Annotated in this window: 131 protein-coding genes, 1 tRNA gene, 2 other RNA genes and 1 pseudogene (2 of these 135 running past the window's edge); 116 read left to right on the top strand and 19 right to left on the bottom strand. The window is 27.8% G+C overall.

The features are described from left to right. From tadA to VJI94_RS03645, 5 genes are all read left to right on the top strand, one after another. Positions 1-156 carry the 3' portion of a tRNA adenosine(34) deaminase TadA gene (gene tadA / locus VJI94_RS03665; RefSeq protein ID WP_324008378.1) on the top strand. 312 nt of this gene lie to the left of the window's left edge, so the window shows 156 of its 468 coding nt (coding positions 313-468); its start codon lies beyond the left edge, outside the window; its stop codon occupies positions 154-156. Continuing rightward, positions 153-572, top strand: coding sequence for a hypothetical protein (locus tag VJI94_RS03660; RefSeq protein ID WP_324008377.1), 420 nt, complete (start codon positions 153-155; stop codon positions 570-572). The genes tadA and VJI94_RS03660 overlap by 4 nt, the downstream gene beginning before the upstream one ends. Continuing rightward, positions 565-1,293, top strand: coding sequence for a DNA/RNA non-specific endonuclease (locus VJI94_RS03655; RefSeq protein ID WP_324008375.1), 729 nt, complete (start codon positions 565-567; stop codon positions 1,291-1,293). The genes VJI94_RS03660 and VJI94_RS03655 overlap by 8 nt, the downstream gene beginning before the upstream one ends. A 145-nt stretch (positions 1,294-1,438) precedes the next feature. After that, entirely contained in the window at positions 1,439-2,170 is a 732-nt protein-coding gene (locus tag VJI94_RS03650; protein WP_004832888.1) for an ABC transporter ATP-binding protein, read from the top strand. Next, a complete protein-coding gene (locus tag VJI94_RS03645) occupies positions 2,157-3,857 on the top strand; it encodes a hypothetical protein (protein ID WP_235048315.1) in 1,701 nt (566 codons plus the stop codon). Before VJI94_RS03650 ends, VJI94_RS03645 begins: the two co-directional genes overlap by 14 nt. Before the next feature lie 65 nt (positions 3,858-3,922). Here VJI94_RS03645 and VJI94_RS03640 read toward each other — a convergent pair whose 3' ends face one another. Both VJI94_RS03640 and VJI94_RS03635 read right to left on the bottom strand, forming a co-directional pair. Beyond that, the gene (locus VJI94_RS03640; RefSeq protein WP_324008373.1) at positions 3,923-5,404 is read right to left on the bottom strand and encodes a nicotinate phosphoribosyltransferase; all 1,482 of its coding nucleotides are present in this window, start codon (positions 5,402-5,404) and stop codon (positions 3,923-3,925) included. A gap of 19 nt (positions 5,405-5,423) precedes the next feature. Next, complete coding sequence (locus tag VJI94_RS03635) at positions 5,424-6,203, bottom strand: hypothetical protein (RefSeq protein WP_324008371.1); 780 nt, start codon at positions 6,201-6,203, stop codon at positions 5,424-5,426. Between the two features lie 261 nt (positions 6,204-6,464). Here VJI94_RS03635 and VJI94_RS03630 point away from each other — a divergent pair, with 261 nt between their 5' ends. From VJI94_RS03630 to VJI94_RS03550, 17 genes are all read left to right on the top strand, one after another. Further along, complete coding sequence (locus tag VJI94_RS03630) at positions 6,465-7,493, top strand: metal ABC transporter substrate-binding protein (RefSeq protein WP_118059076.1); 1,029 nt, start codon at positions 6,465-6,467, stop codon at positions 7,491-7,493. Then, positions 7,493-8,164: a metal ABC transporter ATP-binding protein gene (locus VJI94_RS03625; protein ID WP_324008369.1), complete on the top strand. Its 672-nt coding sequence runs from the start codon at positions 7,493-7,495 to the stop codon at positions 8,162-8,164. The genes VJI94_RS03630 and VJI94_RS03625 overlap by 1 nt, the downstream gene beginning before the upstream one ends. Further along, complete coding sequence (locus tag VJI94_RS03620) at positions 8,157-8,975, top strand: metal ABC transporter permease (RefSeq protein WP_029949876.1); 819 nt, start codon at positions 8,157-8,159, stop codon at positions 8,973-8,975. The genes VJI94_RS03625 and VJI94_RS03620 overlap by 8 nt, the downstream gene beginning before the upstream one ends. Beyond that, a complete protein-coding gene (locus tag VJI94_RS03615; protein WP_324008368.1) occupies positions 8,968-9,651 on the top strand; it encodes a DUF1980 domain-containing protein in 684 nt (227 codons plus the stop codon). The genes VJI94_RS03620 and VJI94_RS03615 overlap by 8 nt, the downstream gene beginning before the upstream one ends. A gap of 179 nt (positions 9,652-9,830) precedes the next feature. Then, positions 9,831-10,331 (top strand): dihydrofolate reductase, encoded by a 501-nt coding sequence (locus VJI94_RS03610; RefSeq protein WP_324008366.1) that lies wholly within the window; start codon positions 9,831-9,833, stop codon positions 10,329-10,331. 3 nt (positions 10,332-10,334) lie between these two features. Continuing rightward, entirely contained in the window at positions 10,335-11,129 is a 795-nt protein-coding gene (gene srtB / locus VJI94_RS03605; protein WP_004832907.1) for a class B sortase, read from the top strand. Between the two features lie 122 nt (positions 11,130-11,251). Then, positions 11,252-12,229 (top strand): glycosyltransferase family 2 protein, encoded by a 978-nt coding sequence (locus VJI94_RS03600; RefSeq protein ID WP_324004177.1) that lies wholly within the window; start codon positions 11,252-11,254, stop codon positions 12,227-12,229. Further along, positions 12,229-13,038 carry a LicD family protein gene (locus tag VJI94_RS03595; protein WP_416383674.1) on the top strand — a complete coding sequence of 270 codons (810 nt, stop codon included), beginning with the start codon at positions 12,229-12,231 and terminating at the stop codon, positions 13,036-13,038. The genes VJI94_RS03600 and VJI94_RS03595 overlap by 1 nt, the downstream gene beginning before the upstream one ends. Positions 13,039-13,047: 9 nt before the next feature. Beyond that, positions 13,048-13,860, top strand: a complete 813-nt coding sequence (locus tag VJI94_RS03590) for a LicD family protein (RefSeq protein WP_324008364.1) — start codon at positions 13,048-13,050, stop codon at positions 13,858-13,860. Positions 13,861-13,879: 19 nt separating this feature from the next. Beyond that, a complete protein-coding gene (locus tag VJI94_RS03585; protein ID WP_324008362.1) occupies positions 13,880-15,388 on the top strand; it encodes an oligosaccharide flippase family protein in 1,509 nt (502 codons plus the stop codon). A 116-nt stretch (positions 15,389-15,504) separates the two neighbouring features. Next, positions 15,505-17,283 carry an NTP transferase domain-containing protein gene (locus VJI94_RS03580; RefSeq protein ID WP_324008361.1) on the top strand — a complete coding sequence of 593 codons (1,779 nt, stop codon included), beginning with the start codon at positions 15,505-15,507 and terminating at the stop codon, positions 17,281-17,283. A 186-nt stretch (positions 17,284-17,469) separates the two neighbouring features. Beyond that, positions 17,470-18,321, top strand: coding sequence for an energy-coupling factor transporter ATPase (locus VJI94_RS03575; protein ID WP_324008386.1), 852 nt, complete (start codon positions 17,470-17,472; stop codon positions 18,319-18,321). Beyond that, positions 18,321-19,175 carry an energy-coupling factor transporter ATPase gene (locus tag VJI94_RS03570; protein ID WP_324008360.1) on the top strand — a complete coding sequence of 285 codons (855 nt, stop codon included), beginning with the start codon at positions 18,321-18,323 and terminating at the stop codon, positions 19,173-19,175. Before VJI94_RS03575 ends, VJI94_RS03570 begins: the two co-directional genes overlap by 1 nt. Beyond that, entirely contained in the window at positions 19,175-19,993 is an 819-nt protein-coding gene (locus VJI94_RS03565) for an energy-coupling factor transporter transmembrane component T (protein ID WP_324001180.1), read from the top strand. Before VJI94_RS03570 ends, VJI94_RS03565 begins: the two co-directional genes overlap by 1 nt. 17 nt (positions 19,994-20,010) lie before the next feature. Next, positions 20,011-21,744 carry an Rqc2 family fibronectin-binding protein gene (locus tag VJI94_RS03560; protein WP_324008359.1) on the top strand — a complete coding sequence of 578 codons (1,734 nt, stop codon included), beginning with the start codon at positions 20,011-20,013 and terminating at the stop codon, positions 21,742-21,744. A gap of 98 nt (positions 21,745-21,842) precedes the next feature. Then, complete coding sequence (locus VJI94_RS03555; RefSeq protein ID WP_324008357.1) at positions 21,843-22,799, top strand: (Fe-S)-binding protein; 957 nt, start codon at positions 21,843-21,845, stop codon at positions 22,797-22,799. A 9-nt stretch (positions 22,800-22,808) separates the two neighbouring features. Then, on the top strand, positions 22,809-23,216 hold the full coding sequence (locus tag VJI94_RS03550; protein ID WP_324008356.1) for a hypothetical protein: 408 nt from the start codon (positions 22,809-22,811) through the stop codon (positions 23,214-23,216). A 55-nt stretch (positions 23,217-23,271) separates the two neighbouring features. Here VJI94_RS03550 and VJI94_RS03545 read toward each other — a convergent pair whose 3' ends face one another. From VJI94_RS03545 to VJI94_RS03530, 4 genes are all read right to left on the bottom strand, one after another. Further along, on the bottom strand, positions 23,272-24,672 hold the full coding sequence (locus VJI94_RS03545; protein ID WP_324008355.1) for a rhodanese-like domain-containing protein: 1,401 nt from the start codon (positions 24,670-24,672) through the stop codon (positions 23,272-23,274). Between the two features lie 133 nt (positions 24,673-24,805). Continuing rightward, positions 24,806-25,519, bottom strand: coding sequence for a TIGR04283 family arsenosugar biosynthesis glycosyltransferase (locus VJI94_RS03540; RefSeq protein ID WP_324008354.1), 714 nt, complete (start codon positions 25,517-25,519; stop codon positions 24,806-24,808). Positions 25,520-25,521: 2 nt separating this feature from the next. Further along, entirely contained in the window at positions 25,522-26,166 is a 645-nt protein-coding gene (locus VJI94_RS03535; RefSeq protein WP_324008352.1) for a TVP38/TMEM64 family protein, read from the bottom strand. Beyond that, complete coding sequence (locus VJI94_RS03530) at positions 26,156-26,821, bottom strand: TIGR04282 family arsenosugar biosynthesis glycosyltransferase (RefSeq protein ID WP_324008351.1); 666 nt, start codon at positions 26,819-26,821, stop codon at positions 26,156-26,158. The genes VJI94_RS03535 and VJI94_RS03530 overlap by 11 nt, the downstream gene beginning before the upstream one ends. A 173-nt stretch (positions 26,822-26,994) precedes the next feature. Between VJI94_RS03530 and VJI94_RS03525 the strand changes: the two genes are divergently transcribed. The 7 genes from VJI94_RS03525 (at position 26,995) to VJI94_RS03495 (ending at position 31,430) form a co-directional block, all read left to right on the top strand. Then, positions 26,995-27,336, top strand: coding sequence for an arsenosugar biosynthesis-associated peroxidase-like protein (locus VJI94_RS03525; protein WP_324008350.1), 342 nt, complete (start codon positions 26,995-26,997; stop codon positions 27,334-27,336). Between the two features lie 156 nt (positions 27,337-27,492). Continuing rightward, a complete protein-coding gene (gene arsS / locus VJI94_RS03520; RefSeq protein WP_324008349.1) occupies positions 27,493-28,431 on the top strand; it encodes an arsenosugar biosynthesis radical SAM (seleno)protein ArsS in 939 nt (312 codons plus the stop codon). A gap of 38 nt (positions 28,432-28,469) precedes the next feature. Further along, a complete protein-coding gene (locus VJI94_RS03515) occupies positions 28,470-29,174 on the top strand; it encodes a TVP38/TMEM64 family protein (protein ID WP_118059060.1) in 705 nt (234 codons plus the stop codon). 8 nt (positions 29,175-29,182) lie between these two features. Next, positions 29,183-30,148, top strand: a complete 966-nt coding sequence (locus tag VJI94_RS03510) for an aminoglycoside phosphotransferase family protein (RefSeq protein WP_324008348.1) — start codon at positions 29,183-29,185, stop codon at positions 30,146-30,148. A gap of 58 nt (positions 30,149-30,206) precedes the next feature. Beyond that, positions 30,207-31,043: a sulfurtransferase gene (locus VJI94_RS03505; RefSeq protein ID WP_324008347.1), complete on the top strand. Its 837-nt coding sequence runs from the start codon at positions 30,207-30,209 to the stop codon at positions 31,041-31,043. Between the two features lie 53 nt (positions 31,044-31,096). Further along, positions 31,097-31,228 carry a hypothetical protein gene (locus VJI94_RS03500; RefSeq protein ID WP_324008346.1) on the top strand — a complete coding sequence of 44 codons (132 nt, stop codon included), beginning with the start codon at positions 31,097-31,099 and terminating at the stop codon, positions 31,226-31,228. Further along, on the top strand, positions 31,194-31,430 hold the full coding sequence (locus tag VJI94_RS03495; protein ID WP_324008344.1) for a hypothetical protein: 237 nt from the start codon (positions 31,194-31,196) through the stop codon (positions 31,428-31,430). The genes VJI94_RS03500 and VJI94_RS03495 overlap by 35 nt, the downstream gene beginning before the upstream one ends. Positions 31,431-31,737: 307 nt before the next feature. On the opposite strand, the gene ssrA is transcribed toward VJI94_RS03495, so the two are convergent. Continuing rightward, positions 31,738-32,085: a transfer-messenger RNA gene (gene ssrA, locus VJI94_RS03490) on the bottom strand. 85 nt (positions 32,086-32,170) lie between these two features. Next, complete coding sequence (locus VJI94_RS03485; protein ID WP_324008343.1) at positions 32,171-32,551, bottom strand: hypothetical protein; 381 nt, start codon at positions 32,549-32,551, stop codon at positions 32,171-32,173. 165 nt (positions 32,552-32,716) lie between these two features. Between VJI94_RS03485 and VJI94_RS03480 the strand changes: the two genes are divergently transcribed. From VJI94_RS03480 to VJI94_RS03415, 14 genes are all read left to right on the top strand, one after another. Further along, positions 32,717-33,052, top strand: a complete 336-nt coding sequence (locus VJI94_RS03480; protein ID WP_029949843.1) for a TM2 domain-containing protein — start codon at positions 32,717-32,719, stop codon at positions 33,050-33,052. 3 nt (positions 33,053-33,055) lie between these two features. Then, positions 33,056-33,436, top strand: a complete 381-nt coding sequence (locus tag VJI94_RS03475) for a DUF2752 domain-containing protein (protein WP_324001173.1) — start codon at positions 33,056-33,058, stop codon at positions 33,434-33,436. 141 nt (positions 33,437-33,577) lie between these two features. Continuing rightward, a complete protein-coding gene (locus tag VJI94_RS03470) occupies positions 33,578-34,462 on the top strand; it encodes a YicC/YloC family endoribonuclease (RefSeq protein ID WP_324008342.1) in 885 nt (294 codons plus the stop codon). Between the two features lie 13 nt (positions 34,463-34,475). After that, entirely contained in the window at positions 34,476-35,048 is a 573-nt protein-coding gene (gene gmk, locus VJI94_RS03465) for a guanylate kinase (protein WP_324008341.1), read from the top strand. Between the two features lie 12 nt (positions 35,049-35,060). Further along, on the top strand, positions 35,061-35,258 hold the full coding sequence (rpoZ, locus tag VJI94_RS03460; RefSeq protein ID WP_004832943.1) for a DNA-directed RNA polymerase subunit omega: 198 nt from the start codon (positions 35,061-35,063) through the stop codon (positions 35,256-35,258). 1 nt (position 35,259) lies between these two features. Further along, positions 35,260-36,441, top strand: a complete 1,182-nt coding sequence (gene coaBC / locus VJI94_RS03455; protein WP_324008340.1) for a bifunctional phosphopantothenoylcysteine decarboxylase/phosphopantothenate--cysteine ligase CoaBC — start codon at positions 35,260-35,262, stop codon at positions 36,439-36,441. Beyond that, positions 36,435-38,831, top strand: a complete 2,397-nt coding sequence (gene priA, locus VJI94_RS03450) for a primosomal protein N' (RefSeq protein ID WP_324008339.1) — start codon at positions 36,435-36,437, stop codon at positions 38,829-38,831. Before coaBC ends, priA begins: the two co-directional genes overlap by 7 nt. Before the next feature lie 9 nt (positions 38,832-38,840). Then, positions 38,841-39,335, top strand: coding sequence for a peptide deformylase (gene def, locus VJI94_RS03445; RefSeq protein WP_324008337.1), 495 nt, complete (start codon positions 38,841-38,843; stop codon positions 39,333-39,335). Then, entirely contained in the window at positions 39,335-40,258 is a 924-nt protein-coding gene (gene fmt / locus VJI94_RS03440) for a methionyl-tRNA formyltransferase (RefSeq protein WP_324008336.1), read from the top strand. Before def ends, fmt begins: the two co-directional genes overlap by 1 nt. After that, positions 40,258-41,562, top strand: a complete 1,305-nt coding sequence (gene rsmB / locus VJI94_RS03435) for a 16S rRNA (cytosine(967)-C(5))-methyltransferase RsmB (protein ID WP_324008335.1) — start codon at positions 40,258-40,260, stop codon at positions 41,560-41,562. Before fmt ends, rsmB begins: the two co-directional genes overlap by 1 nt. Positions 41,563-41,841: 279 nt before the next feature. Beyond that, positions 41,842-42,231 (top strand): bleomycin resistance protein, encoded by a 390-nt coding sequence (locus VJI94_RS03430; RefSeq protein ID WP_004832955.1) that lies wholly within the window; start codon positions 41,842-41,844, stop codon positions 42,229-42,231. A 128-nt stretch (positions 42,232-42,359) separates the two neighbouring features. Further along, entirely contained in the window at positions 42,360-43,124 is a 765-nt protein-coding gene (locus VJI94_RS03425) for a class I SAM-dependent methyltransferase (protein ID WP_029949822.1), read from the top strand. Between the two features lie 193 nt (positions 43,125-43,317). Further along, on the top strand, positions 43,318-43,587 hold the full coding sequence (locus tag VJI94_RS03420; RefSeq protein WP_324008334.1) for a DUF2087 domain-containing protein: 270 nt from the start codon (positions 43,318-43,320) through the stop codon (positions 43,585-43,587). 10 nt (positions 43,588-43,597) lie between these two features. Continuing rightward, the gene (locus VJI94_RS03415) at positions 43,598-44,077 is read left to right on the top strand and encodes a GNAT family N-acetyltransferase (RefSeq protein WP_324008333.1); all 480 of its coding nucleotides are present in this window, start codon (positions 43,598-43,600) and stop codon (positions 44,075-44,077) included. A gap of 54 nt (positions 44,078-44,131) precedes the next feature. Here the strand turns inward: VJI94_RS03415 and VJI94_RS03410 are convergent, their stop codons facing one another. Next, complete coding sequence (locus tag VJI94_RS03410; RefSeq protein ID WP_324008331.1) at positions 44,132-45,046, bottom strand: TIGR01212 family radical SAM protein; 915 nt, start codon at positions 45,044-45,046, stop codon at positions 44,132-44,134. A gap of 1 nt (position 45,047) precedes the next feature. Then, the gene (locus VJI94_RS03405) at positions 45,048-46,106 is read right to left on the bottom strand and encodes a rod shape-determining protein (protein ID WP_004832963.1); all 1,059 of its coding nucleotides are present in this window, start codon (positions 46,104-46,106) and stop codon (positions 45,048-45,050) included. Positions 46,107-46,362: 256 nt separating this feature from the next. On the opposite strand from VJI94_RS03405, the gene VJI94_RS03400 reads away from it, so the two are divergent. The 34 genes and pseudogenes from VJI94_RS03400 to VJI94_RS03235 all read left to right on the top strand — a co-directional run bounded on the left by VJI94_RS03400 (position 46,363) and on the right by VJI94_RS03235 (position 75,313). Beyond that, positions 46,363-47,655 carry an NAD(P)H-dependent oxidoreductase gene (locus VJI94_RS03400; protein ID WP_004832964.1) on the top strand — a complete coding sequence of 431 codons (1,293 nt, stop codon included), beginning with the start codon at positions 46,363-46,365 and terminating at the stop codon, positions 47,653-47,655. An 8-nt stretch (positions 47,656-47,663) separates the two neighbouring features. After that, a complete protein-coding gene (locus tag VJI94_RS03395; protein WP_324008330.1) occupies positions 47,664-48,680 on the top strand; it encodes a hypothetical protein in 1,017 nt (338 codons plus the stop codon). A gap of 11 nt (positions 48,681-48,691) precedes the next feature. Beyond that, positions 48,692-48,964, top strand: coding sequence for a DUF3343 domain-containing protein (locus VJI94_RS03390; protein ID WP_314720443.1), 273 nt, complete (start codon positions 48,692-48,694; stop codon positions 48,962-48,964). Next, positions 48,957-49,787 (top strand): mechanosensitive ion channel family protein, encoded by an 831-nt coding sequence (locus VJI94_RS03385; protein WP_324008329.1) that lies wholly within the window; start codon positions 48,957-48,959, stop codon positions 49,785-49,787. Before VJI94_RS03390 ends, VJI94_RS03385 begins: the two co-directional genes overlap by 8 nt. Beyond that, complete coding sequence (locus VJI94_RS03380; RefSeq protein WP_324008328.1) at positions 49,780-49,989, top strand: DUF951 domain-containing protein; 210 nt, start codon at positions 49,780-49,782, stop codon at positions 49,987-49,989. The genes VJI94_RS03385 and VJI94_RS03380 overlap by 8 nt, the downstream gene beginning before the upstream one ends. 11 nt (positions 49,990-50,000) lie before the next feature. Further along, the gene (locus VJI94_RS03375; protein WP_324008327.1) at positions 50,001-50,519 is read left to right on the top strand and encodes a nitroreductase family protein; all 519 of its coding nucleotides are present in this window, start codon (positions 50,001-50,003) and stop codon (positions 50,517-50,519) included. A gap of 13 nt (positions 50,520-50,532) precedes the next feature. Continuing rightward, positions 50,533-51,228 (top strand): annotated as a pseudogene (locus VJI94_RS03370) (DNA alkylation repair protein). 192 nt (positions 51,229-51,420) lie between these two features. Then, on the top strand, positions 51,421-51,828 hold the full coding sequence (locus tag VJI94_RS03365) for a polyketide cyclase (RefSeq protein WP_324008326.1): 408 nt from the start codon (positions 51,421-51,423) through the stop codon (positions 51,826-51,828). A gap of 9 nt (positions 51,829-51,837) precedes the next feature. After that, on the top strand, positions 51,838-52,284 hold the full coding sequence (locus VJI94_RS03360; protein ID WP_324008325.1) for a MarR family winged helix-turn-helix transcriptional regulator: 447 nt from the start codon (positions 51,838-51,840) through the stop codon (positions 52,282-52,284). A 134-nt stretch (positions 52,285-52,418) separates the two neighbouring features. Continuing rightward, on the top strand, positions 52,419-52,916 hold the full coding sequence (locus VJI94_RS03355; RefSeq protein ID WP_324008324.1) for a hypothetical protein: 498 nt from the start codon (positions 52,419-52,421) through the stop codon (positions 52,914-52,916). Between the two features lie 242 nt (positions 52,917-53,158). Further along, positions 53,159-54,001, top strand: a complete 843-nt coding sequence (locus VJI94_RS03350) for an AraC family transcriptional regulator (protein WP_324008323.1) — start codon at positions 53,159-53,161, stop codon at positions 53,999-54,001. A 161-nt stretch (positions 54,002-54,162) separates the two neighbouring features. Further along, a protein-coding gene (gene prfB, locus VJI94_RS03345; protein ID WP_205420682.1) for a peptide chain release factor 2 occupies positions 54,163-55,276 on the top strand; the annotation gives its coding sequence in 2 pieces (ribosomal slippage) (positions 54,163-54,237 and positions 54,239-55,276; 1,113 coding nt in all). Positions 55,277-55,375: 99 nt separating this feature from the next. Further along, positions 55,376-55,993 carry a regulatory protein RecX gene (locus tag VJI94_RS03340; protein WP_324008322.1) on the top strand — a complete coding sequence of 206 codons (618 nt, stop codon included), beginning with the start codon at positions 55,376-55,378 and terminating at the stop codon, positions 55,991-55,993. Further along, the gene (locus VJI94_RS03335; RefSeq protein WP_004832984.1) at positions 55,990-56,277 is read left to right on the top strand and encodes a GIY-YIG nuclease family protein; all 288 of its coding nucleotides are present in this window, start codon (positions 55,990-55,992) and stop codon (positions 56,275-56,277) included. The genes VJI94_RS03340 and VJI94_RS03335 overlap by 4 nt, the downstream gene beginning before the upstream one ends. Then, positions 56,274-57,092, top strand: coding sequence for a hypothetical protein (locus VJI94_RS03330; protein ID WP_029949782.1), 819 nt, complete (start codon positions 56,274-56,276; stop codon positions 57,090-57,092). The genes VJI94_RS03335 and VJI94_RS03330 overlap by 4 nt, the downstream gene beginning before the upstream one ends. 9 nt (positions 57,093-57,101) lie before the next feature. Further along, a complete protein-coding gene (locus VJI94_RS03325) occupies positions 57,102-57,323 on the top strand; it encodes a YdbC family protein (protein ID WP_004832987.1) in 222 nt (73 codons plus the stop codon). 1 nt (position 57,324) lies between these two features. Beyond that, a complete protein-coding gene (locus tag VJI94_RS03320) occupies positions 57,325-58,101 on the top strand; it encodes a J domain-containing protein (RefSeq protein ID WP_324008321.1) in 777 nt (258 codons plus the stop codon). A 77-nt stretch (positions 58,102-58,178) separates the two neighbouring features. Further along, the gene (gene pepT, locus VJI94_RS03315) at positions 58,179-59,390 is read left to right on the top strand and encodes a peptidase T (protein ID WP_004832990.1); all 1,212 of its coding nucleotides are present in this window, start codon (positions 58,179-58,181) and stop codon (positions 59,388-59,390) included. 1 nt (position 59,391) lies between these two features. Continuing rightward, positions 59,392-60,780, top strand: a complete 1,389-nt coding sequence (gene pepD, locus VJI94_RS03310; protein WP_029949780.1) for a beta-Ala-His dipeptidase — start codon at positions 59,392-59,394, stop codon at positions 60,778-60,780. 122 nt (positions 60,781-60,902) lie between these two features. Next, the gene (gene folP / locus VJI94_RS03305; protein ID WP_324008320.1) at positions 60,903-61,877 is read left to right on the top strand and encodes a dihydropteroate synthase; all 975 of its coding nucleotides are present in this window, start codon (positions 60,903-60,905) and stop codon (positions 61,875-61,877) included. Positions 61,878-61,885: 8 nt separating this feature from the next. Continuing rightward, positions 61,886-62,353 (top strand): 2-amino-4-hydroxy-6-hydroxymethyldihydropteridine diphosphokinase, encoded by a 468-nt coding sequence (gene folK, locus VJI94_RS03300; protein WP_041954420.1) that lies wholly within the window; start codon positions 61,886-61,888, stop codon positions 62,351-62,353. A gap of 80 nt (positions 62,354-62,433) precedes the next feature. Next, positions 62,434-63,132 carry a purine-nucleoside phosphorylase gene (gene deoD, locus VJI94_RS03295; RefSeq protein WP_324008319.1) on the top strand — a complete coding sequence of 233 codons (699 nt, stop codon included), beginning with the start codon at positions 62,434-62,436 and terminating at the stop codon, positions 63,130-63,132. Further along, on the top strand, positions 63,132-63,776 hold the full coding sequence (gene deoC / locus VJI94_RS03290; RefSeq protein WP_150263176.1) for a deoxyribose-phosphate aldolase: 645 nt from the start codon (positions 63,132-63,134) through the stop codon (positions 63,774-63,776). The genes deoD and deoC overlap by 1 nt, the downstream gene beginning before the upstream one ends. A 116-nt stretch (positions 63,777-63,892) precedes the next feature. After that, on the top strand, positions 63,893-64,963 hold the full coding sequence (gene msrB, locus VJI94_RS03285; RefSeq protein ID WP_029949768.1) for a peptide-methionine (R)-S-oxide reductase MsrB: 1,071 nt from the start codon (positions 63,893-63,895) through the stop codon (positions 64,961-64,963). Positions 64,964-65,210: 247 nt separating this feature from the next. After that, on the top strand, positions 65,211-66,665 hold the full coding sequence (locus tag VJI94_RS03280) for a sodium:alanine symporter family protein (protein WP_324008318.1): 1,455 nt from the start codon (positions 65,211-65,213) through the stop codon (positions 66,663-66,665). A gap of 206 nt (positions 66,666-66,871) precedes the next feature. Beyond that, complete coding sequence (locus tag VJI94_RS03275; protein WP_324008317.1) at positions 66,872-68,491, top strand: glucosaminidase domain-containing protein; 1,620 nt, start codon at positions 66,872-66,874, stop codon at positions 68,489-68,491. Next, the gene (locus VJI94_RS03270; RefSeq protein WP_324008315.1) at positions 68,492-69,421 is read left to right on the top strand and encodes a DMT family transporter; all 930 of its coding nucleotides are present in this window, start codon (positions 68,492-68,494) and stop codon (positions 69,419-69,421) included. Between the two features lie 115 nt (positions 69,422-69,536). Beyond that, on the top strand, positions 69,537-70,055 hold the full coding sequence (locus VJI94_RS03265) for a hypothetical protein (RefSeq protein ID WP_004833001.1): 519 nt from the start codon (positions 69,537-69,539) through the stop codon (positions 70,053-70,055). A 131-nt stretch (positions 70,056-70,186) separates the two neighbouring features. After that, positions 70,187-70,681, top strand: a complete 495-nt coding sequence (gene ruvC, locus VJI94_RS03260) for a crossover junction endodeoxyribonuclease RuvC (protein WP_324008314.1) — start codon at positions 70,187-70,189, stop codon at positions 70,679-70,681. 7 nt (positions 70,682-70,688) lie between these two features. Beyond that, a complete protein-coding gene (ruvA, locus tag VJI94_RS03255) occupies positions 70,689-71,288 on the top strand; it encodes a Holliday junction branch migration protein RuvA (protein WP_324008313.1) in 600 nt (199 codons plus the stop codon). Between the two features lie 8 nt (positions 71,289-71,296). Beyond that, the gene (gene ruvB, locus VJI94_RS03250; RefSeq protein WP_004833004.1) at positions 71,297-72,304 is read left to right on the top strand and encodes a Holliday junction branch migration DNA helicase RuvB; all 1,008 of its coding nucleotides are present in this window, start codon (positions 71,297-71,299) and stop codon (positions 72,302-72,304) included. Positions 72,305-72,462: 158 nt separating this feature from the next. Continuing rightward, entirely contained in the window at positions 72,463-73,506 is a 1,044-nt protein-coding gene (gene queA, locus VJI94_RS03245) for a tRNA preQ1(34) S-adenosylmethionine ribosyltransferase-isomerase QueA (protein ID WP_324008312.1), read from the top strand. Continuing rightward, on the top strand, positions 73,506-74,624 hold the full coding sequence (gene tgt, locus VJI94_RS03240; RefSeq protein ID WP_324008311.1) for a tRNA guanosine(34) transglycosylase Tgt: 1,119 nt from the start codon (positions 73,506-73,508) through the stop codon (positions 74,622-74,624). The genes queA and tgt overlap by 1 nt, the downstream gene beginning before the upstream one ends. 2 nt (positions 74,625-74,626) lie before the next feature. Beyond that, on the top strand, positions 74,627-75,313 hold the full coding sequence (locus tag VJI94_RS03235) for an SdpI family protein (protein ID WP_324008309.1): 687 nt from the start codon (positions 74,627-74,629) through the stop codon (positions 75,311-75,313). 16 nt (positions 75,314-75,329) lie between these two features. On the opposite strand, the gene VJI94_RS03230 is transcribed toward VJI94_RS03235, so the two are convergent. Genes VJI94_RS03230 through VJI94_RS03220 form a run of 3 tightly spaced genes read right to left on the bottom strand, consistent with a single transcriptional unit; the run spans position 75,330 to position 78,416 of the window. Then, positions 75,330-76,445, bottom strand: coding sequence for an ABC transporter permease (locus VJI94_RS03230; protein ID WP_324008307.1), 1,116 nt, complete (start codon positions 76,443-76,445; stop codon positions 75,330-75,332). Next, positions 76,435-77,487, bottom strand: a complete 1,053-nt coding sequence (locus VJI94_RS03225) for an ABC transporter permease (RefSeq protein WP_324008305.1) — start codon at positions 77,485-77,487, stop codon at positions 76,435-76,437. Before VJI94_RS03225 ends, VJI94_RS03230 begins: the two co-directional genes overlap by 11 nt. Next, positions 77,487-78,416 (bottom strand): ABC transporter ATP-binding protein, encoded by a 930-nt coding sequence (locus tag VJI94_RS03220; RefSeq protein WP_004833010.1) that lies wholly within the window; start codon positions 78,414-78,416, stop codon positions 77,487-77,489. The genes VJI94_RS03225 and VJI94_RS03220 overlap by 1 nt, the downstream gene beginning before the upstream one ends. 165 nt (positions 78,417-78,581) lie before the next feature. Between VJI94_RS03220 and VJI94_RS03215 the strand changes: the two genes are divergently transcribed. Together VJI94_RS03215 and VJI94_RS03210 are read left to right on the top strand one after the other, a co-directional pair. Beyond that, entirely contained in the window at positions 78,582-79,628 is a 1,047-nt protein-coding gene (locus VJI94_RS03215; RefSeq protein ID WP_324008304.1) for a sensor histidine kinase, read from the top strand. Beyond that, the gene (locus VJI94_RS03210; RefSeq protein WP_269754828.1) at positions 79,609-80,208 is read left to right on the top strand and encodes a response regulator transcription factor; all 600 of its coding nucleotides are present in this window, start codon (positions 79,609-79,611) and stop codon (positions 80,206-80,208) included. The genes VJI94_RS03215 and VJI94_RS03210 overlap by 20 nt, the downstream gene beginning before the upstream one ends. Positions 80,209-80,307: 99 nt before the next feature. Here the strand turns inward: VJI94_RS03210 and VJI94_RS03205 are convergent, their stop codons facing one another. Further along, a complete protein-coding gene (locus VJI94_RS03205; protein ID WP_324008303.1) occupies positions 80,308-81,543 on the bottom strand; it encodes a dicarboxylate/amino acid:cation symporter in 1,236 nt (411 codons plus the stop codon). A gap of 324 nt (positions 81,544-81,867) precedes the next feature. On the opposite strand from VJI94_RS03205, the gene VJI94_RS03200 reads away from it, so the two are divergent. The 32 genes from VJI94_RS03200 (at position 81,868) to VJI94_RS03045 (ending at position 105,951) form a co-directional block, all read left to right on the top strand. Continuing rightward, the gene (locus VJI94_RS03200; RefSeq protein WP_029949732.1) at positions 81,868-82,206 is read left to right on the top strand and encodes an Asp23/Gls24 family envelope stress response protein; all 339 of its coding nucleotides are present in this window, start codon (positions 81,868-81,870) and stop codon (positions 82,204-82,206) included. Positions 82,207-82,215: 9 nt separating this feature from the next. Then, positions 82,216-82,620 carry a transcription antitermination factor NusB gene (gene nusB, locus VJI94_RS03195; RefSeq protein ID WP_004833016.1) on the top strand — a complete coding sequence of 135 codons (405 nt, stop codon included), beginning with the start codon at positions 82,216-82,218 and terminating at the stop codon, positions 82,618-82,620. A 25-nt stretch (positions 82,621-82,645) separates the two neighbouring features. Then, on the top strand, positions 82,646-82,990 hold the full coding sequence (locus VJI94_RS03190; RefSeq protein WP_004833017.1) for a hypothetical protein: 345 nt from the start codon (positions 82,646-82,648) through the stop codon (positions 82,988-82,990). A gap of 15 nt (positions 82,991-83,005) precedes the next feature. Further along, a complete protein-coding gene (gene xseA, locus VJI94_RS03185) occupies positions 83,006-84,205 on the top strand; it encodes an exodeoxyribonuclease VII large subunit (RefSeq protein WP_004833018.1) in 1,200 nt (399 codons plus the stop codon). Next, positions 84,195-84,452, top strand: coding sequence for an exodeoxyribonuclease VII small subunit (xseB, locus tag VJI94_RS03180; RefSeq protein ID WP_029949726.1), 258 nt, complete (start codon positions 84,195-84,197; stop codon positions 84,450-84,452). Before xseA ends, xseB begins: the two co-directional genes overlap by 11 nt. After that, on the top strand, positions 84,452-85,300 hold the full coding sequence (locus VJI94_RS03175; RefSeq protein WP_029949724.1) for a polyprenyl synthetase family protein: 849 nt from the start codon (positions 84,452-84,454) through the stop codon (positions 85,298-85,300). Before xseB ends, VJI94_RS03175 begins: the two co-directional genes overlap by 1 nt. After that, positions 85,300-86,034 (top strand): TlyA family RNA methyltransferase, encoded by a 735-nt coding sequence (locus VJI94_RS03170; RefSeq protein WP_269720522.1) that lies wholly within the window; start codon positions 85,300-85,302, stop codon positions 86,032-86,034. Before VJI94_RS03175 ends, VJI94_RS03170 begins: the two co-directional genes overlap by 1 nt. Before the next feature lie 8 nt (positions 86,035-86,042). Next, the gene (locus VJI94_RS03165) at positions 86,043-86,495 is read left to right on the top strand and encodes an arginine repressor (protein WP_004833022.1); all 453 of its coding nucleotides are present in this window, start codon (positions 86,043-86,045) and stop codon (positions 86,493-86,495) included. 7 nt (positions 86,496-86,502) lie between these two features. Further along, positions 86,503-88,221 (top strand): DNA repair protein RecN, encoded by a 1,719-nt coding sequence (gene recN / locus VJI94_RS03160; RefSeq protein WP_324008302.1) that lies wholly within the window; start codon positions 86,503-86,505, stop codon positions 88,219-88,221. Then, the gene (locus VJI94_RS03155; protein ID WP_029949716.1) at positions 88,206-88,724 is read left to right on the top strand and encodes an NUDIX hydrolase; all 519 of its coding nucleotides are present in this window, start codon (positions 88,206-88,208) and stop codon (positions 88,722-88,724) included. The genes recN and VJI94_RS03155 overlap by 16 nt, the downstream gene beginning before the upstream one ends. 1 nt (position 88,725) lies before the next feature. Next, a complete protein-coding gene (locus VJI94_RS03150) occupies positions 88,726-89,337 on the top strand; it encodes a site-2 protease family protein (RefSeq protein WP_118059008.1) in 612 nt (203 codons plus the stop codon). Next, complete coding sequence (locus VJI94_RS03145) at positions 89,337-90,071, top strand: segregation and condensation protein A (protein ID WP_324008300.1); 735 nt, start codon at positions 89,337-89,339, stop codon at positions 90,069-90,071. Before VJI94_RS03150 ends, VJI94_RS03145 begins: the two co-directional genes overlap by 1 nt. After that, positions 90,064-90,648: an SMC-Scp complex subunit ScpB gene (scpB, locus tag VJI94_RS03140; RefSeq protein ID WP_004833027.1), complete on the top strand. Its 585-nt coding sequence runs from the start codon at positions 90,064-90,066 to the stop codon at positions 90,646-90,648. Before VJI94_RS03145 ends, scpB begins: the two co-directional genes overlap by 8 nt. Next, positions 90,635-91,327 (top strand): pseudouridine synthase, encoded by a 693-nt coding sequence (locus tag VJI94_RS03135; protein ID WP_004833028.1) that lies wholly within the window; start codon positions 90,635-90,637, stop codon positions 91,325-91,327. Before scpB ends, VJI94_RS03135 begins: the two co-directional genes overlap by 14 nt. Further along, complete coding sequence (locus tag VJI94_RS03130) at positions 91,327-91,713, top strand: hypothetical protein (RefSeq protein ID WP_269752820.1); 387 nt, start codon at positions 91,327-91,329, stop codon at positions 91,711-91,713. The genes VJI94_RS03135 and VJI94_RS03130 overlap by 1 nt, the downstream gene beginning before the upstream one ends. Then, a complete protein-coding gene (locus VJI94_RS03125) occupies positions 91,697-92,248 on the top strand; it encodes a class I SAM-dependent methyltransferase (RefSeq protein ID WP_324008299.1) in 552 nt (183 codons plus the stop codon). Before VJI94_RS03130 ends, VJI94_RS03125 begins: the two co-directional genes overlap by 17 nt. Before the next feature lie 54 nt (positions 92,249-92,302). Further along, positions 92,303-92,393: transfer RNA gene (locus VJI94_RS03120), tRNA-Ser, on the top strand. Next, positions 92,393-92,659, top strand: an RNA gene (gene ffs / locus VJI94_RS03115) — signal recognition particle sRNA large type. Before VJI94_RS03120 ends, ffs begins: the two co-directional genes overlap by 1 nt. A gap of 98 nt (positions 92,660-92,757) precedes the next feature. Further along, a complete protein-coding gene (locus VJI94_RS03110) occupies positions 92,758-93,114 on the top strand; it encodes a PBECR2 nuclease fold domain-containing protein (protein WP_118059003.1) in 357 nt (118 codons plus the stop codon). A gap of 255 nt (positions 93,115-93,369) precedes the next feature. After that, positions 93,370-93,900: a hypothetical protein gene (locus tag VJI94_RS03105; RefSeq protein WP_269752823.1), complete on the top strand. Its 531-nt coding sequence runs from the start codon at positions 93,370-93,372 to the stop codon at positions 93,898-93,900. 221 nt (positions 93,901-94,121) lie between these two features. Next, a complete protein-coding gene (locus tag VJI94_RS03100) occupies positions 94,122-94,760 on the top strand; it encodes a TetR/AcrR family transcriptional regulator (protein WP_118059001.1) in 639 nt (212 codons plus the stop codon). A 26-nt stretch (positions 94,761-94,786) separates the two neighbouring features. Beyond that, positions 94,787-96,112 (top strand): DUF1254 domain-containing protein, encoded by a 1,326-nt coding sequence (locus VJI94_RS03095; RefSeq protein WP_029949701.1) that lies wholly within the window; start codon positions 94,787-94,789, stop codon positions 96,110-96,112. A 61-nt stretch (positions 96,113-96,173) separates the two neighbouring features. After that, the gene (locus VJI94_RS03090; protein WP_004833035.1) at positions 96,174-98,117 is read left to right on the top strand and encodes an alkyl/aryl-sulfatase; all 1,944 of its coding nucleotides are present in this window, start codon (positions 96,174-96,176) and stop codon (positions 98,115-98,117) included. Positions 98,118-98,130: 13 nt separating this feature from the next. Beyond that, positions 98,131-99,213, top strand: coding sequence for an acyltransferase family protein (locus VJI94_RS03085; protein ID WP_324008297.1), 1,083 nt, complete (start codon positions 98,131-98,133; stop codon positions 99,211-99,213). 672 nt (positions 99,214-99,885) lie between these two features. Continuing rightward, positions 99,886-100,767, top strand: a complete 882-nt coding sequence (ylqF, locus tag VJI94_RS03080; RefSeq protein WP_248110738.1) for a ribosome biogenesis GTPase YlqF — start codon at positions 99,886-99,888, stop codon at positions 100,765-100,767. Further along, a complete protein-coding gene (locus tag VJI94_RS03075) occupies positions 100,757-101,389 on the top strand; it encodes a ribonuclease HII (RefSeq protein WP_324004274.1) in 633 nt (210 codons plus the stop codon). The genes ylqF and VJI94_RS03075 overlap by 11 nt, the downstream gene beginning before the upstream one ends. Continuing rightward, positions 101,379-101,723: a YraN family protein gene (locus VJI94_RS03070; protein WP_150263202.1), complete on the top strand. Its 345-nt coding sequence runs from the start codon at positions 101,379-101,381 to the stop codon at positions 101,721-101,723. The genes VJI94_RS03075 and VJI94_RS03070 overlap by 11 nt, the downstream gene beginning before the upstream one ends. An 8-nt stretch (positions 101,724-101,731) precedes the next feature. Beyond that, positions 101,732-102,223: a MogA/MoaB family molybdenum cofactor biosynthesis protein gene (locus tag VJI94_RS03065; protein ID WP_324008296.1), complete on the top strand. Its 492-nt coding sequence runs from the start codon at positions 101,732-101,734 to the stop codon at positions 102,221-102,223. 7 nt (positions 102,224-102,230) lie between these two features. Beyond that, the gene (locus tag VJI94_RS03060) at positions 102,231-103,757 is read left to right on the top strand and encodes a YifB family Mg chelatase-like AAA ATPase (protein ID WP_324008294.1); all 1,527 of its coding nucleotides are present in this window, start codon (positions 102,231-102,233) and stop codon (positions 103,755-103,757) included. Between the two features lie 2 nt (positions 103,758-103,759). Beyond that, positions 103,760-104,854, top strand: coding sequence for a DNA-processing protein DprA (gene dprA / locus VJI94_RS03055; RefSeq protein WP_324008292.1), 1,095 nt, complete (start codon positions 103,760-103,762; stop codon positions 104,852-104,854). A gap of 40 nt (positions 104,855-104,894) precedes the next feature. Further along, a complete protein-coding gene (locus VJI94_RS03050; RefSeq protein WP_269720505.1) occupies positions 104,895-105,476 on the top strand; it encodes an HD domain-containing protein in 582 nt (193 codons plus the stop codon). Between the two features lie 7 nt (positions 105,477-105,483). Then, complete coding sequence (locus VJI94_RS03045) at positions 105,484-105,951, top strand: methylated-DNA--[protein]-cysteine S-methyltransferase (RefSeq protein WP_029949687.1); 468 nt, start codon at positions 105,484-105,486, stop codon at positions 105,949-105,951. A gap of 1,354 nt (positions 105,952-107,305) precedes the next feature. Here the strand turns inward: VJI94_RS03045 and VJI94_RS03040 are convergent. The 4 genes from VJI94_RS03040 to VJI94_RS03025 are packed head-to-tail and all read right to left on the bottom strand — an operon-like array spanning position 107,306 to position 110,375. Further along, the gene (locus VJI94_RS03040) at positions 107,306-108,151 is read right to left on the bottom strand and encodes an amidohydrolase family protein (protein WP_324008290.1); all 846 of its coding nucleotides are present in this window, start codon (positions 108,149-108,151) and stop codon (positions 107,306-107,308) included. 54 nt (positions 108,152-108,205) lie between these two features. Further along, positions 108,206-108,634 (bottom strand): GNAT family N-acetyltransferase, encoded by a 429-nt coding sequence (locus VJI94_RS03035; RefSeq protein ID WP_324008289.1) that lies wholly within the window; start codon positions 108,632-108,634, stop codon positions 108,206-108,208. A gap of 31 nt (positions 108,635-108,665) precedes the next feature. Next, a complete protein-coding gene (locus VJI94_RS03030) occupies positions 108,666-109,496 on the bottom strand; it encodes an aminoglycoside 6-adenylyltransferase (RefSeq protein WP_269720502.1) in 831 nt (276 codons plus the stop codon). Positions 109,497-109,508: 12 nt separating this feature from the next. Then, positions 109,509-110,375 (bottom strand): YitT family protein, encoded by an 867-nt coding sequence (locus tag VJI94_RS03025; RefSeq protein WP_324008287.1) that lies wholly within the window; start codon positions 110,373-110,375, stop codon positions 109,509-109,511. A 149-nt stretch (positions 110,376-110,524) separates the two neighbouring features. Between VJI94_RS03025 and VJI94_RS03020 the strand changes: the two genes are divergently transcribed. The 5 genes from VJI94_RS03020 (at position 110,525) to VJI94_RS03000 (ending at position 114,781) form a co-directional block, all read left to right on the top strand. Next, entirely contained in the window at positions 110,525-111,418 is an 894-nt protein-coding gene (locus VJI94_RS03020; protein ID WP_324008285.1) for a glycerophosphodiester phosphodiesterase, read from the top strand. 293 nt (positions 111,419-111,711) lie between these two features. Further along, complete coding sequence (gene cysS / locus VJI94_RS03015) at positions 111,712-113,097, top strand: cysteine--tRNA ligase (RefSeq protein ID WP_324008283.1); 1,386 nt, start codon at positions 111,712-111,714, stop codon at positions 113,095-113,097. A gap of 1 nt (position 113,098) precedes the next feature. Continuing rightward, positions 113,099-113,836, top strand: a complete 738-nt coding sequence (gene rlmB, locus VJI94_RS03010; protein WP_324008281.1) for a 23S rRNA (guanosine(2251)-2'-O)-methyltransferase RlmB — start codon at positions 113,099-113,101, stop codon at positions 113,834-113,836. Next, positions 113,826-114,347, top strand: coding sequence for an NYN domain-containing protein (locus VJI94_RS03005; protein ID WP_324008280.1), 522 nt, complete (start codon positions 113,826-113,828; stop codon positions 114,345-114,347). Before rlmB ends, VJI94_RS03005 begins: the two co-directional genes overlap by 11 nt. A gap of 8 nt (positions 114,348-114,355) precedes the next feature. Further along, complete coding sequence (locus VJI94_RS03000) at positions 114,356-114,781, top strand: cytidine/deoxycytidylate deaminase family protein (protein WP_324008279.1); 426 nt, start codon at positions 114,356-114,358, stop codon at positions 114,779-114,781. 65 nt (positions 114,782-114,846) lie between these two features. Here the strand turns inward: VJI94_RS03000 and VJI94_RS02995 are convergent, their stop codons facing one another. Beyond that, positions 114,847-115,343: the 3' portion of a stage 0 sporulation family protein gene (locus tag VJI94_RS02995; RefSeq protein ID WP_324008278.1), read on the bottom strand. Its footprint extends 385 nt past the window's final position; 497 of the gene's 882 nt are visible here — the last part of the coding sequence; its start codon lies beyond the right edge, outside the window; the stop codon is at positions 114,847-114,849.

Here is a 115,343-nt window from a genome sequence, read left to right as displayed (position 1 = left end):
GTTAAAAGAGGTTTTTGTGGATCAATTGAAAATGTATTAGATAGACAGGAACTCAATCATAGATCAATTATAAAAACCGGTGTATTAGAAGAAGAATGTTTAGAAATTTTACAAGACTTTTTTAAAAATTTAAGGAGTGAAAAGAAAAATAAATGAAATTAGTTGTTTGCTTAGATGAAAATAACGGCATTAAATTTTTTGGTAAAAGACAAAGTCAAGATGAGTTGCAGAGAAAAAATCTTTTTGAATTAATTGGAAATTTAAAACTTTTTTTGACAGAGTACAGCTATGATCTGTATAAGGATATTGAATTTAATTTTGAAATTATTGATGAAAAAACAAAAATTATAGAAAATTCTGTTTTTTTATATGAAGGGGATTTTTTAGAAAAATTTTTATCATTAGTAGATGAAATTATAGTCTATTTTTGGAATAGAGATTATCCTTTTGATGAAGTTTTTGAGGAATTTTTAAAAGACTGTTGGAAAGAAAAAGAAGTCTTTGAGTTTAAAGGAAAGAGTCACGAAAAGATTACAAGAAAAATATTTGTAAAGGAGAATAAAGATGAATAATAAGATTAGAATTGATAAGAAAAACATACGAATATTTGGCATTATGCTATTTCTTGTTGTGACATTATTTGTTGCTTTTTTTACACATAGGTATATTGAAAATAGAAGTACCAGTAATACTAATATAGTTGGACTTGATATAAACAAACTTCCGGAATATAACGGGAAGCCTTATGTTGTTATTAATAATAATGAGCCGAATTTTGATAAAAGTGAGTTAGTATCAAAATCTTTTGAAAAATATTCTGAACTTGACTCCTTAAAGAGATGCGGAGTTGCCGATTCTATAATAGGTCAAGATTTGATGCCAACTTCAAAAAGAGAAAATATTTCTTCTGTAAAGCCAACAGTATGGAAATCCGTAAAATATAATGGAATTGAAGGAGGAAGTTTATATAATCGTTGTCATCTGATTGGCTTTCAACTTGCAGGAGAAAATGCAAATAAAAGAAACTTAATAACGGGAACAAGATATTTGAATACAAAAGGAATGTTACCTTTTGAAAACATGATAGCCGATTATGTAAAGGAAACAAATAACCATGTAAGATATAGAGTAACACCTATTTTTGTAGGTAACGAACTTGTCGCTAGGGGTATTCAAATTGAAGCGATTTCTATTGAGGACAATGGCAAAGCAATTAAGTTTAACGTATATTGTTTTAATATTCAACCGAATATAGAAATAGATTATAAAACCGGAAATTCTTGGAGAAAATAATTTACAAATAAGCTAAGCTAAAAAATATAAGTTGGCTAAATGATTAATGTTGATTTTTTGTCTAAAAATGTGATAAAATTAACTGACAAAAGTTTTTACTTGATACAATTAAAACTTTTTAATATTTGATAAGGAGGTATTATAAATGATTGAGTTTAAAAACGTATCAAAAGTTTTTTCAAAAGGAGTTAAAGCTGTTGATAATATCAGTTTTACTATTGAAGAAGGAGAAATTTTTGGCTTTTTAGGTCCTAATGGAGCCGGTAAGAGTACAAGTTTAAAAATGATGGTTGGAATTTTAGAACAGACAGAAGGGAAAATCACAGTTAATGGAGTTGATACTCTTGAAAATTCTATAGAAGTAAAAGAAATGATTAGTTATGTTCCTGATAATCCTGATATTTATACAAAGATGACAGGGATAAAATATTTGAATTTTATTGCTGATATTTATGGAATAGATGAAAAAGTAAGAAAAGAAAAAATTGAAGAGTATAATCAGAAATTAGAGTTAGGAGATGCAATTTACAGTACAATAGATAGTTATTCACATGGTATGCGTCAAAAATTAGTATTGATTGGAGCGTTGATTACTTCTCCTAAGGTTTTAATTCTTGATGAACCAATGGTTGGATTAGATGTTAAAACTTCTTTTAATTTAAAAAATATTTTAAGAGAGTTTGCTGATGCTGGAAATACTGTAATATTTTCAACACATGTTATGGAAGTTGCAGAAAAAATTTGTGATAAATTGGTTATAATAAACAAAGGAAAAATTGCTTTTTGTGGTAAATTATCTGAATTGAAAACTGAGGAACATTCAAATGAAGATTTAGAAAAAATATTCTTGGAGTTGACAGACAATGAAAAAATCTAAACTATGGACTTTAATAAAATATTTTGTTTCGATTGATTTTTTTGCAATCTTATCTATAAGGCAAAATTTAAAAACAAAGGGAAAAAGATCAGCAAGTTTTCAAGGTGTAGCGGGGATATTGTTTTTTGTTATAATGTTTGTTTGGGGAGCACCTAAACTTGGACGTTTTCTTGCTAACAATTTTCAAACTACGATTGGTAGAGCAAGTTTAACTACTTTTTCTGTAGGGATATTTGTTGTAACATTATTTTTGTCATTGGCAACGGCTTTTGTTTTTATTGAAAAGAATAATGAAACTGAAATATTATTATCTTTACCGATATCAGGTAGTGATATATTTTTATCCAGAATTTATTCTTTAGCAATAACATTTTTCATATCATTCTTTTTAATTTTTGTTATTGCATTTGGAATAACAGGATATACACTAAAAAAAGGAATAGACTTTTATATCTTTACTTTTTTAGGACTAATATTACTTAACTTGGAAGCAATTTTGCTAACCGGAGTTATAATACTTATTTTTGGAAAACTACTTAGAACAAGTAAAATATTCAATAGATTTTTAAAATTAATTTATGGTTTATTTACAATAGGATTATTTGCATTATATATGATATTTACTCAAGCCGCATCCAATCCGGCTTTAGGAATTGATATAGGAAAAGTTATTGTAGATTTGGAAGGAAAGCTTTCATCAATATTTTTCTTTGTGGTTTGGATGAAAAAAATATTGATTTCTGATAATCTTATTACATCAATTGCAAATTTGGGAATAGGTTTAATTATTTGTATAGTTCTTTCATTATTATTGAAATTCTTTGCAGAGAGAAATTATCTTGAAATTTTGAGAAGTGTAAATGTTGTTTCAAGAGAAAGTAAAGCTGTTATTGAAAAAAGAAAAAGACAAGGAGTTGCACATTCAAAACAGTACAAACTTGTTGTATTATTCAAAAAAGAATTTAATGAAATTATAACAACTCCAACATACTTTATGCAGGTAATTATGATTGATATAATGGTACTTATTATAGCTAGTATTGCGGTATACTATGGACTAAAATTTAAGTCACAGCTGGTATTTGCTCTAAATGTTTTAGTTTCTTCTACATCATTAGGATATTTATTTGTTTCTGCATTTGGAGTAGGAGCCTGCTTGGGACTTTTCTGTGGTCTATCTTCACTTACTACAAGTTCCGTTTCAAGAGAAGGAAAATCATTTTGGGTAATAGCTACTGCACCGATAGGAATTAATACACATATAATTTCAAAAATTTTTGCCTGTCAAGTATTACATTTTATTTCGGCGATAATAGTTGTGGCATTATCAATGGTTCTATATGTTTTTAACCCTCTTGTATATGTTGCGGTTATACTTGGAATGGCTTTAACTTTATTTACAAGTGGAAGTTTAAATATGATTTTAGGACTTATTAATCCATATTTTGATTGGAAAACTCCAAAAGAAGCTTTAAATGGTGGTTCAGGTGGAATAAATATATTTATTTCAATTTTAATTAATTATGGATTATATGGATTAATCATATTTGTGACTGTCAAAATGATTAAATGGAATTATAATATACCTTATGTTGTTTTGGCAGATTTAATTATAATTTTAATAACTGCTGTAATATCTTATTTAATAGACAGAAAATTATTTAAGAGATTATTAAGGAGATTATAAATAAAAATTTCATGATAATTCACGATAGGATTAGAGTTAAATTTTATATAAAAAAACAGAGTGATTTAATCGCTCTGTTTTTTTGACTTTTTAGATATTTTAACTGTTTCTTTTAGTAAATTATTCTTTAGTTCCCATAAATCTTTGGAAAGATCAACCTTATAAATATGAGGATTATCAAATCTTTTAAACTCATCCCAAAGACTTTCAATTTCACTTGCACAATATTCTCTAATTTCTTTTATATCTGGAAGTTTGTAGATTAACTCTCCGTTTTTGAAAATTTGTTTTAGCATTGGTCTTAAGATATAATCTTCATAAGTTGTAGTTTTCCAAGTATAAATTGGATGAAAAATAGAAATTGGTTTACTTTCATCAATTTTTTCATCGAATAGAGTAATTAAATCAGCTTCAGCTTTTTTTGTCTTTCTATCATATATTCTATATAGATTTTTAACCCCTGGTGTTGTTATTTTATCGACATTTTCTGATACTTTTATCTTTGGAATAATTTTTCCGTTTTCTTCAATGGCAACTAATTTATAAACTCCACCAAAAACCGGATGAGTTTTTGAAGTTATAAGTCTTTCACCAATACCGAATGAATCAATTTTTGCTTCTTGATGTAATAAATCTCTAATAGTATATTCGTCAAGCGAGTTTGAAACTACAATTTGAGCATCTTCATATCCTGCATTATCCAACATTTTTCTTGCTTGTTTAGAAAGATAAGCTAAATCTCCACTATCAAGTCTAATTCCTTTTGGCCTTATTCCCATAGGTTTTAGAATTTCATCAAAAGTCTTTATTGCATTTGGAATACCTGATTGTAAGGTATTGTAAGTGTCAACAAGTAATACACAATTATTTGGAAAAGATTTTGCAAAAGCTTTAAAAGCTTCCAATTCTGTATCAAACATTTGTACCCAAGAGTGAGCCATTGTTCCAAGTACAGGAATATTAAATAATTTTCCGGTCAAGACATTAGAAGTGCCATCTATACCTGCAATATATGAGGCTTTTGCTCCATATACGGATGCGTCAATTCCCTGTGCACGTCTCGCACCAAATTCCATAACTGCTCTACCTTTCGCAGCCCTTTTTATTCTATTTGATTTTGTTGCAATTAAACTTTCGTGATTTATTATTAGTAAAGCTATGGTTTCTATTAACTGCGCTTGAACAGCAGGACCTCTAACGGTCATTATAGGTTCATAAGGAAAGATTACACTTCCTTCAGGAACGGACCATATATCACATTTAAATTTAAAATTTTTTAAAAAATTTAAAAATTTATCATCAAAAGTATTTAAAGATTTAAAATATTCTATATCTTCATCATTAAATCTCATTGAATTAAGAATTTGAGTTAAATGTTCCAATCCGGAAAAGATTGCATAACTTGCACCATCCGGATTTTCTCTATAAAAAATATCAAAATAAGTAATTTTGTTATTCAAATTTTCGTTAAAATACCCTTGAGCCATAGTATATTCATAAAAATCTGAAAGAATTGAAATATTGAATTCATTAAAATCTCTGTTCACAAAACACCTCCATAGAAATTTATTTATTTAATAAGTATTCAAGATCATGATCAAATATACGAATTCTATTATATATTTGTTTTTGCCACTCTGTATCAAAAGTACCGTCATTATTTATAAAAAAGTTAGAATCCATATATCTCATTATTATATAGTTACTATTTTTTTGATCAAAACCGTTTCCCCAAGAAAAATCAATTCCATTTCCGGTATTTCTTGTAACAATTGCCTCAATTAGAGGTAAAGTAATTTCGTTACAAGGAATTCTCATATCAGGAATATTCCAGAATGTTTTTTTCTCCTTTTTGTATATTAAAAGGTTTGAAATTGTACCATTTGATGCACATTGTACTCTACGAATTTCATTAATATTTATGCTATGCTTTGCTCCGGAGATAACACCATTAGAAATACGAATAGCTTTTTCTCTCAAACTACGAGCTAAATCTATATCCAAAGTATCAAGATTATTTGGAAAATCTTTTGTAAGTTTGTATGCAGCATGAGCTAGAAGTATAGACTTAGTTTCTAAAATATTATGACAATCATTTATAATTGTAGTGTCTGATGTAAAATCAATCGGAGCTGACTTATCTTTCTTTTCAAATAATAAATTATAATTTGAATTAGAATTACAATAGCTAAGTGCTATTATATAGGAAATTTTATCAAATGAAATATCAAAACTCTTCTTTTCTTTTTTTGCATCTTCATAAGATACTCCATCTTTTCTTACAATCAGGACGCCCCCATCTTTACGAGTTAATTTTACTTTTTGAGTATCAAATACAGTTTTCATAAATCCTCCTAAAATATAAATTTACTATATCAACGTCTATTATAACACTTTTAATAAATTTTTTCTATTCCTACATAAATTTATTATTAAGCAATTTAAATATTATATTGCAATATATTTATATTATGCTGTATCAATAAATGTAAATAAAAATTATTCTTATTTATGTGGATTATTTTATATTTTTGTGATACAATATAAAAGAATTAGAATTATTCTTGAAATTTTAATTTTTAAAATTTCTTAAGAAGGAGGTACAATATGAAAAATATTTCAAAAAAGATTTTTGGGTTAATATTGGCAGGAGCAGTATTGATTACAGGCTGTACTGCAAAAACTGAAAAAAAAGATAAAGGAGATAATACTAAGGGTAAATTAAAGATTGTAACTACAATTTTTCCTGAATATGATATAACAAGAGCAATTGCAAAGGATAAGGTTGATTTGGAATTAATGATAAAACCGGGAGTTGATGTTCATTCATTTACTCCTACTCCACAAGATATAAAAACAGTTCAAAATTCGGATATTTTTGTGTATGGTGGAACAGAACATGATAAATGGGTTGAAAATTTAACTAAAAGTATAGATATGAAAAATAAAAAAGTAGTTAAATTAGTTGATGGTATTCAACAACTTGAAGAAGAATCAGTTGATGGTATGAAACACGAACACCATCATGATGATAAAAAAGAAGATGAACATAATCACGACCATAAACACGAAAAAGAAGACGAACACAATCATAAAGGCGAAGAAAAAGAATTAGATCCACATTATTGGACATCACCTAAAAATGCTATTCAAATGGTTAAAACTATAACTAATGCATTGGTAGAAAAAGATCCTGATAATGCAGAATTTTATAAAGAAAATGCTGAAAATTATATTAAACAACTTGAAGGTGTAGATAAAGAATTACATGATGTTGTTGATAATGCAAAAATTAAAAAAGTTGTTATTGCAGATAGATTTCCATTCAGATATTTATTTAAAGACTTAGGTTTAGAGTATCGTGCTTTGTTTTCAGGTTGTAGTGTTGAATCAACTGCAAGTGCAGGACAAATTAAAAAAATGGTTGACTATGTAAAAGAAAATAAAATTCCGGTAGTTTATCATATCGAAATGGGAAAAGGTGAACTGGCTGAAACTGTTGCTAAAAATTCCGGAGCTAAAGTTAAACTTTTACATTCAATCCATACTGTAACTAAAGAAGATTTTGATAAGGGTATAACTTATATAGACCTTATGAAACAAAATGTTGAGGCATTAAAAGAAGGACTTAATTAATGAAAGAAAAAATTTTAGTTTGTGAAAATTTAGAAATTTTTTATAAAAATAATAAAATAATTGACAATCTTAGCTTTTCCGTTGATGAGGGAGATTTCTTCCTCATCTTAGGAAAAAACGGTATAGGAAAATCTACTCTGTTGAAAGGAATTTTAGGATTAAAAAATATTTCTTCAGGAGAAATAAAGAAGAATTTTAAAATTTGTGGATATATGTCTCAAGAAGTTTTATTAAAAAAAGAATTCCCATCAACAATATGGGAATTTGTTTTATCTTCAAGAGCTGTTTATTCAAAGTTTTTTTATAGCTCTAAAGATATAGCAGTTGTTAAGGAGAATTTAAAAAAATTAAATCTTTGGGAAATTAAAGATAAGAGTCTAAGTTCTCTTTCTATCGGACAAAGGCAAAGAGTTTTACTTTGCAGATGCCTTTGTGTATCCGAAAAGATTATTTTTTTAGATGAACCTACAAATTCTTTGGATATAAATGTTAGAAAGATGTTGTATGACATTTTAGAAAAACTTAATAAAGAAGGTCTTACTATTGTTATGATAAGTCATGATGAAGAGGCTTTTAAATATTCTAATAGAGCTTTAGTTTTAGGAAAAGAAAATAGAGTCATAGAAAATGTTTTGGAAAAATACGAAAAGGGGGAAATAAATTTTGATTAGTTTAATTTCAGAAATGTTAAGTTATCCCTTTATGGTTAAAGCAATATTCGTCGGACTTTTAATTTCGATAAGTTCTGCATTGCTTGGAATAACTCTAGTTTTGAAAAGATATGCAATGATAGGAGTTGGCCTTTCAAATGTTTCATTTGCAGCACTTTCAATAGCACTTTCTTTTGATATTTCTCCAATAGAATTTTCTATGCCAATAGTAATTATAGCAGGAATTATCCTTTTAAAGTATGGAGAAAAATATAATATTAGTAGTGATACAGCAATTGCACTTTTAAGTTGTGTTTCCGTTTCTATAGGAGTAACTTTTACAGCTGTAACTAAAGGACTTAATGTTGATGTTTGTAACTACTTATTTGGTAGCATATTGATTATGAAAAGAAGTGATATGTATATTAGTTTTGTCTTAGGGATAATAGTTTTAATTTCCTATATTTTGTTATATAATAAAATATATACTATTACTGTTGATGAAGATTTTGCCAAAGCGAGTGGAGTAAATATCAATTTATATAACACTTTGGTTACAATTTTGATTTCTGTAACTATAGTTATAGGAATGAAATTTATGGGAAGTATGCTTATTTCATGTTTAATAATATTTCCTGCAATGACGTCTATGCGAATTTTTAAAAGTTATAAGGCTGTTGTTATTTCATCAGTTATAATCTCGACAATAGCATTGTTTATTGGAATAACTATATCATATATATATTCAACGCCGACAGGTGCAAGTATTGTTTTGGTTAATTTAGTTCTATTTGTTATATCTTGCATAGTAAGGAGGTTTATCAGTGAATAAAAAAATATTAAGTTTAATACTATTTTGTCTATTGCTATGTTCTTGTTCAAAGGCTGATGGTAATAGTAATTTTATAAAAAACAAAGAAAATAAAAATGATTTAAAAAGTGCTCTAAAAAATGATCCTGAAAATGCCGGAACTGATAAGAATGAAAAAAAATCCGGTGAAACTGATAAAAATCAAAATCCCGATGATTACAAATTGGAAAGACATCAAGGTCAAAATGATTCAAAAGATGAATACAAACAGCCTGAAAAAAAGGATGAACTTACAAAAGAACAGTTAAATAAAAAAAGAGATGCAGATTCAAAAGATGGAATAATAAATATTTCTGATGGGATTTTTTTAGCTCTTGTAAATGATATTTATGTAAATAAAGATGAATATGTTGGCAAGAAAGTTAGAATTTCGGGACAAAATGTGAGATTTGAAGATAAAGATACAGGTGAGGTTGTCTATGCAATTTTACGTGAAGGACCTGGCTGTTGTTACAACGATAGTGTAATTGGATTTGAATATATTACTGACGGAAAATATCCTGAAAAGGATAAATGGTATGAAATGGTTGGAGAAGTAATAGTCGATAAATATAAAACTGGAAAAGTTGTAAAACTCAAACTTATTGAGATAAAAGAAATAGAACCGAAAGGAAAATTAATTCATTTTCAAAACTAATTGGAGATAATATCTCCAATTTTTTTGTAAAATAATTTATTTTTAAGGGTATAAATATCACATCTTAATAACAAAAATTAGATTAAAATATAGAATTGTGGTATAATAATTTCATCGCAACAACGGAAAATAGTTATTAAAAGGAGTTGTGATTTAATAAAAAATAAAAAGGATAAAATATGGTATTAGATAATTTATATTTAATAGTTGCAATTACTGAAAAAAGTAATGCAATAGGCAAGGATAATAATTTATTGTATTTTCTAAAAGAAGATATGAATTTTTTTAAAGAAAAAACTTGTGGTAATTCTATAATCTGTGGTAGAAAAACTTTTGAAGGGTTTAAAATAAAGCCACTTCCAAAAAGAAAAAATATTGTTTTGACAAAGAGTGATTTTTCTTTTGAAGGAGTAAGAAGATTTAAGAATATAGAAGATTTGATTAATTTTGTAAAAGAAAATCCAAAAGAGAAGTTTTTTGTTTGTGGAGGGATGAGTATCTATGAGCAATTGATTGACTTTTGTTCAAGAATGTATATTACAAAATATGAAGAAAAAGAAGTAGTAGAAGCGGATAGTCATTTTCCAAAGATTGATGAAAAAGTATGGAAAGTTGTTGAAAAAATTGATGGTAAAAGTGAAAATCCAAAATTGACCTTCTATACTTACGAAAGGATTTAAGGTATGAAAAAAGAAGATATAATTATAAAAAAGAGTAGAAAAAAACAGAGCAAAGTGAAAAAATGGTTTTGGAATATATTATTTGTAATATGTTTAGGAGTTTTTGTTTATTCTGCAGGAAATATAATCAAAGATTATTATGGTTCATATAAGGCAGGTAAAGATTTAAGTAATCTAAAAGAATCGGTTTTTAAGTCATCAAATAATGCCAATGAGAAAAAAACGGATAAAGAAAAAGTTGTAAATTTGGAAGAATTAAAAAAATTAAATTCCGACTCAATAGGTTGGCTTGAAATTCCGGGAACGAATATAGATGAGCCTTTAGTTCAAGGAAAAGACAATGATTACTATCTTTGGAGAGATTTTAAGAAAAACAAATATCCTGTAACGGGAACATTATTTTTAGATATGTATAATAAAGCGGATTTTTCAGATAGAATCAGTTATATATTCGGACATAATATTTGGGATAAAACAAAATTTTATGATTTAAGAAAATTTGAGGATAAAACATTTTTAGAAAATCATAAGACGTTCTACGTTTATACAGAAAAAGGAAAATTGGAATATGAAGTATTATCAGTTGATCTTGTAGATCCGGATACTCCACTTTATGAACTTAGTTCAAAGAGAAATGAAGATGTGGACGCAATGAAAAAAGAATTGAGTAAACATATTTCAAAATCTGAAGTTGATAAAATTGATAAAAATACAAAACTCTTGATGCTGGTAACTTGTAAAACACCTGATGACAATACAGCAAGGAGAATTTTGTTTGCAAAATTGAAAGAGAAGTAAATTTTTAAGGAGATTTTACATCTCCTTTATTTTTTGTGAAAAATTGTAAATTTTAATGATTTATAGTATAATTTGTATTAATATTAAATTTTGATTTTAATATTTTAATATAAAGGAGAATTATGGACAAGATAAGTGTTATTGTACCTGTATATAATGTAGAAAAATATGTTAAAAAATGTTTAAATTCAATTTCAAATCAAACATATAAGAATATAGAAATTATTATAGTTAATGATGGAGCAACTGATAATAGCGAAAATATTTGTAAAGAATTCGTTGAAAATGAAAATAGAGCGAAACTTTATATTAAAGAAAATGGCGGATTATCCAGTGCAAGAAATCACGGAATGAGGTTTGTAACAGGAAAATATGTATTATTTATAGATTCTGACGATTATATTGCAGAGGGAATGATTGAAGAACTTTATAAAAATATAAAAGGAGAAGATGCGGATGTATCTGTTTGTGGGGTTTATAATGTTTATTCAGACAATCAATCTCCACAATGTAAGGAAGAAATTTATTTTTGTTGTGGAAAGGAAAGATTTTTAAAAGAATATTTTATCGGAGAAAAAATTCCCGGCACTATCTGTAATAAACTCATATCCTATGAAATTGCAAGTAAGATTTCGTTTCCTGTGGGCAAAATTTATGAAGATGCTTTTTATCAGTTTGAGCTTGTAAAATATGCTAAAAAATATGTTGTAACAACAAAGCCATATTATTATTATTTTCACAGAGAAAATAGCATTACAACAAAACCTTATACTGTAAAAAATATGAATTGCATAGAAATTTATTCCAATTTTTATGATTATATAAATAGAGAAATTCCTTCTCTTTCAGAATATGCTTTTTTCAGGCTTTCCTATGCGTATTTTATGGTCTTCGATAAGATGTTATTGAGTGAAGATTATAAAAACATTCTAGAATATAGGGAAATTTTAGGTTTTTTGAAGAATAATTTTTGGAAAATTTTTAAAAATAAAAATTTTAGAAAAGGTAGAAGAATAGCTGTATTAATGTTAAAATTAAATGTTAAATTATATAGATTTTTGCTTTTAAAAGATTTGAAAAGAAAAGGAGTAAATGCTTAATGGAAATAAAATATCTTTCTATGGATGAAATAAAATCCGTAGAGCTTGAAATTCTAAAATATATTCACAATTTTTGCATTGAAAATGATATAAAATATTTTTTAAATTATGGAACTTTAATTGGAGCTGTAAGACATAAAGGCTTTATTCCTTGGGATGATGATATTGATATTTGTATGTTTAGAAAAGACTATGAAAAGTTTATAGATTTATTTTCAAAAGATGATGGAATTTATAAGATTTTGTCTTTAGAAACTGATGACAAGTACTATAATAATTTCATAAAAGTTATAAATTCAAAGACTAAGATAGAAGATGAAAGGAATTATAAAACTTATGACTTAGGAATTTTTATTGATATTTTTCCGATAGATTCTTTTGATGATTTAAAATTAGTTGAAAAAACATATAAGTTAGAAAGTTTTAAACTTTTATCTTTTTCAAAAAAAGAAAATATACAGTATGGGGACAGTAAGTTGAAAGATTTTGTTAGATTATTTTTCTGGACGATGTTAAAACCTGTATCTCCAAGAATCTTTGCAAAGAAGATAAAGGAAGCCGTTGAAAAATATTCCAAAGAAAACGGAAAATATTTTGGAGTTGTAGGTTGTTCAAAATTGAAATATGATGATGTTTTTGATTATAATCCATTTGATGAACTGGCAGAGTTCGAGTTTGAAGGCTGTAATTTTTTTGCGCCGAAAAAATATGATGAGATTTTGAAAAAATATTATGGCGATTATATGAAATTTCCGCCTATTGATAAACAGAAATATCCTCATGAAATCAAGGCTTATTTTGTAGATTAGGAGAATAAAATGAAAGAGAGACTAACGGTTGATGAACTAAAAAATTATGAATTAAATATTTTAAAGTTCATTGATTATGTTTGTAAAAAGTATGATATAAAATATTTTGTAAATTATGGAACACTACTTGGAAGTGTTAGACATAAAGGATTTATTCCTTGGGATGATGATATTGATATTTCAATGTATAGAGAAGACTATGAGAGATTTCAAAAAGCTGTTATTGAGGAAGATAATGAGAGATATGGGATTTTATCCAAAGATAACAGCGAGTGGTATTTTCAAAATTTTTTTGTAGTCATAGATAAATATACTTTATTGGAAGATAATGTAAAGAGAAATAGACGAGATAGTAATGTTTTTGTTGACGTTTTTCCAATTGATAGATTCAATGACTTAAATTTTGTGAAAAAAGCACACTTGATGGTAACTTTAAGGCATATTTGTTTTATAAAGAAAAAATTTATAATTCACAAAGATAGTAGAATAAAAGATTTTTGTAGAGTTACTTTTTGGTATTTATTAAAATTTGTAAATCCAAGATTTTTTACAAAAAAAATTGAAAAACTTGTAGAAAAGTATTCTGATGAAAATGGAATTTATGAGGGAGCTGTTGGTGTTGACAAAACGGGAATGAAAGAAGTTTTTAAAGTGGGAACTTATGAGGAATTAATAGAATTACCTTTTGAAGATATGATGGTACCTGCTCCTAAAAATTATGATAAGATTTTAACTCAATTTTATGGAGATTATATGCAAAAACCTTCTGATGCAGAAATTGAATATAAATCACATCTTTTAGATGCTTACAGAATAAAATAAGGGAGAATTAATTTTAGATATGGCAAAAAATATAAAAGTTAACGCTTTAGCTAGCGTTTTAGTTAGGGTTTTTAATATTCTGTTTCCGCTTATCACAGGTCCGTATCTTGCTAGAATTTTGAGTAAAGAGGCCTATGGTGAATTTAATGTTGCAAACTCTATATTAAATCTATTTATTCCGTTTGCCGCTTTTGGAATATATAGTTATGGGATACGTTCAATAAGCAGAGTTAAAAATAATATTAAAGAGATAAGTAAAAATTTTACCGTTCTTTTCTCTATAAACTTAATAAGTTCTTTAGGTATTGGGATTTTGTATATCGGATATATGTTTTTAAATGTAAATTCCAATATGTATATGTTATATATTGCACTTAGTATTCAAATTTTTACTCAATTTGTATCAATTGAGTGGATGAATGAGGCTTTTGAAAACTATGGTTTTATTCTTTTTAAGACATTATTTGTCCGTGTACTTATGCTTGTTTCAATTTTTGCATTTGTAAAAAAAGCTGATGATATAGTAAATTATGCTTTTATATTATCAATTACAAATCTTGTAAACTATTTGATAAGTTTTTACTATATAAAAAGAAAAGTAAAGTTTGTAAAGATTGAGTTAAAAGACATTTTAATACATATAAAACCATTGATTGGAATGTTACTTTTAGCCAACTCATATATGTTATACACTGCGTTGGATAGGGCAGTACTCTCATTATTGGATGCTAAGATTTCAGTTTCATATTATACCTTTGCATTGTCAATAGCTCAACTAATTACGAGTGTAGTTTATTCTATAATAGTAGTAAGTATTCCAAGGCTTTCGTACTATCATGGGAATAGTGATGAAAAAAATTATACGGAATTGTTAAATCAAGTTGCAAGAACCTTTTTATTCTTAGTAATTCCGATGGGTATTGGATTAAGCTGTGTTTCTGATGAAGTAATGTTGATATATGCGGGAGAAAAGTATTTGGAAGCCGGTTTTATTTTAAAGTTGTTTTCACTTAGGATTGTTATGTGGGCTTTAGATCAACTTCTTGCAAATCAAGTTTTATTTGTAAGAGGATATGAAAAAAATATAACGGCATTTTATTTTATAGGTGGTTTTTTGAACTTGATTTTAAATATAGTTTTATTGAAATTAAAAGTTGTTCAAGCTGAATATTTTGTATATACAACCTTATTTTCAGAAATTGTAGTATTGATAATTCAAATTTACTTTATAACTAAAAGAAATATTATTTCCATAAACGAAATATTAAAATCTTATGTAAAATATATACTATGCGCCGTTCCGTTCTTTGCAATAACTTATGGAATAAATCATACTTTAAAATATTCATTAAATTTGAATTTACAATTTTTTGTTAGAGTATTGGCAATAATTGTATCATGTGTACTATATTATTTTATAATTATGTTAATAACGAAAGATAAGATTTTATTTGTTACGCTTGACGGAATTAAAAATAAATTCAGAGTTATAAAATATAAACTAAAATCAAAGAAATATAGAGGATAATATAAATTATTATTTTATAATTTAAAAGTTCTAAATGTAAAATTTTAGGACTTTTTTATTGTTCATTTTTATATGATATGGTATAATTTATGAACAAGATGTTTAAGGAGGTATTCATGTTAGCAATACAAGATTTTGATATTTTAAATCTATTTTTTAAAAATCGGAATAAAAAATATACTCAAAGAGAAATTTCAAGTATTACAAAAATTTCTTTGGGAAAAGTTAATAAAACTTTAAAAGAATTAAAAAATAACGAGTTTATAGATGAAAATTTAAAGATTACAGATAAAGGACTTTCTGCATTGGAGCCATATAAAGTTGATAATGCAATAATAATGGCTGCCGGAATGAGTTCAAGATTTGCTCCTCTTTGTTATGAAACTCCAAAAGGTCTTTTAAATGTAAAAGGAGAAAAATTAATTGAGAGAGAAATTTTACAACTAAAAGAAGCAGGAATTGAAGATATTACTTTAGTTGTAGGATATATGAAGGAAAAGATGTTCTATCTAGCAGAAAAATTTGGTGTAGATATTGTGGTTAATGAGGATTATTACAGATTTAACAATACTTCATCACTAATTTTGGTTACTGAAAAATTAAAAAATACTTATATCTGTTCTTCAGATAATTATTTTCCGAATAATCCTTTTGAAAAGTATGTTTATAGAGCATATTATTCAGCTGTTTATCAAGATGGAGAAACTGATGAATACTATGCAAAATTTGATAAAAAGGGAAGGATTACAGGTGTAACAATTGGCGGAAAAGATGATTGGATAATGTTAGGGCATGTTTTTTTTGACAGAGAATTCAGTGATAAATTTGTGAAATTGTTGAAAGCAGAGTATCATGAACAGATAGTTCGTGAAAATTTGTGGGAAACTTTTTATATGCGTCATATAAAAGAGTTGGATAATATGTATATTAGAAAATATGATTTAGAAGATATTAAAGAGTTTGATTCTTTGGAGGAGTTAAGACTTTTTGATGAAAAATATGTCACTAACTCCGACTCTGAAATTTTTCAAAATATTTGTAATATTTTAAGATGTAAAGAAGAAGAAATAAAGAATATTAAGCCGATAAAAATGAGAATGACCAATACATCTTTTAAATTTAGTTGTAAAGAAAAATCCTATGTATATCGACATCCGGGTCCCGGAACTGAATTAATCATAAATAGAAAAAGCGAGTTTGACTCAATGAAAATCGCAAAGGAATTGAGTTTAGATGATACTTATATCTATATGGATAAAGATATCGGTTGGAAAATTTCTAAATATATTGAAAATGTAAAAATTCTTAATCCTTTTGATAAAAAAAACGTAAAAAGGGCTATTTCTATGTTAAAGAAATTACATACAAGTGGTAGAAAAACTAATTTTAAATTTAATATTTTTGATGAAATTGAAAACTTTAAAATCAAAATAAGAAATTCACATAGAGATAATTTTGATGATATGAGTTTGATGAATGACAAAATTTATAAATTAAAGACTTTTTTAGATAAAGATGATACAAATGAATGTATTTGTCATTGTGATAGTTATGATTTGAATTTTTTGTTGGATAACAGAGATAAAATGTATTTAATAGATTGGGAATATTCTGCAATGTCAGATCCTGCAGTAGATATTGGATGTTTTATAACTTCTTCAAAATATTCTTTTGATGAAGCTATAGATATAATAAAGGAATATTTTAATGGTAAGCCTACGGATAAGCAGTTAATGCATTATATTGCTTATATTGCAGTAAGCTCTTTTTATTGGTTCTTATGGGCGATTAATCAGGAAATTCAAGGAAAGAGTATTGGCGAATATTTATATATTTGGTATAACCACACTAAAGAATATGCTGACTATGCTTTGAAATTATATGAACAAGAATAAAATGATGAATAATCTATCCATTTAGAAAATAATTGTATGAAAAAATTGGAAAAAGATTAGCAATAGTACAAAATTATTTAAAGACAACTATGTGGAAGTTGTCTTTTTTGTCGATTTTTTGGGTATTCAATACTTGTTTTATTGAAAAAATGTATTGTTTATGTTATCATAAACTGTTAGTAGGTGATGAATTTGGATGAAAAAATAATTGATATAAAAGATTTAAGATATGAATATTCTGGAGAAGATGGTAAGAAGAGTACTGCTTTGGATGGGGTCAGTTTTTCTGTAAATAAAGGAGAATTGATTTCTATTTTAGGACATAATGGAAGCGGAAAATCTACTTTAGCAAAACTTTTAAATGCACAAATTACTCCAACGGATGGAGAAATTGAAATTTTTGGAATTAATACAAAAGATGAAAATAGAATTTGGGATATTAGACAAAAATGTGCTATGGTTTTTCAAAATCCTGATAATCAACTTGTTGCAACAGTTGTAGAGGAAGATGTAGCTTTTGGACCTGAAAATTTAGGAGTGCCTTCAGATGAAATAAGAAAAAGAGTTGATGAAGCTTTAGAAATTGTTGAGATGCAGGAGTATAAGAAGCATTCTCCACATATGCTTTCTGGTGGACAAAAGCAAAGAGTTGCAATAGCCGGAATTCTTTCAATGAAACCGGAAGTAATAATTTTCGATGAATCTACAGCAATGCTTGATCCTATTGGAAGAAAAGATATTATTAATACTATTTTAAAATTAAACAAAGAAGAGAATAAGACTATTTTATACATAACTCATTATATGGAAGAAGCTGTTCTTGCCGATAGAGTTATTGTTTTAAATGAAGGAAAGATTGAATTTGATGACAGTCCTAAAAAAGTTTTCTCAAATGTTGAAACTTTACGAGAATTAGGACTTTCTGTTCCGCAGGTTACAGAACTTGCATATCTTTTAAAGAATGAGGGGGTAGAAATTCCTTCTGATATTTTAACAAATGATGAAATGATAGAATTTTTGGAGAGAAAATTAAAATAATGGATATAAATTTTAAAAATGTAAGTTTTGTCTATGGAGAAAAAACTCCTTTTGAAAAACTTGCTTTAGATAATATAGATTTAACTATAAAAAAGGGAGAATTTGTTGGTATTATAGGGCATACAGGAAGTGGAAAATCAACATTAATTCAACATTTTAATGGAATCCTAAAGCCTACAAGTGGTGATGTTTTTATTGGAGATATGAACACTAAAGATAAGGAACTTGCTAAGAGTGGCTTAAGATATAGAATTGGATTAGTTTTTCAATATCCTGAATATCAACTTTTTGAAGAAACAATTGAAAAAGATATTGCTTTTGGACCTAAGAACATGGGACTTAGTGAAGAAGAAGTTACAGAGAGAGTAAAAGAAGCAATGGAGATTGTAGGACTTGATTATGAAGCTAAAAAGGATAAATCTCCTTTTGAAATTTCTGGAGGTCAAAAAAGAAGAGTTGCTATAGCAGGAATTTTAGCTATGAAACCTGATATTTTGATTTTAGATGAACCTACTGCAGGACTTGACCCTAAGGGAAGGGATGAACTATTTTTTCAAATTAAAAGGCTTTATGAGAAGAATAATATTACAATAGTTTTAATTTCTCACAGCATGGAAGATGTTGCAAAACTAGTAAATAGAATAATTATAATGAAAAATGGACATATCCATTTGGACAAAAGTACAAAAGAAGCTTTTAGAGATGTAGACGATTTAAAAAAAGTTGGACTTAATGTTCCACAAATTACGGAACTTATGGATATTTTAAGAAAAAAAGGACATCATTTTAGCAAAAATATTCTAACAGTTGATGAGGCTTTTAACGAAATTAAAAGAGAATTGAGGAAAAATTAATGGTAAAAAATATATCGATAGGTAGATTTTTTCCGGGAGATAGTATTGTTCACAGACTAGATCCTAGACTTAAACTATATTTTATTTTTATGTTTATACTTTCCATATTTTTTATAAAAAGTTTTCTGGTATTTATACCACTTGCAATTTTTTTGTTTTCAATTATAAAAATTGCAAAATTACCGATTCTAATGGTTTTAAAAGGATTAAAAGGAATTTTTTATATTGTTTTATTTACAGTAATTTTGAATTTAATTTTAACACCTGGAGAGGTCTTATTTAGAATATGGATTATAAATATAACTAAAGAAGGGGTTAAATTAAGTGCCTTTATGAGCGTTAGAATAACTCTTTTAGTTATAGGGACAAGTCTTTTAACTCTAACAACAAGCCCTATTGTACTTACAGATGCTTTGGAATATGTTATGAAGCCTTTTGAAAAAATCAAGTTTCCTGCTCATTCTGTAGCAATGATGATGACAATAGCTCTAAGATTTATACCGACAATTTTAGATGAAATGGATAAAATTACTAAGGCTCAGACTGCAAGAGGTGCAGATTTTGAAACAGGAAGTATTATATCAAGAGCAAAAAGTTTGATTCCTTTACTTGTTCCACTTTTTGTAAATGCTCTAAAACGTGCAGACGAACTTGCAGTTGCTATGGAGGCTAGATGTTATAGAGGTGGAGAAGGAAGAACTAGAATGAATGTTCTAAAATATTCAAGAACGGATTATATAGTTATGGTTTTTATAACAGTATTTTTTGGACTTGTAATAGCATCAAGATATTTCTTGAATGTTTGGATTTTTAATTAGAAATAAAGGAAAGAAAAATGAGTTTTGATGGAATTTTTACAAAAGCGGTTGTTGATGAAATATATCCGCTTTTATTAAATGGAAAAATAAATAAAATAAATCAACCGGATAAAAATGAAATAAATTTACAGATTTATAACAAGGAGAATTATAAATTATTACTTTCTTGTGCGAATAATCTTTCAAGAATTCATTTGAGTGAAAAAAGCAAAAAGAATCCGATAACTGCATATAATTTTTGTATGTTGTTAAGGAAACATTTAGTTGGAGGTACTATTAAAAATATATATCAACATAAAATGGATAGGGTTGTTTGCTTTGAAATTGAAAACTTAAATGAATTAAAAGAACTTAATAAAAAACTTTTAATCATTGAAATAATGGGGAAACATTCAAATATAATTCTTGTCGATAAAGAGAGCAATAAAATTATTGATGCAATTAAGCATATAGATTCCAGACAGAGTAGTATAAGAGAGGTTTTTCCAAATAAAGATTATTTTTTTGTAAAAGATGAAAAAGAGAATATTTTAGATGAAAATTATAAATTACCTTCTGAAATTTTAAAAAATTCAGAACCAATTTCAATGAAAAAATTCTTTTATACAAATTATTTGGGCTTTTCACCGATTATTTCTTATGAATTATTACATAATTTAAATGTTGATACGGATATAAACTCTGCAAATTTAAGTGTGGAAAATATAAAAAGAATTGATGAAAATTTTGTGAAATTAGTAGAAAATATAAAAAATAAAAACTATTCTCCTATTTTTATTAAAGATGAAATGAACAACAATAAAGATTTTTATTGTTTTGACTTGGACTTATATGAAAAAAAAGAAAGTGTCGATAGTTTATCAAAATTAGTCGAAAGTTTTTACCATAACAATTCTCTAAGAGATAGGATAAATCAAAAGGCATCAGGATTTAAAAAGATTTTGAATACAAAATTAAACAGACTTACAAATAAATATATTGCAATGAATGATGAACTTTTGAATAATCAAAGCAAAGAGGATTTAAAAATTTTTGCTGATTTACTTTCCATAAATATCTATAAGATAGAAAAGGGAATGAAAAAAGTCTCTGTAGAAAATATTTATGATAATATGAAGGAGTTTGAAATTTCACTTGATGAAAGGAAATCTCCAAGAGAAAATATTGAAGCATATTACAAAAAATATAAAAAATTAAAAACTGCCGATGAAATAATAAAGGCTGAATTGCCAAAAATTGAAGAAGAAATGAAGTATATAAAACAAATTTTGGAAACTATTGAAATTATAACAGAATTAAACGAGCTTTCTGAAATTGAAGAGGAACTTATTTCTTTGGGTTATATTAGGAAAAGTAAGAAAAATAAACAAAAACTTGAAAAGTCAAAGCCTTATATCTTTGAAACAGACTCAGGAGCTTTGATTTATGTTGGAAAGAATAATTTACAGAATGAAAATTTAACATTAAAATTTGCAAATAAAAATGATATATTTTTTCATGCTCAAGATGTACCTGGAAGTCATGTAATCTTAAGAGGAGCAAACCTAACAGAAGATGACTATAAAATTGCCGGATTTTTAGCAGGATATTACAGTTATTTTAAAAATGAAGGATATGCAAATGTAGATTACACAGAAAAAAAACATATTAGAAAAGCAAAGGGAACAGGGCTTGGAATGGTCTATTACGATAATTATAAAACCCTTTTTATTGACTTTAAAGATAGTTTGTATGATAAATATAAAAAATAGTTTTTTTCTAATTTTTAAAAATAAGTATAAAGGGTATAGTATTAATATTCGTAAGATATATAAATTTATATTTGTATATATTAAGACTAGGAGAAATAATGAAAGAATATCTTAACAAGGTTGCAGATGAATGTATTCATTGTACTGCCTGTACAAAAAAATGTCTCTTTTTAACTAAATATAAAATGGATCTAGGAGAATTTGCTAAAAGACCAGAACTTGCAAAGAGTTGCTTTATGTGTGATAGCTGTTTAAGAGCCTGTCCAATTGATTTAGATGGAGCTAAAGTTGCTATTAACCATAGGGAAGATTTAAAGGGTTATGGTGCAGTAAAATTTATGAAATCACCCTATAAGTTTAGAAATAACTCAAAAATTAAAACTAAGGATATTTTGATGTTCGGTTGTGCATTTCCGGGACATTATCCTGAAACTACAAAATATTTAATTGATATGTTCGAAGGAAAGATGGATTTTTCAATAGATTGTTGTGGTAAGCCTTTGGAGGATAGTGGATTAATTTCTGATTTTGAAAAAAATTTAGAAAGATTAAAAGAGATGTATAAAGAAAAAGGTGTAGAACGAATTGTAACTATGTGTCCAAATTGTTTTTACTTTTTTAAAGAAAAGCTGGATATTGAAGTTATATCAATCTATCAAAAATTAAAAGAAGAAAATTTACTAAATGTAATAGATGATGAGGCAGAAATTTTTATGCCATGTCCCGACAAAAAATCAAAAGAATTATTAAATCAAATAAAGCCATTTGTACCAAATGGGAAGGTAAAATTTAGAAAAGTTATGTGTTGCGGAATGGGTGGAGGAGCAAAGTCCAAAGAACCTAAATTAGCTAAAGAAATGATGGATTCTGTAAAATCCGAGATAAACGAAAATATATATACATATTGTGCAAGTTGTTCTGCAAGTTTTGGAAAATCAGAAGTTAAAAATGTAAAACATATTCTAAGTGAAATGCTAGGAGTTAAAGAAAAAGTAGATTTAGGCTATTTTAAGAATTCTTTAAAACTTAAGTATTATAAAAGAAATAGAAAGTAAGGATTGACTATGGAAAATATAAAAAAAATATTTAAACTAAGTAATATTTTGATTGTATTATTGACTATAGTATTATGGATTTGGAACAAATTGAGCATTACTAGGATGGGAGTTGCAAGGCATATTCACTATAAGAATGCAACATTATTTCCAAATTATTTTAATCAAAATGGGCTTATAATAATTACTGTTATTTTAATCTTATTTTTGATAATCGGGTATATTATGCTAAAGTTAAAAAACGAAAAAAAGTACAGTTTATACACATTGGGAATATTTGATTTATTGTCGATAATATTTATGTTTTCTTATGATGTAAAGAAGATATTTATTTATTATTATTTTATAATATATATAATTTTGATAAATTTATTAGTATTTTTTGCGATTTTAAGAAAATATTTAAAAAATAAATAGGTAAATTTAAAAAAGATTCAGCTCAAGCGTGAGCCGAATCTTTTTTGTTTAAATCTTATTTAAAATCATTTTTTGCATCTGGTTTTTTATCTCTATTTTGAGGATCCCCTTTTTGTACAGGTAAATTTTTATCCATTTGCCAAGAGTTCCATCCTCCATCGTAAATAACAGCGTCTTTCCAGTCTGTCATTTGAGTCATAAACCAAGGAATACCAGCTCTCCAACCTGTTCCACAATAGAATGCAACTTTATCATTTTGTTTAATGCCTTGAGTTTCCCAAAGTGCATATATTTCTTCTGGATTTCTTATAGTTCCATCAGGGTCATAATAATCATCCATATTTTGTGCATCTGTACCAGCAAATCCGTAATATGCTCCCTTAGGTTCACCTGCTTCAGGAATATAATCGTAACCACTTATTTTTCCTATATATTCATCCCAAGCACGAATACTTACTAACTTATATTTATCTTTTTCCATCTTTTCAACCATATCTTTTGCTAAAGGAATAGAAATATTTGGATTTTGTGGAACAGTAACACCAAATTTAGATTCTGGTGTTGGTTTGTTGGCTGTTGATTCAACTTCAAAACCTGCATTTTTCCATGCTTTAAGACCACCATTCATATATCTAACGTCTTTAACGCCTGCCCATTTCAAAGTCCAATATAATCTAAAGCCGGCAGAAGCATCATCTGAATATATTATAACAGTTTTATCACTTGTTATTCCATTTTCTAAAAGTTTTTTTTCTATTTGTTCTGCACTTCTTAAATTCCAAACAGGTTCTTCTTCAATCCAATCTGTATTGAAATGAAAAGCTCCTTTAATATGTTCTTTGTAGTTCTTTGCTTTATCAACTTCTCCCCAGGAAACTTCTAATATTGTATACTTATCATTGTTGTAAGATTCAGGTTTCTTATTATCCATAACATCTTTAACCCATTGTGGAGAAACTAGCATTTGATAGTTTGGATATTTAACTAATTTTGCATTAGAATCTTCAGAATATTTCACTAAATCTGAAAATATTTTTGCTTTATATCCATTTTTTATAAGAGCATCAGCAACTTTTGTAGCTCTTTGAGCATCTGTATCATATACAATTTGTTCCTTATCCTTTGAAACGCCCTTATCTTCAATATACTTTGCTAATTTAGAGCTGTTTACTTTTTCAATATTTTCAGTAGAAAGTTGAATGGCTTTTTCTATATGTCCCGATTGTTTCATTTTTCCGTCAGAATAACCGTTAAATTCTTCATCTTTTCTAGTGTCAATAAATTGAATATTATCTTTACCAACAGAGTTTGTAAAATCTTCAACAGAAATTGTTTTTACTTCTTCTGTCTTAGTACTTTCTGTGTTTTTTGCATCATTATTTTTAGATTTATTGCATCCTACAAATAAAGCAGAAGCTAAAACTAAGGATAATATGATTGCTTTTTTTAGTTTCATAAAATTATCTCCTTTAATCATTTTATTTATAACAATTATATCACAACTATTAACATTGTCAAATAATCAAAAATTATCAAAAAAATTTATAGTAGAAAAAATAAGACAGATAGCCATCTAATATATTAGATGGCTATCTGTCTTTCATATTATTATATATTTCATTTATTTTTTCCAGACTTTCACCTTTAAAATACATTATTTTTAATCTATGCATTTTAAATATAGTCTTTAAAGTTCCATTTTGTTTAAATCTTCTTGATGAAGAAATTATTTTATCATTTAGTAATTTAAAATATTTGGAATTTTTTTTGTGATTTTTTATATCTATAAAAAATTGTAAATCTTCCATAATTGGAATATCTCTAAAACCATTTATTTCATTAAATAGTTTTTTTGTTATAAAAATACTTTGATCTCCAAAACATATTTTAAAAAGTTTAGCTCTAAGGTTAGATAGATAAGCTATTAATGATAGCATTATGGAGTTTGGATTGAATTTTATCTTTAAACCACCACATTCAATGTTTTCTTTTCCTATTAAATCTTTAATTTTTTTATCTACTGTATAATCTAAAAATTCTGAATCGGAATGAATAAACCATAATATTTCACAATCCGTATATTTTACAGCAGTATTCATTTGAATACTTCTGCCTTTTTTGGAAATTAAAAGTTTATATTTTATATCTTGATATGTTTTTTCATATATTTCATTTTTTTCAAAATTATCAACTGCTTTGGAAATAATTATTTCGTCAATTTCTTTAAAATTACTTAATTTTTTAAGTAAATTTTCTATCATTTTATCGTCATTGTAGATTGGTATTATAACAGCTAGTTTCATAATTATTCCTTATCAAATTTTTTAATTAAAATAAATGAGATTACAGTAAGTAGTACAAATCCTATAATTGCAATTATAAATTCTGTACTATATACATTAATCGCTTTATCTCCAACATTTAAAAATACAAATGTTCCGGGGATTATTCCAAAAAAAGTAGCCATTGAATATTTTAGAAAAGAAATTTCTGTAAGACCTGATAAGTAATTTATTACATTATAAGGAGCGATAGGCAATAGTCTCATTAAAAAAATAATAAAAACACCATTGCTTTTTTCTGCATTAATAATCTTGTTATACCATTTTTCACTTATTTTTTTTCTGAATATTTCTAAAACTTTATCTTTTGCAAACTTTTTAGCCATTAAAAACATTATTGAACTATTAATCATAGCACCAATCATCGTATATATAACGCCTTCAACAAGTCCAAAAGATATTCCAGCTGCTAAAGCAAGAATTGGAACTGGAAAGAAAAAAATAGGTAGTATTGAAAATAACAATATATAAATTAAAGCAGCATTTTTTCCGTATCCTTGAATTATACTTCTTATTTTTTCTGGAGTAAATATTTTAAAGATAAAATATGTAATCACGACAAGAAGTATAAGAGAAATAATAGTAATAATTTTCTTCTTATTTTTCATTGTAAAACTCCCTTAATAATTTATTTAAATTTGAATATTCTGAATATTGCATTTCATTTTTTACATAAAATTCTAAATCACTTTTCTCATCAATATCCATCAATATTCTTCCTGTAGAATAAGATAAATTTTGTTTTTTAAAAATTTCTACAGTATTTTCAAAAACATTTTCTCTTTTAAAAATATTTTCATCAAAAACTTCATCAACTATATTTTTTAAACCTATTAAGTAATATCCTTTATCAAATGTTTTGTGAATACAAACATCAAAGTTATCTAAACTCTTTAAAGCAAAACTAATATCCTCTTTTCTCAAAGTAGGAATATCAGTGCCAATTAAAATCACTTTTTTGTATCCCATTTCAAAAGTTTTCTTAAAAGCATTTTTCATTTTTTCTCCAAAAGAAAAATCACTTTGGGGATATATTTTATTTTCAAAATTAAAAAATTCTCTAGTATTATCATTTAGTTTTTCATATTCTGTTATAAATAAAATAACATCAGCAAAGTCATTTTTACAAACATTAATAGTATCTTTAATCATTGCTTTATGTACTTCTAGAACTAAATTTGAATCTAAGTTTTTACTTAATCTCGTTTTTACCTTGTTTATAGAAGGAAATCTTGTAAAAATTATTATTGCATTATCTTTCATATAAATCACCACAATAACTTTAACATAAAATTAAGAATATTAAAAGCTATTTATTGACTTATTAGAAAATTCTATTAATAGGCGTTGATTTATAAGCTAATCTTATTTGATATAGACTTATTAATATTGTATAATTTACTTGTTAAAAAATATAAAAAATAAGGAGAAAAATTATGAGTAATAATTATTTTGAAAAGAAAGATTTAGGAAGCTTTGCTAATGGAGAATTAGGAGAAGAAGCAAAAAAATTATGGGACGAATTTTTAAAGTATTACGGAGATAGCACTTCTGAAGGAGCTTTAACTAAAAAAGAAAAAGCACTTTGCGCATTGGCTGTTGCTTTTGCTACTCGTTGTCCATATTGTGTAGATGCTTATACTCAAACTTTAGTTTCAATGGGAGTAACTGAAGAACAACTTACTGAAGTTTTACATGTTGCATCTGCAATGCAAGCGGGTATAACATTGGTAAATGGTTTTACAATGAAAAATACTGTAAAAGAAATTAAATTATAAAAAGTTTTCTTTAAATATTAAATTAAAGGAACTTTAAAATTTTTTGAAGAGGGTGATATTATCTTTAATTTAATTAAAAGAAATTTTGAAGAAGAAAAAGAAGAAAAGGAAGAAAAAATTTCCTTTTCTAATGGAATAGAATTTTCTAGAAAAGTTTTGGAATATATAAATTATATTCCAAAATTTTTTGATAGGGTGGAAAATAAAAATAATCTATATACGACAAATATGGATGTTATGCAACTTAATATAGGAAAAATTTGTAATTTAGCTTGTAAGCATTGTCATGTTGAAGCCGGTCCTCATAGAAAAGAGTATATGAAAAAAGAAATCATGGATGACTGCTTATACGTTTTTAAAAAACATGGATTTAAAGTTATGGATATAACTGGAGGAGCTCCTGAAATGATGCCTAATTTTGAACATCTAGTTGAAGAGTCAAGTAAGATTGCAAAAGAGGTTATTGTAAGAACTAATTTATGTATTTTATTAGAAGAAAAGTATAAGCATTTAATAGATTTTTATGCAAAAAATAAAGTTACTATATTCTGTTCACTGCCTTTTTATACCAAAGAAATAACAGATGGCGTAAGAGGTGAAGGTGTTTATGAAAGTTCCATTGAAGTTTTAAAAAAATTAAATGCTGTTGGATATGGAAAAACTTTAAATTTGAATTTAGTTTATAATCCTGATGGAGCATTTTTACCGGATTCACAAGAAAGTTTAGAAAAAGAATATAGAAAAAAACTTCTTGAAGAATATGGTATAGTTTTTACAAATTTATTTACAATTACTAACAATCCTATAGGAAGATTTGGAATGAGACTATACAAAAAAGATAAACTAAAGGCATATATGACTAAGCTATATGATGCTTATAATGAGGATACGGTTGAGTTTTTGATGTGTAGAAATGAAATAAATGTCTCTTATGATGGATATCTTTATGATTGTGATTTTAATCAGATGCTTGATTTAAAGATACATTCTAATAGAGTTCATATTTCAGATTATAGAGAAAATAATTTTGAAAGAAGAAAGATTGCAATAGGAAATCATTGCTATGGATGTACTGCAGGGGCTGGAAGTTCCTGAGGTGGAGAAATCGGTTAGACGTGTTCTAAGGAGGAAAAATGAAATTAAAAAAATCTACAATTATAAAATTAGTAGCAGTTTTAGCTGTTGTATTGATTTGTATTTTTGTTAAGCCTGTAAATGATAAACTTAAAGAGTTTGTTGCTTTATTTAAAGGCTCTAGTACTGATGAAGTATTAGAAAATGTAAAAAATTATATATTATCTTATGGAAATTGGGCTGTTGTAATTTCATTTCTACTAATGGTATTTCAATCTATTATTGCACCAATTCCTGCATTTTTTATTACTTTTGCAAATGCTGCAATTTTCGGATGGCAATTTGGAGCATTTTTATCTTGGTCAAGTGCAATGGCAGGAGCAATTTTATGTTTCTACATTGCTAGATTGTTGGGAAGAGATGTTGCTGAAAAATTTGCAACTAAATTTGCTCTTAATGAAGTTGAAGTCTTTTTTGACAGATATGGTAAATATACAATCTTAATAGCAAGACTTTTACCTTTTGTTCCTTTTGATCCTATAAGTTATGCAGCGGGTCTTACATCTATGAGTGCATGGAGTTTTATTTGGGCAACAGGATTGGGACAATTACCTGCAACTATAATTTATTCATATATTGGTGGAGCATTAACAGGAAGTTCAAAAACTTTTGTTACAGGATTATTTATTTTATTTGCTGTTTCAATTCTTGTCTTTTTAATAAAAAAAATATATACAGAAAAATATAAGAATAAAGCTAAATAGGAGTTGTTTTGAAAGAAGTTTTAACATATATTGATAAAAATAAAAATATTTTAGGAATAGATGAATATAAAATTGATTTTTTGCAACAAGGTGAATATAATATAAATTATTTAATTACCACTAAAGAAAAAAAATTTGTTTTAAGATTGAATTCTAAAAGTCAAATGAATTTACCTAATCAAATCAGATATGAATATGATACACTAAAATTTTTAGAAAAATCCGGTGTTACACCAAAAGTTTATTATGTTGATGACTCAGATAGTAAATTACTAAACGGTGTAATCTTGATGGAATATTTAGATGGTAGATCACTAATTTATGAAGAAGATAGAGAAAAGGCGGCATATATTTTTTCAAAGATTCATTCACTGGATGTTTCAAATGCCAATAATTTTATAGTTGAAAAGAATTTATTTCAAGATAGGATATCCGAAGCTAAATTTTGGCTAAAAGATGTTTTTGAGAGTACAAAAGTAAGTAAAGAACATAAAGAATTTTTTGATAAATTTTTAGATTATTTGGAGAATAACAAGTATAAAGAAAAATATTTTGAAGAAAATAGAATTTTTTGCTTAAATAATACAGAAGTTAATTCGGGAAATTTTATAATTGGAGAAAAAACATATTTAATCGACTGGGAAAAAGCTGTTATCTCCGATCCTTGCCAAGACATCACACATTTTTTGGTTATTACAACTACAAAATGGAAAACAGATTTTATAGCAACTAAAGAATATGAAAATAAATTTTTTGAAGATTATGAAAAGTTTTTGAATAAAAAAATAAATATAAAAGATAGAGTGTATCTGTATAAACCATATATGTATTCTAGAGCTTTAAGTTGGTGTATGAATGCTTATTTAGAATATCTTAAAGAAGATAAACTAATAAAGAATGCTGATACATTTAAAAAAATTAAAGAATTTACCGATTTAGATTTTATGAAAAATTTAATTAGAGATTATTTTTAAAATAAGTGCTATTTTTAGCACTATTTTCTTATAAAATATTTTTAGGAGGAATTTATAAATGTTTAAAAATAAATTTATTGTAAGAAAAGAATTTATTCTTGAAAATAGAGATAATGAAAATTTTGTAGTTATTGATGCTAGAGGAGATATGCTTAAAGCAGGAGACTTTGTTTACGATAGAGCTATTGTTTTGGATTGGAAAGAATTTACTTTTTTAACCGGAAAAGATAATGAATATGTTGGATTGCCATTTGATAGAGAAATTTTACTTGATAAATTTTCAAAATATGGAATCACTCCTAATAAGAAGGTTTTAATATATATAAATACCTACCCCGGATTTGGAATGGGGGAAGACGGAAGATTTAAGTTTTTATTAAATTTCTGTGGCATTGAAGCATATATTTTAGATGGTGGAGTAAGTGAAATTTTAAAAACAGAATTTTATAAAAAAATAGAGGATGATAAAGAACTTAATAAAGCAATTATAGATATTGATAACAAACCATTTTTATCTTATGAAAAATCAATTTTAACAGATGAACTTAAAAAAATATGTAAAGATGAATCTGTAAAGATTTTAGATGTAAGATATGAAGAAGAATATAATGGAAAAGTAATTTTTGGAGAAAAATTTGGTGGACATATAAAGAGAACAAAAAGTTATCCTTATATAAAACTATATGACGAAAATGGTTATTTACTAGATAATTCACAGATAGAAAAGGACATTTTAAATCTTGGTATTTCAAAGGATGATACAATTATTCTTTATTGCACAACAGGAATTAGAGCTTCAATAGTTTTTGAGATACTTAATATGTTAGGATTTAATGTAAGAGTTTATGATGAATCATTTGGAAGATGGTGTATTACTGAAGAATTTGAAGTATAAATATTTAATTTATAAGAAAAAGCACAGACAAAACATTACTTAGATATGGGATAATGGAAAAAGAGTTGATTGATAAAGGATTTAATCAGATAGAAGTTTATAAAATAACAAGTAAAAAATATAACTATCAAAAGGAGGCTGAAGAATATTATGATAAAATTGAAAAAAGTAAAAAAAGAAAATAATATAATATATGCCGAATATTATCCGGAAGATAGTGAAAAGTATTCAAAAGTGGAATACAATATTATCACTAAGGAGTTCAAAGGTGAGTTAGTAGGTCACGAGTTAGAAACAAAAGGTCATTTAGCGCACGCTAAATTTACATTAAGAGAAATGGCAAACGGTAAAAGAGAAATAAAAGATTGTAAAATAATGTGTTATTAAAAGCAATGTACTTATTTAGTATGTTGCTTTTTTTTTGAAAAAATTTTAAAAAAAGTACTTGACTTTATCATAATATTTCTTATGGAAATTCAATTTAGGAGATTATCAAAGACACTGTAACAGGTGTCTTTTTTATTGTCAAAGAGGAATTTCGCTACCTTTTATGACCATGGTTTTATATTTGTTTGCCTATTATTTGCCTATATTTAACAAAATATATAAAGTTATATAATGTTATATAAAAATAGAATAAAAAAGTTCTTGAAAATAAGCCGTTTTATAAACTTATATAACAAGAACTAAAAGTTGGTGGAGATGGTGGGTGTCGAACCCACGTCCGAAAAAGCATTCATATCACTTTCTCCGAATACAGTCAATTTTAATTTTCCCAATAACCTATAAATTAACAAAATCAGTTAAAGGTATCTTATAAATACAATTACAAATCTAAGAACTTTTGTAAAGGTTGCCCACGAATTTAACGATAGAGTTTAGACTTTTGTGGGAAAAGAATAGACTCCAAATAGCTGACTAGGCAGCTAATGCAAAATTATTATTTTCTGCGTTTATATTTAATTTACCACTTTTTATGTTGATTGGATACAACAATTCGCTTATGATACTGCAACTTCCCCGTCGAAGCCAGTTCATCCCCATAATTAATAAAAGTAGCTTTATAAAGCTACTTTTATTATAGCCAGATTTTTTAATTATGTCAAATTTGAAATATATTTATATTTTTATATTTTGAAAATTTTTGAAATTGATATAAAAATTGTAATTATTGAAACAATAGCAAGGAAAAATAAAATCATAGTTATTCCATCGTTAAATAATCTTCTATAAAATCTATAAAAGTTATAAATTCTTAGTATGAAAAATAAAATTATACCAACATTTATAGTTAAAAGATATTTTGTATTTTTTGTTACCAATAATAAAACAAATATAAATATAAAAATTAGAGAAATACTTAATGGAATATTTTTAAATATTGTTAAACTATGCATATATGGTTCATCAGAAGGATAACCTCCGGCTGATAGTTCTAAAAATAAAAGGTATAATAAAAATATTAAAAAACTAAATATTGAGTAAATTTTTTCTTTTAGTATCATCATATAATTCTCCTTTATTATTTATATTATATTTTAACTAATTATAATATAATATTATTATTTTGTAAATATTTTGAGTTTATAGTTTAACATATAATAATTCCTATTGACATTTTATGTATATACGTGTATAATGATTATTAATATTTTATTTAGGAGGGTTTTGTTATGGAAAAACAAAAAGTAGATATGTATGTAATGAATAATGCAAAATATTTTGATTCTTCGTCAATACCATTTATCAGACAAAGATTAGAATCAATGAGTGATGAAAGTTTTATGACACTTCAATCTATTGAATTTAAAGATCCAACTACATTATTGATTATATCAATTTTAGTTGGAAGTTTAGGGGTTGATAGATTTATGTTAGGAGAAACTGGTATGGGAGTTTTAAAACTTTTAACAGGTGGATGTTGTGGAGTTTTAACTATTATAGACTGGTTTTCAATTTCTAAAAAAACTAAGGAATATAATTTAAATAAATTCAATTCAGTATCATAGTATATGAAAAAAGAAAACTTTAAGATATTTGTTTTTGTCTTACTTGTTATATTGATTATTAATTTTTTAAATATAAGAGTTTGCGTTTTTTATAATATTTTTGGAATTCCTTGTCCTGCTTGTGGGATGACTAGAGCTTTTAATAGAATTTTTATGTTAAAGGTTAAAGAAAGTTTTGATTATAATCTATTGGGTGTGCCTTTATTTATAATTATAAATTCTTATTTAATAATTAATTTTTATTCAATTATAAAAAATACAGATCAAATAAATATTTATTTTGAAGACTTTTTTCAAAAATATAGAACTGCATTGATTATTGTTTCTGCAGTTGTTGTTATGTTAAATTGGATTAGAAATTTATATAATCCATTGTTATATTAAATTAAAAATTTACTAAGATTTGCTTAGTAAATTTTTTTTGTGTAAAATTATTAAATTTTCGTAATAAAGTATTGTAAAACATTTTTGTTCGATTTATAATTATTTAATATAAAAATAATATAAATTTTTAAGGAGAGAAAAATGTTAAAATCAATGACCGGTTATGGTAGAAATGAGTTCGTTGATGAAAATTATGATTTGTCTTTCGAGATGAAAGCTGTAAATCATAAATTTTTAGATATTCAAGTTAAATTACCATATTTTTTAAATTTTTGTGAAGAAGATATAAAAAAAGTTGTAAGAAAAAAATTGTCAAGAGGACGAGTTGATATTTTTATAAGAGGAAAACAAAAGTTTTCTGAAAGTAATTCTGCTTTAGATGTTAATTATGATTTAGCTTCTGCTTATTTTGAGGCTTATAAAAACATTTCTGAAAAACTTGGAATTGAAAGTTCTGTAAGTATAGGGCATATTGTTAGAAATGAGAATGTAGTTGATGTTAAGACTTCTGAGATTGACGAAGATTATTTGAAAAAGAATGTTTTAGAGTCTGTTGAAAAGGCGGTTGATGAGCTTGTTTCAATGAGAATTGTTGAGGGAGAAAATCTTAATAAGGATTTGTTGGACAATCTTTTGGCTTTTGAAAATAATTTAGGAAATATCATAGATAGGAAAGAGGATGTTTTAAATAATCAAATTGAGAGATTAAAATTAAAACTAAATGAATTTTCTGATGAATTATCTGAAAGTGAAATAAACAGATTAAATCTTGAAGTAATTTTTTATACAGATAAACTTGATATAAGTGAAGAAATCACAAGACTTCATTCACATATTCAAAATTTTAAGAAGTTTTTAAATTTAGAAAGTCAAGTTGGTAAAAAAATTGAATTTTTATTACAAGAGATGAATAGAGAAATCAATACAATAGCAAGTAAATCAAATAATTACGCAATTTCAACTTATGTTATTGAAATGAAGGTTATTATAGAGAAACTTAGAGAACAAATTCAAAATGTTGAATAGTTTTGGAGGTAATATGAAAAAGGGATTTTTGATGGTTGTTTCAGGTCCGTCAGGAGTTGGTAAAGGTACTATTTGTGATATTTTATTAAGAGATAATAAAGATATTAAGTATTCAATTTCTGCAACGAGTAGAAATAAAAGACCTAATGAAGAACATGGGAAAAACTATTTTTTCGTTTCAAATGATGAGTTTGAAAAGATGATAGCAGATAAAAAACTTTTAGAGTATGCAAGAGTTCACGGAAATTATTATGGAACTCCAAAAGATTTTGTTTTAAATTCTATTGATAATGGAGATGTTGTAATTTTAGAGATTGACGTTCAAGGAGCGCTACAAGTTAAGAAAAATTATCCTGATGCAGTTTTGGTTTTTGTTTTGCCACCTGATTTTGAAGAATTAAAGAGAAGACTTGTAGAACGTGGAACGGAAGATGAAGAAACTGTAAATTTAAGAATGAATAATGCAAAAAAAGAAGTTGAATTTTTAAATGAATATAATTATTCCATAGTGAATGATTTTATAGATGAAAGTGTAGATAAAATGAAGGCGATTATTGAAGCCGAAAGATTAAAGATTAAGAAATAGGAGGAATGAAAGATGATAAATCCATCATTTAAAGAATTAGAAAAAATTGATAAGAGTAGATATGCTTTAGTTGTTATGACAAGTAAAAGAGCTAGAAGAATTGTAAATGGATCTAAAAATTTAATGGAAACAGATGCTCAAAAACCAATTACTCAAGCACTTCAAGAAATAGTAGCTCAAAAGGTAACTAAAAAAGAAAAGGAAGATTAAGATGAAAAAAAATATTTTAGTTGGAGTAACTTCGGGAATTGCAATTTACAAGTCTTTAGACTTGGTAAGTATGTTGGTTAAGGCAGGATATGAAGTTAATGTTGTTATGACTGAAAACGCAACTAAACTTATAAATCCTTTGATTTTTGAAACAATGAGTCAAAATAAGGTTTATAGTGATGTCTTTGAAAGAGATATGGATAGCGAGGTTAAGCATATAAAACTTGCAAAGAAAGCTGATTGTATTGTTCTTGCACCACTTACTGCAAATACTATGGCTAAAATTGTTTATGGAATTGCTGATAATTTAATTACAAATATAGTACTTGCACATACTAAAAAAATGATTTTAGTGCCGGCTATGAATGTTAATATGTATGAAAATCCTGCGACTCAAAAAAATATTGAAATTTTAAAAGAAAGACATATTGTTTTAAGCCCTGATTATGGTCGCCTTGCTTGTGGTGATTATGGAAAAGGAAAATTTCCTACAACTGAAAAAATTTTCGAGGAAATTGAGAGCTATTTTGTAAAAAAAGATTTACTTGGAAAAAAGATTTTAATAGGAAATGGTGCAACAGTTGAAGACATTGATCCAGTTAGATACATTTCAAATTATAGTAGTGGAAAAATGGGAAATGAATTGGCACTATGTGCTAAAAGACGTGGAGCTGAAGTAAAAGTAGTGTGCGGAAAAGTTAATAGTGATTACAGAAAATTTGGTATTGAGTACATTGATGTAAAAACCAATGAAGATATGTATAACTCTCTTAAAGAAAATTTTGATGAGGCAGATATTTTGATTATGCCTGCTGCACCAGTTGATTTTAAGGTAAAAAATAAAAAAGATTTTAAAATCAAAAAGACTGAAAATTTTGAAAATATTGAAATTGAAAATAATATTGATATTTTAAAAAGTATTTCAGAGCACAAAAAATCACAATTTGTTGTAGGCTTTGCAGCTGAAACAAATTCAGTTAAAGATTATGCAATTTCAAAGATGAAGAATAAAAATTTGGATATGATAGTTGCAAATGACGTTTCATTAAAAGATAGCGGCTTTGGCTCTGATTTTAATAAGGTTACTATCATTACTAAAGATAGTGAAATTGAAACGGAAGTTTTAACTAAGAGAGAAATTGCAGATAAAATTTTAGATGCTATTTTGGAGAAAATATGTTAGCAGAAGTTGTTGTTAAGTCTTTTTTACTATCAAGAGCTGAAAATATTTTTACTTATAAAATCCCTAAAAATATTGAAGAAGAAATTTCAGTAGGTAAGAGGGTAATTGTTCCTTTTGGTAAAGGAAATAAGGGAACGGTTGGACTTGTTATAAATATTTTAGATGAAAAAGATATTGAAACAGATATAAAGTTCAAAGAAATTAATATGGTTATAGATGAAAAGGAAATTGTAAGTAAAACACAGATTAAACTTGCAAAGTTTATGAGTGAAAAATACATTACAAATCTTTCTTATTGTCTAAATTGTGTTTTGCCTCCCGGAGATTGGAGTAAAATTGAAGAATTTTTTGTTTTAAATAAAGAAAAATACAATGAATTTTCAACTGTTGAAACTGAATTTTTTTCAAAGAGAAAAAATATTTTAGAAATTCGAGAATTTTATAATGATGATAAAAAGGTAAATTATCTAATTGAAAATGAAATTTTAGTAAAAAAATACAAATATAACAACTCGGAAAATAAATTTTTAGAAAAATTTGTTAAACTTAACAAAGACTTTGATTTTTCAAAAATTCGTAAAAATGCAGTAAAACAATTAGAACTTTTGAATTTTTTAAAAGGAAAAGATTTTGTAAGTGTTAAAGAATTAAGAGAAAACAACTTTACAAAAACTGTAATAGATTCTTTGATTTCAATGGAGGCACTTGTTTTAACTGAAAATAAAATTTATAAAAATTCTATTGAAAAAACAAGTAGCTATAAAAAATTAAAGTTAAATAAAGAACAAAAAGAAGTTTTGGACAATATTTTAAGTTCCGAAAATAATAAATTTTTAATTCATGGAATAACTGGTAGTGGAAAGACTGAGATTTATCTTCAACTCGTTGAAAATATGTTAGAACAGGGAAAAAGCAGTATAATTTTAGTTCCTGAAATTAGTCTTACACCACAGACCATAGAGAGATTTTCAGGACGTTTTGGAAATAATATTGCAATTATCCATTCCAGACTTACAATGATTGAAAAATTAAATCAATGGAAACAAATTCAAGACAAGGATATAAAAATTGTGGTTGGAGCTAGATCTGCAATTTTTTCTCCTATAAAAAACTTGGGACTTGTAATAATTGATGAAGAGCATGAATCTAGTTATATTAGTGACCAAAATCCAAAATATTATACTCATGAAGTGGCAGAATGTTTAGTCGGGTTGTCCGGAGCAAAACTCGTTTTAGGTTCTGCAACTCCGTCTGTAAATATTTATGAGAGAACAAATAGTGATGATATAAAGCTTTTAGAGTTAAAAAACAGAGCTACAAAAAATTCCTTACCTGAAGTTGAAATTGTTGATATGCGTGAAGAACTTTTGCTTGGGAATAAAAGTATTTTAAGCAATAGTCTTTATGAAGAAATTCAGAAAACTTTGGATAGAAAAGAACAGGTAATTTTATTTTTAAATAAACGTGGAAGAAGCTCTTTCGTTTTTTGTAGAAGTTGCGGTTATGTTCAAAAATGCGATTATTGTGATATTTCTATGACCTATCACAAAGATAATAGAAAAGATGTTTGTATTTGTCATATGTGCGGAAGAACTAAGCCAAAACCTAAAATATGTCCAAATTGTTTTAAACAATCCATAAAAGAATTCGGCTTTGGAACTGAAGCATTGGAAGAATATATTAAAAATACTTTTAAAGATGCTAAAGTTTGTAGAATAGACGCAGATACTTCAAAGGAAAAAGGAGTCTATGAAGAAGTTTATCAAAAGATGAAAAATAAGGAAATTGATATTTTAATCGGTACTCAGATGATTTCAAAAGGACTCGACTTTCCAAATGTAACTTTGGTAGGAGTTGTACTTGCTGATATAAGTTTAAATATACCATCATTTAGATCGGCTGAAAAAACTTTTCAGCTTTTGACACAGGTTGCAGGTCGTTCGGGTCGTGGAGAAAAAGAGGGAAAAGTTATAATCCAAACTTATAAACCAAGTCATTACAGTATTGTTAATTCTTCAGATCATAATTATGAAGAATTTTTCAGAGAAGAAATAAATTTTAGAAGAAGTTTTCTTTATCCGCCAAAGGCTCATATAGTGAATTTTCAATTTAGAAGTAAAAATGTTGAAAATTGTATGGAAGAACTGAAAAAAATAAGAGATTTAATTTTTGATAAATTTAAAAAAGAAATAAATTTAAAAAATATAATTATTCTAGGACCTAATCCTGATGCGATAAAATGGGTAAATATGGTGTATAGATATAATTTGACTATAAAAGTTCTAGAAGACTATGATGTCTTTAGACAATTTTTAACAGAATTAATTTTCAATAAAAAGTATTCATTTAATACTGAAAAAAATGGGAAATTAATTTTGACGATAGATTAAGGAGGTAAAATGGCATTAAGAAATATTAGAATTGATGACGATCCTGTTCTTAGAAAAAAGGCAAGGAAAGTTGAAGTTATTGACGATAAAATAAAAAATCTGCTTGAAGATATGGCAGAAACAATGTATAATTCAGACGGAGTTGGACTTGCATGTCCTCAAATTGGAATTTTAAAAAGACTTGTAACAATTGATGTTGGAGATGAACATGGATTACTTAAAATGATAAATCCTGAAATTTTAGAAAGTTCCGGAGAACAAGTTGGACCTGAAGGCTGTCTTTCAATTCCTGATGTTAGAGGGTTTGTAAAGAGACCTGAAAAAGTAAAATTCAAATATACGGATGTAGATGAAAATGAACAAATTATAGATGCAACAGGATTATTAGCTGTTTGTATTTGTCACGAAATAGATCACTTAAATGGAATTTTATTTACAGATTTAGCTTTAGAAGGAGAAGAAGCTGAAATGTATGAGAAATTGTATTACGGTGAGGAAGAATAATGAAAAAAATAATTTTTATGGGAACGCCGGATTTTGCAGTTCCTCCTTTAGAAACTTTGAATGAAAATTTTGAAGTTTCTTTAGTTGTTTCTCAAAAAGACAAACTTAGAAACAGAAAAAAATTATTACCAACTCCAGTAAAGCAAAGAGCATTAGAACTTGGTCTTGAAGTTGTAACTCCTGATAGTGTAAAAAGTGATGAATTTTTTGAAGTCGTAAAAGAAATAAATCCTGATTTTATTGTCGTAGTAGCATTTGGACAGATAATTGACAAAAGGCTAATCGACTTTATGAAAGGAAAAATTTTAAATATTCATGCTTCTATTTTACCGGAACTTAGAGGTTCTGCACCGATAAATTGGGCTATTGTAAACGGTCTAAAAAAAACGGGTGTAAGTATTATGTCAATAGATGTGGGGCTTGATACGGGAGATGTTTTGGATATTGAAGAAACAGAAATTTTAGAGTCAGACAATGCTGAAACTCTTTATGAAAGACTTTCAAAAATGGGTTCGAGTTTGATTGTTAAAACTATTAATGACTTTGAAAACAAATACAAAAACAGAGCTAAACAGGGAGATAAATTTTCCTATGCTCCTATGATAAAAAAGGAAATGGGAAAACTTGATTTTAATGATACTTCAAGAAATATTTTCAACAAAATTAGAGGTTTTTATAATTGGCCCAGTACATTTTGTGAATATATGGGAGAAAATATAAAAATTCATAGAGCTGAAATTTCAAAAGAAAATCCGAATGAAAATGTTGGAACAATTTTTAAAGTTTCAGATGATGCAATTTTTGTTAAAACTTTAGACGGAAGTATAAAACTTTTAGAAATTCAATTTTCAGGGAAAAAAAGAGTTTTAGTTAAAGACTATCTTCGTGGCAATTCTATTAAAGTTGGAGAAATTTTAAAATAATGAGAAAACTTGCAGTTGAGATTCTTTGTAAAATCAAAGATGAAAATTCAAATTCAACAAATTTATTAAATAAAAGCACAAAAAATATTTCTGATTTAGATAGCAAATTTTTAAGAGAAATTGTATATGGAACTTTGGAAAACAGAATTTATCTTGATTATATAATTAAGAAACTATGTAAACTAAGAATTAAAAAGTTCAATCCATATATATTAAATATTCTAAGAATTTCTATCTATCAGATTATTTTTATGGATAAAATTCCTGAATTTGCAATAATAAATGAGGCTGTTAATCTTACAAAAGTTTTTAAACTTAAAAAATTTTCCTCTTTTGTTAATGGATCTTTAAGAAATTTTTTGAGAAATAAAGAAGACTTTATAAAGATTGAAGCTGACTGCGTAGAGGAAACTATCTCTATAAAATATTCTGCAAATATGGATATTGTAAAAAATTTACTTGCAGATTATGGCAGGGAAGAAACTATAAAAATTCTTGAAAATTCAATGTTCAAACCTCATTTTGCAATAAGAATTTCATCTTTTGAAAAGACGGAAGAAAAAGTTGTTAAAGATTTGGAAAAAGACGGATATAAGCTTAAAAAATCTGAAATTTCAAAACTTACTTATTTTGTAGAAAATCCTACTAACATATTGGAGACTGAAAGTTTTAAAAGAGGAGATTTTACAGTTCAAGATGTTGGTAGTATTTTAACAGGAGAAGTTTTAGCACCAAAAGAAAATTCAAAAGTTTTAGATATTTGTTCTGCACCGGGTGGAAAAACTTGTCATCTAGCTTTTCAGATGAAAAATAGTGGAGAAATCTTTGCGAACGATATTGTAAAGAGTAAATTAAAAAAGATAGAAGAAAATTGTAAAAGACTTAATATAAAAAATGTAAAATTACTAAATTTTGACGCTTCAATTTACAAAGAGGAATATAAAGAACAATTTGACTATATACTCTGTGATGTAATTTGTTCAGGAATTGGAGTTATGGATAGAAAACCTGAAATAAAATTATTCAGAAGTCAAGAAACTATTGATGAAATAATTGAATTACAGAGAAAAATTTTTGATAATGCAGTAGAATATCTAAAAGATAAAGGAGAGATAGTTTACAGCACTTGCTCTGTTTTGAAATGTGAAAATGAAGAAAATGTCAAATATTTTTTAGAAAAACATAAAAATTTAAAAATAAAAGATGTTGAATTTTTGGGTAAATCAGAAAAATTTATAAAATTATTACCAGAAAAACAAAAACATAATGGATTTTTTATAATAAAATTTGTTAAAGAGAATTAAGGGATTGAGGAGTAGTCTTCAATCTCTTTTTTATAAGAAAATTGTCTTAATCAAAAATTAGTAAAGCGGAAGGAAATGATTCAAGATGATGAACTATTTAAGGATAAAATAAGTCAAAAGAGAAAAAAACCTTAAAAATCTTGTACTATTTTATAGTGGATTAAAAAATATAGTTAGAAAAATGAATATTCAGCTTGATTGAATGACAAATATGGGGGGGGAAGTGGTATAATAAAATGAATGAAAAATTGGCAAATTAGAATTTTATGAGGAGTTTATATGGAGTTTAATAGTTTGATTCCTGAATTATCAGTTTTTGATATTGTTCAGACTAAAAATTTTTATGAAGAATTAGGATTTAAAATAGAGTACGAACGACCGGAAGTGAAATTTGTTTTTATGTCTTTTCAAGATAGTCAGTTTATGTTTGAACAAATTCATGATGATGGCTGGAATACAGGGGAACTAATCTATCCTTTAGGAAGAGGAATAAATTTTTCAATATCAGTTGATGATATTGAGAAACTATATGAATTAGTGAAAAGCAAACAATTAGAGATTTACAGAGAGCTGATTAGAAGTGTATATAGGGTTAACGGAATTGAAGAAATACAAATGGAGTTCCTGATTCAAGATCCTAATGGATATTTATTGAGGTTTACAAACTGATGACTCTTGATTTGAAGGGTAGGTAAACTCAGACTTGTCGCGCTAAAACAATTAAATAAAATGACAAAAAGAAAGTGCGGATATTCAACTTAAATCGAAATAATATAAAATTACGAGGAGATTATAAGATGAACAATTATATAAAATTAAATGAAGATAGATGGAATAATGTAAAAAATGACTATACTGAGCCATTGACACATGAAGAATTAGAAGAAGTTAGAAATAATCCAATTTCTGTTGCATTAACTGTTGGGAAAAAAGTTCCAAAAGAATGGTTTGAAAAAGCAAACGGAAAAAAGATATTAGGTTTAGCTTGTGGTGGTGGACAGCAGGGTCCAGTTTTTGCTATAAAAGGTTATGATGTAACCATAATGGATTTTTCTAAATCACAATTACAAAGAGATGATATGGTTGCTAAAAGAGAAGGCTTAAAAATCAATACAGTTCAAGGCGATATGACAAAACCATTTCCATTTGAAAATGAAACTTTTGATATTATTTTTAATCCGGTTTCAAATGTATATATAGAAGATTTAGAAAACATGTATAAAGAAGCCTCTCGAGTATTGAAAAAGGGTGGACTGTTAATGGTCGGATTTATGAATCCCTGGATATACATGTATGATGCTGACATTGTATGGGACAAACCCGATGAGGAATTACTTTTAAAGTTTTCAATACCTTTTAATTCAAAAGAGCTTGAAGAGCAAGGCAAGATAACCATAAATCCAGAATATGGATATGAATTTAGCCATACCTTAGAAACTCAGATTAGAGGACAACTTAAAAATGGTCTCGCTATGATAGATTTTTATGAATCATGTGATAAAAGAAATAGATTATCACGTTATGGAAATGACTATATAGCTACACTTTGCATTAAACTATAATATTATAGAAAATCCCTCAGGAGAATAGCCCGTTTTATTTTCCTTAAGGGTTAAAATCTAAATCTCAGTTTGTCGAAGTAAAACTATTAGTAAATTATTTAAGAGCAATTTTATTAGGAAAAGAAATATTGCTTTTAGATGAGCCTTTTTCGACGATGGACAAAAACTGTGTCAAATATTAGGGAGAGTGTTTATGGAATTTAATAAAGATAAATGGATAAAAGATGGTATGATTGTAAATATGCCAAAAAAACAAAAAGATAAATATGAACTTTTTGTTTATTTAGCTTCTATTTGCTTTGATGAAAGAAAATATACGGAAAAAGAAATTAATGAGATTTTAAAGAAATACTATGCAGATTATTGTTATTTGAGAAGATTTATGGTTGATTTTAAACTTTTAAAAAGAACTGATGATGGGAGAGAATATTTCTTTGATAAGTCGGTATTGGATTTAATTTAGTAGGAGAGTTATGATAGATATTAGGGAAATTTCTGTTAATGAAACAAATGTGTTTTGGGATAAACATATTAAATACTTAATAGAAGATGAAATTGTTACGGATAAGGAAGATATAGAATACTTTTTAAGTAGCGAGTACAGAGATTTTTTAGAAAATAGTATGAATAATGATAAAGACAGACATTATATTGCCTACTTTTTTGAAAATGATATAGAAATAGGAGCAGTTCAATTTACGATTTATACCAATGAAGATGGAAAATATTTTGGAGAATGTTTTATAATGGATTTTTGGATATATCCTGAATTTAGAAATAAATTAAAAGGTTTGGAATGTTTTAAAAGATTAGAAAAATATACAAAATCACTTGGAGCAACACATTATGTTTTAAATTCAATGAAAGATAATTCAATTCGATTTTGGAAACAATTAGGTTTTAGAGAAAATGGAGTTGATGAATGGGGGATGAAATTGTTTAGATTATATTAGATTTTCAAAGTTTTTATAGCTAATTAATTTAATAAAAAAATGTTAAGGAGCTTTTTATAAAGCTCCTTTATTTTTGTGGTTTATTCCTTGATATAAATTTCTTTGTTTTAGAATTTTACTAACTTCTCCTATTGTTTTAATTTTATTTTTTGACCATAGGGGAGCAACGAGTTTTTCTTTATCGCCATCTCCTGTGAGCCTATGAATAATTATGTCCTTGTCTAAATTTTCTATTGCCATAATCAAAGCATCTATATATTCATCCCAAGTTATTACTTTGAAACTATTTTTTATATATTCTTTATATAGTTCACAATCGTTCTGAATATAAAGGCTGTGAATCTTAATTCCCCAAGGTTTTTTGGTATTTACATAATCAATAGTATTTTTATAATCTTTTTTCGTTTCATTTGGAAGACCGAAAATTATATGAAAGATAGTTTTTATATTTAATTCTTTAAGCTTTTTCACACAATTTTCAAATGTTTTTGTACTGTATCCAATATTCATATTATTTCTTGTTTTTTCATTTGAGCTTTGTAATCCAAGCTCAATCCAGACTTCAATTTTTTCATTCAGTTCTGCAAGTAATTTATAAATATCTTCATTGAAACAGTCGGCTCTTGTAGCTATGGATAGCACTTTGACATTTGGAAAATTTATTGCCTCATAGTACATTTTCCTTAGTTCTTCTACAGGTAAAAATGTATTTGTATAGCTTTGAAAGTAGGCAATATAACCATTGCTTTTATCTTTTTCTTTTAAAAAGCTGATTTGAGCTTTTAATTGTTCTGTTATTGATTTTCTTTTTGTGGTAAATTCTCCACTTCCAGTTTCTGAGCAAAATTTGCAGCCTTTTTTTCCATTTTTTCTATTTGGACAAGAAAACCCTCCATCGATGGAGAGTTTTAAAAGTCTTGAGCCGAATTTTTTCTTTAGATAAGAACTTAAATCATTATATCTTTGCATATTATCTCTTTCTTAATTGTTCTTTTTGTTCTAAAACATGACGTTTTAATTCGTCTAGATATTCTATTTCATCATTTGAGAAATCAACATTTTTCAAAAATCTTCCGGCACCTTTTATTACCATTAATTCAGGATTTTCCGGATTTATAACCTCTAGATGAGTTCTATCCGTTATTAATTCAACAAGTCCGGGAATTAGAGATGTACCTCCGGTTAATATTAATCCCTTTTCAGAAATGTCTGCAATTAATTCAGGAGGGGTTTTTTCTAAAGTTTCTGTTATTGCATTTAAAATCTTATTTAAAGTCATTCCAATTGCGTGAGAAATATCTGAATCATTTACAAAAATATGCATTGGAAGACCATTCATTACATTTCTTCCTTTAATTTCATACATTGAGCCGTCATTTGTAGGATATGCTCTTGCAGCTGATAACTTGATAAGTTCTGCTGTGTTTTCTCCAATAAGCATATTATATCTTGTACGAATGAAATCCGCAATGGCTTGATCAATTGTATTTCCACCGACACTTAAACTTTTTGCAATAATTATTTCTCCATTTGAAATTACGGAAATATCTGTTTTTCCGGCACCAATATCAACAACCATAGTGCCTGATGGATCATTTATATTTATACCACATCCAATGGCAGCCGTTATTGTTTCTTCTAAAAGCACAACATTATTTGCACCCGCAAGTTTTACAGCTTGAGTTATTGCTCTTTTTTGTACTTGTGTCAATTCACTTGCAATACAAACTAAAACATTCGGTCTGAAAAAATTTTTTCCGACAGATTTTTTTATTGCTCTTTTTATAATTGCTTCTGTTGCATTAAAATCTACAATATTTCCTGCAATTACAGGCCTTTTTGCAACTACATTTCCCGGAATACGACCCAATAATTTTTTTGCTGTTTCTCCATAAGATAATATTTTATTTTTATATGTATCCATAGTAACGACTGACGGTTCATTTACAATGATACCTTTATTTTCTACAAAAGTTACTACCTTTGATGTTCCAAAATCAATGGCAAGAGTTTTTCTAAAATACTTCATAAAAATCCTTTAAAAATCTCCTATCTATTTTACTTAAAAATTATTCAAAATGTAAAATCTTGAATAATTTTATTTATAAATTTAATTTAAACATAATTTTTTGTTTATTTATTTTAAACGAAATTATATTACTATAATTTTACACTAAAATTTACATATAGTAAAGAGTAATTTCCATATAAAAAAATTTGATAAAATTTATGTAGTGTAGTAAAATAAGAATGATATAATTAATAATAAATTATGGAGGACTTTTATGTTTAGAATGAAAAATAAACTTAATAATTTATATAATGCAAATAGAGAAGTTAAGTTTGCTCTTGTTGGAGCCGGAAAAATGGGAAAAGGACTTGTTAATCAACTTTCCAGAATTAAAGGTCTTACAAGTTCTGTTGTAATAGATGAAAAGCCTGAAAAAGCTATGGAAGCTCTTATTTCATCCGGTGTTAGAAAGTCGGATATTACTACAAGCGATAATATAAAAATAATTGAAAATTCTATAAAGAATGGAATGTATGTAGTTTCTGATGACTATTCTATTGCTTGTAAGCTACAAGATATTAAAGGAGTTGTTGATGCAACGGGAAATCCTCCTTTTGGAGCAATTTTAGCAATGGAAGCAATTGAAAATAGAAAGCATACAATTATGTTAAATGTTGAATGTGATGCAGTTATTGGACCGTATTTATTCAATTTAGCAAAAAAGAAAAATGTTATTTATACAGGATCTGCTGGGGATGAACCCGGAGCTATTATGGAACTTGCTGATTTTGCTTTAGGTGCAGGGTTTAAACTTCTTGCTGTTGGAAAAGGGAAAAATAATCCGCTTAATCATTATATAACAGAGGATGAAGTCAGAGAGGAAGCAATTTCAAAAGGACTCTATCCAAAAATGCTTGCCGGTTTTATTGACGGAACAAACACCATGATTGAACTTACAAGTGCTGCAAATGCATTAGGTTTTGTCCCTGATGTTATTGGTTGTCATGGTCCAAATACTACACCTGCTGAACTAGCGAAAATTTTTTCTCTAAAGGAACAAGGTGGAATTTTAAATAATTATAAGACTGTAGATTTTGCTTTTGGAGTTGCTCCCGGAGTTTATGCTATCGTAACAAGTGATAGTGATGAAGTTCACGATTTAATGAAATATTTAAAAATGGGTGACGGACCGAACTATGCAATTTATAGACCTTATCACTTAACAAGTTTGGAAACTCCAATTACAATATATAATGCAATTGTTGAAAAAGAGTCAACTATTGTTCCTGCTTGTGGACAAGTTTCAGACACTGTTACAGTTGCAAAGAAAGATTTAAAAGCAGGAGAAATTTTAGAAGGGATTGGCGGCAAATCTGTTTTTGGAACTATAACAAGCCATGCAGATCAAAAAAATAGAAATCTTTTACCAATTGCTATGATTACTAAAAAAACTAAATTAAAAGTTGATGTAAAAAAAGACGAACTGATAACTCTTGATATGGTGGAATTGGATGAGGATCATATTATAACTAAACTTAGAAGAAAACAAGATAAATTAGGTCTTTAGGAGAAAATATGGAAATAATTTTAAAATATAAAAATAGAATTGCAATAGGAATTTCGGTTATTGCAGTTATTATATTGATTATATTTTTAAGTTTTAAATTTTCAGGCAACTCTGATAAAGAGGTAGCTTATGATTTTTCAAAACCTTATAGTAAAATCGAATTTATAAAAGATGAAATGTACATCTTTGAAAAAAATAAATTTTTACGATTTAATAAAAATGGAAAACTTAAATTAGAAAAAGAGATTGAAAACAATGGAAAAATTAGAGTTTCAAATGATGTCATCTATTCACTTATGCCTAATGAAATAATTATGTATAGCAAGAATTTTGATGAAATTAAAAGAATTTCATTGGAAAAAGAAATTCAAGATTTTATTATTGAAAATAATAAATTGATTTTAATCAATAATGCGAGTTTTAAAATTTTTGATGAGAATCTGACTGAAATATATTCAAATGAAGATGTTCAAAATCCCGGATATGTAAAATTTTCAAAAAGTAAAAATAATTTTGCCTATACAGATTATGTAAAATATGAAAATTCAATTAAGTCAAGATTTCATATTTTGAATGCAAAAGATAAGTCAACTGTTTGTGACTTTACATTTTTTAATGAATTTATAATAGAATTTGGTTTTGTAAATGATTTAGATGATAAACTTTTTGTTGCTACAAATGAAAAATTATATCTTTTTGAAAAAAATATTATAAAAAATCAATATTATATAAAAAATTTAAAAAATGTTGTTTATGATTCTGGGAAAATTTACTTGTTTTCTGAAGACTTAAAAGTCTTTAATGCTAAGGATTTAAAACTTGAAAAAACTGTTGATATTGGTGATGACTATGTGAAATCTTACATTTTAAGTAAAGATATTCTGCTAGTCAAAAAAAATGGGTATGTATTGATTGATAAAGCTACTTTTAAAACTAAAGAATTTTCAGGTGAAATAGTAGATTCTATTCAAAGTGAAGATTCAGTTTATTTGATTCAAAAAGATAAATATAAAAAAATAAAATAGGAGGGATTTTTTTGGACGAAAAATATTTATTATTGACTTTTAATTCAGTTAATCATACAATGCAATTAGAGAAAGAACTTAAGAATTTAGATAAGAAATTTAAAACAATTCCAACACCAAGGGAAGTAAGTCGTTCTTGTGGTTTAGCTATTTTGCTTGATCCAAGTGAACTTGAAACAGTAAAATCTCTAAAAGAAGCGGGTAAAAATGTTGATTACCTTTGGCTTTTTGAAAAGACACAAGATAGAGGAAATGTTGTAACGGAGATAAATATTAATGAATAAATTTTTTGGAAATTTTATTTATTCGGAGTCTATTAGAAGCCTAATTATAAAAGTAATTTTATCTATAATAGTTTTCTTTGTTGCCAAAATTATAATTTATATTTTTACAAAAGCTTTGACAAATCTAGTTAAAACATATAAATCAAATGATTTTAGAAACTCTAAAAAGGTAAACTCGATAGTTTCTATATCGTCAAGTGTTTTGAAATATATAATTTATTTTATAGTAATAGTTATAATACTTAGCATTTTTGATGTAAATACTTTATCTTTAATAGCAACTGCTGGAGTTGGTGGTATTATTATTGCCTTTGGAGTTCAAAGTATTGTAAAAGACTTATTCAGTGGAGTTTTTATTCTTTTAGACGACCAGTATAATATTGGGGATGATGTTATTATAAATGGAATTTCTGGCAATATTATGTCTATAAATATGAGAAATACACAGATACAAGGTTATGATGGAAGTATAAATACCATTTCAAACGGAAGTATTACTACTGTTACAAATTTAAGTAAAAATAACCAAAGATCTGTTGTTACTTTTTGTTTTCCAACTGATGTGGATGTTGAAAAAGTTAAGAAAATTATAAGCGATTTTTCGACAGAATTTTCAAAGAAACATAAAAGTGTAGTCAAAGATCCGGTATTTTTCGGAGTTACAGAAATGGGAAGTTATTATATAAAAATAGCTGTTGCTCTTTGGAGTAAACAGTCAACACAATGGCAAAATGAAAAAAATTTAAGAGAAGAATTGTATAAAAAATTTAAAGAAAAAAATATTGAGTTTTTGAAACTTGAAAAGGGTGATAAAATTGTATAAATATAAAGTATCCGACATTGTAGTGCTAAAAAAAGAACATCCCTGTGGAACAAATAGATGGGAGATTTTAAGGACAGGAATTGAAATTAAATTGAAATGTCTAGGTTGTGAAAGGGAAGTTTGGGTTAAAAGAATTGATTTTGAAAAAAGGCTAAGAAAAGTTGAAATAGACGGGAAACTTTTCAAAGTTGCAAATCTGTAAAGGAGGTAATTATGGATTTTTTAGAATTAGCAAAAAATAGATATTCAGTAAGAGATTTTTCTAGTAAAAAGGTTGAAAAAGAAAAGATTTTAAAAATTTTAGAGGAAGGAAAAATTGCACCGACAGCAAAAAATAACCAACCGATAAAAATTTACTATTGTACTGATGATGAAAAGTTAAAACTTTTAAATGAGTCATCTCCTTGTGAATTTAATGCACAACTTATGTTTGTTATAACATATAATATGGATCAATGTTGGAAATATGAAGATGGAATCCCAAGTGGAGTTGTAGATGCTATAATTGTTGCAACACATATGGTTCTTGAAGCTGAAGATTTAGGATTAGGTTCAGTGATGATTAAAGCTTTTAGTTCTGAAATAGTTAAGGAAAAATTTGATATTCCGGAACAAAATGAAGTAGAAATACTTTTATTCATGGGATATAAATCTGAAAATGCTATGCCTTCACCAATGCACGAAACTTATAAGTCTGATGAAGAATTATTTGAAGAATTGAAAATTAGATAATCAGGGGGATTATATGGATAAAATATTAGAAGATTTGTTTTCTCTTCAAGATATTGAATATAAAAATTTTAATGCAAAACTCATTCCTACAGTAGATAGAGACTTAATAATCGGAGTTAGAACACCTGATTTAAGAAATTATGCAAAAAAATTATTTAAAGAAGATGAAAAACGAAGCTTTCAGTTTTTAAATAATCTTCCACATAAATACTATGAAGAAAATAATTTACATGGTTGTTTAATTGAGCAAATAAAAGATTTTTATTTGGTAATGGAATATACAGAAAAATTTATTCCATTCATTGACAATTGGGCAACTTGAGACTTGTTTTCTCCAAAAGTTTTTAAAAAATATCCAAATGAGACATATAGATATATTTTAGATTGGATAGAAGATGAAAAAACTTATGTTATAAGATACGGAATCGGACTTTTACTTTCAAATTATTTGGATGAAAATTTTAAAGAAGAACATTTGAAAATTGTTTCAAAAGTAAGGTCTGAAGAATATTATGTAAATATGATGATTGCTTGGTATTTTGCCACTGCTCTTGCAAAACAACAAAAGTATGCTATAAAGTTTATAGAAAATAAAAAACTTGATGATTGGACTCATAATAAAGCCATTCAAAAGGCAATAGAAAGCAGAAGAATTACCGAAGAAGAAAAAGCATATCTAAGAAGTTTAAAAGTAAAAATAGTGAAATAGAATGAAAAGAGCTGTTGGCTCTTTTTTTGTAAATAAAGCTATTCAATGAATGATTAACTTTGATAAAGAAATAAAAAGGAGAGATATAAAACAAAAAATAAAAAAATTATTGAAGAAAATCAAGAATCTTATTGACAAATATTATAAAATATTTTATAATAAGTGTACATATAATAAAAAGGAGGAAGTACAATGGAATTTAGTTTTAGTTTAAAAATCAAAGCAGTGAAAGAAAAAGTCTGGGAGTATTATGCAAATATTGAAAAATGGTATGATTGGGAGAAAGATTTAAAAAATATCACATTAAAAGATGGATTTAAGACAGGATCATTTGGGACTATGGAACTTGAAGGCATGCCTCCTATGGAATATCAGCTTACTCTTGTAAGACCTTTTGAAGAATTTTGGGATAAAACAGAAACTCCGTTTGGAGATATTCTTTTCGGTCATCAAATAATTGATAATAATGATGGAAGTGTGAACATAAAACATACTGTAATTTTAGACAGCGAAGATGAACGACATTTAGAATTTTTAAGTCAAGTCTTTTCAGATATACCTCACTCAATATTTGTTTTAAAAAAATGTTTGGAAGGATAAGGTGATATTTTGTTTGTATCAAAATATAAGGACAATTCAGAAAAATCAACAGGATTATTATTTATGAGAGTGTATAACAAATGGCATTTTATGATAAAAAATGAATTGAAAAAAGTGAATTTAACACATCCTCAATTTGTTGTATTAGCTTCCCTTGCTTATTTATCACAAAATAACATTGAGGTTACACAGGTTATGATTTCTAAAATATCAGGGATAGATGTTATGACTGTATCTCAAATATTAAATCTACTAGAAAAACACAATTTTGTAAAGAGAAAAGAACATTCAAAAGACACAAGAGCAAAAACAGTTGTTTTGAATAAAAAAGGAGAAGAAATTTTACAAAAAGCTGTTCCTCTAGTTGAGAGAATTGATGAAATTTTTTTTGGAAAGTTAGATAATGATGAAGATCGATTTAAACAATTTCTTGCCAAGTTGAATCAGGAATTGTAATCTATGAAGATATCAAAATTATCATCTATGTTGTTATAAAAGAATGGTATTATAGGTAAAGTCAAATCTGTAAAAGTGTAAAAAATTATGTTATGGCTTTTATAAATATTTATTTGGGAGGTTTGTGTTTATATATGAATAATTTTTTTGAAGCATTGATTGGAGAAAAATCAGAAAGCAAAAATATATTTTCTCCTCTAATTGGAGAATGGGAAATTGAATGGGTTGATGGAAAAGGAACTGAAAAAGAAAGGCATGTAATAGGAGAATGGTTGTTTTCAGAGATATTGAATGGTCAAGGAATTCAAGATGTTTTCATTTGTCCGTCAAGAGTAGAAAGAGTTGCAAATCCGCAACCGGATGCTGAATATGGTACAACTATAAGAATATATAATCCAAAAAAGAAAAAATGGGATATTTGCTATTCCTGTTTAGGAAAGATGGTTTGTTTGGAAGCAGAAAAAATAAATGATAAAATTGTACTAGTGAATAAAGAGAAAACAGAGAGTCTTAATCAATGGATATTTTCAAATATTACTCTCGATACATTTCATTGGGAAAGCAAGACGTCTTTTGATAATGGCAAGAGTTGGGTTACAAATGGTGAAGTATTTGCAAAGAGAAAATATTGAATATATAGATTGAATTTAATATGAAAGGTAGTGTAAAAAATTTTTTTATCTTAACACACTACCGTTTTTGTTGGACTTGACGAAAATATCTTAATAGTATAAAATTAACTGTAATTATATTTTTGTTATTGAATTTAATTAACTCTATTTTTAAATAAAAAATATCCTTTAAAATTTGTACCTACATTATAGGGTAGTACAATCTAAAAATTGTTAAACTATATCTAGAAAGGGGAAATCAAATGAGTATAATAAAATCTTTTAATAGTACGATAGATTATATAGAAACTGTTTTAGAAGATGAAATTGATGAAAAGAAAATAACTCATTTATCTGGATATTCTTATGCGATGTTTAGTCGATTATTTTCTATTCTGACTGAAACAACACTTTCAGAATATTTGAGAGGAAGAAAATTAACAGAGGCTGCGATTGCTTTAAGAGATACGGACGAAAAAGTAATTGACATTGCATTTAGATTTGGATATGAGTCATCAGACTCTTTTGGAACAGCTTTCAAGAATTTTCATGGATTTACTCCTTCTGAAGTAAGAAATGAGAAACCATTCAAATTGATTTCTAGAATTCAATTAGCATTAACAGTTAAAGGAGGAAGAAGTATGAATGTTACAATTCAAAAGAAAGGTTCATTTACAGTTGCAGGTTTCAATGAAGAAAATATTAATTCATCATTATGTCCAAAAGTTTGGAATAAATTATATGAAAAATATAGCCAAGAAGAACTTGCAAGTCTAGGAGATGGAGAAAGTGTAGGCATTTGTCATGACGTGGAAAGTCCAAATGTAATAAATTACATGGCAGGATATATTGTTACGGATGTAGATAAAGCAAAAAGTATGGGACTTGATATCCTAGAAGTAGAAGAGGCTGAATATGCTATTGTTGAGCTAAAAGGAGTAGTTCCTGAATGTATTCACAATGGTTGGAAGTATGTAATGGAAGTGTTTTTTCCGGAACATGGATATGTTCATTCGGGAACTCCTGACTTTGAATATTACTATGAAGGGGATATGGATAGTAAAGATTATAAAATGGAATTATGGATTCCAATTGTAAAAGCATAATATATTAAAAATAAATTAGAGCCATTGGCTCTTTTTTGTTGGACTTGACGAAAATATTTTAATAGTATAAAATTAACTGTAATTATATTTTTATTATTGAATTTAATTAACTCTATTTTTAAATAAAAAAGATTATATTTTATTGTTGTGTTGGGGGAGAGATGGAAAATTTAAGCACAGTAGTCGAAAGATTAAAAAAACTGCAACAAAATTTATCAGAAATTGGTGATTCACTTTGACATTTCAAAGTTAGAGGAAGATTACAGAGATTTTGAGACTCAAACTTTCGAAGAAGATTTTTGGAATGATTCTAAAAAGGCAAAGTTAATTTTAGATAATATGAAAAATTTAAAATGTAAAATTGAAACTTTTACTTGTCTAAGTCAAAAAATTGTAGATTCGTTAGAATTTTTGAAAATTTTATCTGATGAAGAATTTATGGAATATGAAAAAGAAGTGTTAAAAAATATTTTAAATATTGAGAAAGAATATTTATCTTTAAAGTTAAATACTTTAATGATTGGAGAATATGATTCAAATAATGCCATTTTAGAAATTCATGCTGGTGCAGGTGGTACAGATGCACAAGATTGGACAGAAATGTTACAACGTCTTTATACAAGATGGATTAACAGTAAGGGCTTTTCATTTTCAATTTTGGATTATAATTCTGATACTGAAGGTGGAATTAAGTCTGTTACTTTAAAAGTTGAAGGGAAAAACGCCTATGGATTTTTGAAAGGAGAAAAGGGAGTTCATAGACTTGTTAGAATTTCTCCTTATGATTCTTCAAATAAGAGGCATACAAGTTTTGCAAGTGTAGATGTTTTTCCGGAGATTGAAGAAATTACCGATATTGAAATAAATCCTAAAGATTTACGGATTGATACTTATAGATCTGGAGGAGCAGGAGGACAACATGTAAACAAAACAGATTCTGCAGTTAGAATAACACATATTCCAACGGGAGTAACTGTTTCTTGTCAATCCGAAAGAAGTCAAATGTTTAATAGAGATACGGCTATGAGACAGCTTATTGCAAAACTTTTGATTATAAAGCAGGAAGAAAATAGAGAAAAAATAGAAGATATTCAAGGAAAGTATTCCCAAATTGCATGGGGTTCACAGATAAGATCTTATGTTTTTCAACCCTATACACTTGTCAAAGATCATCGTACAGGTTATGAAACAGGAAATGTCGAGTCTGTTATGAATGGGAATATTGATGAATTTATAAATCAATATTTATGTGAATTAATAAAAAAGAGCAGGTGATTTTATGAAAAGAGAAACAGCAACTAGAATCGTTGCACTTGTATTGGCTTTAATGATGGTAGTTGGAGTAATACCGGCAATTATAGGGCTATTTAAGTAATGCAAGTTGTAAATATAAATTATAGTAAATCTAAAGAAGTTTTTGAAGTAGTTTTTGAAGATGAAACAAAACTTCTTTTGAATTATAATATTTTTGAAAAGTATAAAGTTTCAGTTGATATGGATTTTTCAGAAGATGAAATTTTAGAAATGAAGTATTTTTCAGATATTGAAAGGGCAAAGTCGAGAGCAATAAATTATATTTCAGGAAAATTGAAAACAAAATATGAAGTAAGATTAAAACTTAAAGAAAATGGCTTTACAGAAGATGTTATAGACAAAGTTTTGGATATTTTAGAAAAAGAGGAATATCTAAATGATAAAGTCTATTGTGAGATATTTATTGAAGATAAAAAAAAATTAAATGGATATGGGAAAAATAAAATCAAATCTTTATTAATTCAAAAAGGAATTTCTAAGAATATTTTTGAAGATTTTTTGAATGAGTTTGAATACGATGAAGAATTTGATAATGCTCTTAAAATGGGTATAAAAAAACTGGAACTGTTGTCAAATGAAGAAGATAATTTCAAGAAAAAACAAAAGATTATAAATTATTTGACTTATAGAGGTTTCGGTTTTGATGTGATAAATGATGTTTTAAAGGAAATATTATGATAACTTTTGTTTATATGTTGGAGTGCAAGGACGGAACTTTTTATACCGGTTATACGACTGATTTAAAATCCAGATTTGAAAAACATAATTCCGGTTGCGGTGCAAAATATACAAGAGGCAGAATACCTGTAAAACTAGTTTATTTTGAAATTTTTGAAACAAAGTCAGAAGCACTTAAGAGAGAAATTAAGATAAAAAAGATGAATAGGTTAAGAAAAGAAAAATTAGTATTAAATTTTGATAAAAGCAAATTTTCTACTTATATGGAAGGTGATGTTTTATGATTAATGAAAATTTATATAATCAATATAATGATTTAAGAGAAAATTTAGCGGAATTATTACTTTTAAAAGAAGAAATTATTTCAATTAGAAATGATTTGGTTTTAGAAGATGATGAAAAGTTTAAACTTTTATATAAAAAAAATATGGAAAGCCTTATAAAAATTCAAAAAACACTTGAAAGAGATGTTATGAATCTTTTTAGGGCAGGAGAAATTTTAAAAACACTTGAATTTGCTGATAATTTTGTAGATGTAAGTCAAGTTTATACAATTATAAATTTGGAAAATAGAAACAGCAAAAAATTTAATTCAAATGAGGTTAAAAATTTTGTAGGATTGTTTGATGAGCTTGACACTGATGAAAACAATACTTGTAATGATGTTTTTAAGGCCATTGCAAAGGAAATTTCTCCACAAATAAATAGTAAAAATTGGGATAAAGAACTTTGGAAAAAAACGCTAAAAGCTAAAGCTGATGACAGCAAAAGAACGATGAATAAAATTTTTAAGACGATTGAAGAAGAAAGATTGATAAAAAATCCGATAGATTTTAATGTTGATGAGTATTCAGAAAATATTCGAATTTTGGAAAATAATTTGGAATTTTTACAAAGAGAAGTGAAAAATCTTGGAGAGTCTTGTAAAGATACTCTTGATGAAAAAAAAGTAGAAAAAATGCAGAGATTATTGAAAAAAGTTGAAACTAAAAAGGCAGATATAAATCATTCAATTGAAATTTTAACAAAAATAAAAAATGGGTTAATGGACGGATTTATTGCGTCTCTACCTACAAATAAAAATGGAATGTTAAATTAGGAGGAGAAAATGGAATTAAAATTTGAGATTACAGAGGAATTAGGAATTTTATCTGAAAATGAAAAAGGTTGGAGGAAAGAGTTAAATTTAGTAAGCTGGAATGAAAGAGAACCAAAATATGATATAAGAGATTGGAATCCAAGCCATGAGAGGATGTCTAAAGGAATAACTCTTACAAAGGAAGAAGCTCAAGCGCTTTATGAAATTTTAAAGGAAGAATTTGGAGAATAGTGTGAAAAAATTTTTTGGGAAATTTATTATAGGTCTTTCTAAATTTTTAGATAAAGCTTTAGGGCTGATTGTAAACGGACTATCTTATGTTGTGAATTTGCTTAGCAGTATTTCTGTATTTTTAGTGCTAATAGGAATAGGTCTTCTAACTTTAAGTTCGTTTTTAGCCCCTTTGTTAATTGGAATTTTGATTTTCCATCCGGGTTTTTGGCTAGTTGTATTTGTTTTTTTTATAGTTCCTTTTTTAGGGAAAAAATTTATTTCATTTCTGAGATATATTAATTACTCATTATGTGAATATTTGAATGATTATGGAAATTTTTTGTTGGGAAATAACAGAGGTTATTCATCATTTAAAGAATATAAAAGAAAATATGAAAGAGCTCAAGAAGAACAACGTCAAAGAGAAAGAGAAGAAAGACAAAGAAGAGAACAGGAAGAATGGGAAAGAAGATTTAATGCTTTTAATGAATATTTCTCCAATCAGGGAGGTTTCTATACAGGCTATCAGGGATATTATCAAAATGCCGGTGGAACAAGTTACGATCCATATAGCGACTTTAAAAATAAATTTGAAAATGCTTGTAGGGTTTTAGAGTTTAATACTTATGATATAGATTTTTATCAAGTTAAGCTACAATATAGAAAACTTGCAAAAAAATATCATCCGGATTTGAATAGAGATAGAGATACCACAGAGAAATTTCAAGAAGTTAATTCGGCTTTTGAATTTTTAACGGAAGAAAATATAAAAAGATATAATCAGATGAAAAGATAGTAGAAGATAATCGCTATCTTTTCTTTATTTTAAAATTGTGGTAAAATAAATATACAATAAAATATTTGGAGGTAGTTATGAATATAGTAGATCGTTTTGTGGAATATGCAAAAATGGACACTCAATCAAATCCTAAGTCTAATACTGTTCCATCAACAGAAAAACAAAAAAACTTGGGAAATTTACTTGTGAAGCAATTAAAAGAAATGGGAATTGAAAATGCCCATATTGATGAAATGGGTTATGTTTATGCTCATTTGAAATCAAATGTAGGAAAAGATTTAAAAAAAGTCGGTTTTATTGCACATATGGATACTGCAACTGAACTTACCGGAGCAAATGTAAATCCTCAATTTGTTGATTACAAAGGAGGAGATATAAAGCTAAATGATGAAGTTACTATGACTGTAAAAGAGTTTCCTTGTCTGAACGAAGTTGTTGGAGAAAGACTTATAACAACTGACGGAAATACTTTGTTAGGAGCTGATGACAAGTCAGGTATTTCAATTATTATGGATGCAATTCAAAAAATTACATCAAATAATTTACCACATGGGGATATCTCAATAGGATTTACTCCTGATGAAGAAATTGGACGTGGAGCAGACCATTTTGATGTTAAAAAATTTGGAGCGGATTTTGCTTATACTATTGACGGAGGACCTATCGGAGAACTTGAATATGAAAGTTTTAACGCTTGTAGCGCTGTAGTAGATATTAAAGGTAAAAATGTTCATCCGGGTTCAGCAAAAGATATTATGAGAAATTCACTTGTAGTTGCACATAATCTCTTATCAATGTTACCTGCAAATGAAAGACCGGAACATACTGAAGGATATGACGGTTTTTATCATTTATTGGAAATGAACGGAAATACTGAAAATACTCATATGGAATTTATCATAAGAGATTTTGACAGAGAAAAATTTGAAAACAAAAAAGAATATATGAAAAAAATAGTTGAATTTTTAAATTCCAGATATGATAATTCAATTACTTTAGAACTTAAAGATTCATATTACAATATGAGAGAAAAATTGGAAGATAGAAAAGATATAATTGACCTTGCATATAATTCTATGGTTGAAATCGGAATTACTCCAAAAATTCAATCTATAAGGGGCGGTACAGACGGTTCAAGACTTTCTTTCATGGGTCTTCCTTGTCCAAACATTTTTGCCGGTGGATTTAATTTCCATGGTAGATATGAATTTGTTCCTGTTTCATATATGGAAAAAGGTTCAGAATTACTTGTAAAAATTGTAGAAAATATTGTAAAAGGAGAATAGTATGAATTTAAAACCTGAAAGAGTTTTTCACTATTTTAGAGAACTTTCAGATATTCCTCGTGAATCACATAATGAAAAGGCAGTATCTGATTATATTTATAATTTTGGAAAAAAATTAGGACTTGAAACAAAACAAGATGATATTCTTAATGTCTATATGAGAAAACCTGCAACAAAGGGATATGAAAACAAACCGGGAATAATCTTACAAGGACATATGGATATGGTTTGTGAAAAGGCTACAAGTTCAAAACATAATTTTGCAACAGATAAAATTGAATGGGTAATAAAAGATGATTTACTTTTTGCAAATAACACTACACTTGGAGCTGACGACGGAATAGCAGTTGCAATGGCGATGGCTATCTTGGAAGATGAAACTTTGATTCACCCTGAACTTGAAGTTCTTATTACAGTTACTGAAGAAACTACAATGGCTGGTGCTTTAGGACTTGAAAAAGGACTTTTAAAAGGAAAATACTTTTTTAATATCGATTCTGAAGAAGAAGGCATCTTAACACTTGGTTCAGCCGGAGGAACTTTATTTAGAACAAAATTAGAATTAAAATTTGAAAATAAAGAAGTGGAACTTGTTAAACTTCATTTTGACGGATATTTAGGCGGACATTCAGGAATGGAAATCGGCAAAAATAGAAGAAATATGATTAAAACCATTGCTGAATTTATAAAAGAGAGCGGACTTTCAATCTCAAGTGTAAACTGTGGAAATAAAGATAATGCAATTCCTAGAGTTGGAGAAATTGTAATTGAAAACTCTCCAAAATTAGATGAATTAATTTCTAAATTTACAGAAAAATATAATGGAGAGGAACAACTTACAATAGATAAGAAAGAAATTTCAAAAGGAAAAGTTTTAACAAATGAATTGAAAAATACTCTAGTTGAAATTTTAGAAAAGTTGCCTACAGGTGTGAATACAAAAGATGAAACCGGTATTATCAGTTCATCAAATCTTGCAATAGTTCAAACAACTGAAAATGAAATTTTAATTCGCGATTCAATTCGTTCATCTTCATTGAGTATTTTTGCAGATATGAAGTCATCTTTTGCTAAAATTGCTGAAAAATTAGGTTTAAAACATGAATTTTTGGGCGGTTATCCTTCATGGGAAAAGAAAGAAAATTCAACACTACAAAAATATGCAAACAAAGTTTATAAAGAGTTAACCGGAAAGGAATTTGAAAATATTATAGTTCATGCAGGACTTGAATGTGGAGCAATCTATGAAAAATATCCAAATCTTGAGTTGATTTCATTCGGGCCTGATATCAGAGGGGCGCATACTCCACAAGAAAATCTTTCAATTCCATCAACAGAAAGAGTTTATGACTTTACGCTAAAATTAATTGAAGAAATTGCAAAAAATTAATTTTAAAATTTTATTGAAAATCAGCTAAGCGATTAGCTGATTTTTTTTTATGTTGATATTTTAAGTTTTATTTAATATAATAAACATATAATAAATAAAAAGTATTTTATGCGGAGGTTTTTATGAGTGATATAGAATTTAAGTTTGGGAGTAAGTCAATCAAAAATGGAGAGAGTACTAAACTTTGTTCAATTTTGAATATGACTCCGGATTCTTTTTCAGATGGCGGAAAATATTTTGATATTGATAGAGCTGTAAAAAGAGCAAGAGAACTTGTTTCAGCCGGAACTTATATGCTTGATATAGGTGGAGAATCAACAAGACCTGGAAGCAAATTAATTTCCGTAGAAGAAGAGATTGAAAGAATTGTTCCGATTATCAAAGCGATTAAGTCTGAAATGGATGTTGTTATTTCCGTAGATACTTGGAAATCTGAAGTTGCTAAGGCTGCAATAGATGCAGGAGCAGATATTATTAATGATATTACAGGTTTACTCGGCGATGAAAAAATGGCTGATGTTATTGCAGATTCAAGTGTTGGATATATTATGATGTTTAATCCCGTAATTATAAGACCTGAACATGAAGGTGCAAAAATTTTTCCAAAGTTTGGAAAAAATGCATTCATAACGGATAAAGATTTGGAATATTTACAAGGTTTGGATATTTTAGATATGATGGAAGAATGTTTTAATAAAACTATAAATATTGCCATTTCAAAAGGTATAGAGAAATCAAGAATTTGTTTAGATCCCGGTATCGGTTTTGCTCTTACAAAAAGAGAAAACTTAGAATTGATTAAGGGAATAGATAGAATTCATGATATGGGATATTTATCGTTTTTAGGAGTTTCCAGAAAGAGATTTGTAGTAAATATTTTAACTGAAAATAATATTGACTCAGCTATAAAAACAGAAGAGGGACTTTCTAATGTAGATTTGGCATCTGCATATTTAAGTGCGATTGCATCTTTTAAAGGTGTAAATATACTAAGAGTTCATGATTTTGATAAACATTTTTCAGCAATTTTAATTGGAGATGCAATTAGAATGGCAGATAAAAGCGAAGATATTAATTTTGAAGCATATAAAAAATAGGAGGACTTATGAGTAAAGTTTGGATTGCTTTAGGTAGTAATATGGGAGAAGGTCGGAAAAATCTTGATTTAGCAATTAAGATGATGAACGAAAGAGGAGTTTTAGTTGAAAAAGTTTCAACTTATATAGAAACTGAGCCTTATGGTTATACAGAACAGGATAACTTTGTAAATGCAGTTTGTATAGCTGAGACAAAGCTTAGTCCTAGAGAGCTTTTAGAAGTTCTTTTGAAAATAGAGCTTGATATGGGACGAGTTAGAATAATCAAATGGGGACCAAGAATTATTGACTTAGATATTTTATTCTATGAAGATTTAATAATTGATGAAGAAGATTTAAAAGTTCCACATATTGAAATACAAAAAAGGTCTTTTGTTTTAGAGCCTGTGAATGAGATAAGTCCAGATAAAATTCATCCTGTATTTAAAAAGACTGTTCATCAATTATTGTTAGATTTAAACTCTTGTGATATTTAGAATTTAGGCTATAATTCTTGAAAAAATAGAGTTTTTATGTTAATATTATGTAAGATAAAAGATAATTAAGGAGGTTTTTTATGACACCACATAATAGAGCGATAGAAGGAGAAATTGCAGAAACTGTCTTAATGCCAGGAGATCCTTTAAGAGCTAAGTTTATTGCAGAAAATTTTTTAGAAGATGTTACATTATTTAATGATGTAAGAGGAATGTTAGGTTACACAGGAACTTACAAAGGAAAAAAAGTTTCAGTTATGGGAAGTGGAATGGGTGTTCCATCAATTGGAATTTACTCTTATGAATTAATCCATTTTTATGGGGTTAAAAATTTAATCAGAATTGGTTCTTGTGGAGCTTATAGCGATAAACTTAAATTATATGATATAGTTGTAGGAATGGCTGCTTCTACAGATTCAAACTTTGCTCATCAATATAAATTGGATGGAACATATTCAGCAAACTGTTCCTGGGAACTTTTAAGAAAAACTTATGAAGCGTCAAAAGAGCAAAACATTGATATCAATGTTGGTAATGTATTTTGTTCTGATATTTTCTATAATGCTTCACCTGAAGATTGGAAAAAATGGGCACAAATGGGAGTTCTAGCAGTAGATATGGAAAGTTATGCTCTTTATTGTGATGCTAACTATGCAGGAGTTAATGCTATTACAATTTTGACAGTTTCAGACTCATTCCATTTTAAAGAAATTACAACTCCTGAAGAAAGACAAAATAGTTTTACAACTATGATGAAATTAGCATTGGAGATAGCATAATGAAATTAAATAGATATATGGATCATACTGCGTTAAAGGCAGATACAACTTATGAAATGATAGACAAACTTTGTGAAGAGGCAAAAAAATATGACTTTTTCTCTGTTTGTGTTAATGGCTGTCATGTAAAAAGATGTGCTGAAAAACTAAAAGGTTCAAATACTAAAGTTTGTACTGTTGTAGGATTTCCACTAGGAGCAATGACAACTGAAAGTAAAGTTTTTGAAACTGAAAATGCAATCAAAAACGGTGCAAATGAAATTGATATGGTAATCAATATAGGTGCATTAAAATCAAATGATTTGGATTTTGTATATAATGATATAAAGGCACTTGTAGATGCTACAAGAGGAAAAGCACTTTTAAAAGTTATTATAGAAACTTGTCTATTAACTGATGAAGAAATTGTAAAAGTTTCAGAACTTTGTGTTAAGGCAGGAGCAGAATTTGTAAAAACTTCAACAGGATTTAGTACTTCAGGTGCAAATGAACATGTTGTTGCACTTATGAAAAAAACTGTAGGAGACAAAGCAAAAGTTAAAGCCAGTGGTGGAATCAGGGATAAGGCAACAGCTTTAAAAATGATTGAATTGGGTGCTGACAGATTGGGTGTAAGTGCTAGTGTAAAAATAATTTCAGAATAATTTGTGGAAGTTGGAAACAACTTCCTTTTTTTAATTATGATTTTTTTAAATAAATTTGAGTATTATTATTTTTTAGAGGGTATATTTTTTATAAAATCAGGAAGGGGATGATTTTTATGAAAAAAGTTGTAATACCTTTTATTATAGTTTGCCTTATAGTGATTGGAATTGCAATAAGATTTATGGGAAATGGTAAAAAAGGAGAGAAAGTTATGGAAAAACCAAAAGTTGATTTAAATTCGATTAAAAACAAAGGAGAGATTTATTTAGCAGGAGGTTGTTTCTGGGGTGTTGAAGGATATTTTTCAAAAATAGATGGCATTGCGGATACAACTGTTGGATATGCAAATGGAAATGGCTCAGAGACAAGCTACGAAAAAATTAAAAGTACAGATCATGCGGAAACTGTGCATATAGTTTATGATAAGGATAAAATTTCACTTGAGGAAATTTTACAACATTATTTTAGAATAATTGAACCTACAAGTGTTAATAAACAAGGAAATGATGCCGGTAGACAATATAGAACAGGGGTATATTTTGTTGATGAGAAGGATAAATCTGTTATAGAAAAATTTATTGATGATCAAAGACCAAATTTTGACAAACCTATAACTGTTGAAATTGAAAAACTTAAAAATTTTGTTGTCGCTGAAGAATATCATCAAGATTATTTAAAAAAACATCCAAACGGATATTGTCATATTGACTTGGGTCTTGCTGATAAGCCTCTTGAAAGAAAAGATGGAAAATATAAAAAACCAAGTAAAGAAGAACTAAAAAATAAATTGAGCGATTTAGAATACAATGTTACTCAAAATGCTGCAACTGAAAGACCTTTTTCAAGTAAATATGATAAATTTGATGAAAAGGGGATATATGTTGATATAGTAACAGGAGAACCACTTTTTTCTTCAAAAGATAAATATGATGCAGGTTGTGGATGGCCAAGTTTTACAAAACCAATTGATGAAAATATAAATTACAAAAAAGACGATAGTCATGGTCTTAAGAGGGTTGAAGTAAAAAGCAAGGGTGGAGATTCACATTTGGGCCATGTTTTTGATGATGGCCCTAAAGATAAAGGAGGAAAGAGATACTGTATTAATGGAGCTGCTTTAAGATTTATTCCTTTAGAGGATATGGAAAAAGAGGGATATGGGAAATATATTGATAAAGTTAAATAAAAATATTTTTTATATTTAATCATAAAGGGTATGTAATTTCGTTATTTTAATTACATACCTTTTTTGTTGTGTAATAATAAAGTTTTTGAGTTCCAGCCAGCTCAAAAGCATTGAGAAATGCGTATTGTTTTTATTTTTTATAAAAAAATAAAATGACAATAAAAAATCAAAAGTTTTCCTAAAATACATTGACTTATATACCGATTTAGAGTATAATACAGTTAATAAATTTTATAGGAGGTATTATATGAACTTATTATCTAGTTTTGTATTACTAAGCGGTTCGGGACTTGTTGATACTATCAACAAAATAAACGATTTTATCGCTGGTAAAATTTTAGTAGCTGGTTTGCTATTTGCGGGATTATTCCTTTCATTTATTTTGGGCTTCCCTCAAATTACAAAAATGGGAAAGGCTTTTAAATTAGTTTTTGGAGGACTTTTCAAAAAGAAAGAAGGACCTAAAGAAGAGGGTTCAATGTCTTCATTCCAAGCATTGGCGACAGCAGTTGCTGCACAAGTAGGAACAGGTAATGTTGCAGGGGTTGCAACTGCTATTACAGCAGGTGGACCTGGAGCAATTTTCTGGATGTGGTTATCAGCATTCTTTGGAATGGGAACAATTTTCGTAGAAGCGGTTTTAGCTCAAAAGTACAGATCTAAAATTGATGGCGAATTTGTAGGAGGACCTGCATATTACATATCAAAAGGTCTTAAGAAAACTGGAGCATTTGCTAAAATTTTAGCCGGATTTTTTGCAATTGCGATAGTATTAGCCTTAGGATTTATGGGTAATGCCGTTCAATCAAATTCAATAGCATCCGGTATTAAAGGTATTCAAGGACTTGAAAATATTAATCCGGCTATTATCGGTGTAGTTATTGCCGTTTTGGCTGCTCTAATTTTTATCGGTGGTATTGACAGAATTGCAAAATTTGCTGAACTTGTAGTTCCTGTAATGGCAGTAGTTTACATTTTAGGAAGTATAGTAATTTTAATTATGTTTGCTGGTCAAGTTGGACCTACTTTTGCATGGATTTTTAAGAGTGCATTTAGTGGTACAGCAGTTGCCGGTGGTATTGCTGGGGCAGCAGTTAAAGTTGCTGTTCAAAAAGGGGTTGCTAGAGGATTATTCTCTAATGAAGCTGGTATGGGTTCAACACCACATGCTCACGCAGTTGCAAATGTAAAACACCCTGCTGAACAAGGTTTAACAGCTATTATTGGTGTATTCATTGATACAGTTTTAGTATGTTCTGCAACAGCACTTGCCATTTTAGTAACAGGTGCTTATAATGTTAAAGGAGCTGACGGAAAATTCTTAGCCGGAGCACAATTAACTCAACAGGCATTTAGAACTGCATTCGGATCAGGTGGAGCTATTTTCTTAGCTATTTGTTTATCATTCTTTGCATTTACAACTATCGTTGGTTGGTACTATTTTGGAGAATCAAATATCAAATACTTATTTGGTAAAGCAGGACTTTTACCATATAGAGCTATAGTTCTTATCTGTATTATAGCCGGTTCTCTTGGAGAAGTTGCTATTGTTTGGTCATTAGCAGATATTTTCAATACATTAATGGTTATACCAAACGTAATTGCTATCCTTTGGTTATCATTTGAAGCCAGAGCTATTATGCAAGATTACAATAAATGTCTATTAAATAATGATGTACATTATGATTATGAAGTAAAATAATAATTTAATTAATGTGATTTTTTAGGAGAGATTTTTATCTCTCCTTTTTAATTATAAAAATATAAATTTAATAATTTTGTAACACTTTTGTAATAATTTTGTAATTTTTAGTGTTTATTTTTAGCTATTTGTTGATGTTATATAGAAAATATGATAAAATTATCTATATCAGGTAGTTATTTTAAAATAATTATAAGGAGGTATTTATGAAAATAAGCAAGAGACTTTTACTGTTTTCTATACTAATATCAAGTGTACTGGTTTCAAAAGATACTTTTGTTAGCGAGAAAGTAGTTGAGGCTGCAGAATATAAAAATGGAATATTTTATGGAGATGATGGTAAGCCTGCAAATTGGTGGTACAATGACGGCAAAGAATGGTACTTTTTCCAAAATGGGAAAAAGCATAATGGCTATGGAAAAGATGCTTCCGGAAAGAAATTTTTTGACAACGGAAAATATGCAAACTGGTGGAATGACGACGGAAAGGAATGGTATTTTTTCCAAAAAGGTGAAAAACATAGTGGTTATGGAGAAGATGCTTCCGGAAAGAAATTTTTTGACAACGGAAAATATGCAAACTGGTGGCATGATGATGGTAAAGAATGGTACTTTTTCCAAAATGGAAAGAAACACAATGGCTATGGAAAAGATGCTTCCGGAAAGAAATTTTTTGACAACGGAAAATATGCAAATTGGTGGTACGATGATGGCGAGGAATGGTACTTTTTCCAAAATGGAAAGAAATTTACAGGAACTGCGAAAGATGGTTCAGGAATTAGAGATTTCATAAATGGAAAATATTCAAAAGAAATTAAAAATGAGTATAAAAATGGATTGTTCTACGATGAAAACGGAGACCTAGCTAATTGGTGGTGTGAAGTTGGAAAAGAGTGGTACTTTTTCCAAAACGGAAAGAAACATAGCGGTTATGGAAAAGATGCTTCCGGAAAGAAATATTTTGATAATGGTAAATATGCAGATGGCTGGTATGATAATGGTGAAGAGTGGTACTTTTTCCAAGAAGGTAAAAAACATAGTGGCTATGGAATAGACGGTAATGGAAAAAAATATTTTGATAACGGGAAGTATGCAAATTGGTGGCATGATGATGGCGAAGATTGGTATTATTTTAAAGACGGAGATAAACATAGCGGTTATGGAATAGACGCTAGCGGAAAGAAATTTTTTGATAATGGAGAATATGCAAATGGCTGGTATGATAATGGCGAAGATTGGTATTTTTTCCAAAAGGGTGAAAAATTTACAGGGCGAGCTAGAGATGAATCAGGATATAGATATTTTGTAAATGGAAAATATGGAAAGAATCCATCTCAATCCGAATTTATAAATAAAATTACACCGGGAGTTTTAAAAGCTATTAAGGGTAAAGGATTATTTCCTTCAATAGCGGTTGCACAAGCTTGTTTAGAAACCGGCTATGGAAATGACAGCTTATCACCTCCACCTATTTATAATTTATTTGGAATAAAAGCCGGTAAAGATACTCCTCCTTCAAGGTATTATGAAATGAGGACTGCAGAATATAAAAACGGTAAAAAATATTATATTACAGCTAAGTTTATGAAGTTTTCAGGTTATGATGAAGCATTTGAATACTATGCGAAATTATTCACAAAAAATAATTGGCTTAGAAAATATTATGCTGGTGTATTGGCTGCAAAAACTCCGGAAGAAGCTGCAGAAGCTTTAACAGGAACTTATGCAACTGATCCTAATTATGGAAAAAAACTTTTAGATATAATTGATAAGCACGGATTAAGAGAATTGGATAAGGAAATTTTTCCTAATGGAGTAAAACCTTAGATGAAGAAATTTAAGAACGAATTTATTGGACTTTGTTCAGGCTTTTTTTGGGCTGTTAATGGTACAGTTTTATCTTTGCTAATGGGGAGTAAATTGCTGAAAAGTTATAATGTAGGAGTTATATTTCTTCTACCTTTAGTTTTTGCAGGATTTAACGACCTGTTTGCAGGATTATTTGTTCTTGGATATAATGGAATTTTTGGAAAATTAAATAGGATATTACCCGCATTGAAAACAAAGACAGGAAAATGGGTTTGTTTTGCGGGTTTGATAGGAGGACCTGTCGGACAATGTTCATATATTATGGGCATTTCTTTGGCAGGTCCTGCTTATGCAATTCCAATTTCTGCATTATGTCCGATGTTTGGAACTCTTTTATCTTTTTTGTTTTTAAAAGAAAAAATTAATTTAAAAACTTTTATTTGTATTATTGGCTGTATTGTAGGGACATTTATTCTTTCATATTCAAAGCCTACAGGAAATTATCCTTATTTTTATCTTGGGATTTTATTTTCTTTACTTGCAAGTTTTAGCTGGGGACTTGAAGCAACTATTGTAAACTTTGCCACTAAAGAGAAACTTGAGGAAGAAATAATCTTAAATATTAGAGAGTTAGTTTCCGGAATTAGTATATTGTTTTTAGTTTTACCTTGCTTAAATTTGTTTGGAAGTTTTATCACGACAATAAAAAGTTTTGATATATTGAAGTGTTTGATTTTCGCAGGATTTTTTGCAGGTTTAAGTTATTTGCTTTATTATAAAGAGATGAGATTAAATGGAGTTTCAAAAGGAATGGCTCTAAATAGTACTTTTAGTTTATGGAGTGTTATTTTATCTGTTATATTTTTTTCTACTCCACTTACTTTAACCTTATTGATGGGTGTTGCTATTGTAACCATCTCAATAGTAGGTTTATCATTTAGTAGTTAGAAAATTTATTAAAAATGAGACAAAAAATATTTTAATTATTTAAGATAAAGTATTTATTTAAAATTAAAAATGTAGTATAATAAACATGTATGAAAAATAAAAGGAGGAAATTTGTATGCATCCAATGTTACAAAAACATGTAGACTCAGGTTATATGAAAGAAGAACATGGTCTATATATCGAAGAAGCTATAGCTAAAGGAGAAACTTTAATTATTTCAGGACATAGATCTGCTGGAATAAGACCATTTATGGCAGCTATTATGGCAGTTGCTAAAGGTTCACATAAAACTGCTCAAGTTAAAGATGAAGCCGGAATCGAAGCTGCAAGTGATGTAGATTATATTTTAATTCCTGCACTTACAGAAGAAAACTGTGAATCAATGGTTCAAGCTGCTTTTAATAAAAAAGGTATGGGAACTATTACTTTCAAAGAAACAGAACTTAAATATTCAATGATGAAAATCATGAAAGTTCAAGCTAAAGAAGTTGGCGATTTAACTAAAGTTGTTCATTTAATTGAATGTAGAAAATTAGATGGTATTCCACACTTAATTAATTTTAGTAAAATGACTTATGATGAAAAAGGAAAAGTTAAGAGAGAAGATTTACTAAGTTGTGAAGATTACGAATAAGATTAAGAGCAAGAATTTGATTCTTGCTTTTTTTGTGCATAAAATTCCTTTATGATAAAATCCTAAAAGTGTCTCAATTGAAAAAAATTGTTTTTTATGTTATCATATTTGATAGTATTGGAGGATTTTTTGTGATTATTTTTGGATTAGATCCCGGAATTGCAATTGTTGGTTATGGAATTATAGAGGCTATCGGGAATAGAGTAAGACTTATAGATTATGGAGTAATTGAAACAAAAGCAGGAATTCCACTTCCTGATAGGCTTAAAATTATTGATGAAGAATTGAATAGATTAATAGAACTACATAATGTTGATGAACTTGCAATTGAAGAGTTATTCTTTAATAAAAATGTAAAAACTGTAATCAATGTTGCGCAGGCAAGAGGAGTTGAAATTTTATCTTTTACAAAGAAAAATATCTTGGCTTATGAATATACTCCTTTACAAGTTAAACAGGCTATTACAGGCTATGGTAGGGCGGATAAAAAGCAAATGCAGGAAAGCATTAAGATGATTTTTAAACTTAAGTCCGTTCCTAAACCTGATGATGCTGCAGATGCTTTGGCAATTGCGCTTTGTCATTTTTTTAGCTTGAAATTTAAAGAACAATTTAGAATGAAATAGGTGTTTTATGTACGAATATATTAGTGGAGAACTTAAATTTATTTACAATGATTATATTGTTATAGATAATGGTGGAATAGGTTATAAGATTTTTACTTCCAACAATACATTGTTTAATGTAACAGTTGGAGAGTATTATACAATTTATACAGATTACATAGTTAAAGAAGATTATGTCGCTCTTTTTGGTTTTAGAACTATGGATGAACTTTCAATGTTTAAATTACTTGTAAGCGTAAATAGCATTGGTCCAAAGGTGGCATGTGGAATTTTATCATCAATGTCTGTTGACAGTTTGAAATTGACTATCGTAAATGGAGATGCAGTTGCTCTTGCTACAGCTAAAGGTGTGGGTAAGAAAACTGCACAAAAAATCATTTTGGAATTAAAGGATAAAATTTCTATTGACAGTATAAATAGTAAAGATATTTCAGGTATGGAAACAACTTTAGATAGTGGAAAAGACTTGGAAAAGAGAGAACTTGTTTCAGATGCTTTAATTAATTTAGGATTTATGAAAAATGATATTGAGAGATTTCTTTCAAGTATAAATATTGATGAAATGGAAATTGAAGATATAATTAAACTTAGTATGAAAAAATTATAGGTGTTAATATGTTTGAAGATTATGAAGATAGAATTATCGGTACGGGTTTTTCAAGAGAAGATATTGAAATAGAAACCAGTTTAAGACCGAAATGGATTGATGAATATATTGGTCAAGAAAAAGCAAAGGAAAGACTTAAAATTTTTATTGAGGCTGCGAAGACAAGAAATGAGCCTCTTGACCATAGTTTGCTTTATGGTCCTCCGGGACTTGGAAAAACAACTCTTGCAAATATAATTGCAAATGAAATGGGTGTTAATATCAGAGTTACATCAGGTCCAGCCATAGAAAAGCCAAGTGACCTTGCAAGTATTTTGACGAATTTAAGTAAAGATGATGTTTTGTTTATAGATGAAATTCACAGAATAAATAGAAGTGTTGAAGAAATTTTATATCCTGCAATGGAAGACTATGCACTTGATATAATAATTGGTAAAGGTCCAAGTGCCAGAAGTCTTAGAATTGACCTTGAAAAATTTACTTTGATAGGTGCAACGACAAGAACAGGACAACTTACAGGACCACTTCGTGACAGATTTGGAATTATGTTGAGTCTTGAATTATATAGTATTGAAAATTTACAAAAAATAATTACAAGATCTGCAGGAATTTTGGGAATTGAAATTGAACCTGAGGGAGCGCTTGAAATTGCAAGACGTTCCAGAGGAACTCCTAGAATTGCAAACAGACTTTTAAAGAGAGTTCGAGACTTTGCACAAGTTAAGAGAAATGGAAAAATTGATTTACAAACCAGCAAAGACGGGCTTGATATTTTGGAAGTAGATTCTCTTGGTCTTGATACGATAGACAGAAAAATAATAACTACAATAATAGATAATTTTTCGGGAGGCCCTGTTGGGATTGATACAATAGCTGCATCTACAGGTGAGGAGAGAATTACAATAGAAGATGTCTATGAACCTTATTTACTACAAATAGGATTTTTAAGTAGAACAAGCAGAGGAAGAATTGTAACTGAAAAAGCATACAAGCATTTTGGTAGAATAAAAAAGTAACGATTATTTGATTGTTACTTTTTTGTGTTTAAGAAGATTTAAATAAATTTATTTTAAAAATGGTTGTTTACTTTAAAAAAATTTGAAAAATATTGAAAAACAATATATAATATAAGTTTGTAGATGTATTTTATAATTTAATAAAAGGAAGAGTGTTAATGAATAGTTTAAAAACTGATGATTTTGATTTTGAGCTTGATGAGTCTTTGATTGCTCAGTTTCCGCTTAAGGATAGATCAAGTTCAAAACTTTTAGTTGTAAATAGAGAAAATTTTGATTTAGAACATAAAAATTTTAAAAATATTGTTGATTATATAAAAAAAGATGATGTTTTGGTAATTAATGATACTAAAGTTATTCCTGCAAGACTTTTTGGAGCAAGACACGGTAAGGATGAAGCCATTGAAGTTTTGCTTTTGAAAAAGCACGAGGATAATACTTGGGAAACTTTGGTTAAACCCGGAAAGAAAATGAAGATAGGCTCTAAAGTTGAGTTTGGAAATGGAAAATTACTTGGAGAAGTTGTAGGTATAAGTGAAGATGGAGAGAGATTTGTAAAATTTTCTTATGACGGAATTTTTGAGGAAATTTTAGATGAACTTGGAACAATGCCACTTCCACCATATATTCACGAAAAATTGGAAGAAAGAGATAGATATCAAACTGTTTATGCAAAACACAATGGCTCAGCCGCAGCACCGACTGCAGGACTTCATTTTACAGATGAACTTTTAAAAGAGCTTCAAGAAAAGGGAGTTAAGATTGCAAGAGTTACTCTTCATGTTGGACTTGGAACTTTTAGACCTGTTAAGGTTGATAATGTTTTGGAACATAAGATGCATGATGAGTATTATGAAATTTCAGAAGAAAGTGTTGAAATAATTAATTCTGCAAAGGAAAAAGGAAATAGAATTTTTGCGGTTGGAACAACAAGTGTAAGAACTTTGGAAACAGTTTATAAAAAATATGGAAAACTTGTAGCTTGTAAGGGGAATACGGATATTTTCATATATCCTGGTTTTGAGTTTAAGGTTGTTGATTGCCTTATTACAAATTTTCATTTGCCAAAATCAACATTAATTATGCTTGTTAGTGCTTTTGCATCAAAAGAGATAATAATGAATGCATATAATGAGGCTACGAAAAACAAATACAGATTTTTCAGTTTTGGCGACGCAATGCTTATTAAAAAGGAGAAATAATGGAATTAAAATATGAATTGATAAAAAAGTCTTCGGATTGTAATGCAAGACTTGGAAAAATATATACAAATAGGGGTGTTATCGAAACTCCGATTTTTATGCCCGTAGGAACGAGAGCGACTGTAAAGGCGATGAATGTAGATGAGTTAAAAGAAATTGGCTCACAGATAATTTTAGGAAATACTTACCATTTGTATTTAAAACCAGGTCAAGAAATTATTAGAATGGCTGGTGGACTTCATAAGTTTATGAATTGGGATAAGCCAATTTTAACGGATAGTGGTGGTTTTCAAGTTTTCAGTCTTGGAGATATTAGAAAGATAACTGAAGAGGGTGTAGAGTTCAGATCTCATATTGACGGTTCAAAGCATTTTATTTCTCCTGAAAAATCAATGGAAATTCAAAATGATTTAGGTTCTGATATTATGATGGCTTTTGACGAATGTGCACCATATCCTGCAAGTTATGATTATGTAAAAAATTCTATGGAAAGAACTTTACGTTGGTTAAAGAGATGCAAGGATTATCATAAAAGCACAGATAATCAAGCACTTTTTGGAATTATTCAAGGTGGAATGTTTAAGGATTTAAGAAGAGAGTCTGCACTTGCTACAATTGATATGGATTTACCGGGCTATGCTATTGGAGGTCTTAGTGTAGGAGAACCTAAAGAAATTATGGTTGAATATCTAAATTATACAACACAATTTATGCCTGAAAATAAGCCTAGATATTTAATGGGAGTGGGAACTCCGGATTATTTATTTGAAGCTGTTGAAGCGGGTATTGATATGGCTGACTGTGTTCTTCCAACAAGAATTGCAAGAAACGGAACTGCAATGACTTCAAAGGGAAAACTCGTTATAAAAAATGCTAAATATGCAAAGGACTTTGCTCCACTTGATGATGAATGTGATTGCTATGCTTGTAGAAATCATACAAGAGCTTATATTAGACATTTGATTAATGTTGATGAAATATTAGGGGCAAGACTTCTTTCAATCCACAATTTAAGATTTTTACTTAAAACAATGGAAAATATAAGACAAGCAATTAGAGAAGATAGATTTTTAGAATATAAAAAAGAATTCTATAAAAATTATGGATATGAGGATTAGAAATGAATAAATTTTTAAAATTATTGTTAATTTTAGCGATTACACCGATAATATTAGCGACAGCAGGATTTGCTGTATTGCCGTCATCAGTTTTTGCTTATATTAAAGACGGAAAAGAAGTTTTTATAGGCTCCTTTATGATTTATACATTTGCTATAGTAAATGCTGTATTATCATTCTTTGGAATAACATATTTAAGAAGAGTTAGAAAGAAATTTAATGACGAAAACTATCCAACAGGTGTAACTGTTGTAGCTTTTGTAAATTTGCTTATTTCTATTATGTGTAATTACTTTACATTTTCAGTTTTAAAACTTATGTTAAAAAATTCAAAAATGGAAATTCCATTTTATGTAATTAGATTAGTTTTCACTTTAATTGCAATTTTAACTGTATTATATGGAATTTATTTGAGAAAAGCAAATAGAGATAGTGAGTTTGCAATAAGAAACAAATGGACAATGAGTAATGATATAGTTTTTGGCTTTGCAAATAAATTTTCTGGAATTGTCTTTATTGCAGGTGGAATATTTCTTTCGATAGTATCTTGGATTATTGGAAATCAAAGTCAATTATATATTACAACATTATTTACTTTAATAATTTGTGCAATATCATCAAATTATATAAGCAGAACAATAGGTATGAAATACAAAATGATGTATAAGGAAAAAGAAAAGAAAATATAGATTAAAAAAAGAAGTCTTAAGCGACTTCTTTTAATTTGTATCTTTTTATGAATATTCCCAGTAGTGTATAAAATACTATAAACACAACTTGTGATGCAACAAATAGTAAGAATTTTTCAAAATTTATTTCTTCTAAAAACTTTACAAAATAATATTGTGGCATAAATTTAGAAACATTAATTAGGGCTTGTGGTAAGAATTTCATTGGTAAAAATACTCCTGATGAAAATGCCATTATTAATGTGAAAGCTGAATTTACACCGTTTACAACTTTTACATCCTTTGAAATTGATACAAATAGTTGTCCTAGTGAAATTGCAGTAAATGAAAATATAAATACTGCCAAGCTCATATATACTAAATTAGTTTTAGGTATTTCTTCGTTCACTCTTGATATTGAAACAGCTAAATAAAAACTTGATATTAATATAGATATTATTACCTGAGCTAAAAATTGTTGTAAAGTTTGAGATTTTTGACTATAAGGGGACAAAGCCATTCTTTTTAAAAGACTTTCTTTTTTAAATTCAGCATCAATATTTATAATTATTGAAATTATACTCATAAAAACTATATAACTTAGGATTAAAAAAGTAGTGTTAAAGGCTTCTTTTCCTTTTTCTTGATTATATAATTTAGTATCTATTATCTTTACATCAATCTCTTTCTTTAATGTATTTATTACCTCTTGTTGATCAACATTTGAATTTATTGCAGACAATGTGTAATTGAGATAACTTTTTAAATCTATTTTTAAAAAGGTTATATATGAAGTTTTTGTTGGTGCTAAAATTGAAATTGCTTTTTTATTATTTAACAAATTTTGTTTAAAATCTTTATTAATTACCATATAAGCTATAATTTTATCCTCAACAATTTGTTTTCTTGCTTCGCTTTCCGTAATTTTTTCTTCTTTTACATTATGTTTTTCTTTTAAATAATTTATTAAGGCTTTTGACTCTTCACTTTTATCTTCATCATTTATCATTAAGTCCAGCTTCATAGGTTTAAATTCAACATTATTATCTTTTGAGCTGGTAAATATAATCAACATAACCATAAAAATTATGAAAGAAAATAAAACTGCTTTTATATTTTTTATAAATATTTTCATATAATTTTTAAATATCATTATACTTATGCCTCCTCAAATATATTAATGCAATTCCAAATAGAACTATAGTAAATGGAATTATAAATTTAGCCATTGTAATTAAGTAGCTATTGTCATTTGCGATATTTACACCTAATAGTGCATTTTCCATATAGAATGTTGGATTTATCTTTTTTATTATAGGGAAAGCTGAAGTTATAGCATTTGTTACACTTGAGCCCATCATTCCTGAAGTATAATTCATAAGTAAAATACATCCAAGTCCAACCATTGTTTTAGTTTCGGTTTTTGCTTTTAATGCCACTGCAAGGAACATTCCCATAGTTATTCCAAAAATCATAATTAAAATTATAGTAATAATTGAAGCTAAATAGTTTGTTATCAGGGTTATCCCAAATACAAGTTTTAAATAAATAATCAATAATGTAGAATTAAAACTTGTAACTATAAGTGCAGATATTATTCCGTTTATTAAATAAGTTGATTTTTTTATTGGAGAAACTAACATTCTTACTGCAAAATCAGACGAATCATATAATATATTATCTATGTAGATAACGCCATCAAACATAGTATATAGACTTGCCATAATAATTATTGAAAAAAGTATGGGTTCAACACCTGTAACACCATGGTTTTTGTCCTCTATAAAGTCTTTATCTATATTTTTTATAATTTCTTCTTGGTCAATTTTTGTTTCATATATTTGTTTTATTTGGTCAAGGATATTTTTAGCAACCATAACTTCTGAATTAGATGATATAATTTTTAAAGACAAATCATCTTCTATAAAGGCTTTATATTCTTTATTTTTTAGATCTGTTTGAACATCTTCTTTTACTTCTTTAAGATTAAGATATGGAATTTGTTTTAAAATATATTCATGGGGATTATTTTTGTTAATTCCAACATTTACTTTATCAAAATTTTTGCCCATATTAGGAATTACTAGGCAAAAGAATGTAGCTAAAATCATAGGGAAAAAAGTATTCCAAAATAAATTTAGTTTATCTCTAGTTAAATGTAGCAAATTTACTTTTAAAGCAGATAAAATTCCCATTATTCTCTAAGCTCCTTTCCTGTCATTTCTAAGAAAATATCTTCCAGTTTAGGTTTCTTTGAAAAAATTTCTTCATACACTACATTATTTTCATCTAGTAAATATATTAATTTTTTAATATTTCCTGTATCACTGGAATAGTTAAAAGTTACTTGATTTTCCTTTGCTTCAACATCAATTACTTCATCTTGTTTTTCCAAAATAGAAATAATTTCGGGCTTTATAAAACCTACAACTGTAATCTTTTCTTTTACACTTACTCCATTAATTAAAGTTTGCATATCACCGGTTAAGATATTTTTTCCATTATCCATAATAGAAATTTTATTGCAAAGATATTCAGCTTCATCTAAATAGTGAGTAGTATAAAGAATTGATGATCCATTTTCAGCTAAATTTTTAATTCCATCTAAGATAAACTTTCTGCTTTGAGCATCTACTGCAACTGTTGGCTCGTCTAAAATTACAAGTTCAGGCTTATGTGAAATACCACAAGCGATATTTAAACGTCTTTTAAGCCCACCTGATAGCTTCTTTTCCAACATTTTTTCATGACTTTGAAGTCCTGTAAATTCAATAGCTTCATTTACAAGTCTTTTTCTTTCATTTTTATTAGATATATATAGACCACAAAAATAGTCGATATTTTCTTTTACAGTTAAATTATTAAAAACAGCAAGTTCTTGAGGAACAATTCCAATTTTTTTCTTAATTTCATATTCATTAGAAATATCTTTTTTTCCAAAAACTTCAATAGTTCCACTGTCATATTTCAAAAGAGAAAGCATACACATTATTGAAGTCGTCTTTCCACAACCGTTTGGACCTATTAGTCCAAGTACATCTCCTTTCTCAAGAGATAAATTAAAATGGTCTAAAACTATTTTTTCTTTAAATTTTTTAATTAAATCTTCTATTTTTATAATCATAATTATCACCTCACCAATATTATATCAACAAATTTTTTTAAAAATTAGTGTATTATGTAATTTTATCAATATGACAAATGTAATTTTTTGAAAAATATGGTAAAATAGTTATAATAGTTTTTAAATGATTATTGTTTTATTTATTTTAAATTAGATGGAGATATTATGGTATTTTTAAAGTATTTTTTATTAAATTTTTTGTTTTTATTTTCAGAAAAAATGGGTTTTGCTAATGTTGCAATTTTTAGTTTGATTTCGTTAATTTTTGTGCTTATAGTTGAAATTAAGGAAAATATATATTATAGTTTAGCCTTGTCGGTAATTTTCTTGATAATAATTTACTATTTTCCGGAATTTAGATTTTTTAGTTTTTCATTTATTTATGCAATTTACAGCAAATCAATATACAATATCCCAATATTCTTCGTGTTTTTAATTACAAAAGAAGTTGACTTTTTAACATTGTCTTTACTAATTGTTTGTCTATCTCAATATGATAGGGAGCTATATGAAAGAAAAGTTTTTTATCATAGAGAGTTTTTAAATTTCTATAAGACGAATTATAAATTACAAAAGAACTTAAAAAGTATGTATCTCGAAGAAGAAAAAAAGAATTATGAAAGTATATTAAAAGAAAGAGAAAAAATTTCAAAAGAATTGCATAATTCAATAGGACATACAATTTCAGCTTCCGTTTTAGAGCTAAGGGCATTGGAATTTATCTGTAAAGATGAAGAGATAAAAACTTCAGTTATAAGAATTAGGGAGAATTTATCAGGTGGATTAGTTGATATAAGAAAAATAATTCATAATATGTATAAATCTGCATTTGATTTGCAAAGTTCGATAGAAAAAATTATAAATGTTCCAAATATAAAGTCAAAATTAATATATAGAGTTAAAACAAAGATGAATGAAAATTTAAGTTTTGACATTCTAAGCATTGTAAAAGAAGCTTTTGCTAATTTTACCAAACATTCAAATGGAGATAGTTTTACTGTAAGAATAATAGAAAATGAAAATTCTTATATAATTACGATTTTTGACAATGGAAAAAATATTAATATAGAAAAAAATGACGGTCTTGGTATTTTATCGATGGAAGAAATAGCCAAAAAATATAATGGGCTATTCAATGTTATTACAGATGATGGATTTAAGATAAATATTGCAATAGATAAGGGAGAGAATAATGAAAATTTTAATGGTTGATGATGATTTATTAGTATTAAATGCTTTAAGCACCATATTAGGAAAAAGTGGATTTGAAATTGTGCTTGCAACAACAGATTCTAAAAAAGCTGTTGAAACTTATAAAGAAAGTGAAATTGATGTAGTAATTTTAGATATTAGAATGAAAGAAGTAAATGGAGTTGATGTTGCAATAGAAATTTTAGAATATGACAAAGATGCCAAAATAATGCTCTTAACAACTTTCAATGATAGAGATGATATAATTAGAGCTTTAAACAAAGGTGTTTTAGGAGTTATTTTAAAGGATAATGTTGCATCACTAATTCCTGCGATAGAAAGTGTAAGTCTTGGAAATAAAATTTTAGATAATGAACTGAATTTAAAAAATCTTTTTAATACTACAAAAAAAGATTTTAATCTTTTAACTCAAAAAGAGATTGAAATATTAGAACAAATTGCTAAGGGATTATCTAATAAAGAAATCTCTGAAAAATTATTTTTAAGTGAGGGAACTGTTAGAAATTATATTTCAGGAATTTTAGAAAAGTTAGAACTTAGAGATAGAACGCAACTTGCAATATATTATTATACGAAGTAAATAAACAAGCACACAAAAAGCCAACATTTTGTTGGCTTTTTGTCTTGAAACAAGGAGGTTTCAGATTTTTGTTATATAAAACATATAGTAAATTGCAAATTAATCATTATGTTTTGAATAATCTAATTCTTTTTCAGAGTGAGCAACAACAACTGAGCAAGTTATATCTCCTAGTATATTAATTGCTGTTCTAATCATATCAAAAATTCTGTCAATTCCTGCTACCAATGCGATTCCTTCAATAGGAAGGCCAACACTTTGCAGAACCATTGTAAGCATAATTACTCCTGCTCCTGGGACTCCAGCTGTTCCAACCGAGGCAAGTGTTGTAGTAAGTACAATTACAACTTGTTGTTGCATTGATAAATTTATTCCATAAACCTGTGCTATAAATAGTGCACATACACCTTGATATATTGCAGTTCCATCCATATTTATAGTTGCACCCAAAGGCAGAACGAAACTTGCAATTGGTTTTGAAACACCCATTTCTTCTTCTGCAGTTTCCATAGAAACAGGAAGTGTTCCAGCGGAAGAAGCAGTTGAAAAAGCAACAAAAAATGGAGTTGACGCTTTTTTAAAAAAAGTTCTAACTTTCATCTTTGTAAAGATTTTTATAGATGATGAATACACTAAAAGTGCATGAATTATACTAGCTAAATAAACTATAAAAATTACTTTAATTAATGGAATTATAACTTTTGGTCCATTATTTGCAATAACTGGAGTAATTAAACCTAATACTCCAATTGGAGCAAGTTTCATTATTCCATTTGTAATTGAAATCATCGCATTTGATATTCCATCAAAAAATGCAAATACCGGTTTTGATTTTGTTTCTCCTAATGATAGAAGTCCACCGCCAAGTATCAATGCAAATACTATAATTTGTAACATACTTCCATCAACTATTGACTTCATAGGATTTGATGGAATTATATTGATTAGAGTATCTATAAAATTAGGTGCTTCATTTACTTTTACTTCTTTTAAAGTTGTAGGTAGAGTGAATCCTGAACCGGGTTTTAAAACATTAGTAAATGCTAAACCCAGAATGATGGCAAAGGTAGTTGTTAAAAAATAAAATACAAAAGTTTTTAAACCTATTTTTCCAAGTTTCTTTATATCTTTTAATTCAGCAACTCCAACAACTAAAGATGAAAATACTAAAGGAACTATTACTAATTTAATTAAATTAAGAAATATTGTTCCAATAGGTTTAAAATAAGCATCAGCAATTTTTGGATTTGATTGTAAACACAGACCTAAAGCTACACCGATGAAAAGTGCAATTATAATCTGTAAGGGTAATGATATTTTCTTTCTTTTTTTCATGGTTATTCCTCCTATAATAATTTATTACTATAACACAATGCACCTATATTATATCATATATTTAAATAAAATAAAATATCTTTATTGATAAAATTCGTCACGGTAAATTATTTTCCTGTAATTTTTAATAAAAATTTATTAAAAAACTAGCATTTTTTTAAATATATTAAATTGTATAGAAATTTTTGTCAAAATATTTTAATAAATATTACTTTATCTTTTTAAGTGTTATATATTTGTAAAAATATTGTATAAATATTTAATTTTAATTGAATAAATTTACAAATTTTGTTATAATACATAGTGAGTGGAGGTGTATTAATTATGAATAAAAATAAATTCGAAAATGGCAGTATTAAGATATCAAACGATATTTTTTATATGATTGCTGCAATGGCAACTATCGAAGTTGAAGGTGTAAAATCTATCGTTGGAATTCCTACCGATGTTGAAAAAATTAATGCAAAAAATTCTAAGAAGGGAATAGAAATTGAATTTCTAGAAAATGGAATTCACATTGGTGTTAAAGTTTCTATAGAATATGGACAAAAATTTGAAGAAATCGTTAAAAAAATTCAAGAAAATATAAAATTAAAAGTAGAAATGATGACAAGTATTAAAGTTTTAGGTGTAAATATTTGTATTGAATCTATTGAAAAGTAGAGTGTTTATATGACTAGAAGTGAAGCACGAGAATGGTGTATGAAGTTGATTTATCAATTAAGTATACATAATAATTTTAAATGTGACGAGATAGAAAGTTTTATAGAGTATTTCGATTTGCCTAGTAGCGAGGTTAAATATATTAGAAAAAATTGTAAATCTATAATAGATAATCTTGATAACATTGATAATATTATAAAGGAAAACTTAGAAGGCTGCTGGAATTACAATAGAATAGCTAAAATTGATTTGGCAATTCTTAGAGTTGCAGTAAATGAAATTTATTACTTAGACGATATTCCTGAAAGTGTTGCAATAAATGAAGCTATAGAAATTGCGAATAAATATTCTACTGACGCTTCATATAAGTTTATAAATGGAATTTTGGGAACTATCGTTAGAGCAAAAAAATAAAATATATTTTTAGGAGGTAGTTATAATGTTACTTAATACTTTATTGTTAGTTGTGTTCGTTGGTATTGTTTTTTCAGGCATAGCTGTGTCAACTTTTTTAGTTGGAACTGAAGGTAACAAGAGATGGATTGTTTATCCAGTTTTCTGTGCGATTTGTATTGGTATATTTTTGTTTTTTAAAAATACTATGAATTTAAATTTCCTACCTTGGAGAAATGCATATTTGATTGTTACATTCTATGTTTCAGCTGTTTGTACATTAATGGCATTTATAGCTATTCCTAAAACATCTTTAAAAGCATTAAAAGAAAGTGTAGTTCCTGCAGTAAGCATATTTACAATTGCCGGAGTTCTTTTAATGATTTACTAAAATAGGAGAGTTTTGATGACAACATTTAAGGTTAAAGAAGTGAGTAAGTATATTTCGAATGTACTTAGGAGAGATTCTTTTTTATCTAACATAAGTGTTGAAGGCGAAGTATCTAATTTTAAAAAATCGGGTGGTCATAGTTATTTTAGTATCAAAGATGATGAAGCTATGCTTAAATGTGTAGTTTTTAAAACTATTCCGATTGCACAAAGTTTGAATCTAACTGACGGACAAAAGGTTGTCGTAACAGGAACTGTTATGACTTATGAAAAAGGAAGCTACTATCAGATTTTATGTAAAAATGTTGAAGAGGTCGGTCGTGGAAATTTATATGAGCAGTTTTTAGCTCTAAAAGAAAAACTTTCAAAAGAAGGTCTTTTTAATTCTGAATTAAAAAAGCCAATTCCGAAATTTCCCAAGAATATAGGAGTTGTTACTGCTAAAAACGGAGCGGCAATTCGTGATATTTTAAATACATTGCGAAGAAGATATAGGATTGCAAATATATATTTTTATCCTGCTAAGGTTCAAGGGATTGGTGCAAGTGATGAAATAGCTCTTGGCGTTAAATATTTAGATTCACTTGATTTTATTGACACAATAATTGTTGGTAGAGGTGGTGGTTCTTTTGAAGATTTGAATGCGTTTAATGATGAAAATCTCATTAGAACCATTTTTAATTGTAAAAAACCTGTTATATCAGCAGTTGGTCATGAGATAGATACAATGCTAACAGATTATGTTGCAGATAAGAGAGCTGCGACTCCGACGGCAGGAGCAGAGCTTTCATCTGTAAGCATGGATGAGATAAAAGAATTTTTAAATCAAGCAGAGAAAAAACTTAATAAAAATATTTTAGAAGAAATTTCTGCTGAAAAAGTTCAGCTTGAACATTTTAAAAAAGAATTGGAATATTACAATCCGGCTAATAGAATTACTACATTGAAAGAAAATCTTGAAAATTTGAAAAAATCTTTGGATGAAAAAATAGTTTCAATTTTTAAATATAATAAACAATTATTAGATTTTAAAAGACAATCTTTGGAGATTATAAATCCGAACAGTATTTTAGATAGAGGATATAGCATTATTTATAATGATAAGAATGAAATTGTAAAGGATATTAAGACTGTAAATGTAGGAGATTCTTTGAAACTTAAAGTTTCTAATGGAGAGATTATTTCCGATGTTAAGGAGATTATAGATGGCAATTAAGTTGGAAAATTATGATAAGGGAATTGAAGAACTTATTAAAATTGTAAATACTTTAGAAAAAGAACAATTAAGTCTTGAAAAAAGTATTGAGTTGTATAAAAAGGGAATGAAACTTCATAAAGAATTAGTTGATATTTTGGAAAAAGAAGAAGGTAGACTATTCTTATTTGATGAAAAGGCTCAAGATGAAGAGGAAAAATTTGTAGAAAAAACTTTAGAAGATGGACAAGTGAGTTTAGAATTATAATGGAAGATTTTATAAAATTAATTCATAATGATAAAAGCATAATTGAGACAAGATTAAATAAAGTTTATGCATATAATAATGAGTTTGAAAAAATGTGTGCTTATTCTTTTTCTGTTGGTGGAAAGAGAATAAGAGCAATTTTGCTTTTAGAGGCTTTTAAAATTTGTAGGGATATTTCAGATATAGCTATAGACTTTTCAGTTGCTTTAGAGCTTATTCATAACTATTCTTTAGTTCATGATGATTTACCTGAAATGGATGATGATAAATTTAGAAGAGGAGTATTATCTGTTTATGGTAAATATGGACAGTCAAATGCTGTTTTAGTAGGAGATGAGCTTTTAAATAATGCAAATTTAATTATGTTTAAAGCCATTAAACAACTTGAAAATATTGATGAAATCAAAAATGCTATTTCTGCAAGTGAAATAATTTTAAATTCAAGTGGAATAAATGGAATGATTTATGGTCAGTTTTTAGATCTTGAAAATAATGTAGAGAATTTAAGTGATATTGAAAAGATTAATTCTCTAAAGACAGGAGAACTTTTTAAAGCTGCAATTTTAGCAGGAGCAAAACTTGGTGGAGCAAGTGATAATGATTTAGCACATTTGGAGATTTACGCCAAAAACCTAGGTTTAGTTTTCCAACTTCAAGATGATTTATTCGACTATGATGAGGATGTTGAGTTAAATAAAAAAACTTTTGCGACCGTTCTGGGAAAGAGTGAAGTTGAAAAGAAAATTGAAGAACTAAATAAGATTTCATTGCAAGAAATTAATAAAATTTCAGGAAGAAAAGAATTTTTTGTAAATTTCATTGATTATATGGCAAAAAGGACTTACTAATGGAAAGAGCAGATATTTGTTTAGTTAATCTGGGTCTTGCAAAATCAAGAACTCATGCAAAGAGGATTATTACAGAAAAAAGAGCTTTTTATGATGGTAAAATTATAGAAAAAGTTTCAATGATGATTGAAAAACCTGAATTAGTAATAGTAAAAGCAACTTTTGAAGATAGTTATGTTGGAAGAGGAGCTATTAAGTTAGACTCTGCAATTAAAAACTTTAAACTTGATTTGGAAAATTTAATCTGTATGGATATTGGTGCATCAACAGGGGGATTTACTCAAATTATGTTAAATGCAAATGCAAAAAAAGTTTATGCAATAGATGTCGGAACAGATCAATTAGCAAAGAGTTTACTTGCTGATGATAGAGTAGTAAGTTTAGAAAATATAAATTTTCGATATTTAGATTTTGAAGTTATAGGAGAGAAGCTTGATTTTATTTCTATCGACGTTTCTTTTATTTCTTTAAAATATATTTTTGAAAATTTGTATAAATTTTTAAAAGAAGATAGTCAAATTGTGGCACTAATAAAACCACAATTTGAATGTGAGGGAAAGAGCTTAAATAAAAAGGGAATAGTAAAGTCTGAAAAAGTTATAGAAAATGTAATTGAAAAGGTCAGACTTTATGCACTTGGAAATAAGCTCGAAATAATTTCCATAATTGATTCTCCAATACTCGGCGGAGATGGAAATAAAGAAAAATTAGCACTTATTAAAGGGATTTTTTAAGAGGTTTTATGAAAAAATATACAAGACAGAGAATTATTTTAGATTTAGTTGAAAATAATGAGATAAAAACACAAGAAGAGCTTTCAGAATGTTTGGAAAAAAAGGGGATTCGTTCTACACAAGCTACAGTTTCAAGAGATATAAAGGAATTAAAAATTTTAAAGGTACAAACTAAAAATGGAGAATACAAGTATAAGGTTGTAGATTCTATTTATGACTCTTTAGATGAAAGGTTGAGTAAGATATGTAAACTTGCCATTTTGTCTATAAAGCATAATGGAGACGTGATACTTATAAAGACTATTCCATATACTGCAAGTGTTTGTGGTTCATATATAGAGAATGCAAAGTTAAAAATGGTAAGTGGAATTGTAACTGGAAATGATACCATTTTTATTGCAATTGACGATAAAACTTTTCTAGATTCTGTAGTTGAAGATATAAGAAAACTTGTAAGGTAGGGATTTTATGTTATCTGAATTATATATAAGAAATTTAGCAATTGTCGATGAAATAAAAATTTCCTTTACTGAAGGACTTAATATTTTAACAGGAGAAACAGGAACCGGTAAATCTATAATTATCGGTGCTATTTCTTTGCTTTGCGGTGGAAGAGCTAATACTTCATCTATTGGTAAACGTAGTGATACCGCTTATGTTGAAGGAGTATTTTTTCTATCTGATTATGACGAGAAAATTTTGAGAAATAAATTTGATTTGCTGGGTTTAGATATAGAAATTGAAGATAATATGTTGGTTATTTCAAGAACTATAAGTAAAAATGGAAGATCAGTTTCAAAGATAAATAATAGAACTGTAAATAATTCTATTCTATCTGATATTATGTTAAATATTCTAAATGTTTGTGGACAACATGATAGTTATACATTATTTAATAGATCTGACTTTGTTGAAATTTTAGATAGTTTTTGCGATGATGAGTTTAGAAAAAAATTAAAAGAATTAGAAATGTTATATGATAAAATAAAAAAGGCAAGTTCTAATTTTAAAAAATTAAAGAATAAAGTAAGTAATTTTGATGAAAATGTTGAAGAAATAAAATCAGAAATTGAAGAGTTAAACAGTTTAGAACTTGAAACTTTGGATGAAGAATTTGTTGAAAATGAAATTGATAAATTTAATAATAGTCAAACCATTTTAGGTTGTTGTGGAAATTTAGTTGAGGTTTTTGATGGAGAAAATTCAGAAGTAAATGCCTTTTCCATCTTGAATGAAATAAGTAGAAATCTTGTTATACTTGAAGAAAATGATAAGAATGTAAAATTCAGTGAAGATTTTGAAAATATTTCTTTTGGGTTAAAAGAAATTTATACAAAAATTCAAGATTATTATTCAAGTATTTATATTGACGAAGAAAGACTTATGATTTTACAGGAAAAATTTAATCTTTTAAATGACTTGAAAAGGAAACATAAGACAGATAAAAAAGGACTTATAAAATATAAAAATTCATTAGAGGAAGATTTATATTTGCTTGAACATTCAAAAGATTTGTTATTTGAAGAAAACAATAAACTTAAAAATTTAAGTGAAGAATATAAGAAAATTGCTACAGAAATTTCAAATTCCAGAAAAGAAGTTGCAAAGAGAATAGAAAAATTAATTGAAAAAGAACTTTTGGATTTGGATTTAAAAAATTCAATCTTTAAAATAGACATAAAGACAAATAATAAAATTACAAATATCGGTTTTGATGAAGTTACTTTTTTAATTTCTACAAACAAGGGTGAAGAACTTCAAGAAATATATAAAATCGCATCTGGTGGGGAACTTAGCAGAATTATGTTAGGATTTAAGAAGGTTCTATCCGACAGAGATAAGATAGCAACTCTTGTTTTTGATGAAATTGATACGGGTATAAGTGGAATAACCGCTCAAATTGTTGGAGAAAAACTTGCAGAAATTTCAAAAAATCATCAACTTCTCGTAATTTCTCATTTACCACAGATTTCAGTTTTATCTGATACACATTTCATAATAAGTAAAGAAACTGTTGGAGATATAACTTTATCTAAAGTTTTATGTGCAAATTACGATGAGAAAGTTATGGAAATTTCAAGACTTATAGGTGGTGCAAATATTAATGAAACAACTATAAGACAATCTAAGGAAATGATTGAAATTGCAAATGAAAAAAAGGAAAGATTAAGATGTATAGAAAAGTAAAATCGGAAGAAATTTTTGACGGAAAAATTTTGAATTTAAAACTTGAATACTTTGAAAAAGATAATAAAATTTTAAAAAGAGAAATTGTAGAGCATAAGGATGCAGTTGCAATTTTTCCAATTAACGAAAAAGGATATGTATATTTAGTTAAACAATTCAGATTTCCAATTCAAGAAAATTTTTTAGAAATTCCGGCCGGACTTGTAGAAGTAGGAGAAAATTACGAAGATACGGCACTTAGAGAGTTACAGGAAGAAATAGGATTTAGTTCAAAAAAATTGGAGAGAATTTTTGAGGGTTACACAAGTGTTGGATTTTGTACAGAAAAAGTTGTAATTTTTAGAGCTGACAATTTATTCTTTTCAAAATTGCCGGAAGATGAAGATGAGAATTTGAGTGTAGTTAAAATTCGTTTTGATGATTTAAAAAAAATGTATTTTAATGGAGAAATAAAAGATTTTAAAACGGCAATAGCTATTTTAAATGAAATAAATAGGGGGTAATATGGATTTTATAATGGAACATTTAATTGTTGGAATTGCAGTAATGTTTGTAATTATAGCTTGTAGAGTTTTTCAAGCAAATGTTGCTTTAGCATTGGGAGATGATACTCCGAAATTGAATGGATCAACTAGCTTAAATCCTGTAAATCACATTGATTTGGTAGGGTTTATTTGTTTTTTAGTTTTTAAATTTGGCTGGGCGAAGCCGTTAGAAGTAAATGTATCTAAATTTAAAAATAGATTTTGGGGTAAAATAATTTACTCTTTATCAAATGCTTTTATGTGCTTTTTAATAGCTTTGATTTCAGCAATAATATATATAATTATAGGCTCTAATAGTGGATTTTTATTTTTACTTTTTAGAGATATATTTTCAATCAGTATAGTATTTGGAATTATAGGATTGATTCCATTGCCACCTTTTGATGGAGCGATTTTTGTAAGTGCGTTTTTGTCAAGAGAAGTTGAATATGAATACTTTAAACTTTCAAATTATACAACTTTTATTTTACTTGCATTGATATTGACAAGGACTTTTGGAACATTTTTATCACCTGTGGTTAGTACAGTTGGGAAATTTATAATTAAACTTGCGTATATGTTGGTGATGTAATGCAATTAACTGTAAATTTAGATGCTTATTCAGGACCTTTGGATTTGTTGCTCAATTTAATTTCAAAACAAAAGGTTGATATTTACGATATTGAAATAAGTAAAATTACTAAACATTATCTTGAGACAATAGAAAATTCTGTTTATAGTGAAGATACTGATATATCCGCTTTTTTGCTTATGTCAAGTACATTGGTTGAAATAAAGTCCAGAAGTTTGATTCCGAAAAACACAGATGAAGATGAGGATGAAATTGTTACAAAAGAACAATTGATTGAAAGACTTATTGAATATAGAAAGTTTAAAAAGGTTGGAGAATACTTTAGAAACTTGGAAATAGAGGGAAGTAAAGCATATTCAAAAATGCAGTCTGATATTACTGAATATATGACTGAAGATAAGGAAATTATTTTAAATACTGATGTTAATGTATTGCTTTCTTTAATGGAAAATATTATAAATCAGTATCGAAATAAAAGTGATGAAGATTCTTTTGAAAAAATTATAGAAAAAGATTTATTTCCGATTGAAAAATACATTTCAATGATACAGGAAAGAATACTCAAAAAAAAAGAGCTTTATTTTGAAGATTTAATTTTTTATAATGGGACAAAGAGTGAGCTTATCACAATTTTTATATCTGTTTTAGAGCTTGTAAAAAATAATTTTATTAAGATTTTTCAAGATAAGGATAAGAATATTAAACTTAATTTAGTGGGAGGAAAAGTTGAATAGTAGAGAATATAAACAAGTTATTGAACAGTTGTTGTTTGTTTATGGAGATCCTTTAAAAATTGATGATATTGCTAAAGTCTTGGATATTCCGATAAAAGAGGCTACTGTTTACGCTGATGAACTTGTAGAAGAGTTTGAATTTCAAAAAAGAGGACTCGTAATTCAAAAAATTTCTAATCATTATCAGATAAAGACAAGAAAAGAATATCATGATATTATTTCTAAACTTTTCGAAAAAGTTACAATGAAACATTTAACGAATTCAACTTTGGAAACTTTGGCTATAATTGCATATAAACAGCCAATTACAAGGCAAGAAATTGAAGAAATAAGGGGCGTTAAATGTAATAGTTCCATTGAAACTCTAATGTCAAAAGACTTCATTGAAGAGGCAGGGAGACTTGATAGAATTGGTAAGCCAATTATTTATAAGACAACTTTGAATTTTTTAAATCAATTTAATTTGAAATCTTTAAAGGATTTGCCTGACATTGAAAAATTTATTTCTGATGAAGAAAAAAGTCAAATAGTTGAAGATGAAAATGATGTGGAAATAGAAGAAGATGAGAATAAATAAATTTATTGCAAATTCCGGATACTGTTCAAGAAGAAATGCGGATTTACTTTTAGAACAGGGAAAAGTTTTTGTAAATGGAAAACTCGCTACAAAAGGTATTGATATTTCAGAAAATGATGAAGTTTTAGTTGAAGGAAAGAAAATTAAATTAGAAGAAGCAAAAAAATATTATCTTTTAAATAAACCTATTGGATATTCCAGTACAGCGAAAGCCCAATTTCAAGAAAAAATTGTTTTGGATTTGATAGATTCCAAAGAGAGAATTTATCCTGTAGGACGATTAGATAAGGATAGTTTCGGACTTTTGCTTTTAACAAACGACGGGGACTTAGCTTTTAGATTGACACATCCAAGTCATAATGTTGAAAAAGAGTATATTGTAAAGGTTGATAAAACTTTAAAAGAAAGTGATTTGAAAAAGTTATCTTCTGGGATAATGCTTGAAGGGAAAATTACAAGAAAAGCAAGATTTGAAATGTTAGACTTTAAAAGTAATATAGTAAAAGTTTTTCTAAAAGAGGGAAGAAATAGACAGATAAGAAAAATGTTTAAAACTTTAGACTATAATGTTATTTCTCTTGAGAGAATTGCTTTTGGTAAAATAAAACTTGGAAAATTAAAAGTAGGAAACTATAGAGAACTTAGTAAAGAAGAGATTGAGTATTTAAGGAGTTTATAATGATAGGATTAAAAAATGCCACTCCGGAAGAATTTGAAGAACTTTATGTCAAATATGGAATAGGTGGAAGTATGGATTTATCCATTCCAACATTTTATTTCAGCTTAGTTATGGAAGAAAATATAATTGGATATGTAAAATTAATTTTTAGAGATGAGGATTATTACTTAGAAGAAATAAAATATGATGAAGGAATGGAAAGATTTAATAGATTTTTCATAAAATGTATTGCTTATAAAGTATATACTAAGAAAAAGAAGAGTTTCTATTCTAGATTATTTTTTGAAGGAATTTCAGGAGTAACTAAAATAGAAGATGATTTATACATTTATGATGTTGAAGAAATTTTAGAACAAGGAAAGTGTTGTAGTGGCTGTAATAAATAGTACTAAAAATTTAATAGAATTTTTTATGCGTAATTATGTCAAAGATGTTAAAATCGCAGTTGATATGACAGTTGGAAATGGATTTGACTCTAAAAATATTTTAGAAATTTTAAAACCGGAAAAACTATATTGCTTTGATATACAACAAGAAGCTTTGGATAATTCTAAAAAATTACTTGAGCAATATTCTAATTATGAATTGATTTTAGAAAATCATAAAAATTTTGATAAATTTGTAGAAGAAAATATTGATTTTGCAATGTATAATTTGGGTTATTTACCTAAAGGAGATAAAAATATAACTACAAATGCAGAAGATGTTGAAGAAAGTTTGAAGAAATTGCTTGGGAAATTAAATTCCAAAGGATTAATTTTTATAACTTTTTATATAGGACATTCTGCCGGACAGATTGAGAGTTTAGAAATATCAAAATTTTTACAAAATTTAAACCAAAAAGAATATACTATTCTTAAATTTACATTTGAAAATCAAAAAAACAATCCACCCTATGTGGTTATGATTCAAAAAATATAAATTGTATTTATATTGACTAAACAATAAAAATACATTATAATATATGGGTGTCGTGGAGAGCTGTCCGAGCGGTCGAAGGAGCACGATTGGAAATCGTGTAAACGTCAAAAGCGTTTCGAGGGTTCAAATCCCTCGCTCTCCGCCATGCACTAGGCGGGGTGTTAGCAGTACCTTGTAACCTGTAATCTGCTATAGCAGGGCTGAATTCCCAAGTTAGATTTTCAAGGGGTGTAGCCGACTTTTGTAAGTGGTGTTGACGAGTGGGTCCTTACGCAATAGAGCTTTACGAATCTGGTCAGGTCTTGACGGAAGCAGCCATAAGTAAAATACTCTATGTGCCGTAAGATTGCTTGCTTTGAGCTAACTGCAAGGGCATCGTGCATTTCTTGTTAAGCGACCTTGGGTGTGCTTACATACCAAAGAGTTATCTGTAAAGATAGCTCTTTTTTTATAAAATTATATTTGTTTTATATTGATTTTATGATAAAATATAGTCAAGAGGTATGGCTATGATAGTAAAGGATAGTATTAAGGAATTATTAGGTCTTGAAACCGAGGTATCAGAAATAGAATATTCCAAGCATGGATTGAAACGGCATCTGGAAAAAAGAAAGCATTATGATGTTTTAAAATACTTAAACCATATTAAAGATATAATAGAAAATCCGGATTATGTTGGACTTAATACAAATGGAAATAAAATGGCTTTAGAATATGTAAAATGTTATAAAAAGAATATTTTGCTTGTTTTGAAGATTAATAGAACTAAGGATAAGTTTTTTATTATAAGTATGTACAGTATAAATGATTATAAATTAAATAGCAGAAAATTTAGTGGAAGGCTAAGAAAGGTTGACAAAAAGTAAAAAATTGGGTATACTATAATCAAGTAAAGAGGTAGTTGAGGGCAGAAATGGTTCCTGCCACACCTTCAACAAGGTATCTGAGATGTTGGATACACCGACCAACCGACTGCTTAATTGTACTTTATGAGAGTTGGAGAAGTCTAACTCTTTTTTTGTAGTCAAATAATTTTAAACCATAGTTTAGTTTCTGAACTTTGTATTTTGAAAATTGTTTTATAAGTTATAAAAACTACATATTAAAATTAGGAGGTAAATATGAAAAACATTAAACTTTATAATGTATTTTTTCCGATTTGGTTTTTACTCTTGTTCCCTATAACTTGGCTTATCGCAATGCCTATAAATTTTGTTATAGATTCAATTGTAATATTATTATCTCTAAAATTCCTAAAGATAGATGATATTTTTCAAAAGTATAAAAAAGTAATTCTAAAAGTATTTCTATTTGGCTTCTTTGCAGATTTTGTTGGTGCAGTATTTTTATTTGTATTTACTAGCTTAGTTGGAAGATTAGAAGAACAATCAGGTCTTTTTAAATGGATTAATGGAAAAATGATCGAGTCTATGATGAGAAGTCCTTTTGAAAATATTTATGCTTTTCTATTAGTAGCTATTGCGGTCATCATTGCAGGACTTTGTATATATTATTTGAACTTAAAAAACAGTTTCTCAAAAATTGATTTAGAAGCAAAAGATAGGAAAAAATTAGCATTTTATATGGCAATCTTTACAGCACCATATTTCTTTTTTGTTCCTACATCAGTAATTTACAATTTGCCAACTTAGATTTTAAATTTATATAAAAATTTTTAAAACAGAGTTAAATTTTTTAACTCTGTTTTTATATTGCCAAAATGTAGATAATTATTTAAAAATATTGATAAAAAAATAGTATAATTCTTCTTGCAATTCTATTTTACTTATGATATAATATCTATCATCAATAATGATATAACATCTATCACCAGTAAAACAAAGTAATTTTTAATATGAAAAGGAGGAAAAATATGGGATTTGATCATAAGCAGGATGCTTTGCAAAAAGAAGAAACCAATAGGAGAATACTTGATGCGGGTTTCAGTATGTTTTCCAAAATGAGTATAGACAAAGTTTCTATGGAAAATGTTGCAGATGAAGCTGGTATAGGAATTGCAACTCTATACAGATATTATCGAACAAAGTCTGAGCTTGTTGTTGCTGTTGGAACTCATGTGTGGAGCAATTTCATAAGAGATTATATGCCTATTAGAAATGAGGACAATACGACTGCTTCGGAAGAACTTGAATTTTTTCTTGATTCATTCCTCGAATTATATAAAAACCATAAAAAACTGCTTTGTTTCAATCAGTTTTTTAACATTTATATAAGAAATGAAGCAATTTCCAAAAGAGCTTTGAATTCATATAATGAAATGGTTGACCAACTCGCAATGCGCTTTCATAAAACTTATGTTAAAGGCAAGAATGATAAAACGTTATGTACGGAAGTGAGTGAAAATTCAATGTTTTTATCTATCATGCATCTTATGCTTGCTGCTATTACAAGATACGCAGTGGGACTTGCTTATGAAAAGGACATCGAGTCGGATAATGAGCTTGTTTTACTTAAGAATATGCTTATGCATGAATTCAGTCGAAAAAAATAATGGAGTTTATGAAGGAGGAATTTAAAATGGAAAAAGATATGAAAATTAAAAGAGAAAAATCTCTTATAGAGCGGGCATTTATTTTTTCTTTTCCGCTTGTTCTGATGGACATCACTAAAGAAGTAAGTACAAATACAGTAAAGCCTGTTAAATCAAAGTCTCCCGTCAATCAATTTCTTCATGCGAAAGATCTTGCGACATCGGAATTTAGACAAGTTGTTACGCCAAATGTAGATACGCTGTATTCACAGATTTTTTTTGAATTAAAGGACGATGCACTTGTAATTAAAAAGCCTCGAACTGATAGATATTTAATGTTTCAGATTATGGATGCGTGGTCAAATACCATAGCAATCTTAGGAACCGGTGGAGATACGGATGAAGAGAGAATTTATATACTTACAGGACCTGATTTTAATGGAGAAATTCCTGATGGCATGAAAAGAATAGAGGTTCCTACTTCTATCGGATGGCTTATTGGAAGGACAATCTGTTATGGTACTGAGGATACAGTGAACATATACAGATTACAAAATGAAATGGAAGCAAAAACTTTATCTGTTTGGCTTGATAATGGTGAAATGCCTAATGGTACCTGTGATCCAGATAAAGAAGGGGTTCCAATTGCTCTTGCAATGAAACTGACTCCTGATGCTTATTTTGAAAGGGTAAATAAACTTCTAATTGATAATCCTGCATATTCTGAAGACTGCAAATTGCTTGATGAGTTTGCTGATTTAGGAATAGGTGCAGGACGTCATTTCAGTTCTCTTCTTTCACCTGCAGATTTAAACAGATTCTGGCAAGAAATGAAGGCTTGTGTTCTTCCAAAGCTGATTAAAAAAACAACAAATTTTATGGTAAGAAATGGTAGTTTTAAATTTTATGGAGAACCAATAAGCCGTTTTGGTACACAATATGAATATCGCTGTCTTGTTGCAATTGCAGGTTTTGGTGCTAACCCTGTTGATACTGCAGTTTACCTTAAAGCAGAGGAAGATGCTGATGGTGAAAAGCTTGATGCTAAAAACAAATACTTGCTTCATTTCAAAGCTGATGGACTTCCTCCTGTGGGGAAACATGGTTTTTGGTCAGTAACTGCATATGGAGATGACGATTTTTTGATTTCAAATCCAATTGAACGTTATGCTATAAGTAATCGTAGTAACTTCAAGCTAAATGAAGATAATTCTCTAGATTTGGTGCTTCAAACTGAAGAGCCAGATAAAAATATTGAAAATTGGTTGCCTATAGGTAAGAGTGGATTTCATCTTTATCTTAGAATATACAGACCCGATGGTAGTGTGTTAGATGGAACGTGGGAAGCTCCTACAATAACAAAAATTGACTAAGCGACAAGCAAATTTAAATAAGATGCTATATTATAAAACATATTGAAAGGAGAAAAATATTATGAGAATTAAAAGAAAATCTTCAGGTAGGACTTGTTGCTCTTGTGCGACATCGAGTACGGCTAAAGCTAATCAAACTTGGTATTCTATACTTAACTTTGAAGATGAACGCGAAAAAGAATGTGCATTAAGAGGATTGATTGAATCCCCTGAAAAACTTGTCATTAAGCGTGATGATGGGGAAGTTGCATGGGATCTTGGGAATTTTGATTTTGTCAAGGATAAAGAAGCGCCTGATACGGTAAATCCAAGTTTGTGGAGACATACGCAACTTAATGCCTATGCAGGACTTTTTGAAGTATGTGATGGCATATATCAAGTGCGTGGCTATGACATGGCAAATGCAACTTTTATTAAAACAGATAATGGCTGGATAATTTTTGATGTTTTGATGTGCAAGGAAAATATGAAAGCAGCTATGGAACTTATGGAAAAGCATTTTGGGAAAATTAATATCAAGGCAATTCTTTATAGTCATTCTCACATAGATCACTATGGTGGAATTATGGGTGCAATAAAACCTGAGCAAGTGGCAGATGAAAAGCTCAGTTTAAAAGAGCAGCTTGCTTCCGGTAAGATTCCAATATTGGCACCTGAAGGTTTCTTAAAACACGCTGTAAGCGAAAATATTTACTGTGGGCCCGCTATGGGACGAAGGGCTCAATATCAATATGGTTCTCCTATGAAAGCTGGAGAAAAAGATCGTATGGCAATAGGTATTGGACTCGGTCAATCTGTAGGGACGGTCGGTTTATTGGCACCTACAATAGAGATAAAAGGAAATGATACTGTAATTATAGACGGTTTAGAAATCAACTTTCATTTGACACCGGGAACAGAAGCTCCAGTGGAAATGAATGCATATTTTCCTAAATATAAAGGTCTTTGGATGGCTGAAAATTGCACGGGAACTATGCATAATATTTATACTCTTAGAGGTGCTCAGGTACGTGATGCTGAGGCATGGGCACACTATATACTTGAAGCTGAGTATCTTTTTGGCGATGAGACTGATGTAGTTTTTCAATCTCATAACTGGCCACACTGGGGAAAAGAAACTATAAAGGAATATATGCAAGATACAGCTGCGGTTTATCAATATATAAATAATCAAACATTGTATTGTATTAATCAAGGGATGACACCTGTTGAAATTTCAAGGAGTTTAAAACTTCCGGATAGGCTAAATAAAGTCTGGTATTGTCGTCAATATTATGGTACTCTAAGCCATAATATAAAAGCTGTTTATCAACGTTATATGGGTTGGTATGATGCTAATCCAGTCAATCTTAATCTGCTTACCCCTGAAGATACTGCAAAAAAATGGATTTCATATCTTGGTGATTTAGAAAAAGTTTTGAGTAAAGCGAAAGAGGATTTTGCACGAGGAGAGTACCAATGGGTAGCTCAGCTTACAAAGGAAATTGTGTTTGCTAAACCAAATTTTCAAGAAGCAAGAAATCTTTGCGCAATGGCACTTGAACAGCTTGGCTATCAAGCTGAGTGCGGTCCATGGCGTTGTGCATACCTTATGGGAGCGTGGGAGCTTCTTGAAGGAAATCAGTCAGATAATGAGGGAACTGCAAAAGGTCTCGAAACAATGATGATGGGGATGACAACAGAAATGATGCTCTCATATATAGATATTATGACAGATTCTATGTTGGCACAGAATGATGAATTTACTCTTAACCTTAAGATTACTGATACGAATGAAGAATTCTTTACTATCAGAAGAGATGGTATTCTTCTTGTTTATAAGGGTGAATCAAAAAGTAATGTAGACTGTTCAATTAGTTTGAACCGTCTTCAGTTCTTATCTCTTATATTTGGTAAAAAAGAAGTTATAGATCAGATTGTTGTAACAGGTGATAAAACTGTACTATTACGTCTGTTAAAATATATGGCACCACCAACGACTTCTTTTAATATAATAGAACCATAAGGTGAAAAGAACAGTGCTTAGAAAGAAAAAAGGAGATGCAGTTACCTTCCTTAAAACTGCAAATACCATAACCATATTAGTTATTATCCTTGCAACAGCTACGGCTAGAATGGGAGAAACTTTACTTTTTCGTAGAGTGATTTTTACCTTTCATATGCCAATTTTCTTTCTGCTGTGTGGGCTCGAACTTATTACACATAAGGAGGAAGGGAAAAAAGGATGGTGCGATTTTCTGCGTAGAATGGCTCTTTCCTTTGTTTTTCCTTACTTTTTATGGTCATTGATTTATTCAAATTTTTCGTATAAAAACTTAATTTGGTTACTATATGGTTCGTATGAATCTTTAATTAGAGCTGGTACACTTCCTATATTATGGTTTTTTCCTTGTATGTTTATGGCCAGAATTATATCAGAGGGGGTTATTGTTTTTACTTTGAGTTTTGCTTCTATAAAGAGATTTACTTTGCCGTTATTTACTGTACTTTTATTTATAGTAGGTATCTTTCTTCCAAAGATTGGGAATCTTTCTTATCCTTGGTGTATCAATATAGCTTTTACTGCCGCAGGTTTCATGTTGGTAGGATATTCTATAAAGCCACTGATTGAAAAAGTAGCAAAGAATCTGCTGAGTACAGTTTTAATATTTATATTTTCGGCTACTGTATTTATTGCAGGAAGTGTTTTAAGAGCAGAAAGTCTTGAAATGGTATTGCTAAGAAGTGGAGATTATGGAAATATAATTTGGTTTTTTGTAAACTCTTTTTCAGGTTGTTTGCTTGTACTTAGTATTTCATCTCTTATTAGCCGTAATTGGGAAAAGAATGAACCGGTAATAAGTGAGCAAAACGAAGAGGGAATTAACCGTGTTACTATGGGAATTTTAGTAATTCATATGCCTCTTTTGCAACAGGTGATTTTACCGCTTCTTGGACTTATCCCTTTTGCTATTCCAAAAATATTGATTTTTCCAATAGGTATGATTATGACTAAGTTTATTTCGGGATATCTTATTAAAGTTATTGCTCGATATGTGCCACAGCTTTTTGGCATTTTTCCTAATGAGCAGATGGCAACAATAAATCTCGAAGATATTTAAAGATTTTTAGTATAAAAAATTGTGAGATTTTAAAACTATATATTTAATATTTTATACAAGAGTGTAATTAACATAGATATTAGGATAAAGTATTTTTGAATTTTTATAGTATAGACTAAAAATTGTAAGGAATGTAAAATAGTATGGAAAAAGATTTTGAAAAGAATGATGATATATGAATTGATGTGAGAGTATATTACTAAAATTAGTTTGAGAGTAATGTAATCTACATAGCTACTAAAATATAAATTACAATATATCTTTCTAAGGAGAGTTGACTTTTTTGTGATTTTTGGTATTATGTGGTTAAGATTATAATTCTTTAGAGGTTAAGTAAATCTCACATATTAGAATGCAAATAAAAAAGCAAGGCTGGCGAACCTTGCTTTTTATGTTGCTAAAATACAAGTCAAAATTTATAAACATTGACAAAAACTATTTGTGGCTTTATAATCTAATTGTAATATAAATTGATAAATAATGTAATCTATATAGGTATTAGGAGTAAAACTTATAAACAACAAAAAATATATATAATTTTAAGTGTGAAATTAATTTAGATGGAGGGAGATAGAATTCTCACCTCTTTACTTATATATTATAATATGAAAGATTTTTGTAGTAAAAAAGAAAAAATAAACTAGCTTTTATTTATAAGGTTTGGAGGAAGTAATGAATATAAATTGGTATCCAGGTCATATGAAAAAGACTATGGATAATATAAGATCATCATTAAAATTGGTTGATATTGTTGGAGAGATTATTGATTCAAGAATTCCAATAAGTAGTAAAAATCCTGTTATTGATGATGTTTTAAAGGATAAGCCAAGAATTATGATTTTGAATAAATCGGATATGGCTGATGAAAATGAGACTAAAAAGTGGCTCAGTTATTATAGGAAAAAGGGTTATGGAGCTGTTGTTGTAGATGCACTTCATTCAAAGGGTTTGGATAAGATTTATTCTGTTGCTAAAGAGATGTTGGCTGATAAATTTAAAAAGCTTGAAGAAAAAAATCTTTCTGCAAAGACAATTAGAATGATGATTGTAGGGATTCCAAATGTTGGGAAATCTACTTTTATTAATTCAATTTCAAAGAGAAAGAGTGCAAAAATAGGAGATAGACCTGGTGTTACAAAACAGGTTCAATGGATTAAGACAAAGAATGATTTAGAACTTTTAGATACTCCAGGGGTTCTTTGGCCAAAATTTGAAGATGAAAGAATTGGGTTGCATTTAGCTTTTACCGGTGCAATTAAGGATGAGATTATGGACATTGAAAATTTAGCTTTTCGTTTTATTGATGAACTAAATAAAAGAGATGTAAATATTTTGAAAAATAGATATAATCTATCTGAAGATTCCTATGAGGATACATTGTATTTAATGGATGAAATCGGAAGAAATAGAGGGGCAATTTTAAAGAAAAATGAAATTGATTATTTTAAGGTTGCAAATTTAGTTTTTGATGATTTTAGAAAAGTGAAACTTGGAAGAATTACTTTAGAAACTGTAGAAGATATTGAAAAATTTGAGGAAGATAATGGAAATTAGAGAAGAACTGGAGAATATCTACAAAAAATATAATTTAATTATCGGCGTTGATGAAGTTGGAAGAGGTTGTCTCGCCGGCCCTGTCGTTTCCTGTGCAATTATTATGAAAAAGGATAGCAAGATTGAGGGAGTAACGGACAGTAAGAAACTTTCTAAAAAGAAAAGATTGGCACTTTATGATAAAATTTTAGAAGAATGTGTAGGCTACGGAATTGGAATTGTGGATAATGTAAAAATTGATGAGATAAATATAAAACAGGCGAGTAGGCTTGCTATGAAGATTGCAATTTCCGATATAAAGGATTTAGAAGGGAATAAAGTTTCAGGCGATTTTTTGATAACTGATGCAGAAAAAGTTGATGTCGATATTCCACAGATTAATTTAATTCACGGAGATGAGCTTTCTTATGTGGTTTCTTGTGCTTCAATAATTGCAAAAGAATACAGAGATAGTATGTTTGTTGAGTATGAGGAAAAATATCCGAACTATAATTTTATAAAAAATGTAGGATATGGAACAAAGGCTCATTATAAGGGAATTGATGAAAATGGGGTTACTCCAATTCATAGAGTAACTTTTTTGAAAAAATATTTTGAAAAGAAAAAAGAATATGAAAGCTAAAGATATTGGAAAATTAGGGGAAGATATGGCTGTTAAATTTCTTTTAGAAAAGGGTTATGAAATTATTGAGAGAAATTTTTTAAAACCTTTTGGAGAGATTGATATAATAGCAAAAGATAAAGATTTTTTAGTTTTTATTGAGGTTAAGGCTAGAAAAAATATAAATTTTGGTTTTCCCAGAGAGTTTGTAAATGGAAGTAAAATAAAAAAGATACAAGACGTTGCACAGATTTATATGATGGAGAAAAATTTATTTGGAGCAAAAATTCGTTTTGATGTTATAGAAATAATTTTTGACAATTATAAAATTACACATATAGAAAATGCTTTTTAGGAGGATTTATGTTTACTGCTTATGTAATTACCGTTTCTGATAAGGGTTCAATCGGGGAGAGAGTTGATACTTCAGGCGAAGTAATTGTTGAGATACTAAAAGAAAATAATTATGAAGTTATTGATAAGATTATTATTCCGGATGATCAAGCAACAATAGAAGAAAAATTAAAATATGCTAGTGATGTTTTAGGGGCTAATTTAATTTTAACAACAGGTGGAACAGGCTTTAGTAAGAGAGATGTTACGCCTGAAGCAACTTTGAATGTTGCGACTAAAAATGCATTTGGAATTTGTGATTCTATCAGACAATACAGTTTGACAATTACAAAGAGAGCAATGCTTTCAAGAGCTGTTTCAGTTATTAGGAACGACAGCTTAATTATAAATTTACCCGGTAGTCCAAAAGCTGTTAGAGAATCTTTAGAGTATATTATAGATTCCGGAGAGCATGGACTTCAAATACTTTTAGGAACGGCATCTGAATGTGCTAGAAAGTAGGTAAGATATGTATTCAAAGACTAAGACTTGTGTGTTAAATGGATTAAATGGTTATGATATTGATGTTGAAGCAGATTTATCAAGTGGACTTCAGGCTTTTAATATTGTAGGGCTTCCTGATTTATCTATAAAGGAATCAAAGGAAAGAGTAAAGTCTGCAATTTCAAATAGTGGATATTCAATTCCACCGGGGAGAGTTACTATAAATTTAGCTCCTGCAAATTTAAAAAAAGACGGCTCTCAAATTGATTTGGCAATAGCTGTCAGTATGTTACTTGCCATTGGAGTTATTGAGTATTTGCCTGATGAAAAAACTGTTTTTTTAGGAGAGCTTTCTCTTGACGGAAGGGTTATTACTTTTGACGGAGCTTTACCTATGATTATCTCTTTAAAAGAACTTGGTTTTAAAAAGTTCTTTATTCCTAATGCTATTAAAAATGAAGTTAATGTAGTTCAAGGAATAGAGATTTATCCAATTTCACATTTAAAAGAATTAGTTGATTGTTTAAATGGAGTTATCGAAATAAAGAAAGAAGATATTGTAAAAGTAAATTTAGATGAGGAAATAAAATATGATATAGATTTTTCGGATATAAAAGGTCAGGAAAATTTAAAGAGAGCAATGGAAATTTCTGCTGCGGGAGGACATAATTTGCTGATGGTTGGCCCTCCAGGGAGCGGAAAAACTATGATTGCCAAAAGATTACCGACAATTTTACCTAAATTAACTTTTGATGAATGTATTGAATGTACAAAAATTTATTCAATAGCCGGAAAACTTAAGAATAATAAATTGGTTACTCAAAGACCTTTCAGGTCTCCACATCATACAAGCAGTCCTATTTCTCTTGTTGGTGGGGGTAAAATTCCAAAACCCGGGGAAGTTTCTCTTGCACATAATGGTGTTTTATTTTTAGATGAATTTCCTGAGTTTTCAAAACAGGCTATTGAAGTTTTAAGGCAGCCTATGGAAGATGGAAAAGTTACTATTTCAAGGGCTAATTCATCAATTACTTATTATTCAAATTTTGTAACTATTTGTGCATTAAATCCTTGCCCTTGTGGGAATTATGGATCACAAACCGAAAAATGCACTTGTTCACAGTTACAAATCCAAAGATATTTGAGCAAAATTTCAGGACCAATACTTGATAGAATTGATATTCAAGTTGAAGTTGAACCTGTGAAATATGACGATTTATCTTCAAAAGAAGTTTTAGAAACTTCTTTTGAAATTAGAAAAAGAGTTGAAAAAGCTAGAAAAATTCAACTTGAAAGATATAAAAATGAAAAAATATATAATAATGCAAATCTTTCAGCTAGACAGATTAAGAAATATATTATTTTAGATGAAAAACTTGAAAAAATTATAGAATTTGCTTTTAAAAAGTTTAAGTTTTCAGCAAGATCTTTTAATAAAATTTTGAAGTTGACAAGAACAATTGCAGACTTGGATGGAAGTGAAGAAATCAAGGAAGAACATCTGTTAGAAGCTATCAGATATAGAAGTTTGAGTAATAAATATTGGAGTTAGTTATGAAAAATGAAGATGCTTTACTGTTTTTGAGTTATTTGAATTTTGATTATAAAATTAAAGATGAATTATTAAATCATTTTACTTTGGAACATATTGAGGAGATTTTTGATTTATCCGGAGACTATTTTAAAGAAAATAAACTTTTAACTAAGAATAATATTGAAAAATTAGTTGAAGAGAGAGAAAAATTTAATTCAGATGCTTATAGAGATTATTTAGAGAAAAAGAAGGTTAATTATGTAAGTATTTTGAGTGAAAATTATCCAATTAATCTAAAAGATATTGAATATATTCCACAAGTTATTTACTATAAGGGAGATATTTTACCTGAAGATGAATTTGCTCTCTCAATTGTAGGCTCTAGGAAATGTACCAATTATGGAGCTTGGGCAACGGAATATTTTGCAAGGTCAATTTCAGAACTTGGAATAAGAATTGTTTCAGGAATGGCTTTGGGTATTGATTCCATTTCACATAGAGCTGCTTTAAAATCAGGGGGGAGAACTATAGCCGTTTTAGGTTGTGGAGTTGATATAGCCTATCCTAAAACTAATTACAGATTGTATGACGAAATTATAGAAAATGGGGCAGTTATGAGTGAGTTTCCTATTGGGATGCCACCTTTAGCTCATAATTTTCCTGTTAGAAACAGAATTATTTCAGGACTTTCAAAAGCATTATTGGTTATCGAAGCACAAGATCGTTCAGGTACACTTATAACTTCAAGATTTGCAAATGAACAGTCAAAAGAAATTTTTGCACTTCCAGGAAATATAAATAGTTTATATAGTAGAGGAACGAATAAATTGATAAAAGACGGAGCATTGATTGCTACGGATTATCAGGATATTATAGACGGTGTTATTGATTTTTCAGAATTTATTTTAAATAAAAATAAAGAAGAAAAAGATTTAGATATTTTGGATGCAAAAGAACTTTTGATTTATAATTTAATAAATGAAGAACCGAAATCTCAAAATAAAATTTCAACTATAACAGGTTTTTCAATCATAGAAACAAATACAATTTTAACTGCATTGGAACTAAAGGGATTTATAAAGGAGCTTAATGGAGGAATTTTTGTAGTTGATTAGTTTTAAGAGATGATGTTCATCTTTTTTTGATGAGGTAATTATGAATATAGATAGAGAATATGCTATGATTTTATTGAATGAAGCCAATAAATTAAATTGTGGTAGGTGGTTTGAACATTCTTTAAATGTTGCAAAATGTGCGGAGATTATCGCAAAAAATACTGAATATTTAGATTCTGAAAAAGCATTTGTACTGGGATTGTTACATGATATTGGTAGAAGATTCGGATTTTCACATATAAAACATGTATATGACGGAATGATTTTTTTGGATGAAAAAAATTTTTATGAAGGTGCAAGAATTTGTTTAACACATTCATTTCCTATTCAAACTATATATTGCTATAATGGAAAATTAGATTTACCCAAAGAAAAGTTGGATTTTCTTGAAAACAAATTGAAAGAAATTATTTATGATGATTATGATAGATTGATTCAACTCTGTGATGCTTTAGGAACTGCTGAAGGATTTGTAAGATTGGAAATTAGGCTGTTTGATGTTGCAATCAGAAATGGAATAAACGAGTATACTATTGAAAAATGGAAAAAGTTTTTAGAACTAAAAAGATATTTTGATGAAAAATGTAATATTGATATATACAAACTTTTAAATATAGAATAGGTGAATTATGAATTATATAGTTTTTAACAGTCCAATTGGAGAAATAAAAGTTGTTGAAGATCAGGAGAAAATAATTGAGATAAAATTTGTAAAAGATGAAAAAGTTATTAATCCTGAAACTGAAATTTTAAAATTGGCAAAAAAAGAATTGGAAGAATATTTTTGTGGGAAAAGAAAAAACTTTACATTCCCATTTAAAGTGGATGGAAGCGAGTTTGCATTAAAGGTATATAAGGCTTTAACGGAAATTCCTTATGGAGAAACTTGTAGTTATAAAGATATTGCAAGAAAAATTGGAAATGAAAATTCGCAAAGAGCAGTAGGCGGAGCGAATAATAGAAATAAATTGCCGATTATAATTCCTTGTCATAGAGTAATAGGAAGTGATGGAAAACTTGTTGGTTATGCTGAAGGATTAGAAATAAAACAGAAACTTTTGGAGTTGGAAAGAAAAAATTTAGAAAAAGATGATTGAAAATTATAAATTTTAATAAAAAAATCAAAAAAACTTAAAAAATTTCAAAAAAATGTAAAAAAAGTGAAAAAAATTAAAAAAAATCACAATAAAGTGTTGACAAATTTAAATTAATGGGGTATAATATATACAACAAACAAGATAACGCGTTAAATAGTTTGAAGACTGGAGGTAAGACCAATGAAAATTTTAAAAACAATTTCATCAGAGTTGCTGAATCATTGGTTTTTTGTAGAAACTTACGATTCCAGCAACTTGAACAGCAGATAATATATTTTGTGAATGTAGAGATTGGAAAATAGTATAATTAACTTTATTTACTTTTATTAAAAACTAATTGAAAAAAATCACTGTATTAAGTTGTATGATAGGATGATATAAAATTAAATCTAATTAAATATAAGGATATCAGATTATTTAAATATTTATAAAATTAAATCTAATGATATTAAGATATTCGAATATTTATAAAATTAAATATAAGAGAATTGAGATATTAGAGTATTTATAAAATTAAATATAAAAGTATTAAGATATTTGAATATTTATAAGGTTAAATATAAGAGGGTTGAGATATTAGAGTATTTGTAAAATCAAATTTAAAGTTGTTAGGATATTGTTATATTTATAGAATTGAATATGATAATATAAAACATTTAAGTATTTACAAAAGTTAATACGAGAGTATCAAGAAATTTGAATATTTATAAAATTGGATATGATGATATAAAACTTTTAAATATTTATAAAATTAAATACGATAGTAGCAAGATATTTGAATATTTATAAGGTTGAGTATGAGAGTATTAGAATCTTTAGGTATTTATAAAATTAAATATTAAGATATGAAGATATTTGAATATTTAAAAAATGTATTAATTTTAAAATCATATAGGCTGATACTAAAGATTAAAGATTAGTAAAATTAAATTATACTAGAGATACAATGTGAAGTAATATAAAACACAAAAGATATTACACGCAATGTGGTTGTAAATTTATCATAAGATTGTATGTATATAGTATGGAAAGACAGAGAAGGTTATTGATATAAAAGTTTATCGGTGATTAGCTAGTTTATGCTAAAGTATTATTATATTGATAGATTTACAAAAACTAAAATTGAGGTTCAAGTGTAAAGAAATTTGGATTTCGCTAAAACTAAAATTAAATATTTAGATATAAAAAGTGCATCATTTTATAATTTGATGCACTTTTATTGTGAAACAACAAGGTTCACGGGAACCCACCCGATGCGAAGCATCGTGGAAGGGTGGGGTTCTTATTATGAAATAACAAGGTTTCCGGGTACCCACCCGATGCGAAGCATCGTGGAAGGGTGGAGTTCTTATTTTTATATTTTACCTATCATCTTTAAAGCGTTATATTTACAGATTTTTTCAGCTTCTTCTTGTGAAAAATCCATTTGTTCCAATATTTCAAAATATTTATCATAAATTTCGTTTGGTTTTAAGCATCTGCTGTCAGGATAATCTGAAGCAAAAATTAATTTATCCACACCTAACGAGCGTAATATCCTATTCGTTTTTTCTATTCCTAATTTATTAACCATATCGGGCAAAATTGCTGACATATTAAAATACGCATTTAGCCCAATTAATTCTTCATATTGAAAACCGCCTAAATGTGCTATTGATAGTCTTAAATTTGGATATTTACTAAGAATATTTTTTATTCTGCTTGGAGAACATACATCATCTGACAAATGGTCTCTGGGATAAGAATGAATTTCTATTAAAATATTATTTTTACTCGCATATTCGAATATTTTTTCATAATAAAAACCATCAATAGGGTAATAAGTATTCGTTGAGTGAATTTTTATCCCTATAAATTCTTCAAGTGTTAAGACTTTTTCTATTTCTTTAATTGTGTCTTTTATATTTTTTCTAATGTCAATATCAGCAAAACAATAAAATTTTGAGTTCTTATCTTTTATCATTTTTGAAAGATTTTTATGAGATGTTTCTACTGTAAAATCCATAGATAACGCATATGGGTCATTGAATGGCATAATAAAAGCACATTCTATATTATATTTTTTCATTATTTCAATATAATCATCAATAGAACCGTTTGTAATAAATGCACCGTCATATTCGATATTTGCATCTATTACATCTTGTGGAGTTAGATGAATATGAGCATCAATTTTGGGAAGCTGTTTCCAATCAATCATATTTTCTCCTTTGTAAAAAATTTATAGGTAAGTATGGAATTATAAAAATTAAAATTAATTTTCAAATGTTAACATATTTCCAATTAAAATTTTAAATCCTAATGATTTGTACATATCAACATCACAATCTGCAGAACCAACTATCAAAGAACTTGTTTTACTTTCTTTGTATGCAAATTTTATTAATTGTTTAGCTATTCCCTTGTGCCTATATTCTTTGATAATGAAAAAATCTTCAAAGATTCCACCTTTTTCGTAGTTGAAAGTAGAAAATATTGTACTTATTGAGCAACAAGCAACTAATTTTCCATTACATATACAACCAAAAAAGTAAATATTTTCGTCTGATATTGCTCTTTCCAAATTTAGAAAATTTTCATAAGTAGGTTCTTCTTCACCTATTTCAGATTTATATTTTGTTTGTAAAATTTTTAATTCGTCAAAATTATCATTTGTTATTTTTATAAATTTCATATTATCCATATTTTATTTTCCTAAAAAATAATTATCTAATTTATCTATTATTTGCTTTTTGTTTTAATTCTCTTAAATATGTTACTGTATCTCTATCCAATTCTTTTGCATAGTCAAATCTTAAGTTAATTGCTATTTGTAATGACAGTTTTCTAAACAGTCCACAGATATTAAATAGAGCAATCCATAGAGAATCCAATTCTAATTTTGAATAGCAAGTTAAATACTTTTCAAAAATTTCTGTATCAACATAGTTAAAAACCAGTTTATTTTCTTTTCCTAATTCTATAAGGTATTTATTTTCAGATAGAACATAGTGTTTTAAATGTTCGTCTAGTAAAGACAAAACTTTTCTATATTCTTCCGATACATTCAAAAATTCTTTTGTGTATAGTTTGTTTCCGAATTTTAAAATATTCCAGAAAAATTCACAAGTATTTACTAAAAATTCATCTTCTGTAAGTTTATGCACTTTTTTTTCAATATATACTCCGCTTTTTTTGTTTTCATCTTTATTAAGTACGCAAATGTATTTTTCTTCAAGTTCTTCTAAGACATCTATTGATTGTTTAGACACAATTCTGAAAATTCCTTGAGTAAAGTTTTCATAAATTATTCTATATTCTATTACATTTTCATTTTCTGTGTTTTCAAACATAGTTAAAACATCGCCAAAATGTTCAATAAATTCAAATGAAGCGTCATCAAAAGATAAATCTTTTACTAAGTATAAAACATTAAAAAAGTTTACGTCGCTGGACATACTTTGTGTTTCCAACTGTTCAATATAAAGTTTTTCAACCCTATCATCATCCATTGCAATTTTTTTTGCTATTTCTTTAAGTTCATTAAATGTTAAAATATTATTCAAAATAAAACCCTCCTAAATCTCTTGTATTTTAAATCCTCGACCTTTAACTTCATAAGCCTCAGATATTATTAAAAATGCAGTCGGATCGACTTCATCCAATATTCTTTTTATAGTTACTACTTGTCTTGTACTTACAATGCAGTATACGACATTTTGCTGTTTATGTGTAAATGCACCTTCTCCATGAAGAAGCGTAACACCTCTATGTAGATCGGATAAAATTCTATCTGTAACTTCTCTTTGCTTTGATGTTACAATCATAATTTGCTTTGTATCTCCAAAGCCCATTTGTATTTTATCGAGCATTTTGTAGGCGACATACATTGAAACAATGGTTAAAAGCCCTCTTTCAAGGCTGAATATATAAGATGCAATACCTATTATAATTGCATTTATGGCCATAAGAGATGAACCGATGTTTACATTAAGTTTTGTTTTAAAAATAGTTGCTAAGATATCAAGACCACCTTGGCACGCTCCATGTTTAAATAAAATTCCCATTCCTAGACCATTTATAAAACCTCCAAAAATTGCATATAACATATTATTATCAAGTTTGAAATCAATAGGAATATGACGCATCGCAACTAATATAAATGAGTAGATAAAAGTTGATAAAAATGCGTAGGTCATAAATTTTTTATTCAAAAAAAAGGCACCGACAATCATCATAGGTAGATTCAAAATAAAAACTGAAATACCTGTTGGAAGACCTGTTAGGTATTCAATCATAAGTCCGATACCACCAAGTCCACCTGAAAGAAGTCCTGCAGGAACTAAACATTTAACTACTGCAAATGAACAGATTAAATCGCCCATTAGTATATAAAAAATAGTTCTAACGAAATATTTTTTATCTCCAAAAAAATCTCCTAACATAATATACACCTCTGCTAATTTATTTAATAAAATATAAGCAATATAATTATATCATAATTTTTATTTATATGATATAATTATATTGTCCATATCAGATTTTTCTTTTAAATAATTGGATTATTATGATTATAATTTTAGGAGATGCGTTTATGTATATGTTTTTATTAATTTTAGTGGTAATTTATGTGTTATTACAATTTTCATGTTTTAAAAAAGAAAAGAAGGCAAGAAATATTTTTAGGAATGGAAGTTTTCCGCTTATCTTTGCACATAGGGGTTCAAGTCATTTATTTCCGGAAAATACGGAATTAGCTTTTCTGAAGTCTTTTGAACTGGGTGTTGATGCTTTTGAAACAGATATAAGACTTACAAAAGATGGTAAAATAATAACTCAACATAATGAAGATATTGATGAAACAACTGATGGGACAGGAAAGGTTATAGATTATACTTATGATGAATTAAAAGAACTTAATTTTGGATATAAATTTAAAGATATTAATGGAGATTTTCCTTATGCTGAAAATAGGGTGAATGGATTATATCCAATGGAAGTTTCTGCACTTTTTGAAAAATTTAGAGATGATGTTGTATATAGTATAGATATTAAAGATGATGGAGAAGTAGGATTAAAGTCTGCAGAACTTTTATATAAATTTGTAAAAGAATATAATTTGGAAAAAAATGTAATTTTTTCAAGTTTTAATGAAGAAAATCTTAAACATTTAAGAAAAATTAGTAAAGGCGAAATTATCATTTCCGGATCTATGCAAAAGACTACTGAAGTTGTATTGGCTTCATATTTTGGATATGATAGTTTTAAAAAATTTAATACTCATGCAATGATGATTCCAAGATTTGAAAAACTTCCATTAGATACGAAGTATTTAATTTATAAATTTCATAAACACAATATTGCTGTTTGTTATTGGACAATAAATACAGAAAAAGATATGAGAAAACTTATAAATAAAAAAGTTGACGGAATTATTACTGATAGAGTTGACTTGCTTTTAAAAATAAAAGAAGAAAAGTCTAATTAAAATATTGACTTTTTCTTAATAATTTAGTATCCTATTATAAATAAATATATATGTTGAAAAGGGAAAGAAACAACGATTTAAAGAGAGATGTTGTCTGGTGAAAGACATCAATGTTGAAGGTGCGTCCTTGGAGTATTGTTTGCTACTTTATAGCAATTTAAGTGGATTTTTTCAATTAGAGTGGAACCGCGGAATTTTTTCGTCTCTTGTTTTTTCAAGAGACGTTTTGTTTTATATTAAATAATTTTAAGTAGTAAAATATTATAAAATTTTAAAAAATAGAGAGGTGTAATATGAAGATTTATAACACATTAACTAGAAAAAAAGAAGATTTTAAGCCTATTCAAGCTGGAAAGGCATTGATTTATGTTTGTGGTCCAACGGTTTATAATTATATTCATATTGGTAATTCAAGACCTATGATTGTTTATGATACTTTGAGAAGATATCTTTTATATATAGGTTATGATGTAAAATTTGTAAGTAATTTTACAGATATTGACGATAAGATTATAAATAGAGCAAAAGAAGAAAATGTACCTTTTACAGATATTACAAAAAAATATATTGATGCATATCTTGAAGATAGTTATGGTTTAAATCTTTTTGAAAGTCATACAATTCATCCAAAAGCTACAGAATGTATCAATGAGATGATAGAATTTGTAAAAGTTTTAGAAGAAAAAGGCATTGCATATAATGTCGATGGTAATGTATATTTTGATATTACAAAAGCTAAGGATTATGGAAAATTATCTAAAAAAAATATTGATGATTTAAGAGCAGGAGCAAGGATTGATATTTCTGATGAAAAGAAAAATCCTCTTGATTTTGCACTTTGGAAAAAAAGAAAAGATGAAACAGAGCCAGCTTGGGAAAGTCCTTGGGGAATGGGAAGACCGGGCTGGCATCTTGAGTGTTCGGTAATGGCAAAGAAATATTTAGGAGATACAATAGACATTCATGCGGGTGGAGAAGATTTACAATTTCCTCATCATGAAAATGAGATTGCTCAGTCTGAATGTTGTAATGGGAAAGTTTTTGCTAATTACTGGATGCATAATGGAATGATTAATATAGATAATGTAAAGATGAGTAAATCAAAAGGAAATTTCTTTACAATAAAAGATATTCAAAAAGAATATGACTTGGAAGTAATCAGACTTTGGATTTTATCAACACATTATCGAAATCCTCTAAATTTCAGTAGAGAAGTTATGGAACAAACAAAAAATGGACTTGAAAGAATGTATAATGGTAAAGAACATTTAGAAAGACTTTTAGAAATTTGTGAAGAAAAAGAAGATGGAGATATTTCCAGATTAGTTGAACTGAAAAAAGAATTTTTAGATTGTATGGATGACGATTTAAATACAGCTGATGCTATTTCTAAAGTTTATGAGCTTATTCGTTATGCAAATACATTTGATGAAAATACTGACTTGAAAGTTGTAAAGGGAGCTGTTAAGTTGCTTTCTGATTTTGCATCTGTTTTAGGTCTGTTATATAAAGAAGATGATGATAATTTAGATGAAAAAGTTGAAAAACTTATTGAAGAAAGAGAAGAAGCTAGAAAGAATAAAGACTTTAAAAGAGCTGATGAAATTCGTGATGCTTTAAAAGAAATGAATATAGAATTAAAAGACACAAGAAATGGTGTTATTTGGAAAAGGGTGTAATATGAGTGACTATATATTCGGAAGAAATGCTGTATTAGAGGCATTAGAAAGCGATAGAAAAGTAGAGAAAATATATATTTTAAAAGGTGATTTAAAGGGCTCAATAAATAAAATAATTGGTAAAGCAAAGGCAAATGGTATTCTAATTTCAGAAATTGATAAAAATAAATTAGAAAATATGGCTGACGGAGTTGTTCATCAAGGAGTTTGTGCATTAATTTCAAGTTTTGAGTATTCAACAATTGAAGAAATATTACAAAGTGCTAGAGATAAAAATGAAGATTTATTTTTAGTGATTCTTGATGAGATTGAAGATCCACATAATTTTGGAGCTATAATTCGTACTTGTGAAGCCGTTGGTGTTCATGGAATTATAGTTTCTAAGAGAAATCAAGCGCCAGTTACCTCAATTGTTCAAAAATCATCTGCCGGAGCGGTAAACCATATTAAAATAGCGAAAGTTGCAAATATTGCAGATACAATTTTAAAATTACAAAAAGAAAATGTATGGGTTTATGGTGCTTGTGGAGAGGCTGAAAAGATATATACAGATATAGATTTTAAAGGAAATATTGCAATAGTAATTGGAAATGAAGGAAAGGGAATGGGACAACTTATAAGAAAGAGATGTGATTTTTTAACCAAACTTCCAATGAAAGGTAAAGTTTCAAGCCTTAACGCATCAAATGCCTGTGCAGTTCTAGTTTATGAGGCATTAAGACAAAGAGATGAAAAATAAAAAATTAATTATAATTGACGGTTACAATATTTTAAATGCTTGGGAAAAATATAAACCATTTTTAAAATTGAGTTTTGAAAATGCAAGAAATGAATTAATTTATGATATGGGCGAATTTTCAAAATTAATAGGAATAGATTTGTTACTTGTCTTTGATGCATATAAGATTAATTTCAAAGGTTCTTCAGAAGTTATAAAAGGAATTGAAGTTGTCTACACAAAGCAAAATGAAACTGCGGACCAATTTATTGAAAAGAAATTGGATGAAATTGGAAGAAAAATATTAGTTTCTGTCGGAACAGACGACACTCTTATTCAAAAACTTGTTACACAAAGAGGTGGAATAGTATTGACTTCAAAAGAATTATTGTTCCGTTATGAAAATTTAAAAAACAAAAGTAATCGTTATGAAACGAAAAATAGAATTACAAACAAAAGCTATTTCAATACCCTAGACGACAAAACTTTAAATCAACTAGATGAAATAGAGAAAAAATTATTTGGAAAGTAGGAGGGAGTATGAGGAAACCTTGGGAAGAATATTTTATGGATTTGGCGAAGATGGTTGCAACAAGAGGAACTTGTGATAGAGCTTATGTTGGCTGTGTTTTAGTTAATAAGGACAATAGAATTGTATCAACAGGATATAATGGATCAATTTCAGGTAATCCTCAATGTGATGAAATAGGTCATACGATGAGAGATGGACATTGTATTGCAACGATTCATGCAGAGCAAAATGCACTTTTATATTGTGCAAGAGAAGGAATAAAAGTAAAAGGCTGTACTTGTTATGTAACTCATTTTCCTTGTTTAAATTGTACTAAGGCTTTAATTCAAGCAGGAATTTCAAAGATTTACTATGAAAATAGTTATAGAATGGATGAATATGCGATAGAATTATTGGAAAGAAACAAAATAGAATATATAAAAATTGGTAATTAGATTATAAAAAATTAATTGACATAACAAAAAAATAGAGTTAGAAACAACTCTATTTTTTAATGTTTTTATAATAATTCCTCAATATATTCAAATTGAATATCTTCATCTTTTTTAGCGTAAGACATATCTCTTTCTTTTGTAACTGCAATATCATCTACAAAAAATGGTTTAATAGTTTCAGTATTATTATCTTCATTTACTATCTTTACTTTTACAATTTCTGATAGAGTATAACTGTCAACTATAATTCCTTTGCCTTCACTTGTTATTACATAAGTACCACAAGGTGGAATTTTTTTTAATTTTTCCTCGTAAACATTTTGTTCGTATTTCAAACAACACATTAGTCTACCACATGTTCCTGAAATTTTATTTTGATTTAGAGATAGAGATTGATCTCTTGCCATTTTTATTGTTACTGGAGCAAATTCTCCTAAAAATCTTTTGCAACAACAAACTTGACCACAAGAGCCGAGAGCACCTACTATTTTCGCATGATCTCTAACTCCAATTTGTCTAAGTTCGATTCTATTTTTAAATATATATGCAAGGTCCTTAACCA

The sequence above is a fragment of the Parvimonas sp. D9 genome, assembly GCF_035282565.1.
Classification (GTDB): domain Bacteria; phylum Bacillota; class Clostridia; order Tissierellales; family Peptoniphilaceae; genus Parvimonas; species Parvimonas micra.
This window is presented reverse-complemented; position numbering and strand designations above follow the sequence as displayed.

Coding starts and splice junctions, on each gene's coding strand:
- def (WP_324008337.1), top strand. CDS start 38,841: ATGGCATTAAGAAATATTAGAATTGATGACGATCCTGTTCTTAGAAAA.
- msrB (WP_029949768.1), top strand. CDS start 63,893: ATGAAAAAAGTTGTAATACCTTTTATTATAGTTTGCCTTATAGTGATT.
- VJI94_RS03475 (WP_324001173.1), top strand. CDS start 33,056: ATGAAAAAAGAAAACTTTAAGATATTTGTTTTTGTCTTACTTGTTATA.
- VJI94_RS03630 (WP_118059076.1), top strand. CDS start 6,465: ATGAAAAATATTTCAAAAAAGATTTTTGGGTTAATATTGGCAGGAGCA.
- VJI94_RS03600 (WP_324004177.1), top strand. CDS start 11,252: ATGGACAAGATAAGTGTTATTGTACCTGTATATAATGTAGAAAAATAT.
- VJI94_RS03525 (WP_324008350.1), top strand. CDS start 26,995: ATGAGTAATAATTATTTTGAAAAGAAAGATTTAGGAAGCTTTGCTAAT.
- VJI94_RS03625 (WP_324008369.1), top strand. CDS start 7,493: ATGAAAGAAAAAATTTTAGTTTGTGAAAATTTAGAAATTTTTTATAAA.
- VJI94_RS03405 (WP_004832963.1), bottom strand. CDS start 46,106: ATGAAGTATTTTAGAAAAACTCTTGCCATTGATTTTGGAACATCAAAG.
- deoD (WP_324008319.1), top strand. CDS start 62,434: ATGACACCACATAATAGAGCGATAGAAGGAGAAATTGCAGAAACTGTC.
- queA (WP_324008312.1), top strand. CDS start 72,463: ATGAATAGTTTAAAAACTGATGATTTTGATTTTGAGCTTGATGAGTCT.
- VJI94_RS03275 (WP_324008317.1), top strand. CDS start 66,872: ATGAAAATAAGCAAGAGACTTTTACTGTTTTCTATACTAATATCAAGT.
- VJI94_RS03150 (WP_118059008.1), top strand. CDS start 88,726: ATGGATTTTATAATGGAACATTTAATTGTTGGAATTGCAGTAATGTTT.
- rpoZ (WP_004832943.1), top strand. CDS start 35,061: ATGATAAATCCATCATTTAAAGAATTAGAAAAAATTGATAAGAGTAGA.
- VJI94_RS03545 (WP_324008355.1), bottom strand. CDS start 24,672: ATGAAACTAAAAAAAGCAATCATATTATCCTTAGTTTTAGCTTCTGCT.
- VJI94_RS03350 (WP_324008323.1), top strand. CDS start 53,159: ATGAGTATAATAAAATCTTTTAATAGTACGATAGATTATATAGAAACT.
- VJI94_RS03420 (WP_324008334.1), top strand. CDS start 43,318: ATGGAATTTAATAAAGATAAATGGATAAAAGATGGTATGATTGTAAAT.
- VJI94_RS03660 (WP_324008377.1), top strand. CDS start 153: ATGAAATTAGTTGTTTGCTTAGATGAAAATAACGGCATTAAATTTTTT.
- VJI94_RS03480 (WP_029949843.1), top strand. CDS start 32,717: ATGGAAAAACAAAAAGTAGATATGTATGTAATGAATAATGCAAAATAT.
- srtB (WP_004832907.1), top strand. CDS start 10,335: ATGAAAAAAGAAGATATAATTATAAAAAAGAGTAGAAAAAAACAGAGC.
- VJI94_RS03655 (WP_324008375.1), top strand. CDS start 565: ATGAATAATAAGATTAGAATTGATAAGAAAAACATACGAATATTTGGC.
- VJI94_RS03205 (WP_324008303.1), bottom strand. CDS start 81,543: ATGAAAAAAAGAAAGAAAATATCATTACCCTTACAGATTATAATTGCA.
- VJI94_RS03500 (WP_324008346.1), top strand. CDS start 31,097: ATGGAAAAAGAGTTGATTGATAAAGGATTTAATCAGATAGAAGTTTAT.
- VJI94_RS03220 (WP_004833010.1), bottom strand. CDS start 78,416: ATGATTATAAAAATAGAAGATTTAATTAAAAAATTTAAAGAAAAAATA.
- VJI94_RS03155 (WP_029949716.1), top strand. CDS start 88,206: ATGTATAGAAAAGTAAAATCGGAAGAAATTTTTGACGGAAAAATTTTG.
- VJI94_RS03425 (WP_029949822.1), top strand. CDS start 42,360: ATGAACAATTATATAAAATTAAATGAAGATAGATGGAATAATGTAAAA.
- VJI94_RS03550 (WP_324008356.1), top strand. CDS start 22,809: ATGGAAAATATAAAAAAAATATTTAAACTAAGTAATATTTTGATTGTA.
- VJI94_RS03385 (WP_324008329.1), top strand. CDS start 48,957: ATGAATAAATTTTTTGGAAATTTTATTTATTCGGAGTCTATTAGAAGC.
- ruvA (WP_324008313.1), top strand. CDS start 70,689: ATGTACGAATATATTAGTGGAGAACTTAAATTTATTTACAATGATTAT.
- tgt (WP_324008311.1), top strand. CDS start 73,506: ATGGAATTAAAATATGAATTGATAAAAAAGTCTTCGGATTGTAATGCA.
- VJI94_RS03365 (WP_324008326.1), top strand. CDS start 51,421: ATGGAATTTAGTTTTAGTTTAAAAATCAAAGCAGTGAAAGAAAAAGTC.
- VJI94_RS03355 (WP_324008324.1), top strand. CDS start 52,419: ATGAATAATTTTTTTGAAGCATTGATTGGAGAAAAATCAGAAAGCAAA.
- fmt (WP_324008336.1), top strand. CDS start 39,335: ATGAAAAAAATAATTTTTATGGGAACGCCGGATTTTGCAGTTCCTCCT.
- VJI94_RS03040 (WP_324008290.1), bottom strand. CDS start 108,151: ATGATTGATTGGAAACAGCTTCCCAAAATTGATGCTCATATTCATCTA.
- VJI94_RS03560 (WP_324008359.1), top strand. CDS start 20,011: ATGAGTTTTGATGGAATTTTTACAAAAGCGGTTGTTGATGAAATATAT.
- xseA (WP_004833018.1), top strand. CDS start 83,006: ATGACAACATTTAAGGTTAAAGAAGTGAGTAAGTATATTTCGAATGTA.
- VJI94_RS03170 (WP_269720522.1), top strand. CDS start 85,300: ATGGAAAGAGCAGATATTTGTTTAGTTAATCTGGGTCTTGCAAAATCA.
- priA (WP_324008339.1), top strand. CDS start 36,435: ATGTTAGCAGAAGTTGTTGTTAAGTCTTTTTTACTATCAAGAGCTGAA.
- coaBC (WP_324008340.1), top strand. CDS start 35,260: ATGAAAAAAAATATTTTAGTTGGAGTAACTTCGGGAATTGCAATTTAC.
- VJI94_RS03535 (WP_324008352.1), bottom strand. CDS start 26,166: ATGAAAAATAAGAAGAAAATTATTACTATTATTTCTCTTATACTTCTT.
- VJI94_RS03210 (WP_269754828.1), top strand. CDS start 79,609: ATGAAAATTTTAATGGTTGATGATGATTTATTAGTATTAAATGCTTTA.
- VJI94_RS03045 (WP_029949687.1), top strand. CDS start 105,484: ATGAATTATATAGTTTTTAACAGTCCAATTGGAGAAATAAAAGTTGTT.
- VJI94_RS03645 (WP_235048315.1), top strand. CDS start 2,157: ATGAAAAAATCTAAACTATGGACTTTAATAAAATATTTTGTTTCGATT.
- VJI94_RS03650 (WP_004832888.1), top strand. CDS start 1,439: ATGATTGAGTTTAAAAACGTATCAAAAGTTTTTTCAAAAGGAGTTAAA.
- VJI94_RS03610 (WP_324008366.1), top strand. CDS start 9,831: ATGGTATTAGATAATTTATATTTAATAGTTGCAATTACTGAAAAAAGT.
- VJI94_RS03075 (WP_324004274.1), top strand. CDS start 100,757: ATGGAAATTAGAGAAGAACTGGAGAATATCTACAAAAAATATAATTTA.
- VJI94_RS03635 (WP_324008371.1), bottom strand. CDS start 6,203: ATGAAAACTGTATTTGATACTCAAAAAGTAAAATTAACTCGTAAAGAT.
- VJI94_RS03470 (WP_324008342.1), top strand. CDS start 33,578: ATGTTAAAATCAATGACCGGTTATGGTAGAAATGAGTTCGTTGATGAA.
- VJI94_RS03515 (WP_118059060.1), top strand. CDS start 28,470: ATGAAATTAAAAAAATCTACAATTATAAAATTAGTAGCAGTTTTAGCT.
- VJI94_RS03570 (WP_324008360.1), top strand. CDS start 18,321: ATGGATATAAATTTTAAAAATGTAAGTTTTGTCTATGGAGAAAAAACT.
- VJI94_RS03335 (WP_004832984.1), top strand. CDS start 55,990: ATGATAACTTTTGTTTATATGTTGGAGTGCAAGGACGGAACTTTTTAT.
- pepT (WP_004832990.1), top strand. CDS start 58,179: ATGAATATAGTAGATCGTTTTGTGGAATATGCAAAAATGGACACTCAA.
- gmk (WP_324008341.1), top strand. CDS start 34,476: ATGAAAAAGGGATTTTTGATGGTTGTTTCAGGTCCGTCAGGAGTTGGT.
- VJI94_RS03100 (WP_118059001.1), top strand. CDS start 94,122: ATGGGATTTGATCATAAGCAGGATGCTTTGCAAAAAGAAGAAACCAAT.
- xseB (WP_029949726.1), top strand. CDS start 84,195: ATGGCAATTAAGTTGGAAAATTATGATAAGGGAATTGAAGAACTTATT.
- VJI94_RS03005 (WP_324008280.1), top strand. CDS start 113,826: ATGAAAAATAAAAAATTAATTATAATTGACGGTTACAATATTTTAAAT.
- folK (WP_041954420.1), top strand. CDS start 61,886: ATGAGTAAAGTTTGGATTGCTTTAGGTAGTAATATGGGAGAAGGTCGG.
- VJI94_RS03190 (WP_004833017.1), top strand. CDS start 82,646: ATGTTACTTAATACTTTATTGTTAGTTGTGTTCGTTGGTATTGTTTTT.
- VJI94_RS03410 (WP_324008331.1), bottom strand. CDS start 45,046: ATGCAAAGATATAATGATTTAAGTTCTTATCTAAAGAAAAAATTCGGC.
- VJI94_RS03340 (WP_324008322.1), top strand. CDS start 55,376: ATGCAAGTTGTAAATATAAATTATAGTAAATCTAAAGAAGTTTTTGAA.
- VJI94_RS03585 (WP_324008362.1), top strand. CDS start 13,880: ATGGCAAAAAATATAAAAGTTAACGCTTTAGCTAGCGTTTTAGTTAGG.
- VJI94_RS03060 (WP_324008294.1), top strand. CDS start 102,231: ATGTATTCAAAGACTAAGACTTGTGTGTTAAATGGATTAAATGGTTAT.
- VJI94_RS03130 (WP_269752820.1), top strand. CDS start 91,327: ATGATAGGATTAAAAAATGCCACTCCGGAAGAATTTGAAGAACTTTAT.
- VJI94_RS03090 (WP_004833035.1), top strand. CDS start 96,174: ATGAGAATTAAAAGAAAATCTTCAGGTAGGACTTGTTGCTCTTGTGCG.
- VJI94_RS03225 (WP_324008305.1), bottom strand. CDS start 77,487: ATGGGAATTTTATCTGCTTTAAAAGTAAATTTGCTACATTTAACTAGA.
- VJI94_RS03540 (WP_324008354.1), bottom strand. CDS start 25,519: ATGAAACTAGCTGTTATAATACCAATCTACAATGACGATAAAATGATA.
- VJI94_RS03505 (WP_324008347.1), top strand. CDS start 30,207: ATGTTTAAAAATAAATTTATTGTAAGAAAAGAATTTATTCTTGAAAAT.
- VJI94_RS03595 (WP_416383674.1), top strand. CDS start 12,229: ATGGAAATAAAATATCTTTCTATGGATGAAATAAAATCCGTAGAGCTT.
- deoC (WP_150263176.1), top strand. CDS start 63,132: ATGAAATTAAATAGATATATGGATCATACTGCGTTAAAGGCAGATACA.
- VJI94_RS03325 (WP_004832987.1), top strand. CDS start 57,102: ATGGAATTAAAATTTGAGATTACAGAGGAATTAGGAATTTTATCTGAA.
- VJI94_RS03485 (WP_324008343.1), bottom strand. CDS start 32,551: ATGATGATACTAAAAGAAAAAATTTACTCAATATTTAGTTTTTTAATA.
- VJI94_RS03590 (WP_324008364.1), top strand. CDS start 13,048: ATGAAAGAGAGACTAACGGTTGATGAACTAAAAAATTATGAATTAAAT.
- VJI94_RS03200 (WP_029949732.1), top strand. CDS start 81,868: ATGAATAAAAATAAATTCGAAAATGGCAGTATTAAGATATCAAACGAT.
- VJI94_RS03270 (WP_324008315.1), top strand. CDS start 68,492: ATGAAGAAATTTAAGAACGAATTTATTGGACTTTGTTCAGGCTTTTTT.
- VJI94_RS03330 (WP_029949782.1), top strand. CDS start 56,274: ATGATTAATGAAAATTTATATAATCAATATAATGATTTAAGAGAAAAT.
- VJI94_RS03400 (WP_004832964.1), top strand. CDS start 46,363: ATGTTTAGAATGAAAAATAAACTTAATAATTTATATAATGCAAATAGA.
- VJI94_RS03095 (WP_029949701.1), top strand. CDS start 94,787: ATGGAAAAAGATATGAAAATTAAAAGAGAAAAATCTCTTATAGAGCGG.
- VJI94_RS03565 (WP_324001180.1), top strand. CDS start 19,175: ATGGTAAAAAATATATCGATAGGTAGATTTTTTCCGGGAGATAGTATT.
- cysS (WP_324008283.1), top strand. CDS start 111,712: ATGAAGATTTATAACACATTAACTAGAAAAAAAGAAGATTTTAAGCCT.
- VJI94_RS03395 (WP_324008330.1), top strand. CDS start 47,664: ATGGAAATAATTTTAAAATATAAAAATAGAATTGCAATAGGAATTTCG.
- VJI94_RS03215 (WP_324008304.1), top strand. CDS start 78,582: ATGGTATTTTTAAAGTATTTTTTATTAAATTTTTTGTTTTTATTTTCA.
- VJI94_RS03165 (WP_004833022.1), top strand. CDS start 86,043: ATGAAAAAATATACAAGACAGAGAATTATTTTAGATTTAGTTGAAAAT.
- VJI94_RS03495 (WP_324008344.1), top strand. CDS start 31,194: ATGATAAAATTGAAAAAAGTAAAAAAAGAAAATAATATAATATATGCC.
- VJI94_RS03035 (WP_324008289.1), bottom strand. CDS start 108,634: ATGGATAATATGAAATTTATAAAAATAACAAATGATAATTTTGACGAA.
- VJI94_RS03530 (WP_324008351.1), bottom strand. CDS start 26,821: ATGAAAGATAATGCAATAATAATTTTTACAAGATTTCCTTCTATAAAC.
- VJI94_RS03175 (WP_029949724.1), top strand. CDS start 84,452: ATGGAAGATTTTATAAAATTAATTCATAATGATAAAAGCATAATTGAG.
- VJI94_RS03280 (WP_324008318.1), top strand. CDS start 65,211: ATGAACTTATTATCTAGTTTTGTATTACTAAGCGGTTCGGGACTTGTT.
- VJI94_RS03050 (WP_269720505.1), top strand. CDS start 104,895: ATGAATATAGATAGAGAATATGCTATGATTTTATTGAATGAAGCCAAT.
- VJI94_RS03580 (WP_324008361.1), top strand. CDS start 15,505: ATGTTAGCAATACAAGATTTTGATATTTTAAATCTATTTTTTAAAAAT.
- VJI94_RS03065 (WP_324008296.1), top strand. CDS start 101,732: ATGTTTACTGCTTATGTAATTACCGTTTCTGATAAGGGTTCAATCGGG.
- VJI94_RS03575 (WP_324008386.1), top strand. CDS start 17,470: ATGAATTTGGATGAAAAAATAATTGATATAAAAGATTTAAGATATGAA.
- VJI94_RS03145 (WP_324008300.1), top strand. CDS start 89,337: ATGCAATTAACTGTAAATTTAGATGCTTATTCAGGACCTTTGGATTTG.
- VJI94_RS03230 (WP_324008307.1), bottom strand. CDS start 76,445: ATGATATTTAAAAATTATATGAAAATATTTATAAAAAATATAAAAGCA.
- rsmB (WP_324008335.1), top strand. CDS start 40,258: ATGAGAAAACTTGCAGTTGAGATTCTTTGTAAAATCAAAGATGAAAAT.
- pepD (WP_029949780.1), top strand. CDS start 59,392: ATGAATTTAAAACCTGAAAGAGTTTTTCACTATTTTAGAGAACTTTCA.
- rlmB (WP_324008281.1), top strand. CDS start 113,099: ATGAGTGACTATATATTCGGAAGAAATGCTGTATTAGAGGCATTAGAA.
- VJI94_RS03020 (WP_324008285.1), top strand. CDS start 110,525: ATGTATATGTTTTTATTAATTTTAGTGGTAATTTATGTGTTATTACAA.
- VJI94_RS03025 (WP_324008287.1), bottom strand. CDS start 110,375: ATGTTAGGAGATTTTTTTGGAGATAAAAAATATTTCGTTAGAACTATT.
- VJI94_RS03135 (WP_004833028.1), top strand. CDS start 90,635: ATGAGAATAAATAAATTTATTGCAAATTCCGGATACTGTTCAAGAAGA.
- VJI94_RS03235 (WP_324008309.1), top strand. CDS start 74,627: ATGAATAAATTTTTAAAATTATTGTTAATTTTAGCGATTACACCGATA.
- VJI94_RS03415 (WP_324008333.1), top strand. CDS start 43,598: ATGATAGATATTAGGGAAATTTCTGTTAATGAAACAAATGTGTTTTGG.
- ruvB (WP_004833004.1), top strand. CDS start 71,297: ATGTTTGAAGATTATGAAGATAGAATTATCGGTACGGGTTTTTCAAGA.
- VJI94_RS03070 (WP_150263202.1), top strand. CDS start 101,379: ATGAAAGCTAAAGATATTGGAAAATTAGGGGAAGATATGGCTGTTAAA.
- nusB (WP_004833016.1), top strand. CDS start 82,216: ATGACTAGAAGTGAAGCACGAGAATGGTGTATGAAGTTGATTTATCAA.
- VJI94_RS03375 (WP_324008327.1), top strand. CDS start 50,001: ATGGATTTTTTAGAATTAGCAAAAAATAGATATTCAGTAAGAGATTTT.
- VJI94_RS03430 (WP_004832955.1), top strand. CDS start 41,842: ATGGAGTTTAATAGTTTGATTCCTGAATTATCAGTTTTTGATATTGTT.
- ylqF (WP_248110738.1), top strand. CDS start 99,886: ATGAATATAAATTGGTATCCAGGTCATATGAAAAAGACTATGGATAAT.
- folP (WP_324008320.1), top strand. CDS start 60,903: ATGAGTGATATAGAATTTAAGTTTGGGAGTAAGTCAATCAAAAATGGA.
- VJI94_RS03555 (WP_324008357.1), top strand. CDS start 21,843: ATGAAAGAATATCTTAACAAGGTTGCAGATGAATGTATTCATTGTACT.
- VJI94_RS03265 (WP_004833001.1), top strand. CDS start 69,537: ATGCATCCAATGTTACAAAAACATGTAGACTCAGGTTATATGAAAGAA.
- dprA (WP_324008292.1), top strand. CDS start 103,760: ATGAAAAATGAAGATGCTTTACTGTTTTTGAGTTATTTGAATTTTGAT.
- recN (WP_324008302.1), top strand. CDS start 86,503: ATGTTATCTGAATTATATATAAGAAATTTAGCAATTGTCGATGAAATA.
- VJI94_RS03105 (WP_269752823.1), top strand. CDS start 93,370: ATGAAAAACATTAAACTTTATAATGTATTTTTTCCGATTTGGTTTTTA.
- VJI94_RS03000 (WP_324008279.1), top strand. CDS start 114,356: ATGAGGAAACCTTGGGAAGAATATTTTATGGATTTGGCGAAGATGGTT.
- VJI94_RS03110 (WP_118059003.1), top strand. CDS start 92,758: ATGATAGTAAAGGATAGTATTAAGGAATTATTAGGTCTTGAAACCGAG.